Raw genomic sequence first — 115,343 nt, 5'->3', positions numbered from 1 at the left:
ACCAGACGATAAAACGTTTCGCCCGGCTTAGTCATACTGAGTTCATTGCGTGCGCGTTCCTCAATCGCCTCTTGCCCGCCATTGAGGTCATCAATTTCAGCAAAGAGTTGATCGTTTCGCGCCTTAAGTTTGGCGTTTGTTGCCTGCTGAGCCGCGACATCATCGCTCACCCGGCTATAGTCGTGTAGGCCGTTCTTACCGAACCACAGCGAATATTGCAGCCAGACCAGCAAAGCCAGCAACAGCAGCGTTAGTTTACCCATCCTGCCCCCTGAAAAACGGCATCATCATCCCATAACTTTCCCCGGGACTCTTCGCCGGGGTTACAGAGATGCCGCAACATCGCGGGCAAATGTACCACATTTTTTCCGCAGAATCGCCCTGCACAATATCGTCACACAGTTGGTTACGGTTTGAATTATGGCTGAAGTTAGCCCATGAGCCACAAAAATAACAGACCAAACATCAAGACCACCGTCACAATCGTGACGATAGCACTATATAAGAGTTTGCCATTGAGTAGCGAATGAAGCGCAATGCCGACCACGACAGCAACGGGCATCAGCGCAAGGAAGAAAGGCCATGTGTAGAGAAAGAAGAACAGCGTGTTACCGCCGTAGATAAGAAAAGGGATACCCAGCGCCAGCAACCACGCGACGAAGCCGACTATGGCCCCAGGAAATGACCAGGTCGTCTCGTCGTCGGTCGATAACGGCTCCGACCCGGTGGTGATAATGTAGTTTTCACTGTTGCGCATAGCTAATCCTGTGACCATGACTCATCGTTCGGGAAGACAGCTCCCGAACGATACCGTCTCAGGATCTGATAATATCGTCCCGTCTGAGCAGGTCTAATAATTGGCTCACTAAATTTGTTACCAATTGTTGACCTTCCATGTGAATCTCTGGGGATTCAGGCGCTTCGTATACAGAGTCAATTCCGGTGAAGTTTCGCAGCTCACCCGCTCGGGCTTTTTTGTAGAGTCCCTTTGGATCGCGTGCTTCGCAGATTTCCAGAGGGGTATCAACAAACACCTCGATAAAGCGATCGTGACCCACGCGTTCGCGCACCATCTGGCGCTCGGCGCGGTGAGGCGAGATAAACGCGGTCAGCACCACCAGCCCGGCATCGGCCATCAGGCTCGCCACTTCTCCGACCCGACGGATATTCTCTTTACGATCTTCATCGCTGAACCCTAAATCGCTGCACAGGCCGTGGCGCACGTTGTCACCGTCCAGCAGGTAAGTACTCACCCCCTGCTGATGTAACGCCTCTTCCAGCGCCCCCGCAACCGTGGATTTCCCCGAGCCAGACAGCCCGGTAAACCACAGCACAACCCCACGATGACCGTGGAGTTGTTCACGCTGAGCAACCGTCACCGGATGAGGATGCCAGACGACGTTCTCATCATGCGCGGCCATTACTTGCCTCCCAGCAGATCGCGCGCACCCCAGTGCGGGAAGTGCTTACGCACCAGGGCATTCAGCTCCAGCTCAAATTCGCTAAATTCGGAGGTTACCGTGGCCTTATCATTTGGCTCACGCACCATCCCTGCTCCCACGGTGACGTTAGAGAGACGGTCGATAAAGATCAGCCCACCGGTCACCGGGTTCTGCTGGTATTGATCCAGCACCAGCGGCTCGTCAAAGGTGAGATCCACCAGGCCGATGCCGTTCAGCGGCAGCTCTGCCACTTCACGCTGCGTCAGGTTGTTGATATCCACCTGGAACTGAATCCCGTCCACGCGGGCACGGGTTTTCTTGCCCGCGATTTTGATGTCGTAGCTTTGGCCGGCTTTCAGCGGCTGCTCGGCCATCCATACCACGTCCACGGCTGCGCCCTGCACAGCCGCCAGCGTTTCATGGGCATCCACCAGCAGGTCACCGCGGCTGATATCAATTTCGTCTTTCAGCACCAGAGTCACCGCTTCGCCAGCGCCTGCTTCAGGCAGATCGCCATCGAAGGTCACGATACGCGCAATGGAAGACTCCACGCCTGAAGGAAGCGCTTTCACACGTTGCCCGACTTTCACACTGCCAGAGGCAATTGTGCCGGAAAAACCGCGGAAATCGAGGTTCGGACGGTTAACGTACTGCACCGGGAAACGCATCGGCTGGGTATCGACCACACGCTGAATTTGAACGGTTTCCAGCACTTCCAGCAGCGTCGGGCCGCTGTACCACGGCATGTTCGCACTCTGGGAAGCCACGTTATCGCCTTCCAGCGCAGAGAGCGGCACAAAGCGAATATCCAGGTTACCCGGCAGCTGTTCGGCAAAGGTCAGGTAGCTTTGGCGGATCTCGTCGAATTTCTCTTCGCTGAAATTCACCAGATCCATTTTATTGATCGCCACCACCAGGTGTTTGATCCCCAGCAGCGTGGAGATAAAGCTGTGACGACGGGTTTGATCCAGCACGCCTTTACGCGCGTCGATCAGCAGGATCGCCAGCTCACAGGTCGATGCACCGGTGGCCATATTACGGGTGTACTGCTCATGTCCCGGGGTGTCGGCGATGATAAATTTGCGCTTTTCGGTAGAGAAGTAACGATAAGCGACATCAATGGTAATGCCTTGCTCGCGCTCTGCCTGTAAGCCATCCACCAGCAATGCCAGATCCAGTTTTTCACCCTGCGTGCCGTGACGTTTGCTGTCGTTGTGCAGAGAAGAGAGCTGGTCTTCGTAAATCTGGCGCGTGTCGTGCAGCAAGCGGCCAATCAGGGTACTTTTCCCGTCATCGACGCTGCCGCAGGTCAGAAAGCGCAGCAGGCTTTTGTGCTGTTGCGCGTGCAGGTAGGCTTCAACGCCACCCTCATCAGCAATTTGTTGAGCAATAGTGGTATTCATGGCGGCTCCTTAGAAATAACCCTGACGTTTCTTCAGCTCCATGGAGCCTGCCTGGTCGCGGTCAATCACGCGGCCCTGTCGCTCGCTGGTTGTAGACACCAGCATCTCCTCGATGATCTCCGGCAGCGTCTGCGCGTTAGATTCCACCGCGCCGGTCAGCGGCCAGCAGCCGAGGGTACGGAAACGCACCATCTGTTTTTTGATCACTTCGCCAGGCTGCAAATCAATGCGATCGTCATCGATCATCATCAGCATCCCGTCACGCTCCAGCACCGGGCGTTCAGCGGCCAGGTACAGAGGAACAATCTCGATATTTTCCAGATAGATGTACTGCCAGATATCCAGCTCGGTCCAGTTAGAGAGCGGGAACACGCGAATGCTTTCGCCTTTGTTGATCTGGCCGTTGTAGTTGTGCCACAGCTCCGGACGCTGGTTTTTTGGGTCCCAGCGGTGGAAGCGGTCGCGGAAAGAGTAGATACGCTCTTTGGCACGGGATTTTTCTTCGTCACGGCGCGCGCCGCCGAAGGCCGCATCAAAACCGTATTTGTTCAGCGCCTGCTTCAGCCCTTCGGTTTTCATGATATCGGTGTGTTTGGCGCTACCGTGGACGAACGGGTTAATGCCCATCGCCACCCCTTCCGGGTTTTTATGCACCAGCAGCTCACAGCCGTAGGCTTTTGCGGTACGGTCGCGGAATTCGTACATTTCGCGGAATTTCCAGCCGGTATCCACGTGCAGCAGCGGGAACGGCAGCGTGCCCGGATAAAACGCTTTACGCGCCAGATGCAGCATCACGCTGGAATCTTTACCGATGGAGTACATCATCACCGGGTTAGAGAATTCGGCAGCCACCTCGCGGATGATATGAATACTCTCCGCTTCGAGTTGCCGCAGGTGAGTCAGTCTTTTTTGGTCCATAACCGTTCCTTAAGCCAAATTTATAACAGAAGCACCGAAGCCTTCTGTGTCGGTTGTGTGTTGAAACCAGGCGAGCGTGCTGTGCAGCTGCACCACTTCCCCCACCACAATCAGGGCGGGCATAGGGGCGTCTTTCGCAAGGTGTACAAGGTCTTGTAATGTGCCGGTGGCAACATGCTGGTCGACGCGCGTTCCGCGGGAGATCACGGCCACTGGCGTTGTCGCATCGCGACCATGCTGAATAAGCTGTTCGCTGATTTCCGCCGCTTTCATCGTGCCCATATAAATGGCCAGCGTTTGTCGGCTCTCGGCCAGATGCGACCAGTCAAACGGCGTGCTGTCGGCCTTATAGTGGCCGGTCACAAAGGTCACGCTCTGAGCGTAATCACGGTGGGTCAGCGGGATGCCAGCATAAGCTGTCACCGCTGAAGCAGCCGTAATACCTGGCACGACCTGGAAAGGTACCCCCGCCTCGGCAGCGGCCTGAAGCTCTTCCCCGCCACGGCCAAAGATGAACGGATCGCCACCTTTCAGGCGCACCACGGTTTTGCCTTCTCTGGCGGCTGCAATCAGCATCTGATTGGTATCGTGCTGAGGCACGGAGTGTTCACCGGCGCGTTTACCCACGCAGATTTGTTCGGCATCACGGCGGATCAGTTCGCGCACGCCGTCGCTCACCAGGTGGTCATAGAACACTACATCCGCATCCTGAAGAACCTGGAGGCCGCGCAGCGTGAGCAGCCCGGCATCGCCCGGCCCGGCTCCCACCAGAATGATCTCCCCGCCCGTACTGCCGGGATTATCCAGTTCATCTTCCAGAATCTGCTGCGCGGCGGCTTCATTACCGGCGTGCATCAGGCTGGCGAAACGGCCACGAAAGACGCGTTCCCAAAAGCGACGGCGCTCGGCCACGCTGGTCAGACGCGTTTTCAGATGGTTGCGCCAGTAACTGGCTTTCTCGGCCATACGCCCGAGGCTTGTGGGCAGCAGCGCTTCGATTTTTTCCCGCAGCACGCGCGCCAGAACCGGAGCCGTGCCGCCAGAGGAGATAGCCACCAGTAGCGGTGAGCGGTCAACGATAGACGGGAAAATAAATGAGCATAAAGGCTGATCGTCCACTACGTTCACCAGACGGTAACGCGCCTGAGCGGCGTCGGAGATCCGCCGGTTCAGCTCGCGATTTTCGGTCGCCGCAATCACCAGCACGACGCTGTCGATTTGTGATTCGTCAAAATCCGCTTCTGCGGCTACCCGCACCTGCGCCCCCGCGCGATGCAGAAACGCAATTTTGCGCTCGGCAATCTCACCCGTACCAACCACCAGCACAGGTCTGTCTTTTATGGCAGCAAATAAGGGCAGATAGTCCACAAGCACCAACTCACTAACAACCAGGAATAGTGGGACTATAGGGGGCGGTTTAGATCGAATGAAATTACGAATTGGAATGAGTAGTTACTCAATGGAATAACGCCATGAAAAAGCAAATATCAAAAAGTGCTTAACACACGAAATTTCGGGCATTTAAGAGCAATTCAAATTGTGTATACCGGGTCACAGTTTCATACTAAGCCAGTTAAAATTTTGCTCTGTTTTTAAGGACTCACTATGTTTTCCGCAACGCGCCACCGTATTGCTGCCCTGGCGCTCGGCGTTTGCTTTATCCTCCCCGCCCAGGCAAAAAATCCACCGTACGGCGAAATTGCCAGTACGCAGGCGCGGCATATTGCGACTGTCTTTCCTGGCCGTATGACCGGCACGCCTGCCGAGATGCTCTCCGCCGACTATATCCGCCAGCAGTTTGCCGGGATGGGATACCAGAGCGATATCCGGGCTTTTCACAGCCGGTACATCTATACCTCGCGCAACAACAGCAAAAACTGGCATAACGTGACCGGCAGTACGGTCATTGCAGCACATGAAGGCAAGAGCGCCCAGCAAATCATTATTATGGCGCACCTGGATACCTTCGCCCCGATGAGCGATGCCGATACCGACAATAACCTCGGCGGCCTGACGCTTCAGGGAATAGACGATAACGCAGCGGGTCTGGGCGTGATGCTCGAACTGGCCGAACATCTGAAGAATATCCCGACGAAATACGGGATTCGCTTTATCGCGACCAGCGGTGAAGAAGAAGGGAAACTCGGTGCTGAGAATATCCTTAAGCGCATGAGCCCTGAAGAGAAGAAAAACACCTTGCTGGTGATTAATCTCGATAACCTTATCGTCGGCGACAAACTCTATTTTAATAGCGGACAGAGTACGCCAGGCAGCGTGCGCAAATTAACCCGCGACCGGGCGCTGGCAATTGCCCGCAGTCAGGGCGTTTATGCCACCAGTAATCCGGGCGGGAACCCGGGTTATCCACGCGGAACGGGTTGTTGTAACGACGGTGAAGTGTTCGATAAAGCCGGCATTCCGGTATTGTACGTGGAAGCGACGAACTGGGGGCTGGGCAAAAAAGATGGTTATCAGCAGAGAGCCAAATCTAAAGCCTTCCCGAACGGAACAAGCTGGCATGATGTGAGGCTTGATAATCAGCAGCACATTGATAGCGCGCTACCGCAGCGTATTGAACACCGCAGTCGTGATGTGGTGAAAGTAATGCTGCCGCTGGTGAAAGAGCTGGCGAAAGCAAATAAGGCTTAGTGCTGCCTGATGTCCTCACCCCGCCCCTCTCCCACAGGGAGAGGGTGCGTGGGATCACCCTTCGTGCAATCCGCACTCGCGCTTCAGCCCAAAGAATCGCGTCTCTTCTTCCGCCATTCCCGGTTCCCATTTACGCGTGGTGTGGGTATCGCCCACCGACAGATAACCCTGGTCCCACAGCGGATGGTATTTCAGCCCGTGTTTTTGCAGATACTGATAAACCGTACGGTTGTCCCAGTCGATAATCGGCAGCACTTTGAATACACCGCGCTGAACCGCCAGCACTGGCAACGTGGCACGGCTACCAGACTGCTCGCGGCGTAAACCGGCAAACCAGGTCTGTGCATTCAGATCTTTCAGCGCACGGTTCATCGGCTCGACCTTGTTGATTTCATTGTATTTCTCAATGCCTTCAACGCCCTGCTCCCACAGTTTGCCGTAGCGCGCCTCCTGCCAGGCCGCGCTCTGCTCAGCGCGATACACCTTCAGGTTCAGCTTGAGCTTGTCCGTCAGCTCATCGATAAACTGGTAGGTTTCCGGGAACAGGTAGCCGGTATCGGTGAGGATCACCGGTATGTCCGGGCGGATCTGATTCACGAGATGCAGGCTGACCGCGGCCTGAATACCAAAGCTCGACGAGAGCACATAGTCACCCGGCAGATTTTCCAGCGCCCACGCCACACGCCCTTCGGCGTCCAGCTTTTCCAGTTGTGCGTTGGTTTCTGCCAGTGCCAGAATGCGTTCGACTTTTGGCAGTTCATTAAGGGCGTTTAGATCGAGTACGGACATAAAAACCTCGTTTGCCTGTTTTTGCCGGGCAGCACTGCGTTTGCCCGGCCTACAAAACCTGTAAAACCGTCGGGATGTTACTCCCAGAAATCCCGTGCGGGATCGAGCACCGGGCGAATGATGCCCGCACGCACCGTAAAGTCACCGAAGCCTTCACCCGCTTCGCGCTCTTTCGCCCAGCGCCCGACAAGCTCGTCAACGGAATCAAGAATTTCTGGTTCCGTAATGTTCTCGCGATACATACGTGGAATGCGCGTCCCCATCCGGTTACCGCCCAGATGCACGTTGTAGCGACCCGGCGCTTTACCCACCAGACCCAGCTCAGCCAGCATCGCCCGACCACAGCCATTCGGGCAGCCCGTCACGCGCATCACGATATGCTCTTCAGGAATACCGTGTTTTTCCAGAATTGATTCCACTTTGTCGGTGAACGACGGCAGGAAACGTTCAGCTTCAGCCATTGCCAGCGGACAGGTCGGGAATGACACGCAGGCCATGGAGTTTTCACGCTGCGGTTTCACCGCATTCATCAACCCATGATCGCGCGCCAGTTTCTCGATCTTCACTTTCTGGCTTTCCGGCACACCGGCAATGATCAGGTTCTGGTTAGCCGTAATACGGAACTCGCCTTTGTGGATCTTAGCAATTTCCAGTAAACCGGTTTTCAGCGGACGCCCCGGATAATCCAGAATACGGCCGTTTTCGATAAACAGCGTCAGGTGCCATTTATTGTCGATGCCTTTTACCCAACCGATGCGATCGCCGCGACCGGTGAATTCGTAAGGGCGGATCGGCTCAAATTTGATGCCGGCGCGACGTTCCACTTCTTCTTTAAACGTCTCAACGCCCACGCGCTCCAGGGTGTATTTGGTTTTCGCGTTTTTACGGTCAGTACGGTTACCCCAGTCACGCTGCGTGGTAACAACCGCTTCCGCCACCGCCAGCGTGTGCTCAAGCGGCAGGAAGCCGAACTCACTCGCCGTACGGGCATAGGTTTTCTTGTTGCCGTGCTCAATGGATAAACCGCCACCCACCAGCAGGTTAAAGCCCACCAGCTTGCCGTTTTCCGCAATCGCCACGAAGTTCATGTCGTTGGCGTGCAGATCGATATCGTTCTGCGGCGGGATCACCACTGTGGTTTTGAACTTACGCGGCAGATACGTCTGGCCGAGGATCGGTTCTTCGTCTGTGGTGGCAACTTTTTCCTGATCGAGCCAGATCTCCGCATAGGCGCGGGTACGTGGCAGCAGGTGCTCAGAAATTTTCTTCGCCCATTCGTACGCTTCGGCATGAAGCTCAGACTCAAACGGGTTCGAGGTGCAGAGCACGTTACGGTTCATGTCGTTGGCGGTCGCCAGTGCGTCCAGCCCGACCGAGTGCAGCATCTGGTGTACCGGCTTCACGTTCTTTTTCAGAATACCGTGGAACTGGAAGGTCTGACGGTTCGTCAGACGGATGCTGCCGTAAATGGTGTTGTCATGGGCAAATTTGTCGATTGCCTGCCACTGTTTGGTGGTGATAACCCCACCCGGCAGGCGGCAGCGCAGCAGCATCGCGTGACGCGGCTCCAGCTTTTGTTCTGCACGTTCGGCGCGGATATCGCGGTCATCCTGCTGATACATACCGTGGAAACGGATCAGCAGGAAGTTGTCGCCTTTAAAACCGCCAGTCAGACCGTCATTCAAATCTTCGGCAATGGTGCCGCGCAGGTAGTTACTCTCAACCTTCATGCGCTCGGCATCAGTCAGTTTGCCTTCGACCACCAGTGGGCCAGGGTGTTTTTCGCTCATTAGTAGACATCTCGCTGATAACGGCGCTCTACGCGCAGCTCACTTAAATATTCATCCGCCGTTTCGGCATCCATACCACCGAATTCGGCAATCACTTCCAGCAAAGCCTGCTCAACGTCTTTCGCCATGCGATTAGCGTCGCCGCAGACATAAATGTGGGCACCGTCATTGATCCAGCGCCACAGCTCTGCGCCCTGTTCGCGCAGTTTGTCTTGTACGTATACTTTTTCTTTCTGATCACGCGACCAGGCCAGGTCGATGCGGCTCAGTACGCCTTCTTTAACATAGCGCTGCCATTCAACCTGGTAGAGGAAATCTTCCGTAAAGTGCGGGTTGCCGAAGAACAGCCAGTTTTTACCGGATGCATCATCTGCCGCACGCTGCTGCATAAAGGAACGGAACGGCGCGATACCGGTACCTGGGCCAATCATAATGACCGGCGTTTCCGGGTTTGCGGGCAGACGGAAGTTGTCGTTGTGCTCGATAAAGACGCGAACTTCGCCCTCTTCTTCGATACGGTCAGCCAGGAAGCTGGAGGCACCGCCTGCACGAGCACGGCCTTCGATGTCATAACGCACCACGCCCACGGTCACGTGGACTTCGCTTTCTACTTCCGCCTGCGAAGAGGCGATCGAGTAAAGACGCGGCGTCAGCGGGCGTAACAGGCCAACCAGCGCTTCGGCATCCAGCTGCGCTGGTGCGAAACGAACCATATCAACAATCGGCGTAGTGGCCGCATAGTGCTGCAACTTCGCTTTATCGCCCACTAACGGCAGCAGGGATTCGCTGCGCGTCAAGGTCGCGTAATTTTCAACGATGTTGGCTGTGTTCACGGTCAGCTCAAAGTGCCATTGCAGGGCTTCAGCAAGCGTCTGCGTTTTGCCTTCAACGGTGACCGGCTCGTCGCCTTTCAGCCACAACAGCTCTACCAGCTCTTTCACTAAAGCAGGGTCGTTCTGATACCAGACACCCAGCGCATCGCCAGGCTGATAGCGTAAACCGGAATCGCCCAGGTCGATTTCGATATGGCGAACGTCTTTCTCTGAGTCGCGCCCAGTGATCTTCTGATTCACCGACAGGCTTGCCGTCAGCGGCGCCTCTTTGGTGTACGGGCTGGTGTGAATATCATTAACGGCGCCCGTGGCGCTGAATGCTGCCTGCGCGGATGTCTCTTTCGGTACACGTGCTTTCAGCACCTCGACCACGCGAGAACGCCATTCCGCCGCCGCGGGCTGGTATTCCACATCGGCATCAACGCGGTCCAGCAGACGCTCAGCACCCAGCTCAGCCAGCTTGCTGTCGAAGTCTTTACCGGACTGGCAGAAGAATTCATAAGAGGTGTCGCCCAGGCCAAACACGGCAAAGGCAGTGCCATCCAGTTTTGGTGCTTTCTTCGAGAACAAGAACTTATGTAGCGCCACTGCCTCTTCAGCAGGTTCGCCCTCGCCCTGAGTTGAAGCCACAACCACCAGCAGTTTTTCTGACGCGATTTGTTTGAATTTATAATCCCCTGCGTTAACCAGGTTCACGTTCAGTTTGGCGGCAAGCAGATCATCACGCAGCGCTTCGGCAACACGGCGGGCGTTGCCCGTCTGCGAGGCGGAGATAAGCGTAACAGCCGGGATCTCAACGGCAGCGGCAGGCGCGGCAACAACGGCCCCTGGCTGTTGGTTAAGCATTCCCCAGAAATAGCCGGACACCCAGGCAAGCTGAGTGGGTGAAAAATCAGTGGTGGCGGCCTGTAGGCGCGCCAGTTGCTCCGGGTTCAGGGGAAGCAAATTTGAAGGTGGGGCCTGTGTTGTCATGCGTCGTTATGTTCCAGTAGCAAAGCGGAATTTATGCAAAAAGACCAAACTAGAGATAAGGTTAACGGCGGGGATAATAACAATTAAAGAAGGGATGGAAATAATAAATAACCAAATGGACTAACCTGTTTTAGCTATCGTTCTTAACGATAAAACCGATTATCTAACCAATTGAAATATAAATACAAAAACCAGGTAAAACGCTGTTCCCATCATCAATGAAGGTAAAGGCCGTTTTAGTTAATGCTAAAAAATGTGCTTTCCGGTACTATGCGGCGGTTTTTTCCGCATTACTTGAGAGTTCATGATGTCCACCACACTGTTTAAAGATTTCGTCTTCGAAGCCGCACACCATCTTCCACACGTCCCTGCCGGGCATAAATGTGGCCGTTTACACGGGCACTCGTTTATGGTGCGTCTTGAAATCACGGGTGAAGTCGATCCGCATACCGGTTGGATCATGGACTTTGCTGAACTGAAAGCGGCGTTTAAGCCGACTTACGATCGCCTTGATCACTACTATCTGAATGATATCCCGGGCCTTGAAAACCCGACCAGCGAAGTGCTGGCAAAATGGATTTGGGATCAGATGAAGCCGCTGGTGCCACTGCTGAGCGCGGTGATGATCAAAGAAACCTGTACGGCAGGCTGTGTGTATCGCGGATAGTAAGAAAAAAGCCCGGTCAATGCCGGGCTTTTTTTAAGCAATATTCAAATACTTGTGCGTCTGCATCGACAGGCGCCAGTTGCGGGCAATGCAGGTTTCAATACACAGACGTGTGGCATCGTCTTTCTGGCTGATAGGCTGAAGCGCAATCACGCGCTGTTTTTCGTCAGACAGCGTCGCCAGCAGTTCATCCAGCGCTTCGATATCACGTACGCGGCCAACCGGGTGTTTGATTTCGTCAGCACGCTCCAGCGCCTGAGACAACACATCATAGCCACCGCGCATATTCACTTTCGGTGAAACCGTCACCCAGGTCGCATGGGAACAACGCACTTCATGCGTACCACTGGTTTCAATCTGACAGCTATAACCGTTCTTTTCGAGCAGCTCAGTCAGCGGCGTTAAATCGTGAATGCAAGGCTCACCACCGGTGATCACCACATGGCGCGCCGTCCAGCCCTGACGACCGATAATCGCCAGCAGATCTTCTGAACTCCCCGCGCCCCACTTATCGCTCTCTTTGGTTTTAGCCAGAATGCTAAACAGCGACACTTCCCGATCTGCGAGTTTATCCCACGTATGTTTGGTATCACACCAGGCACAGCCAACCGGGCATCCCTGTAAACGAATAAAAATAGCGGGAACGCCGGTAAAGTAACCCTCGCCTTGCAGGGTCTGGAACATCTCGTTAATCGGGTACTGCATAGTCTTCTCAGTTAAAGGGGTAATCGTTAATTATCGCAGATCCCTGTCGAAGGATCATGCTCCATCGGTGCTTTGGCTGCTCATTACCGGGACAAACCGTCCCAACACCCGCAGCGGAGGACCTGACAAAAGCCGCAGACAGCCAATGCAACACTTCCTCCATTATTATAACAATTATTTAGCCGGTTATTTTATTTCGTCCTGTTACCCTATTCGCTGTGAGTTTCCGCGATTTTACTTTGGGAAATAATCATTCGTTTTAGCTTTCCATCATGGTGTAACAAACCATTTTTATTTTTACATTTAGAATCAACTAAAAAACATAAACAAATAAAAACAAACCATTAAAAAACAAAGTATTAAATATTTTAAAATATTTAATTGAATCATTCATTACGTTCCGTTGTCGAATATCTTCTCCTGATTTCCTTACCTTAAAATAAGCTTAAGATAAGGCTTATAACGGCATTTCTTTATTTAAACGCCGTTTACTTTTCCCCGCCTACAATCCGCTCATCTATCAGCATGAGACAGTATCCATGAATACGTTATTCATCACGGGCGTGACCGGGTTTCTTGGCGGAGCAGTACTCGAAAAAATCCTTAATAGCGATCAGGCGGTAAATTTGCTGCTGCTGGTGCGTGCCGGCAGCCTGCAGGAAGGGCTTGAGCGCGTAAAGGAGAATATGCGCAAATTCCATGTTCATGAGAACACGCTGGCCAGGCTGAACGCGGATGACATCCTCATCGGCGATCTCGCAAACGCGCACGATTTTCTCAGCGATCCGCGACTGGAGCACGTGACTCACGTACTTAACTGTGCAGCCGTCGCGTCCTTTGGGAATAACCCGCTTATCTGGAAAGTGAACGTCGAAGGCACGCTGGCACTCGCCACCAGAATGGAACAGGTTGAAGGTTTGCAGCGTTTCCTGCACGTAGGGACAGCCATGTCATGCACGCCGGAACAGGATAGCCTGGTTGCCGAAAGTGCAGAGTTCAGAGAGAACGCCGAGCATCTGGTGGAATACACCTACTCGAAATCCACCATTGAGCAGCTGATGCGCCAGCAATGCCCGCGCTTACCGCTGTTGATTGCCCGCCCATCAATTGTGGTCGGCCATACGCGTCACGGCTGCACGCCTTCGAGCAGTATTTTTTGGGTCTTCAGTATGGGGCTGATGCTGCAAAAATTCATGTGCTCGATGGAAGATAAAGTCGATGTCGTGCCTGTGGATTACTGTGCTGATGCGCTGCTGATGCTACTCAACAGTTCTGCCGGGCAGGGCGAGGTGGTCCATATTTCAGCCGGGGAAGAGAACAGCGTTCGCTTTGCTGATATTGATATGGCAATGGCGGAAGCGCTGGAGAAAGCGCCGGTCGGAGACAAATACGCGCAGGTGAGTTATGAAACGCTGGTGAAAATGCGCCGGGAACTGAAGCACATTTTTGGCCCCTGCAACGAGCGTCTGATGCTTAAGGCGATGCGTTTGTACGGCGCCTTTGCCACGCTTAACGTGCGCTTTAGCAACGACAAGCTGTTGAGCATGGGGATGCCAAAACCGCCCCGCTTTACGGACTACATCGCCCGCTGTGTACAGACCACTCAGGGGCTGACAATCCCCGAACAGATGGCCGTCGATTTTAAATAGCCAAAAAAAATGCCAGTCATTCGACTGGCATTTTCATTTTAAGACTTAAAGGCTATTACTGGCCTTTGATCTCTTTACGACCGTTGTATGGTGCTTTTTCGCCCAGAGCTTCTTCGATACGAATCAGCTGGTTGTATTTAGCAACACGGTCAGAACGGCTCATAGAACCCGTTTTGATCTGGCCCGCTGCGGTACCAACAGCCAGGTCAGCGATGGTAGCGTCTTCAGTTTCGCCAGAACGGTGAGAGATAACAGCGGTGTAGCCAGCGTCTTTCGCCATTTTGATCGCAGCCAGAGTTTCGGTCAGAGAACCGATCTGGTTGAATTTGATCAGGATGGAGTTAACGATGCCTTTCTCGATGCCTTCTTTCAGGATCTTGGTGTTGGTTACGAACAGATCGTCACCAACCAGCTGGATTTTGTCGCCCAGTACTTTGGTCTGGTATGCGAAACCAGCCCAGTCAGATTCGTCCAGACCGTCTTCGATAGAAACGATTGGGTACTGTTTGGTCAGGTCTTCCAGGAAGTGAGTGAACTCTTCAGAGGTGAACGCTTTGTTGCCTTCGCCAGCCAGAACGTATTTACCGTCTTTGTAGAATTCAGATGCTGCACAGTCCATCGCCAGGGTGATGTCTTTGCCCAGCTCGTAGCCTGCGGCTTTCACTGCTTCTGCGATGACTGCCAGAGCTTCTGCGTTAGAACCCAGGTTTGGCGCATAGCCACCTTCGTCACCAACAGCAGTGTTCATACCTTTAGCTTTCAGAACTTTAGCCAGGTTGTGGAACACTTCAGAACCCATACGTACCGCTTCTTTCAGGGATTTCGCGCCAACTGGCTGAATCATGAATTCCTGAATATCAACGTTGTTATCCGCGTGCTCACCACCGTTGATGATGTTCATCATTGGTACTGGCATGGAGTATTTGCCTGGGGTGCCGTTCAGTTCAGCGATGTGCTCGAACAGTGGCTGGCCTTTTGCAGCTGCTGCTGCTTTGGCGTTCGCCAGGGAAACAGCCAGGATTGCGTTAGCACCGAAGTTAGATTTGTTTTCAGTACCGTCCAGATCGATCATGATCTTGTCGATGCCAGCCTGGTCTTTGGCGTCTTTGCCAAGGATTGCCTGAGCAATAGGACCGTTTACAGCGCCAACAGCTTTCAGTACGCCTTTGCCCATGAAACGGGATTTGTCGCCATCGCGCAGTTCCAGCGCTTCGCGGGAACCAGTAGAAGCACCTGATGGAGCAGCTGCCATACCGACGAAACCACCTTCCAGGTGAACTTCGGCTTCAACGGTCGGGTTACCACGGGAGTCGATGATTTCACGACCGATGACTTTAACGATTTTGGACATTAGATTTTCCTCAGTACAAGTTAAACTAAAACTCCAGACAAACAACGCGTACCAATGGTACGCGTTGCCGTTCTAACTTTTTTTACTTCGCCTGACGCTTCTGGTAATCGCTGGCGGCTTTCACGAAGCCGGCAAACAGCGGATGTCCGTCACGCGGCGTTGAAGTAAATTCCGGGTGGAATTGGCAGGCAACGAACCAAGGATGGTTTGGCACCTCGATGATCTCGACTAACTGATCATCCCCGGAACGGCCCGCAACACGCAGACCCGCAGCTTCAATTTGTTTCAACAACATGTTGTTGACTTCATAGCGGTGACGATGACGCTCGGTGATGGTTGGTTCGCCATACAGCTTGCGAACAACGCTATCGTCGGACAGCTGGCAGGCCTGTGCGCCAAGACGCATAGTGCCACCCAGATCGCTCTTCTCAGTACGGACTTCGACGTTACCTTCTTCGTCGCGCCATTCAGTGATAAGCGCCACTACAGGGTACTTACAGTCTGGCACAAATTCCGTAGAGTTCGCGTTTTCCATTCCCGCTACGTTGCGCGCAAATTCGATCAGCGCAACCTGCATACCCAGACAGATGCCGAGGTATGGAATATTGTTTTCACGCGCATAGCGTGCGGTGGCGATCTTGCCTTCTACACCACGGTAGCCGAAGCCGCCAGGGATGAGGATAGCATCCAGATCTTTCAGAATTTCGACGCCACGTGTTTCTACATCCTGCGAATCAATCAGCTTGATGTTAACGGAGACGCGGTTCTTCAGACCACCGTGTTTCAGCGCTTCGATAACTGACTTATAGGCATCTGGCAGTTCAATGTACTTACCCACCATACCGATAGTCACTTCGCCTGCCGGGTTAGCTTCTTCGTAAATAACCTGTTCCCATTCGGACAGGTTTGCTTCCGGGCAGTTCAAGCTGAATCGTTTACAAATATAATCGTCCAGGCCCTGCGATTTCAACAGGCCCGGGATTTTATAAATGGAATCGACATCTTTCATTGAAATAACGGCTTTTTCTGGCACGTTACAGAACAATGCAATTTTCGCACGTTCGTTGGCCGGAATAGCACGATCGGAGCGGCAAACCAGAATATCAGGCTGAATACCGATAGAGAGCAGTTCTTTAACGGAGTGCTGAGTGGGTTTGGTTTTCACTTCACCTGCGGCCGCCATGTAAGGCACCAGCGTCAGGTGCATGAACAGCGCGTGCTCACGACCAATGTCTACTGCCAGCTGACGAATCGCTTCAAGGAACGGCAGGGATTCGATATCACCCACAGTACCGCCGATTTCAACCAGCACAACGTCATGGCCTTCGCCACCAGCAAGAACACGTTCTTTGATTGCGTTAGTGATGTGCGGGATAACCTGCACGGTTGCGCCCAGGTAGTCACCGCGGCGCTCTTTACGCAGAACGTCAGAGTAGATACGGCCAGTCGTAAAGTTGTTACGACGGGTCATTTTGGTACGAATGAAACGCTCGTAGTGGCCAAGATCCAGATCGGTTTCAGCGCCGTCTTCAGTAACGAACACTTCCCCGTGTTGGGTTGGGCTCATGGTGCCCGGATCGACGTTGATATACGGATCCAGTTTCATCATGGTCACATTGAGACCACGGGCTTCAAGAATGGCTGCGAGGGAGGCTGCGGCAATGCCTTTACCCAGAGAGGATACGACCCCGCCGGTCACAAAAATATAGTTCGTTGTCATGCTGAACCTGAGAAGTTAGGGTGAAACGATGGAATAACCAGGACGGGAAAGTAGTATACCCGAACACAGCGAGCGCCACAAACTTTCATTCTCCGTCTCCTTTCCAGGCTATGACAAACATAAGGAGTGAGAAAATAGCCCGTTTCGGGTAAATGTTTTTGACGCAAATCAAGCGCTTGTCATTTAAAAAATCACACAAATTGCGCTTGATCGCAAAAATCCGTTAGAGATCAGATTCCTGGCGTTTTACTTCCTGCCAGACTTCTTCCATCACATCGAGGTCTACGCCGGTCATTTCCAGGCCACGCGAGGCAACAATCCGCTCAACCTCGCGAAAACGACGCTCGAACTTAATGTTGGCTTTTTGCAGCGCGGTTTCCGCTTTTACACCCAAATGGCGCGAAAGATTGACCGTCGCAAACAGCAGGTCGCCCATTTCTTCTTCCAGCTTTGCTTCATCCACGACGGCCTGTTGCGCTTCGTGCATCACTTCGTCGATCTCTTCATGCACTTTGTCCAGCACCGGGCCAAGCGATGTCCAGTCAAAACCGACGGTGGAACAACGTTTCTGAATTTTATGCGCGCGCATCAGCGCAGGCAGGTTCAGAGGGATGTCATCCAACGCGGAATGTTGTGATTTTTCGGCGCGCTCTGCACTCTTAATTTGTTCCCAGCGGGTCAGCACTTCCGCGCTGTTGCCTGCGGTGGCGTCGCCGAAGATATGCGGATGTCGGCGTTCCAGCTTGTCGCTAATGGCGGCACAGATGTCATCAAAATTAAAACGCCCTTCTTCCTGCGCCATCTGGGCGTAAAACACCACCTGGAACAGCAGGTCGCCCAGCTCGCCGCGTAAATCGTCGAAATCTTCACGGGAGATGGCGTCCAGCACTTCATAGGTTTCTTCGAGGGTGTATGGCGCGATGGTGGCAAAGGTCTGCTCTTTGTCCCACGGGCAGCCGTTTTCCGGGTCGCGCAGGCGTTTCATGATGCCGAGCAGGCGGTCGATTTGGGTCATAATTCTGTCCTGATAAAAAAAGAAATGCCGGGTGGCGGCTATGCCTTACCCGGCGTACAGAAGAGTGTGTTAACCGCCGTGAAGACGACGCGCGTCAATCACATCAGGCACCTGGTTCAGTTTACCCAGCACGCGGCCCAGCACCTGGAGGTTGTAGATTTCGATAGTCATATCGATGGTGGCAAGCTGTTCACGGGTATCACTGCGGCTGGCTACCCCAAGCACGTTGACCTTCTCGTTGGCGAGAATGGTCGTGATATCACGCAGTAAACCGCTGCGGTCATTGGCGGTGACGCGCACCACCAGCGAATAGCCAGCAGAGTAGCTCTCGCCCCAGACTGCATCGACAATACGCTCTGGTGCGTGGGATTGCAGCTCAGCGAGCTGGTCACAATCCGAACGGTGAATAGAGATCCCGCGCCCCTGAGTGATAAAGCCGACAATATCGTCACCCGGAATTGGCTGGCAGCAGCGGGCGATGTGGTGCATCAGATTCCCGACGCCCTCCACCACCACGCGGCCGTTATCTTTGCTGCGCTGCTGCGGGGCATAGCTTTTCTGCTGAAGCTGTTTCAGCGCGGCGGCATCCTGCTCTTCCGCACTGAGCTTGTTGAACTGAGCTTGCAGGAAATTCACCATCTGATTCAGACGGATATCGCCCCCGCCGATGGCGGCTAACAGCTCATCCAGCTCGTTAAAGTTGTAGCGCGGCAGCAGGTGCTTCTCAGCCTCTTTCAGGCTGATGCCGATATGCTCAAGCTCATCATCCAGGATCTGACGGCCGGCAAGGATGTTCTTATCGCGATCCTGCTTGCGGAACCAGGCATGAATTTTGGAGCGCCCGCGGCTGGTGGTCACGTAGCCCAGGTTTGGATTCAGCCAGTCACGGCTTGGGTTCGGCTGCTTCTGGGTGATAATTTCAATCTGATCGCCCATCTGGAGCTGGTAGGTGAACGGTACGATACGCCCACCAATTTTTGCACCGATGCAGCGGTGCCCCACATCGCTGTGGATGTGGTATGCAAAGTCGAGCGGCGTAGACCCGGCTGGCAGGTCAACAACATCGCCTTTCGGCGTAAAGACATAAACCCTGTCATCAAAGACCTGGCTGCGAACTTCGTCGAGCATCTCGCCGGAATCCGCCATCTCTTCCTGCCACGCAATCAGTTTACGCAGCCAGGCAATGCGGTCTTCATGGCCAGAACGTGCGCCACCTGTCGTACCCTCTTTATATTTCCAGTGCGCGGCAACGCCCAGCTCGGCATCTTCATGCATCTGTTTGGTACGGATCTGGATCTCAACCGTTTTGCCGCCAGGGCCAAGTACCACAGTATGGATAGACTGGTAGCCATTCGGTTTCGGGTTCGCGACATAGTCATCAAACTCATCCGGCAGGTGGCGGAAATGGGTGTGCACGATCCCCAGCGCGGCATAGCAGTCCTGCAAGCGCTCGGCTACGATACGCACCGCACGCACGTCAAACAACTCGTCAAAGGCGAGGTGCTTCTTCTGCATTTTGCGCCAGATGCTGTAGATGTGTTTTGGCCGACCGTACACTTCGGCACGCACATTCTCTTCTTTCATCGACTGGCGCAACCCGCCGACAAACTCATCGATATAGTGTTCACGGTCAATGCGACGTTCATGCAGAAGCTTGGCAATACGCTTATATTCCGCCGGATGCAGGTAGCGGAAGCAGTAATCTTCCAGCTCCCATTTCAGCTGCCCGATCCCCAGACGGTTCGCCAGCGGCGCATAGATGTTTGTACACTCTTTGGCCGCCAGCACGCGTTCATCTTCCGGCGCATCCTTCACTTCGCGCAGGTGCGCAATACGCTCGGCAAGTTTAATGACCACGCAGCGGAAGTCATCCACCATGGCCAGCAGCATCCGACGGACGTTATCGACCTGTTCAGAGGAGACAGAATCAGTATGGGCAGCTTTCAGCTGGCGGATAGCCGCCATATCACGTACGCCATGGATCAACGCCACAACGGGTTTGCCGACGCTCTCAACCAGTACATCCTCAGAAACTACGTCTGCATCTGCCAGTGGGAACAGGAGCGCCGCCTGTAACGTTTCGATATCCATGTTGAGCATGGAGAGGATTTCGACCATCTCAATACCGCGCCACAGCAGCAGCTCAGCATCAGAATGCCCTTGCGTGGTGCGCAGACAATAAGCCCAGGTTTCGGTTAAGCGTTCACACGATTGCTGGCTGGAAATCCCCAGACTTGCTATCCATTTTTGTGGGTCAAACTCACCAGCTTTATTGAGATGTGCACTTCTTACCGCAACCATTGTCCTCTCCTTTAGGGACCAGGGCCTGTCGAAGTCGACAAGCCAAATTCATCATATGTGCTCGAACAACACCATTGATTCCAGATGCCCAGTGTGCGGGAACATGTCCAGCATTGCCAGACGCTGAATTTGGTAACCCGCCTGGGTTAATGTCTCGCTATCTCTGGCAAGCGTGGCCGGGTTACAGGAAACATAGACCACGCGTTTAGGTGCGAGTTTAATAATATGCTGCATCACGCCAGGTGCGCCAGCGCGCGCCGGGTCGAGTAAAATCTTGTCAAAACCCTGCTTAGCCCACGGCTGCCGGGTGACATCTTCCTCCAGATTTTGATGAAAGAATGTCACATTTTGCAACCCATTCAGCTGAGCGTTCTCCTGCCCTTTTGCCACCAGCGCGTCAACGCCTTCCACACCCACGACGCTTAACGCTTTCTGGGCCAGCGGCAGCGTGAAATTACCCATACCGCAGAACAGATCAAGCACCCGGTCAGTGGGTTGAACATCCAGCCACGCCAGCGCTTTTTCTATCATTTGCTGGTTCACGCCGTCGTTTACCTGAATGAAATCACGCGGACTGAACGTTAAGCGTAGCCCGTTTGACGCATACCAGGGAGCCTCTCCTGTAACCTGCTCAAGTATCTCGCTTTGTGGCGCGAGGAAAAGCGCAAGCTCGTGAGAATGCGAAAAGCGTTCCAGTTTTTCACGGTCTTTTTTCGACAGTGGTGCGGTATGGCGCAGCACCATGAGCGGCCCGTTGTTTGCCAGCACCAGTTCAACGTGCCCCAGATGGCGAATACCATCCAGCTCAGACAGGCAGGAACGTACTTCCGGGAGCAATGCCTCAAGTTGGGGCACCAAAATGGGGCACTGCCGGATATTCACGATATCGCTGGAGCCCGCCTTGCGAAACCCCATTTCCAGCCGTTCTGTTTTGGGCTGATAGCTGAGGCTCAGGCGCGCACGACGGCGGTAACCCCAGGGCATACCGGCAATAATGTCGTTAACGTCATGCCTGATAAGGCGCGCCAGCGCCTGACTTTTACTTTTTTGCTGAAGGGCGATGCTGGCGTGCTGCTGCTGGCAACCGCCACATACGCCATAATGAGGGCAACGGGGTGCAACACGTTCAGGGCTTTCACTCAGGCGACGTTTGACCTGGCCGCGGGCATACTGGCGTTTATCTTCCGTCAGGGTAATTTCTGCTCGTTCATCAGGCAGCAAACCTGTTATAAACAAGGCTTTACCATTGTGACGAGCGACCCCCTGACCAAAGGGATCGAGGTCTGTGGCTTCAACAGTTATGATCTGACGCGTCGTCACGCGTCGCTTTGCAGAGTAGAATTGCGCCATCGCCGAGATTGTTCTCACATAAACATAATTAGCTTAATTGTCCCATAACGGAACTCCATGACCAACTACAGCCTGCGTGCGCGCATGATGATTTTGATCCTCGCCCCCACCGTTCTCATCGGTTTGCTGCTGAGTATCTTCTTTGTGGTGCACCGCTATAACGATTTGCAGAGACAACTGGAAGATGCCGGTGCCAGCATTATCGAGCCGCTGGCGGTGTCCAGTGAATACGGCATGAACCTGCAAAACCGTGAGTCCATTGGTCAGCTCATTAGCGTGCTCCACCGGCGTCACTCCGAGATTGTGCGCGCGATATCGGTCTACGATGAACATAACCGTTTGTTCGTCACCTCTAACTTTCACCTCGATCCGGCCGAGCTGAAAATCCCGGATGGTACGCCGTTCCCGCGCCATCTCACCGTGTTGCGCCGGGGTGATATCATGATCCTGCGCACACCTATCATTTCGGAAAGTTATTCGCCTGATGAATCCGCTATGTCAGATGCCAAATCCAGCAGCAATATGCTGGGATATGTGGCGCTGGAGCTGGATCTCAAGTCGGTGCGTCTACAGCAGTACAAAGAAATCTTCATTTCTGGCGTGATGATGCTGTTCTGTATCGGCATTGCGCTGATATTTGGCTGGCGCCTGATGCGCGACGTCACGGGGCCTATCCGCAATATGGTGAATACCGTCGACCGCATTCGTCGCGGGCAACTCGACAGCCGCGTGGAAGGTTTTATGCTGGGCGAGTTAGATATGCTGAAAAACGGTATCAACTCGATGGCAATGTCGCTGGCAGCCTATCACGAAGAGATGCAGCATAACGTCGACCAGGCGACCTCCGATCTGCGCGAAACGCTGGAACAGATGGAAATTCAAAACGTCGAGCTGGATCTGGCGAAAAAACGCGCCCAGGAAGCGGCACGTATCAAATCAGAATTCCTGGCGAACATGTCGCACGAGCTGCGTACGCCGCTGAATGGCGTTATCGGCTTCACCCGCCTGACGCTGAAAAGCGAGCTGAATCCAACCCAGCGCGATCACCTGCACACCATTGAGCGCTCCGCCAACAACCTGCTGGCAATCATTAACGACGTGCTGGACTTCTCCAAGCTGGAAGCCGGGAAACTGATTCTGGAGAGCATTCCTTTCCCGCTGCGCAGCACGCTGGACGAAGTGGTGACGCTGCTTGCCCACTCCTCGCATGATAAGGGGCTGGAGTTAACGCTTAACATTAAGAATGACGTGCCGGATAACGTGATTGGCGATCCCCTGCGTTTGCAGCAGGTGATCACGAACCTGGTGGGTAACGCCATTAAATTCACCGAAAGCGGTAACATTGATGTGCTGGTGGAAAAGCGGGCGCTCAGTAACAACAAGGTGCAGATTGAAGTTCAGATCCGCGATACGGGCATTGGTATCCCGGAACGTGACCAGTCGCGCCTGTTCCAGGCCTTCCGTCAGGCGGATGCCAGCATTTCCCGCCGTCATGGCGGCACAGGGCTTGGGCTGGTTATCACGCAAAAACTGGTGAAAGAGATGGGCGGGGATATCTCCTTCCATAGCCAGCCAAACCGCGGTTCAACCTTCTGGTTCCATATTAGCCTCGATCTCAATCCAAACGTGCTCACGGATGGCCCGGCCACCGACTGCCTGAAAGGGATGCGTCTGGCCTATGTTGAGCCTAACGCCGCAGCGGCCCAGAGCACGCTGGACGTTTTAAGCTCTACGCCGCTGGAGATAATCTACAGCCCGACGTTCTCCGCCCTGGCGGTGGAGCATTACGATATCCTGCTGATGGGTATTCCGGTTACCTTTACCGGCGAGCTGACCATGCAGCAGGAGCGCCTGGCGAAAGCCGCATCGATGACCGATTACCTGCTGCTGGCGCTTCCGTGCCACGCCCAGATTAATGCCGAAGAGCTGAAAAACGACGGCGCGGCCGCCTGCCTGCTTAAACCACTCACCGCCACGCGACTCCTGCCGGCGTTGACGGAATACTGCCGCCTGAGCCAGCACGCTCTGCCGCTGGTTAATGATGAACAGAAGTTGCCGATGAGCGTCATGGCTGTGGACGATAACCCGGCGAACCTGAAGCTCATCGGCGTATTGCTCGGGGATCAGGTTCAGCATGTTGAGCTCTGCACCAGTGGCGCGCAGGCGGTTGAACAGGCCAAACAAATGCAGTTCGATCTGATCCTGATGGATATTCAGATGCCGGGCATGGACGGCATTCGCGCCTGTGAATTAATTCGTCAGCTTCCGCACCAGCAGCAGACCCCGGTGATTGCCGTTACGGCGCACGCGATGGCAGGCCAGAAAGAAAAATTACTGAGCGCCGGAATGAATGATTATCTGGCAAAACCTATCGATGAAGAGAAGCTGCACAACCTGCTATTGCGCTATAAACCCGGCCATATCGGCGGAACGTACACGCCATCAGCAGAAACCGTTGAGAACACCATCAACCAGAATGCTACGTTCGACTGGCAGCTGGCGCTGCGCCAGGCGGCGGGCAAACCCGATTTGGCGCGCGAAATGCTGCAAATGCTGGTAGCGTTTTTGCCGGAAATTCGCAACAAGATCGAAGAACAACTGGTGGGTGAACATCCTGAAGAACTGCTGGAAGCTATCCACAAACTCCACGGCAGCTGTGGTTACAGCGGCGTACCGCGGCTGAAAAACCTGTGTCAGCTGGTGGAACAACAGCTGCGCGCCGGAACACCGGAATCAGAGCTTGAACCTGAGTTTCTGGAACTGCTGGATGAGATGGATAACGTGACACGAGAAGCAAGGAAGATGCTGGGAAGCTAACGTAAAAGCCCGGTGGCGCTACGCTTACCGGGCCTACAGGAGCAAGAACGTAAGCCGGGTAAGGTGAAGCCACCACCCGGCAATCAGAGTTAAAAACCCTGCCCCACTTTCAGTACCGCGGCAATGTTTCTTGCTGCCATGCGGACGTTCTCACCCGCATTCTCCAGCGCATCTTCCAGCGAGCAGATGGTATAAATCACGCTGAATACCGCGTCGATGCCGTGATCATGTACCACACCCACATCCGCAGTCAGGCTTCCCGCAATCCCGATAACCGGTTTGTTAAAGCGTTTCGCGACCTTCGCCACGCCAACGGGCACTTTACCGTGTATGGTCTGGCTATCGATACGACCTTCACCGGTGATAACCAGATCCGCATCGGCAACCTGCTCATCGAGGTGCAAGGCATCAGTTACAATCTCGATACCCTGGCGCAGCTGCGCGCCGCAAAATGCGTACAACGCTGCCCCCATGCCACCCGCCGCACCGCCGCCCGCCAGATGTAAGACATCGATATCCAGATCCCGGGCGATCACTTTCGCATAGTGAGCAAGCGCATTATCCAGCATGACGATCATCTCTGGCGTGGCGCCTTTCTGTGGCCCAAACACCGCCGATGCACCCTCTTCACCGGTTAACGGATTGGTGACATCGCAGGCAACTTCTATCCGGCAATCGGCAAGGCGTCTGTCCAGACTGCTTCTGTCTATTTTCGCCAGCCGCTCCAGCTCGCTGCCGCCAGGACCAATAATGTGGCCCTCAGCATCAAGCAATCTGGCACCCAGTGCCTGCACCATGCCAGCACCGCCGTCGTTGGTCGCGCTGCCGCCAATGCCAATAATAATATGTTTAACCCCCACATCCAGCGCATGACGGATGAGTTCACCGGTTCCCCAGGAGGTTGTTTTTAATGGGTTGCGTTGAGAAGGGGCGACCAGCTCCAGGCCGCTTGCCGCCGCCATTTCAATAAACGCGCTTTGTTCGTCGCCGGATAACCCGTAGAACCCTTCCACGCGTTCACCCAACGGGCCGGTGACGGGTACGTGAACAATTCGCCCACCGGTGGCAGCAACCATCGCCTCGACGGTACCTTCGCCGCCATCGGCGACCGGCAGTTTGACGTACTGCGCCGACGGGAAGATCTCGCGAAAACCCTGCTCTATCGCTGTCGCTACCTCAAGAGCACTCAAACTTTCCTTATACGAGTCCGGTGCGATAACTATTTTCATAAGCCATCCTTACGCATGTTAACTACGTTAAGCATACACCCGCCAGGTTGTCGAAAATGCCGATGCCCTCAGGAACCGGCGATACGCTTAACGCACCATGCAAGGGCGTTTGTTGTTGAAGGTCCAGTTCGGGATCAGATACTGCATCGACATGGCGTCATCACGCGCGCCCAGACCATGCTTCTGGTACAACTCATGCGCTTTCATCACCTGATCCATATCCAGCTCAACGCCCAGACCTGGCGTTGAAGGCACTTGCACCATACCGCCTTTGATTTCGAACGGCTGTTTGGTCAGACGCTGGTTACCTTCCTGCCAGATCCAGTGGGTATCGATAGCGGTAATATTGCCCGGTGCGGCGGCAGCGACATGGGTAAACATCGCCAGCGACACGTCGAAGTGGTTATTGGAGTGTGAGCCCCAGGTCAGGCCAAACTCATGGCACATCTGTGCGACGCGCACCGAGCCCTGCATCGTCCAGAAGTGCGGGTCAGCCAGCGGAATATCGACAGATTGCAGAGAGAGCGTATGCCCCATCTGACGCCAGTCGGTAGCAATCATGTTAGTTGCCGTTGGCAAGCCGGTGGCGCGACGGAATTCCGCCATTACTTCACGCCCGGAAAAACCTTGCTCAGCGCCGCACGGGTCTTCGGCATAGGCCAGCACGCCTTTCAGCTGCTTGCCAATCTTGATGGCTTCATCGAGCGACCATGCCCCGTTTGGATCCAGCGTCACACGTGCCTGCGGGAAACGTTTTGCCAGGGCAGAAATCGCTTCTGCCTCTTCCTCGCCCGCCAGTACACCGCCTTTCAGTTTGAAATCGTTGAAGCCATATTTTTCGTAAGCGGCTTCTGCCAGACGAACCACCGCATCCGGGGTCATCGCCTCATCATGGCGGATACGATACCAGTCGCATTTTTCATCCGGCTGGCTCTGGTACGGCAGTGGCGTCAGTTTGCGGTTACCGACGAAGAACAGATAGCCAAGCATTTCTACTTCACTACGCTGTTGCCCCTCGCCCAGCAGTGACGCCACGTTCACGCCCAGATGCTGACCAAGCAGATCCAGCATCGCCGCCTCAATACCCGTGACAACGTGAATAGTGGTGCGCAGATCAAAGGTTTGCAGACCGCGCCCGCCGGCATCCCGATCGGCGAAGGTGCTACGCACCGCGTTCAGCACGTTTTTATACTCGCCCAGGGTTTTACCCACGACCAGAGGAATGGCATCTTCCAGCGTCTTACGGATCTTCTCACCGCCCGGAATTTCGCCCACTCCAGTGTGGCCGGAGTTATCTTTAATAATCACAATATTGCGGGTGAAGAATGGGGCATGTGCGCCACTCAGGTTCATCAACATGCTGTCATAACCCGCAACCGGAATGATCTGCATGGAGGTAACTACAGGGGTCGAAAATGTGCTCATCGTTCAATCCTTTTAATTGTGACGTCCAAAAACAGGGCGTTTGCGGTCAAATGTCCAGCCAGGGATAAGGTATTGCATCGGGCCTGCGTCATTACGCGCGCCGCCCGGCAGTTTTTTATACGCTTCATGCGCTTTGTGGATCTGATCCCAGTCAAGCTCCACCCCCAATCCTGGCGCATCGGGTACCGCGATTTTGCCGTTTTTGATTTCCAGCGGTTTTTTCGTCAGACGGGCTTCGCCCTCCTGCCAGATCCAGTGGGTATCAATGGCGGTCGGGTTACCCGGAGCCGCTGCGCCCACGTGGGTAAACATCGCCAGCGAAATATCGAAGTGGTTGTTAGAGTGGCAACCCCATGTCAGGCCCCAGTCATCGCAAAGCTGCGCAACCCGCACCGCACCGGACAACGTCCAGAAATGCGGATCGGCCAGCGGAATATCGACTGAATTCAGCATGACCGCATGGCCCATTTCGCGCCAGTTGGTCGCAATCATATTGGTCGCCACTGGTAACCCGGTGGCACGCCGGAATTCCGCCATCACTTCACGACCGGAGAAACCCTGTTCTGCGCCGCACGGATCTTCCGCGTAGGTCAGCACATCACCCAGGCCTTTGCACAAGGCGATAGCTTCATCGAGCAGCCACGCGCCGTTTGGATCGACGGTGATACGGGCATCCGGGAAGCGCTTTTTCAGCGCGCGGACGCTTTCAATCTCTTGCTCGCCCGGCAATACGCCGCCTTTCAGTTTGAAATCTTTAAAACCGTAGCGATCCTGCGCTGCTTCAGCCAGGCGAACCACAGCCTCACTGGAAAGCGCCTCCTGATGACGCAGATGATACCAGTCGTGGTTACCCGGCGAACTCGCCAGATAAGGTAAGTCCGTTTTGTTTCGGTCGCCGACATAGAACAGATAACCCAGAACCGTTACCGCATCGCGTTGCTTGCCTGGCCCTAACAGTTCGCACACCGGGACATTCAGCGCCTTGCCCAGCAGGTCCAGAAGCGCAGCCTCCAGCGCGGCCACCGCATTTACACGCAGTTCAAACGTCCAGGCGCCTTTGCCGAAGGTATCAAAATCAGCAGACTGGTTACCCTTATGCACCCGCTGAACCACTTTATTCAGACGAGCCACTTCCTGCCCCACAACCTGTGGGATCGCATCGACCAGCGTCTGGTAAATCACCTCGCCACCCGGCGCTTCACCGACACCTGTATTACCAGCGCTGTCGGTCAGCACCACGATGTTGCGGGTAAACCAGGCGTTATGCGCGCCGCCAATGTTGAGCAGCATACTGTCTTGCCCCGCCACCGGGATGACCTGCATTTCCGTGACGATTGGGCTTGATTGCGTTGTCATCATCCACGCTCCGCAACAGATTTCAGTTCGATACGTTTGATATCACCCACCAGCACCAGATAACTCAGTACGGCAACCAGCGCATGGACACCCACGTAAATCAGCGCACCGTTAAAGGAGCCCGTAGTACCGACGATGTAACCGATGGCGATAGGGGTAACAATGCCGGAAATGTTGCCGAACATGTTGAACAGACCGCCGCTCAGGCCGCTGATCTCTTTTGGCGCAGTATCCGCCATCACCGCCCAGCCCAGCGCACCGATGCCTTTGCCGAAGAATGCCATCGCCATAAAGCCGATAATCATCCATTCCGCACTCACGTAGTTACAGAACACCATGGTCATCGAGAGCAACATACCGAGCACGATGGGTGTTTTACGGGCGATATTCAGTGAACCGGTACGACGCATCAGCCAGTCAGAAATCACGCCCCCCAGCACGCCGCCGACAAATCCGCAGACCGCCGGGATTGAGGCAACAAACCCCGCTTTGAGGATAGTCATCCCACGCGCCTGAACCAGATAAACCGGGAACCAGGTGATGAAGAAGTAGGTTAAGGCGTTGATGCAGTACTGGCCCAGATAGATGCCGATCATCATGCGCGAGCCAACCAGCTGCTTGATCTGCCCCCACTTCTGGCTGAACGGCACTTTTGTTTGCGTGTTCTTCTGATCCATGTTGATCAGCGCACCGCCTTCGGCAATGTACTCCAGCTCTTTCTTGTTCACGCCGGGATGCTGGTTTGGTTCGTGGATGACTTTCAGCCAGATGAAACTGATGATGATCCCAAGCCCACCCATAAAGAAGAAGACGTGCGACCAGCCCACCTCCTGCGTCAACCAGCCCATAATCGGGGCGAAGATCACCGTGGCGAAGTACTGTGCGGAGTTAAAAATGGCTACCGCCGTTCCCCTCTCCTGCGCCGGGAACCAGGCCGCGACTATACGGCTGTTACCGGGGAAGGAAGGTGCTTCGGCTAACCCCACCAGGAAACGCAGAGTGAAGAGCGCAACGATAATGCCAAAGCCGCTGAAGATATCGACGAAACCCTGCAACAGGGTAAACATCGACCAGATAAAAATGGACCAGAAATAAACACGTTTGGAGCCAAAGCGATCAAGCAACCAGCCGCCCGGGATCTGACCTATAACATAGGCCCATGAAAATGCAGAGAAAACGTAACCCATGCCAACCGGATCAAGCCCGATATCTTTTGCCATTTCAGAGCCGGCAATCGACAGCGTGGCGCGGTCACCATAGTTAAAGGACGTGACGATAAACAACATCACCACAATCCAGTAGCGAGCATTCGTGCGCTTCTCAGCGCTGCTGGCAGCCTGGCTTAATGTACTCATAGTTGCACTCCTGAATCCTGGCTTTCGCCGGTTCATTCTGTACAGCACCTGTAGGGTAATCAGAATGAGGTTAGTGTTTAGCAGTTTTGGTACGGCTTAACGCCGTTTTATAGTGAAGCACTGCCTTTTTAGTAACTGACGGGGAAAGTATATGAAGGAGTCACGCGTTCCCTCACCGTGCATGAACACAACATTGACGGCATGGTAAGAGGTTGTTTGTGGCATAAGCCCAAACCACTGGAAGGTACTTCACGGAAATGAGGATTTTGAGAGGTGGGTCTCGCCGGGTGGCGGCAGCGCCTTACCCGGCCTACAAAACCTGTCGGCCAGGCAGGGTATTATTTTAACAGTGTCGCCCAGTGTTCAACCCACGGGTTTGATTCGCTTTCCGGCTCTGGATGTTCACCGGCGTCAATCAGCAGCATCTCACCCACGCGCTGAGCGCTTTGCTCCTGCAACAGGGTGTCGAACTGCTTACCGCCGCCGCAGAAATTGGCGTAGGAGCTGTCGCCCAGGGCAATGATGCCGTAGTGAACGTCAGGCTGATAGCCAAGCTGGTCTTTGATCCCCTGGAAAAGCGGAACGATGCTGTCCGGCAGATCGCCCTGTCCGGTGGTCGAGGTTACCACCAGGATGTATTTGTCCTGGTACTTTTTCCAGTCGTCCAGCTCCGGGTCTTCATACACCGTGGCCTTGTGGCCCTGGTTTGCGAGGATCGCTTCGGCTTCTTCCGCCACCAGCAGTGAGTTACCGTACATCGTGCCAACAAAAATGCCGACTTCAGCCATGTGTTACTCCGTTAATTTTTGCTATTGCTGTTCATCCTGAACGCTGCCTGACACAAACTCAACCCTTTCATTTTCGGGGAGTTGCCCCATCCAGCCAAACTGTGACAATGCCTGCATCCAGACATCGTCCAGCCCCGCATGGATTGTCAGCGGTTCACCCGTAAACGGGTGTGTAAGGCTCAGTTCGCTTGCATGTAGCATCAGGCGATGGCAACCAAAGTGCTCGGCCGCGCTGCGGTTCTGGCGCAAATCACCGTGCTTACTGTCGCCAATAATCGGATGACGCAGATGCGCAAGATGGCGGCGCAGCTGGTGTTTGCGCCCGGTTTTGGGCAACAGCTCAACCAGGCTGTATCGCGTGGTCGGAAACTTGCTGGTGGCCACCAGCATTTCCGTGGTCGCCATGCCGCGATAATCCGTCACCGCGGGCTGTGGGCCTTTGTCATCGCGGGCAAATTTATCGGCAATTTTATCCAGTTCTTCCACCAGCGGATAATCCAGCCGGGCGGCATCTGTCAGCCAGCCGCGCACGATAGCGTGGTAACGTTTCTGGATCTGATGCTGTTCAAACTGCTGCGACAGCAGACGCCCCGCCTCGCTGGAAAGCCCCATCAGCAATACGCCCGATGTCGGCCTGTCCAGGCGATGCGCGGTAAACACATGTTGACCAATCTGGTCACGCACGGTCTGCATCACCACCACTTTTTCGTCGCGATCGAGCCAGCTACGGTGAACCAGCCAGCCTGAAGGTTTATTCACCGCCACCAGCCATTCATCCTGATACAGGATTTCCAGCGTCATTCAGCATCACCTGCAAACAGCGTATCCAGACGTTCCAGCTCAATCAGGAGTATTTCGCGCGCCGGGTGGGTGGCGTCCAGCGCCATTTCAAAATACGGCGACACGGCAAAAGCCTGAGGAAGCGGGTGACCTCCGTCCAGCAACGCGTGCATACGCGGGACAAGAACCCATTGCAGCCATTCGAAAGGCTCAAGCGTATCCAGGCAGAAAGGCTGTGTGCTGGCGAATGCTTCCGGCTGCGGGGATACCGCCTGCCAGAGCTGATGCTGACGTAATACTGCTTCGATGGCGTGCAGCTGGGCACGCACGTTGTCGTGACGCGTCATGAAAACCTCGACCGAAAAACACAATGGCGCGAAGCATAACACTGCCGAAGGGGAAATAAAAAAAGGGAGCACTGTATAAACAGTGCTCCCGGTTCGTTTCGCAGCATTCCAGCTACAATTCGTGCTCCCTGCTCATCCGTGACAACTTTTCCTGAAGCCCGAAGGCCTGGTCATCCGTAAACCTTTGCATCCTGCACACATCATCCTGACGTGAATGTTTCATCCTGAAACGTCCCGGTATTCCTGACCCACCGCCCATCCTGACCGGCTCTCATTCTCCTTCCTGGAGGTGTCCCTTACGCGTCCTGCGTGATCCTTTTGCTTCATCCTGAAGCCTTCCTGAAGCGCCATCCTGACGTGTCCTGTGTGAGAAACGCCATCATCCTGATGTTCGTTTCTCGTGTCGGCGTCCTGTCGACAGAGATAGAATCCGCTATTCCGCTTCGTCTTACAACCCACTCTGTAGGTGCTGTAAGACTCACCTCAACACGAAAAATTAAGCATCTTATTGAAAATAATGAAGTTAACAGTAAAATGTGGATGAGATTTAACTTAACGACGCGCCGATCTCTCACAAACCTTGTAAGAGATCTCTCACACGCGCTATAGCAAGATGGATTACAGAAGAGGCTCAAGCCGGGTAAGGAAATCCGCAAGTGAAGGGGCGAGAACGTCGCGATTGCGGGTGCCGAGTGTCTCTTTAATCACTTCACCAGACAGATTGCAGACGGAGATAACGTCCAGTTCACTGTCGAGCGTGGCAATAAAAAGTGTCGGAGAAAGTTTAAGGCGCTTTTGTGTGACCAGATGACCAATCAGGTTTTCCTGGACGCGCTGGAGATCGTCTTCGCTCCAGGTTTGCAGCAATGTTAGCGATATGTCGGCAAAACGCGCGGTCATATCCCCTGCAAATTGCGTGGTGTAAAGCGCATGAACCGCTGGTTGTACCACAAGGTCCATCGCGCGTTCAACCGCATTTACATTTGGCTCTCCGCTGAACGGCTTCGGCTGCCAGATAACGCAATCGTCCAGAGTCGAGATGACGCATGGTGAAGGAACACCATATAAGTCAGCGCTTTGCGGCCATGTTCCTTTCGCTTCTTGCCATGCATCGCAGTAGCGAGTTGTAAATGTGGTCAGGGCATTTGCAGTTTCGATATCCACCGATTTCTCTCTTCTCGTAAGACAGGATAAACTCAGCCCTTAAGTGTACCTGCAAAGTGGCAATGAAACATGTCTTACGAAAATCATCAGGCGTTAACGGGCTTAACGCTGGGGAAATCGACCGATTACCGCGACACCTACGATGCAACCCTGTTGCAGGGTGTGCCGCGCAGTTTGAACCGCGACCCGCTCGGACTGCACGCCGATGCACTGCCATTTGTGGGCGGTGATATCTGGACACTGTACGAGCTCTCCTGGTTGAATGCCCGCGGTCTGCCACAGGTGGCGGTAGGCCATGTGGAGCTGGATTACGCCAGCCTTAATCTGGTGGAGTCCAAAAGCTTCAAGCTGTACCTCAACAGCTTTAACCAGACCCGTTTCGACAGCTGGGACGATGTTCTGCACACGCTGGAGCGCGATTTACGCGCCTGTGCAAAAGGCGACGTCACGGTATCGTTGTATCGTCTGCATGAGCTGGAAGGCCAGCCCATTGCCCATTTCAATGGAACCTGTATCGACGAACAGGATATTGACATTGATAACTACGAGTTCAGCACCGACTACCTGGAAAACGCAGCCGGTGACAAAGTGGTGGAAGAGACGCTGGTCAGCCATCTGCTGAAATCCAACTGCCTAATCACCCATCAGCCAGACTGGGGCTCCGTGCAGATCCAGTATCGCGGGCCGAAGATCGACCGGGAAAAGCTGCTGCGCTACCTGGTGTCATTTCGCCATCACAACGAATTCCACGAACAGTGCGTAGAGCGCATCTTCAATGACATTCAGCGTTTCTGTCAGCCCGAGAAGCTGAGCGTTTATGCGCGCTATACCCGCCGTGGCGGCCTGGACATTAACCCGTGGCGCACCAATACCGATTTTGTGCCTGCTACCGGTCGTCTGGTGCGTCAGTAATATAAATATTTTCACAATATGCGGGCGGTATTCCGCCCAAACTGTTGTGAAACTTCATAAGCCAGGGCTATTGTAATCAACAGGGAAAGACGATAATCGTCCCGTAAGGAGCTCACTTGATTACACATATTAGCCCGCTTGGCTCAATGGATATGTTGTCGCAGCTGGAAGTGGACATGCTTAAACGCACGGCCAGTAGCGATCTTTATCAACTGTTTCGTAATTGTTCACTTGCCGTACTGAACTCCGGAAGCCTGACAGACAACAGTAAAGAACTGCTGTCCCGTTTCGAAAGCTTTGATATCAACGTGCTGCGTCGTGAGCGTGGTGTAAAACTTGAAGTCATCAATCCGCCGGAAGAGGCCTTTGTCGACGGGCGAATTATTCGCTCACTCCAGGCCAACCTGTTCGCGGTGTTGCGCGATATCCTGTTTGTTAACGGGCAAATCCACAACGCGGGCCGTTTCCAGCACCTCGACCTGGAAAGCTCTGTTCACATCACTAATTTGGTCTTCTCTATCCTGCGTAACGCCCGTGCCCTGCACGTGGGTGAAGCGCCGAATATGGTCGTTTGCTGGGGTGGTCACTCAATTAACGAAACCGAATACCTCTACGCCCGTCGTGTAGGGACCCAGCTCGGCCTGCGTGAACTGAACATCTGTACCGGTTGCGGCCCGGGCGCCATGGAAGCGCCAATGAAAGGGGCGGCGGTCGGCCACGCTCAACAACGCTATAAAGAGGGGCGCTTTATCGGGATGACCGAGCCGTCCATCATTGCGGCCGAGCCACCGAACCCGCTGGTCAATGAACTGATTATCATGCCGGATATCGAAAAACGTCTTGAGGCGTTTGTCCGTATCGCCCACGGGATAATCATCTTCCCTGGCGGTGTGGGTACGGCGGAAGAGCTGCTTTATCTGCTGGGTATTCTGATGAACCCGGCCAACAAAGATCAGGTATTGCCGTTGATCCTGACCGGGCCAAAAGAGAGCGCCGATTACTTCCGCGTTCTGGACGAATTCATTGTGCATACGCTGGGCGAATCTGCCCGCCGTCACTATCGCATTATCATTGATGATGCGGCGGAAGTGGCGCGTCAGATGAAGAAAGCCATGCCGCTGGTCAAAGAGAACCGTCGCGATACCGGTGATGCTTACAGCTTCAACTGGTCAATCCGTATTGCGCCAGACCTGCAAATTCCGTTCGAACCTTCTCACGAGAATATGGCCAACCTGAAACTGTACCCGGATCAGCCGGTTGAAGTTCTGGCGGCCGATTTACGACGCGCCTTCTCCGGTATCGTTGCGGGTAACGTGAAAGAGGTGGGCATCCGCGCTATCGAAGAGTTTGGCCCGTATAAAATTCACGGTGACCGCGAGATGATGCGCCGCATGGATGACATGCTGCAGGGCTTTGTTGCTCAGCATCGTATGAAGCTGCCGGGTTCCGCTTATATTCCTTGCTACGAGATTTGCACCTAATCCCCGCAAGTCACCTCTATCAAGCCGGAGAGTGCTGAAGCGCTATCCGGCTTTTTTATTACCGTTACAACTCATACTTATCTCTTATGTGACTTACATAATTGAACCAGACGCAAACGATTACCTCAATTTTCAGACCGTAAATTATCAGCCTTAATCCAAATTACTCGTCAGAAAACACTAAAAAGCCTCTTCTTTACAGCGTAAGACTCCTATCTCACTGGTCAGCCTTTCAGGCTACATGTCGTTAATGATAGCCTTCGCGCCCGTAAATTCTCTTTGATGTTTTTTTAGCAGATAAATGGTCTAAACATGCCCACATAGAGAGTGGATTATTGCATTTGGGATCAGGATCACTGAAGGATTCATAACTAGAATGTATCTTTCCGCCCGCCAATAGTTACGGGCAAAAATTATTAAAAAACCGTCACTGAACGAATTTCATATTACCGTCAGGCACTTTTTCATCGGATTTGACTAAAAACCTGACAATTTGCTTCCTCCAGGAGATACAGATGGAAACCACTCAAACCAGCACCGTTGCTTCGATTGAATCCCGAAGTGGTTGGCGCAAAACGGATACCATGTGGATGCTTGGCCTTTACGGCACAGCAATCGGCGCTGGTGTACTGTTCCTTCCTATCAACGCAGGTGTCGGCGGTCTGATCCCGCTGATCATCATGGCGATCATCGCTTTCCCGATGACCTTCTTCGCACACCGCGGTCTGACCCGTTTTGTGCTGTCCGGTAAAAATCCGGGCGAAGACATCACTGAAGTGGTTGAAGAGCACTTTGGTGTTGGCGCAGGTAAATTGATCACCCTGCTCTACTTCTTCGCGATCTACCCAATTCTGCTGGTGTATAGCGTGGCAATCACCAACACCGTTGAAAGCTTCATGACGCACCAGTTACACCTGACGCCACCACCGCGCGCCATTCTGTCGCTGATCCTGATCGTCGGTATGATGACCATCGTGCGTTTCGGTGAGCAGATGATTGTTAAAGCGATGAGCATTCTGGTGTTCCCGTTTGTGATTGCACTGATGGTGCTGGCCTGTTACCTGATCCCACAGTGGAACGGTGCGGCGCTGGAAACCCTGTCCCTGAGCAGCGCATCTGCAACCGGTAACGGCCTGCTGTTAACCCTGTGGCTGGCAATCCCGGTAATGGTGTTCTCGTTCAACCACTCGCCAATCATCTCCTCCTTCGCGGTGGCGAAGCGTGAAGAGTACGGCAATGGCGCAGAGAAAAAATGCTCCAGCATCCTGGCTCGCGCTCACGTGATGATGGTTCTGACCGTGATGTTCTTCGTATTTAGCTGCGTGCTGAGCCTCTCCCCGATGGATCTGGCTGCGGCAAAAGAGCAGAACATCTCTATCCTGTCTTACCTGGCAAACCACTTTAACGCACCGGTTATCGCCTGGATGGCACCAATCATCGCGATTATCGCCATCACCAAATCCTTCCTGGGCCACTACCTGGGCGCTCGTGAAGGCTTCAACGGTATGGTGATTAAATCTCTGCGCGGTAAAGGCAAGAGCATTGAAATTAACAAGCTGAACAAAATCACTGCACTGTTCATGCTGGTTACCACCTGGGCGGTAGCAACCCTAAACCCAAGCATTCTGGGCATGATTGAAACCCTGGGCGGCCCGGTTATCGCGATGATTCTGTTCCTGATGCCGATGTACGCGATTCAGAAAGTGCCTGCGATGCGTAAATACAGCGGCCATATCAGCAACGTATTCGTTGTGATCATGGGTCTGATTGCCATCTCTGCCATCTTCTACTCGCTGTTCAGCTAATACCTCGTGTGCCGCCTTCGGGCGGCGCACTCCTCCCTCCTGACTGATAGCAATGGACGCATCATGATTAGCGTATTCGATATCTTCAAAATCGGTATTGGTCCTTCCAGCTCTCACACCGTCGGACCAATGAAAGCCGGTAAACAATTCACGGATGACTTGATTGCACGCGGCATTTTGCACGACATCACCCGCGTGGTTGTCGATGTATACGGTTCCCTTTCCCTGACGGGTAAAGGCCACCATACCGATATTGCCATTATCATGGGCCTGGCGGGAAACCTGCCGGATACCGTTGATATTGACGCGATCCCTGGTTTTATCCAGGACGTAAATACCCACGGTCGTTTGCTGCTGGCAAACGGCGAGCACGAAGTGGAATTCCCGGTTGATCGGTGCATGAACTTCCATGCCGACAACCTCTCCCTGCACGAAAACGGGATGCGTATTACCGCACTGGCCGGCGATAACGCCATCTATAGCCAGACCTATTACTCTATCGGCGGCGGTTTTATCGTCGACGAAGACCATTTTGGTCAGACCAACAATTCTGCTGTTGAAGTGCCGTATCCGTACAAAAACGCGGCGGATTTACAGCGTCACTGCCAGGAGACGGGTCTGTCGCTCTCTGGCCTGATGATGAAAAACGAACTGGCGCTGCACAGCAAAGAAGAGCTGGAGCAACACTTCGCTAACGTCTGGGAAGTGATGCGCGGCGGTATCGAGCGCGGGATCACCACCGAAGGCGTTCTGCCGGGCAAACTGCGCGTACCGCGCCGTGCGGCAGCGCTGCGCCGGATGCTGGTCAGCACCGATAAAACCACCACTGACCCGATGGCGGTTGTTGACTGGATTAACATGTTCGCGCTGGCGGTAAACGAAGAGAACGCCGCAGGTGGCCGCGTGGTTACCGCACCGACTAACGGTGCGTGCGGTATTGTTCCGGCCGTACTTGCCTACTACGACAAGTTCATCCGTGAAGTGAACGCCAACTCTCTGGCGCGCTACATGCTGGTTGCCAGTGCCATCGGCTCGCTCTACAAGATGAACGCCTCCATTTCCGGTGCGGAAGTGGGCTGTCAGGGTGAAGTCGGTGTGGCCTGTTCAATGGCTGCTGCGGGCCTGGCTGAACTGCTGGGCGCGAGTCCGACTCAGGTATGTATTGCCGCCGAAATCGGCATGGAGCATAACCTGGGGCTGACCTGCGACCCTGTCGCCGGGCAAGTTCAGGTACCGTGCATCGAGCGTAACGCGATTGCATCTGTTAAGGCCGTCAATGCGGCTCGAATGGCGCTGCGTCGCACCAGCGAGCCGCGCGTGTGTCTCGATAAGGTTATCGAAACCATGTACGAAACGGGTAAAGATATGAACGCCAAATACCGTGAAACCTCTCGCGGTGGTCTGGCAATGAAGATCGTAACCTGCGATTAAGCCGCTCAAGAAGCCTCGTTTTGCGAGGCTTCTTCCTGTTTTCCCCCGCACTATTCGTTTCATCCTGCCGACAGTGTTACCCTTTACCCATTAGATTTAAGGGAGATTATCTGTGGCTGTTCATTTGCTTATCGTCGACGCACTTAACCTGATTCGCCGTATCCATGCGGTGCAGGGCACCCCCTGTAAAGACACCTGTCTGCACGCTCTGGAGCTGCTTATCCGCCACAGTGAGCCAACCCATGTGGTTGCAGTGTTTGACGACGAAGCCCGAAATACAGGCTGGCGCCACCAGCGGTTGCCGGACTACAAAGCCGGGCGCGCGCCGATGCCAGACGATCTGCACGCCGAAATGCCCGCAATCCGCGCCGCCTTTGAACAGCGTGGCGTGCCGTGCTGGGGTGCTGAAGGCAGTGAAGCGGACGACCTGGCGGCGACGCTTGCGGTGAAAGTCGCCAGCGCCGGGCATCAGGCGACGATTGTCTCAACCGACAAAGGCTACTGTCAGTTGCTCTCCCCCACGATCCGCATCCGTGACTACTTTCAAAAGCGCTGGCTTGATGCACCGTTTATCGCCAGCGAATTCGGCGTCTCGCCTGAACAACTTCCTGATTACTGGGGCCTGGCGGGGATCAGCAGCTCGAAGGTACCCGGCGTTGCCGGTATCGGGCCAAAGAGTGCCGCGCAGCTCCTGAATGATTTTCAGAGCCTGGAAGGGATTTACGCCGGGCTGGAAGATGTACCAGAAAAATGGCGTAAGAAGCTGGAAGCACATAAAGAGATGGCATTTATCTGCCGGGATGTGGCGACATTACAGACGGATTTGCAGCTGGACGGGAATTTGCAGCAGTTAAGGTTAGAGCGGTAACCCCCTCACCCTAACCCTCTCCCCATAGGGGAGAGGGGATTGTTCGGTGCTGTCTTTTCTCCCTCGCCCCTTTGGGGAGAGGGCCGGGGTGAGAGGAACTATCGCTCGTCGCGACGCCCGCCCACAGCCGCCCACCAGCGACGAATGTGCACCGTCACCTCTTCGCGGTCGTGATACAGCTGACGCGCCTGAATGACCACGTTAATACCGTGCTCATCCATCTGCTCCTGAATGTACGCCAGGTTCTGAGAAACTTCCTCATAGCGCTTTTTCATCGGCAATTTGAGGTTAAAAATCGTTTCGCGACACCAGCCATTCACCAGCCAGGATGCCATCAGCGCAGCGACTTTCGCGGGCTTCTCCACCATATCGCACACCATCCAGGAGATGTTGTTACGGGTTGGACGATAGCGGAAACCGTCTTCGCGCAGCCAGGTGACCTGCCCGGTATCCATCAGGCTTTGCGCCATCGGGCCGTTATCGACAGAAGCAACCCACATGTTGCGTTTCACCAACTGATAGGTCCAGCCACCCGGACACGCGCCGAGATCGACGGCGTGCATCCCGTTTGCCAGACGCTCGTCCCACTCATCCGCCGGAATAAAGACGTGAAACGCCTCTTCCAGTTTCAGCGTCGAGCGGCTTGGGGCGTCGGACGGAAACTTCAGACGCGGGATGCCCATAAAGAACGGCGAATTGTTCGTAGTGTAGGAATAGCCCGTATAGCAACAGCCCGGCGCAATAAAGAAGATATGCACCACCGGGCGTTTCGGGGTCTCGTAGTTCGTCAGGATCCCGGCCTCGCGAAGTGCAGCGCGCAGCGGAACGGTGAACTTGCGGCAGAACTTCATCAGCTCTTTGCTTTCGTTAGTGTCTGCCACTTCAACGCGCAGGTCGCCGCCCTTCTCGACAACGCCCTGCAACATCCCCACAACCGGTGTAATGCGGTCTTCAGGCGGAAGATCTTTAAGCAACTCACCCGCAACAAACATCTGACGCGCAAAGATAAGTGAACTGAACGGCAGCTCTCGTGCCAGCTTGTCGGCATCTTCAGGCTGATAGCATTCAAACACCACGTAGCCCGCGTTCTCTTTGACGCGAGCAAAACCGAACACTTCGCGGCGTGCAGCCTTATCCGTAATTTCCGCGGCGCACTCTTTCTCAAACCCCGGGCGACAATATAAAACAACCTTATTCATGAACAACGCCCTTGCGTTTCAGACGGATAGCTCCGATAAACATTAATACCCAACCGGCCAGGAAGCATACGCCGCCGACAGGTGTAACAAACGCCCACAGGCGTAAATGCGAGAGCGCCAGGCAATACAGGCTGCCACTGAACAGCACCGTGCCCAGCGCCAGAAAGACGCTGCTCCAGTAAAACCAGATACTAATCCGGCGCTGCATCGCCACGGCCAGTCCGAAGATAGCCAGCGTGTGGAACGCCTGATATTCGAGGCCGGTCTGGATCCAGCCCATTTCTACAACCCCTAAGGATTTACTTAACACATGCGCGCCAAAGGCACCCAGTGCGACAAAAATAAAGCCACTCACCGCGGCAAAAATCAGCATGAATCGGCTGGTCATGTTTTGGTCCTAAAGTTATGCGTGCCCTGCACACAAAAAGTTATTGTTCATATCTGAAGCGGAATTTTTCTTGCTCGCTCGCCGCTTTCGCCAGGATCCACTGCCGGAAGGCGGCTATTTTACCCAGTTCTGCCTGGCTGTCATGGCAAACCAGATAAAACGCATTCTTGCTGACCAGAACATCATTAAAAGGGCAGACCAGACGGCCTGCCTCAATTTCGGACTGAGACATGACGTTGTTTGCCAACGCCACGCCCTGCCCGTGAATCGCAGCCTGTAACACCATCGCACTGTGGCTAAAAATGGGGCCTTGCTGCACGTTTATATGATTAAGACCTAACTGGCGGGTATAAGTTTGCCAGTCCCGACGAGAAGCATCGTGTAAAAGGGTGTGTTGCGCCAAATCTGCTGGCGTTTTCAATGCCTTATCGCCGGTAAGTAAAATTGGGGAACAGACCGGAAGCAGATATTCTGCGTATAATTTCTCGACACGTAAACCCGGCCAGTTACCACGACCATAAAAAATCGCCACATCGACATCATCCGCCAGTTTATCCTCCTGACGGTCGACAGCCTGGATTCGGACATCAATTCCCGGATAAGCTGAGTTAAAGCTTGAGAGTCTGGGCACCAGCCATTGAATCGCAAAACTGGGCAATAAGCTTACGGTTAGCGCGCCTTTTGCGCTGCGTGCCTGTAGCTTGCGAGTGGCTTCGGTGAGCTGGGAGAAAATCTCTTTAATATCCTGAAAATAGCTCTGCCCCTCTTCCGTCAGAAGCAACGAACGGTTGCGTCGACGAAACAGCTTAAGCCCCAGGAAATCCTCCAGAGACTTGATTTGGTGACTTACTGCGGCCTGTGTCACAAAAAGCTCATCTGCTGCGCGGGTGAAACTCAGGTGACGTGCTGCTGCATCAAAAACACGTAATGCATTTAGGGGTGGCAATCGCTTCGACATGGTTATCTGGCTTAGATGTTAACGAGATTTAACATATAGGAAACAACGTTTAACCTATTAGTTTTTTTTATCTGAGACATTATAATTTGTCCGTTGAGGAACTACCAGCAAATACCTATAGTGGCGGCACTTCCTGAGCCGGAACGAAAAGCTTTTTTTGGAATGCGTGTTCTAAAAGGCTTTTGGCTTACGGTTGTGATGTTGTGTTGTTGTGTTTGCAATTGGTCTGCGATTCAGACCACGGTAGCAACGCTACCAATTTTTCACTTCCTGTACATTTACCCTGTCTGTCCATAGTGATTAATGTAGCACCGCCGATTTGCGGTGCTTTTTTTTGTCCATTTTTTACCTCCCTGCTTTCTCAACCCCTGCGTTTCCTCTAACGACCTTGCCCTGCCGCCAAAATTGCGCGACGATCTAAGGACAGAAATGAGGAATTCCATGAACGCTTTCAGTCCCGCACATTTTCGCGAACAGTTTCCGGCGCTGGCCGATGCCGGTGTCTACCTTGACAGTGCTGCAACCGCGCTCAAACCGCTGGCGGTTATCGAGGCAACAGAGCAGTTCTATAGCCTGAGTGCTGGTAATGTCCACCGCAGTCAGTTTGCCGAAGCGCAACGCTTAACCGCGCGCTATGAAGCCGCCCGCGATCAGGTGGCGCGCCTGCTGAATGCCGAAAGCGGTAAAAGTATCGTCTGGACGCGCGGAACCACTGAAGCCATCAACATGGTTGCACAGTGTTACGCCAGGCCACTTCTGCAACCCGGCGACGAGATTATCGTCAGTGAAGCCGAACACCACGCCAACCTGGTTCCCTGGTTAATGGTTGCCGGGCAAACCGGGGCACGGATCATCAAGCTGCCGTTGGGGGCCGATAACCTGCCCGATGTGGCACGTTTACCTGAACTTATCACCTCCCGCAGTCGGATCCTGGCGCTGGGGCAGATGTCTAATGTCACCGGTGGCTGCCCGGATTTAGCCCGTGCCATATCAACCGCCCATGCCAGCGGCATGGTGGTAATGGTGGATGGCGCGCAGGGTGTGGTGCACTTTCCGGCAGATGTGCGAAAACTCGATATCGACTTCTACGCGTTCTCAGGGCACAAACTCTACGGGCCGACCGGCATTGGTGCCCTGTATGGCAAACCTGAACTGCTGGCGCAGATGACGCCGTGGCTTGGTGGCGGCAAGATGATTACTGAAGTCACGTTCGATGGTTTTAAAACTCAGGATATCCCTTACCGTCTGGAAGCTGGCACCCCCAATGTGGCGGGAGTCATTGGGCTGAGCGCAGCGCTGGAGTGGCTTGGCGAAACGGACATCGTCCAGGCTGAAAGCTGGAGCCGTGGGCTGGCTACCCTCGCGGAAGAAGAACTCAAAAAGCGCCCGGGATTCCGGTCGTTTCGCGTTCAGGACTCAAGCCTGTTAGCCTTTGATTTTGAGGGTGTTCATCACAGCGATATGGTGACACTGCTTGCCGAATATGGCATTGCCTTACGCGCAGGGCAGCATTGCGCACAACCGTTACTGGCCGCTCTGGGCGTTAGTGGTACGCTGCGTGCCTCTTTTGCTCCGTACAATACAAAAAGCGATGTCGACGCGCTGGTTGCAGCCGTCGACCGCGCCCTTGAATTACTGGTGGATTAATGACTAGCTCCGCTTTAGCCGGACACCCGTTTGGCACCATCATCACAGAAGAGACGCTGAAACAAACCTTCGCCCCGCTCACCCAGTGGGAAGATAAATACCGTCAGCTGATTATGCTGGGCAAGCAGTTACCTGCGCTTTCAGATGCGCTTCGGGCACAGGCAAAAGAGATTGCCGGGTGTGAAAATCGAGTCTGGCTGGGGTTTAGCGTCTCAGACGAAACGCTGCATTTCTTTGGTGACAGCGAAGGCCGCATTGTTCGTGGCCTGCTGGCAGTACTGTTGACCGCAGTTGAAGGTAAAAGCGCCGCGCAGCTGCTGGCGCACTCTCCCTTAACGCTGTTTGATGAGCTGGGCCTGCGTGCGCAGCTTAGCGCTTCGCGCAGTCAGGGGTTGACCGCGCTCAGCGAAGCGGTGCTGGACGCGGCGCGACAGGCTCAGGCCTGACGTTCCGCCTTCGCCATCATTTTCTTCAGCGCGTGTGATACCGCAATAAAGCCGAAGGACGCGGTCACCATGGTGGCCGCACCAAAACCGGAGGCGCAATCCATCCTTTTTGGCCCTTCCGCTGTGCTTTTCATGGCACAAACAGATCCGTCAGCCTGCGGGTAAACCAGCGCTTCTGTCGAAAACACACAATCCACGCCCAGCTTACCTTTGCTGTTTTTCACCACGTTAAAGTCGCTTTTTAATCTTTCGCGCAGTTTGGCCGCAAGAGGATCCTGAATCGTTTTCGCCAGATCGGCCACCTGGATCTGCGTTGGGTCGATTTGCCCACCCGCGCCACCGGTGGTCACCAGCGGAACCTTGTAGCGACGGCAGTAAGCAATCAACGCCGCCTTTGGACGTACGCTGTCGATGGCATCAATCACGTAGCTATAGCCTTTGCTCATGTACTCGGCAACGTTATCTGCCGTCACGAAATCATCAATCACCGTGACCTGACACTCAGGGTTGATCAGTCGAATGCGCTCGGCCATCACCTCAGATTTGGCAAGACCGACGTTATCCCGCAGCGCGTGGATTTGTCTGTTGGTGTTGGTGACGCAGACATCATCCATATCAATCAATGTGATGGCACCAATACCGGTTCTGGCCAGCGCTTCTGCCGCCCAGGAGCCGACACCACCGATCCCCACCACGCACACGTGCGCCTCTGCAAACAGTTGCAGGGCTTTTTCGCCATATAAACGTGCCGTACCGCCAAAACGCTGGCGCCACGCATCGCTGATTACCACAGACATAACACCTCAGATGTAAAAAGGGTGAGGTCATCCCTCACCCTGAACAGTAATCCGTATTCCGCTCAGAATACCATAATCAGCCGCTGAATACGTTGCCGCCCGGTGCTGCCGCTTTCAGCACCCAGACGCGTCCATAGTGGTTATACCAGCCAGCACGGTGACCAGCATCCGGGCCAATACCCTGATAAATATCGAAATGCTGGCCTTTGATCGCGCCACCGACATCCAGGGCAACCATCAGGCGTAATTCATACTGGCCGCTGAATTTCCCGTTGTTATCCAGCAGAGGCACTTCAGCCAACAGAGTGGTACCCGCCGGAATAATAGAACGATCTGATGCCACAGAGGCGCGGCCAATCAACGGTACCGCACTTGCCCCTTTCACCGGCGCATAGTTTTGTGGTTTGAAGAAGACGAAGGATGGGTTTTGCTCCAGCAGTTCGCGCACTTCGGATTCGCTGTGTTTTTCGCCCCACTCGCGGATCGCCTGCATCGACATATCTTCTTTCTTCACTTCACCACGATCGATCAGCACTTTGCCGATACTGCGGTAGGCATGTCCGTTTTTGCCGGAGTAGCTGAAGAAGTTAAGCGGAGAACCATCACCAAAATCGATATAACCGCTGCCCTGCACGTCCATGATGAAGTTGTCCATCAGGGAGTTACTGTAGGCCAGCACATAGCTGTCACTTAAGCCACCCGAGTAGATCTCTGCGCGGGATGGTAAACGCCCGCGTTTTGGCGGCATCCGGTAAATTGGGTACTGGAATTCACCCTGACGGGTGTGTCGCGCCTGGATGACTGGCGTGTAGTAGCCGGTAAACTGGACGTTGCCGTAGTTGTCTGCACCTTCCATCTGCCAGGCATCAATACCAAACTGGCGCATATTGCGCGTATCACCGCCCGAGCGCAGCCAGTCCTGTACTGCGCTGTAAACGTTATTCTGTGAGCCATACAGGCGCGGCGACGCACTGCGGATCTGATAGACCTGCTCGGAGAAATCCCCGGCGTTAATCGGTGCGCCAACGGCATCGGGTTGGTTAACTAAAGAGAAAGGCTGGGACAATTTCCCGTCTTTATACTGTTGACCGCGATCGGTCGGTTTAGAGGAGCACGCAGCAAGAATGGCTACCATCGCCCCAGTCATCAGATACTTCGCCCAACGTCCTTTCATTATGTCTCGTCTTTAAGTTGCTCGTTTCCGCGTGATGAAGATAACAAACCGCCCGTTCTAAAGAAATGCAATCGCACACCCTTTGGCAAATTTTGCGCAAAAAATAGTCCACAGGATGCGATGTCGTTCAATTTACATACAAATTTCATCAATTGTGTAAAAAGGGGTTGCATCACAAAGCTATCCGCGTATAGTGCGCATCCACGGACGCGGGGTGGAGCAGCCTGGTAGCTCGTCGGGCTCATAACCCGAAGGTCGTCGGTTCAAATCCGGCCCCCGCAACCAATTAAAATTTGATGAAGTATCTTCTACGATAGAAGAGATTTTTGTTAAGTAGTTCGAATCACAGCAAGGCGGCGACGCAGATGTGATTTGAAATACGAAGCAAAAAGACGGACGCGGGGTGGAGCAGCCTGGTAGCTCGTCGGGCTCATAACCCGAAGGTCGTCGGTTCAAATCCGGCCCCCGCAACCAATCAAATTTGAAGAAGTAAGTTCTGCAAAAGCAGAAGACGGACGCGGGGTGGAGCAGCCTGGTAGCTCGTCGGGCTCATAACCCGAAGGTCGTCGGTTCAAATCCGGCCCCCGCAACCAACACTTCTAAAACAATAAACACCCTTATGGGTGTTTTTTTGTATCTGCGATAAGTGAATTTGCCGGGTAATGCCCCGGCAACAGTCACTACCCTCTTCTGGCGAGTGTTGCGCTGTCAGAGAAATAGGCTTTAATTCCCGACAATATCGATTCCGCCACTTCCTGCTGGAACTTCGCTGTTTTGAGCTTACGCTCCTCTTCAACGTTACTGATAAACGCCGTTTCAACCAGAATAGACGGTATTTCTGGTGCCTTCAGCACCGCGAACCCTGCCTGCTCCACGCTGTTTTTATGCAGTTTGTTGACGTTGCCAAGCTTGCCGAGTACCGCTTTACCGAATTTCAGGCTGTCGGTAATGGTCAGGGATTGCACCATGTCGAACATGGTGTGATCGACATAGCGATCGCCGCTTTTGCTCACGCCACCAATCAGGTCAGAGGCGTTCTGTGTGTCGGCCAGGTATCGCGCTGCGGTACTGGTTGCCCCTTTGGTCGACAGCGCAAATACAGAGGAACCGCTGGGCTGACGGCTGGTAAAGGCATCGGCGTGGATAGACACAAACAGATCCGCACGCTGTTTTTGCGCTTTGGCTACACGCACCTTCAGCGGAATAAAGATATCTTCATTACGCGTCATGTACGCGCGCATGTTGCCCTCTTTGTCGATCAGGGCCTTCAGACGACGCGCAATTTGCAGCACCACATCTTTTTCACGGGTGCGATACTTCCCGACCGCACCGGAGTCCTCTCCACCGTGCCCCGGATCAAGCATGATCACAATCGGACGATCGCGCCCGGCTTTACCCGGTTGCGGCCCGCTTTGCGCAGGCGGAACCTGACGCTGGAGATCGCCTTTGTTGTAATCTTCAAGCAGTGCCAGCAGCGGATCCTGGATATCCGTGGCATTTGACGGATAGAGATCCATCACCAGGCGCTCTTTAAATGCCGCAACCGGTGCCAGAGCAAAGAGCTGCGGTTTAACGTTCTGCTTAAGCTCAAACACCATACGCACGGTCTGCGGATCAAACTGCCCCACTCGCGCAGATTTAATAAAGGGATCGTCACCGCGGATCTGCGCGCTCATCCCTTTCAGTACGGAGTTCAGGTTAACGCCTTCGAGATCCACCACGACACGTTCAGGGTTGCTTAACGCAAACTGCTTATACTTCAGCACCTGATTAGATTCGACTGTCACACGTGTATAGGTTGACGACGGCCAGACACGTACCGCCACCACCTGACTGACAGCAGCAAACGCGACCTGACTGACGCTAAGCAACCACATCGCCCCAGCCCCTTGTAACAAGCGGCGGCGGCTTATTGTTGATTTGGATCCCGACATGCTTCTCCCGAGCAAGAAATCAAATTGATAAATAAACGCCCAAATTGACCGAAAACTTTAACGAATGACGCATAAACTGTCATCTATAAAAGGGTAAACAATCATACGTTAACGCACGCATTACTTATAAATTTCTATGCTTCGCGTAAAATTTAGGCTTGCGCGCGCGGTCACAATCGAATAAAAATACAGAAATTACGAATAAACATTCATTAAGGGTTGTGTCATGGTGAAGGAACGTAGAACCGAACTGGTCCAGGGATTCCGCCATTCTGTTCCCTATATCAATGCCCATCGGGGAAAAACGTTTGTCATCATGCTGGGCGGTGAAGCCATCGAGCATGAAAACTTTTCCAGTATTGTCAATGACATTGGCTTACTGCACAGCCTCGGCATTCGTCTGGTTGTGGTCTATGGCGCGCGTCCGCAAATCGACGCCAATCTGGCCGCGCATCATCATGAGCCAATTTACCATAAACACACCCGCGTAACGGATGCGAAAACCCTCGAGCTGGTCAAACAGGCCGCCGGGCTGTTGCAGCTGGATATCACTGCGCGTTTATCCATGAGCCTCAACAACACGCCATTGCAGGGCGCACATATTAACGTTGTCAGCGGCAATTTTATCATCGCGCAGCCGCTCGGCGTGGACGATGGCGTGGATTATTGCCACAGCGGTCGTATTCGTCGTATCGATGAAGAGGCGATTCACCGTCAGCTGGACAGCGGCGCTATCGTGCTGATGGGGCCCGTGGCAGTTTCCGTGACCGGTGAAAGTTTTAACCTTACGTCAGAAGAAATTGCCACTCAGTTGGCTATCAAACTGAAAGCGGAAAAAATGATTGGCTTTTGCTCCTCACAGGGAGTGGTTAACGATGAAGGCGTGATTGTGCCGGAGTTATTCCCGAACGAAGCGCAGGCCCGGGTCGAAGAGCTGGAAGCGAAAGGTGATTACCATTCCGGTACAGTGCGTTTTCTGCGTGGGGCTGTAAAAGCCTGCCGCAGCGGCGTGCGTCGTAGCCATCTCATCAGCTACCAGGAAGACGGAGCCCTGTTGCAGGAGTTGTTCTCCCGCGACGGTATCGGGACACAGATTGTGATGGAGAGCGCCGAGCAAATTCGTCGCGCCACGATCAACGATATTGGCGGCATTCTGGAGCTGATCCGCCCGCTGGAGCAGCAAGGTATTCTGGTGCGTCGCTCTCGCGAACAGCTGGAAATGGAGATCGACAAATTTACTATTATTCAGCGCGACAACCTGACCATCGCCTGCGCCGCACTCTATCCCTTCCCGGAAGAGAAGATCGGTGAAATGGCCTGTGTTGCTGTGCATCCTGACTACCGCAGCTCATCACGCGGCGAAATGCTGCTGGAGCGCATTGCGGTACAGGCACGCCAGATTGGCCTGAGCAAATTGTTTGTCCTCACCACCCGCAGCATCCACTGGTTCCAGGAGCGTGGTTTTACGCCTGTGGATATTGATTCCCTACCGGAAAGTAAGAAAGAGATGTACAACTATCAGCGCCGTTCAAAAGTGCTGATGGCCGATCTGGGATAGAACATGCTGCCCTCACCCAAAAGTGAGGGCCAGCCTTCAGCTTGCCTCAAATATCGCGCTTAACCCGCTACGACGCTCCGTACGGGTGGCAATTGCCTGCACCAGTACACGTTCATCGGTATACAGCGACAGGCGCTTACGCGCACGGGTGATCGCGGTATAAATCAGTTCACGGGTCACCACTGGTGAAAGCTGCGAAGGCAGGATCAGCGCTGCGTGGTTGAACTCAGAGCCTTGCGATTTATGCACCGTCATTGCCCAGGCCGTTTCATGTTCGGGTAAACGACTTGGCTGCACCGATTTCACGCTGCCATCGGGCATCAGGAACCACACACGCAGCCCCTGCCCCCGGTCAAGCGCAATACCAATGTCACCGTTAAACAGCCCCAGCGCGCTATCGTTACGGGAGATCATTACCGGACGCCCTTCATACCAGCGCGAATGCGGTAAACGGGTAATTTTGCGCTTCTGCGCCAGCACCTGCTCCAGCCTCTCGTTCAGACCTGCCACGCCAAACGGCCCTTCCCTCAGGGCACACAGAAGCTGATACTCACCAAAGGCGGCGATCACCTGCTCTGGAGGGCGTTGCTGCTGCACGCTGGCAAGGAAAAACTGATACCCCTGCAAAGCCTCATCAAGCATGGCCTGGTACTCTTCGCTATTTTGCAGCGATTTCTTTTCGATATCGTCAAACTCGCCGCTAAAGACCGCGCGTGTTGCGTTGCGATCGCCATGGTTTACCGCCGCCGCAAGCTGGCCAATGCCTGAATGGCTACCAAAGCGGTAGCTTTTTTGCAGCAGACAGAGGCTGTCGCGTAATGCGCCTGCGAGCGGGTTGTCGTTGCCATCCAGCGCGCATCCGGTCAGGCGTGCCAGCTCCTGCGCACGTGCCGTTGTGTAGCCCAGGCTTGCATAGGTGCAAATATCCCCCAGCACCGCGCCGGCCTCCACGGAGGCAAGCTGGTCACGATCGCCCAGAAAAATAACGCGTGCATGGGCAGGCAATGCCTCAATCAGGCGCGACATCATAGTGAGGTCAATCATGGAGGCTTCGTCCACCACCAGTACATCAAGATGCAGCGGGTTACCCGCATGGTAACGCAGACGCTGGCTACCCGGCTGTGCGCCGAGCAAGCGGTGCAGCGTGCTGGCCTCATTGGGGAACAGCGCTAACTGTTCTTGCGTGAGCGGCAGTTTTTGCAGAGCGCCGCCTAATGATTCCGTCAGACGCGCCGCCGCTTTTCCGGTAGGTGCCGCCAGACGAATACGGCATTTTTGTTCACCAGAAAGCTGAATAAGCGCTGCAAGTAATTTTGCCACCGTGGTGGTTTTGCCCGTACCTGGCCCACCAGAAATCACCGAAATCCGACGCGTCAGCGCCACGGCAGCCGCGACTTTTTGCCAGTCAATCGGCTCCTGAGAGGTAAACAAGCCATCCAGCGTTTGACGAAGCACTACCTCATCGCAGGGGAGAGGCGCGTTGGCCTCGCTAAAATACCGGGCGACGGTCAGCTCATAGCGCCACAGGCGATTCAGGTACAAACGCCCTCCGGTGAGGATCAGCGGAGCAGGTGTCGAACCGTCACTGACGGCGGATGAACTGAGCAAAACGCGTTGCCAGTCCACGCCGTCGCCCAGCAGAGCAAAACAGGATTGCAACGCGGGCGGGGTTTTGTCATCACAGACCAGTCGTGAAAGCGGCAGACACACATGGCCCTCGCCAGCATCCCGGCTCAGGATGGCCGCTGCAAGCATCACAGCCGGCTGTTCGCCTGCCACCATGATGGCGAATTGCACATCGAGTTGACGCAGCAGGCGCTGTTCTGTGGCCCCGAGCAATAATTCCTGCATTGTCATGCCACGTCCTCCGTGATTGCTGCAAACAGGCTATCCATTTTTTCAATCAAGACCACATCCGGGCGGGTACGATAGACACCCGACTGCGGATCGGCGGCATCAACCCCGCGCAGGAACAGGTAGATAACGCCGCCAAAATGTTCTTCGTAGCGGTAATCAGCAATGCGATGACGCAGATAGCGGTGTAACGCAAGGGTATAAAGTTGATACTGCAAATCGTAGCGATGAGACTGCATTGCAGCGGCCATCGCCTGCTGCGTATAAGCTTCACTGTTCTCACCCAGCCAGTTCGATTTGTAATCCAGCAGGTAATAGCGCCCTTCATGGCGGAAAATAAGGTCGATAAAGCCTTTCAGCATTCCCTGTACCTGGCGGAAATCCAGCGGCGGACAGCCCGCAGACAACGGATCATGCGCGCGAATAATCGCATCAAGCTCGTTCGCGTTAAGCGGGCTGGTGATAGGGAGATAAAACTCCATCTCCACCTGTTTGTCTTTGGCGGTGAGCTGGTTCAGGGAGATGCCGTTTTCCGTCAGCGGCGCTTGTAAGATTGCGCTCACCCAGGTTGTCAGCACCGGTTGCCAGGCGGCATCGTAACCGCCCTTCTGCAACATTTCCTGCACCCATTCCGGGGAAACAGGTTGCGTAAAATCAAGCTCTTCAAACAGACTGTGTAAAAACGTTCCCGGTGATGCACCGCGCGGGAACTGGTGCGGCGTAAGCACCGGCTCAGCCTGAACGTCACCCACCCCTGCGGCATCCACATCCAGCTTCGGCATCAAATCTTGCGCGATGCTCTGGCCATGTTGCTGCAAACCGGAGTAGCTCGTTACGCGCCAGTTATCCGCAACGGTTCTCGTTATTTTTCGGGCATCCAGGTCGGGTTCACGTTGTTCCGGCATTTCCCAACGATTGTTATCGGGCAGGCCTGGAACACGCAGCGCGATATTCTCGCCACAAATGGATTCAAGGCACTGGCGTAACCCCGCAGCATCTTTTGGCTCGCCCTGCTGGATAAGCCGCCCCACCGCGCTGAGATGGAAATCGGACTCTCCCGCTTTCTCACCACGTCGACGGAACAGCGGTGCAATACCCAGGCTGCAATGCCAGACCGAGCGGGTCAGGGCAACATAGAGCAGTCGTAAATCTTCTGCCAGACGTTCGGCTTCCGCCAGCTCAACGCTTGCATCAGCCTTGCTGAGGTCGAGTACGGCTTCAAAAGAATCCCGATCGTGGTAAAACGCCTGATCCTGTGCCCGGTAATTGGCAATAAAAGGCAGCCAGACCAGCGGATATTCCAGACCTTTCGATTTGTGGATAGTCACGATCTGCACCAGATGTTTATCGCTCTCGAGGCGCATTTGCTGGCTTGACGAGTTACTGTTGGGATCGGCTATTTGCTGCCCCAGCCAGCGCACCAGAGCGTGTTCGCTCTCAAGCTGTGTGCCAGCCTCCTGCAAGAGCTCGCTGATATGCAGGATATCCGTCAGACGGCGTTCTCCGCCCGGCGTCGCCAGCATATTCTCGGCAATATGACGCTGGGTCATCAGCTCTCGCAGCATCGCCATAACGCCACGTTTTTGCCAGCGCTCACGATAGCGAACAAACTCTTCAACCACCGCATCCCAGGCGATTTCATCGTTGTTAAGCGCATCGATATCCCGGGCATTCAACCCCAGCATTGAGCTTGCCAGCGCACTGCGAAGCGTACTTTCCCGCTCCGGTGACAGCACCGCCTGCAACAGCCAGAGCAACTCCTGAGCCTCAAGGGTTTCGAACACGCTATCGCGATTCGACAGGTAGACCGAGGGGATATTCAGGATGGTCAGCGCGTCGCGGATAAGCGCTGCTTCCTGGCGGCTACGCACCAGCACCGTGATGTCGGATGCCTTCACCGGTGAGGCGGTTTCACCTTTCCACAGCAGCGCCTCACCCCGCACGCCAGCACTGAGCCAGTCGCGAATTTGAGCCGCACAGTGCTGGGCCATGGCGTTCTGGTAGTCGCTTATCCCAAAGCCTTCCCCCTCCAGCAACCAGAAGCTCATTGCTGGCTGAAGTTCACCATTGAACTCAAAACGCAGGGCGGCATTTTTAGGTGCGGATTTGACCGGTAAAAACGGGATTTCCCGGAACATGAATGCGGCATCCATGCGCTCAAACAGCGCATTTACGCTCTCGACCATGCCGGGTGATGAACGCCAGTTGGTGTCCAGCGTATAGTGCGCCTCTACCTCACTACGGGCTTTCATGTAGGTAAAAATATCCGCGCCACGGAAAGCATAAATAGCCTGTTTCGGATCGCCAATCAGCAGCAGCGCCGTGTCCGGTTGCTGCCGCCAGATACGGCGGAAGATACGGTATTGTTGCGGATCGGTGTCCTGAAATTCGTCGATCATCGCCACCGGGAAACGGGCACGAATGGCGGCGGCCAGGGCTTCACCGTTTTCACTGCGCAGCGCGGCATCGAGCCGGCTCAGCATATCGTCAAACCCGAGCTCACCGCGACGCTGCTTTTCACGAGCCACGGTTTCGCGGATCTCAGCCATTGCACGGGTGATCATCAGGTCATTAAGGGTTAATGGCTCAGCCAGCAAAGCCTCAATGGCAACAAAAAGAGGATGCTCAGGGACGATACCGTCAGCCTTCGTTCGTTCAATCAGGAACCGCTGCGAAAATTTTTCCAGCGCGTCCGGAAGCTGATAGCTCCGGGATTCTTCCTGCGCCCAGATGCTGATTTTTTCAATCCACTTTGCCTGGTTACCGCGATTGAACTTGCGTCTGTCGATACCTGAATTTTCGACGATGGCCTCAATGTCCCCGACCGACTCGTTCCATTTCTGCTTCAGGGCAGCAATTTGCGACACGATTTTTTCATGACGGGATGCCAGCGTTTCATCTGCCGGAGGGGGCGATTTAATCACCGGCGCTTCGCCCTGCAAATAACGGTCGATAGAGCGCAGAAGCTCTTCCGGCCCTTTCCATAACGCATGAACCGCTTCGGCAATATCGCGGGGCAATGGATAGCAATGACGACGCCAGAAATCCGCGCAGGCCTGATAGCGCAGTTCAGATTCGTCTTCGATAAGCTGTTGTTCAAACAACATGCCGGATTCAAACGCATTCAGGCTCAGCATTCGCTGGCAGAAACTGTGAATGGTGAAGACGGCGGCTTCATCCATTTGTCGCTCTGCTAACAGCAGCCACTGGGCTGCTTGCTGCTTATCGACAATCTCGTCCAGAAGACGCGCGTACAGCGGGTTATCCGTACTCTGGCGCAAACAGGCAATGCGCAGTTCGTGGATGTTGGAACGAATACGCCCGCGCAGCTCAGCGGTGGCGGCTTCGGTAAAGGTCACCACCAGCAGCTCTTCCACACTCAGCGGGCGTGAAAAAGCCGCGTTTCCTCCAAGCCCGAGCAGCAGGCGCAGATAAAGCGCGGCAATGGTGAAGGTTTTTCCCGTTCCCGCTGAGGCTTCAATCAATCGTTCGCCCTGTAGAGGTAAACGTAAGGGATCAAGGGACTCAGCGGTATCGGTCATTCTTTCTTACTCCAGGGCATAGATTGCTGCAATGCGCTGACGCTCTTCCAGACTTTCCAGCCTTTCGGATTCACGTATTCCGTTTTCCCGTTCTGGCTGCCGGAAACCTGAGACAAGATGGCCATTCCCTGCGGTTTCACTACCGCCTGATGGAAGAAATCGGCAACCTTTTGAGGTGTCAGCTGTTTTATCTCTGCCACTACTTTATCACGCGAATCGAAACTGAGATTACCGCGATCGAAATCTTTGCTCAGTTGCGAGGCTTCTTCGCCCAGCGTTTGCGGCGGCTGCATCACCTGGGCGATTACCGCCTGCTGGATTTGGGCAAATTCTTCCGGCTTCATTGCACGCAGTTTTTCTTCTGCCTGCGGGAAGAAGGCCTGATAGCGCTTCCAGAGATAGGCTGGCTGTTTATCACTGCTTTGCAGCAAGAAACCTAACCCCCACTGACGCCCCACGTTCATTGAGAACGCAAAGACCGCGTAACCAAGCTGCTCTTCAGTGCGCAGCTGATTATAGAACCAGGGTTGAATAATCTGGCCCAGCACCGCACTTTGCGCCGAACTGGCGAATTCGTCATACCCGGTTGGGACAAATACCGCAGCCAGAGCGGAATCGGTGCTGGTGCCCGGCTTTTCAAAAATCACATTCTGTTTTTTCTCAACCAGCACATCCTGGTTACGACACCAGACTTCACCTTTCGAACCCAACTGAGTACGTACATTTTGCGCCAGCGTTTTGGCCTGTTCTTCACTCATATTCCCGACAATCAGGAATTCAGGGCGGGTGTTCGTTTTCAGAGAATCACGGTAGTCCAGCACATCTTTCAGCGAAACAGACGGCAGCAGCGCACGGCGGTCTTCACGTTGGAAATACGGGATCTGCGACAGCATCTGCGCCGGCATAATCGCCTGGTCGTAGGCTTTACCTTTCTCCGCAGAGTCCATCATCTGTGCATACCAGGACTTCGCCTGCTCAAGCTGCTCTTCCGTTGGCGTGTAGCTGAAATACCCTTCAAGCAAGGCCTGGAACAGCTGAGGTAAACGCTGGGTATAACCGTTGGCATTAACCATCAGCCCGTTATTGGCATTGGTGGAGAAGCTAATCCCCCCAACCGCAGCCTGGTTGCTGAGCTGATCCAGCGCGATACCTGCCAGATAATCGTTAAGCGCAAACAGCACCTGATTTTTTGCGCTGTCCATCGCTTTTGGGTTACGCAGCACCACGCTGACATCCGCTTTTGGCTCGCTCGCAAAATAACGGCTTGGGGCGTAGACCACACGCAGCGTTGGTTCATCAACGATAAGCTCTGGGTGCGGGTACGCTTTTGTGGTTTTAATCAGCGAGAAATCATCCGGTATGTAGGGGTTCAGCTCCGGTAATTTAAGCGCGATTTCTCCGGCTTTTTTCTGCCAGTCAGAGAAAGTCTGTTCGCTGATTTTATCCACCTGATAAGGGGCTTCAACGAAGTAAGCCGTTTTATTGTGCGGCTCGTTCGGGCTGATATACCAGATACGTGCATTTTGCGGGGTCATCATTGCCAGACGGGCTTTTACTGCCGCGGCATCGTACTGGTCGGCAATATTGACCGCATCCAGCGTGTGCTCCACCGGCACGCGGATCATGGTGTCGGCGAGCCATTCCACGTAATCCATATCACGCGTGATAGACGGGTAGCGGAAATCGAGATCCAGCACGTGTGCCAGTTCATCGAAATAGCTTTTATCGATGCCTTTATCACGTAACAGGGAGAGGTAGCTGAAAATGGCGGCTACCACCTCATCACGGTTGGCAAGACCTTTATCCGTGAGGGTTGCAGAAATGGCCAGGACACCGCTGTTACCGTTCACTACGGGATCGGAATCCGCGCGGATACCTTCCACCAGCCCCTGTTTTTGCAACCAGTCGGAAAGTGTTCCCGGGCTACGGTTGCCAATAAGGTAGGTGACAAGTTCATCCGTTTTGCTGCGGAACTGCGCCGTATTGTTATCGATACGGAATTCAACGCGTAACACTTTGCGAGGAAGGGCGGGTACGTAATGGATCACAATACCTTTCTGCGCGTCCGTGACTACCGGCACGTTAATCTGCGGTAACTCAATGTTCTTATTCGGCACCCGGCCAAAAGTTTGCGCGGCGATACCTGCCAGCTCTGGCAACGGTTTATTGCTGTAGATAACCGCTTTCATCAGGTTGGCTGAGTAGTATTTATCACGAAACTCATGCAGGGCATCGAGCACCGGGCTGTTGGGTTTGTCGCTCAGGGTCTCCAGGTTACCGCCCGAGAAGCGCGAACCCGGGTGTGCCGGGTTGATCGTTTCGGCGCTAACCTGCGCCATTCTCATCCCGTCTCGCGTACGAGCCAGAGTCAGCTCCGCATTGACGGCATTGCGTTCGCGGTCGGCATATTTTTTGTCCAGCAGCGGTGCCGCGATAGAATCCGCAAGGCGATCGACCGCCCCTTCCAGCGCATCGTTTTCAACTTCGAGATAAAAAGCGGTACGGTAAGGTGCAGTACTGGCATTGTGGCTACCGCCATGCATTTTCAGGAATTCAGACAGGCTATCCGGCTGCGGGTATTTTTTAGACCCCATCAGCGTCATGTGCTCAAGGTAGTGCGCAAGACCCGGATGGGCTTCAGGATCTTCAAGTGATCCCACCGGCACAACCAGCGCAGAAAGAGATTTCACCGCCTGTGGATCGGAAACCAGCAGCACAGTCATCCCGTTATCAAGACGAATAGCCTGATACTGACGGGTATCTTTTTCGCTCTTACGGATAGTTTCCTGAACGGGTTGCCAACCGGAATCTGCCTGAGTGATGGGTGCCCAAAGGGCGACAAACAAAACAAACGCTTTGAACAAGGTGCTGCCTGGCATTAACGGACCTCTTTATCACGGCTACATCATTAACAAACTACGTGCTGGACAAGCCAACATCTCTTTATCTGATACATCAGTCCGTGACAGGAATTGCATAATAAATGAACAGTCAAATATGCGCAATTTTTATACGGCCATCAGGACTGATTAAATTTGAACAAAGGTAACAGGTACCGCTGTGCCTCTTCCGTGATAGCGTCGAAGTATTCTGGCTCAAGCGTTCGCCATAAACGTTGATACCAGACATCTTCCCCTTCTCCGCGCACGATCATGTTTCCTTCGTACGCCTGAACAAATTTACTACGGGCTTTTTGCAGCGAAATGTCATCCGTTAACATGGCATCATTCTGCGCGTCATAACAGGCTTTTATCCACGCACCACCACTTTCTGGCAGCAGCAGCAGAGGTTTGGTCATCCCCTGTCGATACCCTTCGATGAATATCGAGAGATATTCCATTGCCTGATTGGCAGCCATCGGCGGGAAGCGCCATTCCCCTTCTTTACGCACAAATAACCGGCTTTCACCTTCGTTGCCACCCGCACTGTAGACAAGGTGTTCGAGCCAGAGTTGCAATCCTTGTGAAACACTGAGCATCGAAGGTCGCCAGCGTAACAGCCCATCTTGCTGAACCTGTGGCAGCCAACCCGTAAGCTGGACGCCGTTACAGTTGAGATCGACCTCAATACTTTTACCCGGCAGGCGGCATTCAATGACGCGCTCAGCAAGGGCCTGCATCTCCTGACACTGCGCATCCCAGGCGATTTCGCCAAACGCACCATAAGGCAACTGCCCCGCCGCACGATAGCGGCGGAAAAGTTTGCGCGCATCGTCCTGCTCTACCAGCGCATTCAAAAGCTGCAGGTTGAGCTGATAGCGCTCAAGCCCATCCAGCGTAAAGGGTTCTGAGTCCGGAATATCGTTCTCTTCAGAACGGAAGTTGACCTGCAATCGTTGCTGGAAGAATGCCCGCACCGGATGGGCCCAGAATCGCTGGAGCTGCTCAAAGGTCAGCGTGTCAAAAGGACGAGGTTCAAGTTCCTGAATAAAATCAGTGTGTGCGTCGCCCTCTTTCTTCGCCGCAGGCAGCCACTCACGAGCATAGCTTCTGTACTCATTTGCCCCGTAGTTCAGCGGGTCAAACGGCATACGGGTATGACTACAGGTAATATGCGCTTTAACCCGCTGCTCGCTTTCATCACAATTGCGCTTTTCATCACCGGGCAGATAATGGCTCTGCCCGATGTAGTCCACCAGTTCCTGCACCAGTACGGACGGGAAGCGCTCACTGTTGTCCTGAATGGAACGCCCGATGTAGCTGATGTACAGCTTACTCTGGGCGGAAATCAGTGCTTCGAGGAACAGGTAGCGGTCATCATCACGGCGGCTACGGTCACCACGTTTTGGCTGCAGGCTCATAAGATCAAAACCGAGCGGCGCTAATGCCCGCGGATAGATGCCGTCGTTCATACCCAGCAGGCAAACCACTTTGAAGGGGATCGAACGCATAGGCATTAAGGTACAAATGTTGACCGGCCCTGCGAGGAAACGCTGGCTGATACGTTCCTGGTCAAGACGTTGTGTCAGTTCATCACGTAACAGCGATAACGGAACCGCTTCCGTGTAGTGCGAGCCGACTCCCTCATCCACGATGGCCTGCCACTGCTTTTCAATCAGCGCCATCGCCGCTTCGGTTTCACTGTCAGGCAGGAAGAAATCACTGAGCATCTCACGGCATACCGGCAGCCACTCTTCCAGCGGACGAGGCTGCATCAGCTCACGGCGCCAGCGGTTGAGCTGCATCAGGAGTGAAGCAAGATGGCCAACCAGCCCGGCAATTAAGCCGCTGGATTCGTCATAAGGAAGCACCTCATTCCACTCACCCTGGCTGCTTTCCATGGCATAGCCAAGCAGCATTCGCGTCAGCCCAAACTGCCAGGTATGTTGACCTGTCGGCGGGAGTTCGAATTCCTGAACGTTATCGTCGTCGATTCCCCAACGCACACCGGATTCATTAACCCACTGGCGAAGGTAGCGCAGCCCTTCTTCGTCAATGTCAAAGCGCGCAGCCAGTACGGGGACATCCAGCAGGGCCAGCACATCTTCAGATATGAATCGGCTATCCGGTAGCGACAGCAGGCTCACAAAGGCCTGCAATGCGGGGTGAGACTGACGCGCACGGCGGTCGGAAATCGCATACGGCAGATAGCGTTCTCCCGTTGCACTGCCAAATACCGCCTGAATGAATGGGCTGTAGCTGTCGATATCCGCCACCATCACAACAATATCGCGCGGCGTAAGGGTTGGATCGTCCTGCAACATCGCCAGTAACCTGTCGTGCAGGATCTCGACCTCACGCTGCGGGCTATGGCAAACATGGACCGTGATACTGCGATCGTCAGGATCCAGCCGTTTTTTGTTGTCGCTGCGGGCAAATTCTTCCGCGGTGATGCCCATGACCGCACGATTTTCCAAGTCCAGAATATCTAACTGAATGTTGTGCAGCAGGCTATCCGGCGTTATTTCAGCAAATGCATCCACGTCACCTTCACCCGACGAGGTGATATCAGAAAGCATGTGGATATAGTCGCGCCCCAGTTTCCCCCAGGAAGCCAGCAGAGGGTTAGGCAGGTTTTGAATCCCCTCTTCATCGAAAAGCTGCGAGGCGGTTGCACTGTCTTTAAACAACGGAACAGTACGCTCCTCAAAGATGCGTCGTCTTTGGCGAGTAACGAGCCGTGAGAGCCAGCGCGAATCCTGGATGTCGCCCCAGTAATGGCGGCACGGATTGGTAAAGAGAATATGGATATCAACATGCTTACCTAACGCTTTCAGGGCGTCCAGGTAAACCGGTGGTAAGGCCGATATGCCGCAGATAAACACCCGCGATGGCAAGCCGGGCGGGGTTTCAGAAGCCGTTTCCAGTATGGATATAAACTTGTCATATAAGTTGGCACGGTGCCATTTCGGCTGACCCAGAGCCTCAGTATGCTCTACCAGTGCTTTCCACAGCGGCGCCTGCCAGATTTGCGCTTCGGGCAAACCGTCCACAAGTTCACCCGCTTCCCAGCGAATTAACCAGTCGGAACGGTAAACCAGGTACTGGTCATAGAGATCGGCGGTGCGCGACGCCAGCTGGAATAACTTGCGCTTGTCGGTGTCATCAGTGAGGTAGTGGCGCAGCATAGCAAACTCATCGTGCGGCAGCATTCCAGGCAGCAGCGACATCAGCTTCCAGCTCATGCTTTGCTTGTTAAAGGCGCTCTGCTTTGGAATATCAGGCAATACGCGAACAAACATGTCCCAGATAAAGCTCGCGGGCAGAGGGAACTCAATGTTGGCCGCGATACCAAACTTCTGTGACAAGGACATTTGCAGCCACTGTGCCATACCGGTGCTTTGCACCAGCACCATTTCAGGCTCAAAGGGATCGTCAAGACGCTCTCGCTCTACGATAAATTCCATCAGCGCTTCCAGCACATCCAGACGATTTGAGTGATAGACCCTTAACATAGACGCTCCCGACTACTGGCTAACCGGGCAGTGCAGGCGTGTCATCTCACCGCGCTGCCCCAGAGGAGAAATAATAATAGCTGTGATGCTGACACATCCGGACTGTAATGTCTGCACCCGGCTCACCTGCCAGCCCGCAGGTAACGCGTTGACGTCGACCTGAGACTGATTCCAGCCGTTATGCCAGAGCTGACGATACTGGTTTAGCGTCACGAACCGGGACGCCAGAGCCCGGTAATAACCGGACAATGCGGTGACGGTCGTCACCAGAAGTACCATTGCCAGCAAGACTTCAACCAGACTAAACCCCTGCTGTCTGTTCAGGGCAACTGACATAGTGCATTCTCCTTCAGTGGGCAAAAATCACTCCAGCCATGGGGTGAAAAGCGTATACGCCCTTCGGTAATGCCCCCCAGCCGCCACAACAGCAGGTCATGGCTTCCTGCGATCAGTAGCACCTGATTGTCATTCAGCAGCCGCAAACAGACTCGTGACTGTTGCGCTGGCTGCCTGCACTGAACATCAGGCTGTAGCGCCCATTGCTGGACCTTTCCCCATTCCAGCGCCGACTGTACGCCCGCCTGATGGCGAATGGCGTTGCTCTCGCCACTGACCAGTGCGCTAAAGGTTTCAAGCTGTTGGTTTAGTCCCGTCAGGATCAAACTGCCGAGCACCAGCAAAAGCAGAACCATAGCCAGTGAAGATACCCCGGATTGTCGGTTCACAGATTAAACCCCGTCACACCATAGCGCGCCAGATAAGCGTCGCCCAGCCCGTTTTTCCGGCTGGCGGTCAGCTCAATATTCAGCTCCGGAGCGAAACCTGAACGCTCACGCTTGCTTACCACGAATGACTGGATAAGGAGCCTGTCCGGGTCGGTCAGTTTGTCCCAGCCTTTACTTTCACAGGATGTCGCACCGCGCAGGGTTTCCAGTGAACCGGATTCCAGGCGAAACCCCGTGCTGTCGTTTTCCGATGCCGACACATCCCAGGTACCATTGCTGTTCGCATCCCATTGCACTATTACGCAACGCCCTTGTCTGCCAATGACCAGCCCTTCTCCCTGACAATTCCCCGCGCAGTATCCCGCTCGCTGAAGATGCTTACCAATTGAAAAAAGCCGTTGCCAGACCTCCTCTTCAAGCTCCTGTCGACCCGATTGCAGCAGAACAGCCCGCTGCATCCCAGGTAAAAACCGGGCAGTGCTCAACAGCAAAATGCTGCCGATCAGCATGGCAATCAGCACTTCTGTCAGCGAGAAACCGCGTTGCTTTAACGACATACACTCCCTCCGGCGGTGTTACACATCCTGATTCGGCCTGTGTTGGAAACCATCACCAGCCATTCGCCTGCACCACTGCTCACCCGAACATGCCCGGCCCATGCCGTATCTCTTAGCCCATAGAACCCAAGCGCCGGAGTCAATTCACTGATAGTGACCTCCGGCCAGAGTGGTTTGAGGACAAAGACACCATCCGCTTCACAGGCCGGGACAACTGAGCTGAAAAGACACCCGCTTTCCCCGTTATCCTGAAGGGCAATTTTATGTTCGCGGTTATGCCTGTTGGCATCGTTGCGCAGGAACACAAGGTAGTCGCGCACCTGGCTGGCGGTTTGCCACAAACGCTGTTGCTGTTGCCAGCTGTTCCAGCTGTAAAGCCCGGCGGCGCTAAGAATGACAACCAGTGAAATAGCGACCAGGGTTTCGATTAGCGTAAAGCCCGTCTGTTTTTTCATGGCGCTAGTGTGGTGCAGCGCAGTGAGGCTGACGAGTCAGAAATCAGGGCATTACGAGGCGTTTTCCAGTGAATTCACCTTGTTGCAGGGCGTTGCAAAATCGCTGGATACCGGCTCGAAAAACAGAACGGAGGCAAAAAAAACCGGCGCTAATAAGCACCGGTTGTGTCAGGATTTGCGCTATCAGATAGCGACAGGGGCTTTGATGCCTGGATGCGGGTCGTAACCCTCAATCTCGAAATCGTCAAAGCGATAGTCAAAGATTGATTCTGGTTTACGTTTGATAACCAGTTTCGGCAGTGCGCGCGGCTCACGGGTGAGCTGAAGATGCGTCTGTTCCATATGGTTGCTGTACAGATGGGTATCACCACCTGTCCAGACGAAATCACCCACTTCCAGGTCGCACTGTTGCGCCATCATGTGCACCAGCAGCGCATAGCTTGCAATGTTAAACGGCAGGCCGAGGAACACATCGCAGGAGCGCTGATAGAGCTGACAAGACAGTTTTCCATCCGCGACATAGAACTGGAAGAACGCATGGCAAGGCGCCAGTGCCATTTTGTCCAGTTCGCCAACGTTCCACGCCGAAACGATAATACGGCGCGAATCCGGATCGTTTTTCAGCTGGTTCACTACGGTCGTGATTTGGTCGATATGGCGGCCATCAGGCGTTGGCCATGCACGCCATTGCTTACCGTAAACCGGGCCGAGGTTACCGTTCTCATCTGCCCATTCGTCCCAGATAGAGACGTTGTTTTCGTGCAGATAGGCAACGTTGGTATCGCCTTGCAGGAACCAAAGCAGTTCATGAATGATCGAGCGCAGGTGGCAGCGCTTAGTCGTCACCAGTGGAAAGCCTTCTTGCAGATTGAAGCGCATCTGGTGGCCAAAAATGGAGATCGTGCCGGTACCGGTACGGTCATTTTTCGGCGTGCCCTCATCGAGCACTTTTTTCATCAATTCAAGATACTGTTTCATGGTTCCTCAGGAAAGTTGTTGCTGTGGACGACGACGATACGCCCAAATCATCATAATGGCACCCGCGACAATCATCGGAATGGAGAGGATCTGCCCCATACTGATGTACTGTACCCACTCGCCGGTAAACTGCGCATCCGGCTGGCGGAAGAACTCGACGATGATACGGAACGCGCCGTAGCCAATCAGGAACAGGCCAGAAACAGCCCCCATCGGGCGCGGTTTGCGGATAAACAGATTCAGGATGATAAACAGCACCACGCCTTCCAGCGCCAGCTCATACAGCTGAGACATGTGACGTGGCAGAACGCCGTAGGTATCGAAAACAGATTGCCACTCAGGGTGAGATGGCAGCAGCGCCACATCTTCTGCACGAGAGCCCGGGAACAGCATGGTCCAGGAGACACTCGGGTCGACACGGCCCCACAGCTCACCGTTGATGAAGTTACCAAGGCGCCCGGCTCCCAGACCAAACGGGATCAACGGTGCAATAAAATCAGCCACCTGGAAGAAGTTGCGCTTGGTGCGTTTAGCGAAGACCACCATCACCAGGATCACACCAATCAGGCCGCCGTGGAACGACATGCCACCGTCCCAGACGCGGAACAGATAGAGCGGATCGCTCAGGAATACCGGGAGGTTATAGAACAGGACATAGCCGATACGGCCACCCAGGAATACACCGAGGAAGCCTGCATACAGCAGGTTTTCCACTTCGTTCTTCGTCCAGCCACTGCCAGGACGGCTGGCGCGACGGCCCGCAAGCCACATGGCAAAGACAAAGCCCACCAGGTACATCAGTCCGTACCAGTGAAGCGCTACAGGTCCTACTGAGAAAATGACCGGATCAAATTCCGGAAAATGCAGATAACCACTGTTCATCTGTCACCACAAGATGTTGTTATTCCGCTGAAAGTGGACAGCGGTAAAAATGCGTCCCCGCCGTTGGCAGGTGCTCCAAGGTTGCGAATCATAGCATAAGCCTGAAGCTGAGGATGCGCCTGAGATGTAAAAGATGTGTATAGAGTTTTGTGCCACCGGATGCCCTCTTCCACGGGAAGAGGGCGATAAATGGCTTAGCGACCGCCGCGGATCAGCCCGCCCATACCACGGCGCTCCATAAAGGCAGCCACCTGATGACGCACCTCGGTTGCCAGTTGCGCTTCGAGGCTTCGTGCGGCAAGTTCACGGGCATCGTCAAATTCGATATGACGTAGCAGGTATTTCACGCGCGCCACAGAGCGTCCATTCATCGACAAATGGCGGAATCCCAGTCCGATGAGGATTGCCACACACATGGAATCACCGGCCATTTCACCACACAAACGCAGGTCGATCCCGTACTGGTCAGCTTCGCGGGCAATCATAGACAACGCTCGCAGCATGGCGGGATGCAGGCTGTCGTAGATGCTGGCGACGCGGGTGTTGTTACGATCGACGGCCAGAATATACTGAGTCAGGTCGTTGGTACCGACAGAGATAAAATCAACGCGATTCGCCAGTTGCGGCAGCATAAAGACCATTGACGGGACTTCAAGCATCACGCCGATACGCGGTTTGGGGATCGCGTAACCGATCATCTCTTCGACTTCACGCCCGGCGCGTTCGATCAAACGCCGGGCTTCGTCGATCTCATCAATACTGGTGACCATCGGCAGCAGGATACTGAGATTACCGGTAGCAGCGTTTGCACGCAGCATGGCGCGTACCTGGATCAGGAAGATCTCCGGCTGATCGAGCGTAATGCGTATCCCTCGCCAGCCGAGGCACGGGTTTTCTTCACTGATTGGCATGTAGGGCAGCTGTTTATCTGCCCCGACATCCAGGGTGCGCAGCGTAACGGGTTTATCGTTAAACATCTGCAACATGCCCTGATACTGGGCGACTTGTTCTTCTTCCGACGGGAAGCCGCTTTGCAGCATGAACGGGATTTCGGTGCGATATAAGCCAATACCGTCTATCCGGCTGCCGAGCTTTTCTTCATGCTCGGGGCTTAAGCCTGCATTGAGCATCACTTTGACCCGCTCGCCGCTTTTCAGCTGCGCAGGTAAGTTAACGTCATCTTCTGCCAGCTTGCTTAATTCATTCTCTTCGCTGATAAGACGCTGGTATTCCTGAAGCAGAACGGGTTCAGGATCAACCAACAGCTCACCACGATAACCATCCACCACCAGCGTACGTCGGTGCAGCACCGATGGCTGGATATCGGCCCCCATAACCGTCGGGATGCCGAGTGCACGCACCATGATGGCGGCATGAGAGTTGGCAGCACCATCGCGAACCACCACACCGGCCAGCCGGTCCTGCGGCAGCTCTGCGAGTGTCGTGGCCGAGAGTTCATCGGCAACCAGCACAAAGCGTTTTGGCCAGGCATTGGCCCCCTGAATGGTGTCGTCGAGATGGAAAAGCAGGCGCTGCCCCAGGGAACGTAAATCCCCTGCACGCTCTTTCAGATAACCGTCAGTCAGCGCGGCAAACTGTTCGGCAAATTTCTCGATAACTTTCTTAACGGCCCACTCGGCAACGAAGCCTTTATCCACCTCGGCAAACAGCTCCCGGCGCAAACGTGCATCGGAAAGCAGGTGTGAATAAAGGTCAAAAATTGCAGCCGTCTCTTTTTGCGCCCCCGCAGCAAAACGCTTGCTGTAGCGACGAAACTCATTTGCCGCCTCTTCCAGCGCCGCGGTGAGGCGCTCACGTTCAAGGGCTTCATCCAGCGTCGAGGCTTCGTACACCTGCTCCATCAGCGGCAGCGTGGCATCCATCCAGCCTTCGGCGATGGCAACGCCCGGAGAAGCTGGGAGCGCGCGGATACGGGTATGACGATACTGCCCGAAAAGTGCAGTGAGCTGAGACTGTGAAAGAATGGCCGCCATCTGCGTGGCCAGCGTGACGAGGAAAGACTCTTCGCTTTCATCGTACTGACGCAGTTCGCGCTGCTGAACAACCAGCACGCCGAGAAGCTGACGGCGCTGAATGATAGGCACACCCAGAAACGCGCGGAAGCGCTCTTCTTTCACGGAAGGAATGTATTTAAAGCTTGGGTGTTTTTGCGCATCGGCCAGGTTGATGGGTTCGGCAAGCCGACCTACCAGGCCGACAATACCTTCATCAAATGCGAGCGTAACGGTGCGTCCGCGTGGTTTTTTCAAACCACGGGTCGCCATCAGGTAATAGCAACGCCGGTCATGGTCGGCCAGATACACCGAACAAACCTCGGTCTCCATCGCAAGACAGATGTCAGTTACCAGAATGTTCAGCGCCTCGTTAAGACGAGGCGCGCTGGCCACCTTTTCGACTATTTCTCGCAAGCGGGTGAGCATGATTTGCGTAGCTTAACCTCTTTTACGTCGCCAGGCAGGTGCGCTTTGCGGCTTAGGAGGTGTCTCCTGAAGCGACATCACCACACTTGCGAACTCTTTCATCACCCTACGGTAAACATCGCGCTTAAAGGACACGACCTGACGAACAGGATACCAGTAGCTCACCCAGCGCCAGCCATCAAACTCCGGCGTACTGCTGGTTTGCATATTGATATCTGAATCGTTGCCCACCAACTGCAATAGAAACCACTTCTGTTTCTGGCCGATACAAACCGGCTTTGTGTCCCATCGCACCAAACGTTTCGGTAACTTGTAACGCAACCAGTTGCGGGTTGAAGCCAGGATGCGAACATCTTTCCGGCTTAAACCGACCTCTTCAAACAGCTCCCGGTACATCGCTTGTTCTGGGGACTCTCCCGGATTGATCCCGCCTTGCGGGAACTGCCAGGAGTGCTGACCATATCGCCGGGCCCACATGACCTGGCCCTGACGATTACAAATTACAATTCCTACGTTTGGGCGGTAGCCATCGTCATCTATCACCGGACTACCCCAAACTAAACCTTATATATGAATGATTGTTTCACACTCCAGGGAGGCGGTAAACCACTCTCTTACAGGCCTGCAACCTAATAACATTTGAATAACCCACAATTATGAGTGGAGTTATAAACAGATGAGGTGCCATAAGGCCAATTTTATTCACCTTTTCTGTGGATATAGTTGTGAAGAAGTACGGAATTACCGATGAACAACCTGATCGGACGTTGAAATCACCTGCAAAGCGAAATAAATATACTCTTTGTTTTTCATATGATTAATGCTGTTTTTATGCAATCAAACCTCAATAACGTGATGATCATCACACGAGAAATCATCGTACTGATGAAAGATCGAACAGAGTCGGTTTTATCCACAGATTGTGCCAATAAGTTAAACACAATTTGTGTGAAAATTCGATTTTCGTCGCACGTCAAGGCTGTAAATTGAAACAGTAGTAGGGGTTATTCCCAGTTATCCCACTTTTCTGTGGATAACATGGTGTAAGATCCTGTTTATTGTCAGTGACCAGATTTGAACAACCTGTTTTTCGCACTCATTTGATTTCTAAACAAAAGATAAAATCACATACAAATCATATACATGGCATATTCGTACAGAAAAAGTTAAACTCTATCCACAGGGCACAAAAACTTAGTTCATTTTTTAATCAAAAGGTTATCTTCATGCATTCGCTTACGCCGCTGCTCTCTCCTCCCACCAGCGAAGACCAATTGCTGCATCAGGCACAGCGCCTGGCGGGTTTTTCGCTTGGCGAGCTGGCCGCGATGGCAGGCTTGCCCATTCCCAACGATCTCAAACGTGACAAAGGCTGGATTGGCATGTTGCTCGAGCTGTGGCTGGGGGCTAGTGCGGGCAGTAAACCCGAACAGGATTTCGCAGCACTTGGCGTTGAACTGAAAACGATCCCGGTGGATAGCCAGGGAAAGCCGCTGGAAACCACTTTTGTGTGCGTAGCGCCGTTAACCGGCAATACAGGCGTAACGTGGGAAACCAGCCATGTACGCCATAAACTGAAACGCGTGCTGTGGGTTCCTGTAGAAGGCGACAGGCAAATTCCGCTCGCTGAGCGCCGTGTCGGTGCGCCGCTGTTGTGGAGCCCCGATGAAGATGAAGAGAGACAACTGTGCCTGGACTGGGAAGAGTTGATGGATATGATCGTGCTCGGGCACGTTGAGCGCATTACCGCCCGGCATGGCGAAGTTTTGCAGTTACGCCCAAAAGCTGCCAACAGTAAAGCGCTCACAGAAGCTATCGGCGCTCATGGCGAACCGATCCTGACGCTGCCTCGGGGCTTTTATCTCAAAAAGAATTTCACCGGTGCTCTGCTTGCTCGCCATTTCTTACTCAAAACATAGATCTTTAACGAAATTTGCGATGTATCAAACACAATCACCTGGTTTTTAAGATTTTACCGCTTTCTCCTGTCGCATTATCGGGTTATTACTACACTATGATTTGATACGAGCCAGGTGAGGACGATAACGATGAAAAAATGGGCAGTGTTAATTTCAGCAGTTGGTTTAGCGTTTGCAGTATCGGGCTGTAGCAGTGATTACGTTATGTCGACCAAAGATGGCCGGATGATCCTGACTGACGGCAAACCCGAAGTTGATGATGATACCGGGCTGGTCAGCTATCGCGACCAGGAAGGCAACAAAATGCAAATCAACCGCGACGAAGTTTCGCAAATCATCGAACGGTAAACAGATAAAGGTCAGTAGCTTGCTGGCCTTTTTGATTTTTCTCTTCCCCTTTTGTCTCCCCTCTGCCATGTTTATATTCCTTCGTCGGGGAGTTCCTGACGCCCATTGTAAAGGAAGCCGGCTATGCATTATCACCGTATCCCCCACAGCTCTCTGGAGATAAGCCAACTGGGGTTGGGCACGATGACATTTGGTGAACAAAACAGCGAAGCCGATGCCCATGCGCAACTCGATTATGCCGTGAGTCAGGGAATTAACCTGATTGACGTTGCAGAGATGTACCCTGTTCCTCCGCGCCCGGAAACACAGGGCTTAACAGAAACTTACGTCGGTAACTGGCTGGCAAAACGCGGAAATCGTGAAAAGCTGATTGTCGCCTCTAAAGTCAGCGGCCCGTCGCGTAACAATGATGCCGGGATCCGTCCAAACCAGATCCTCGATCGCAAAAACATCCGCGCCGCGCTGGATGCCAGCCTTCAGCGCCTGCAGACCGACTATCTCGATCTTTACCAGGTGCACTGGCCACAGCGCCCGACCAACTGTTTCGGTAAGCTCGGCTATAGCTGGAACGAAAGCGCGCCAGTCGTTACCCTGCTCGAAACGCTGGAAGCCCTGGCAGAATGTCAGCGCGCAGGCAAAATCCGCTACATTGGCGTCTCTAACGAAACGGCATTTGGCGTGATGCGCTATCTGCATCTGGCGGATAAACACGATCTGCCGCGTATCGTCACTATTCAGAACCCATACAGCCTGCTGAACCGCAGCTATGAAGTGGGTCTGGCTGAAGTGACACAGTATGAAGAGGTTGAGCTGCTCGCCTACTCATGCCTGGGCTTTGGCACGCTTACCGGTAAATATCTGAATGGCGCGAAACCTGCCGGCGCGCGTAACACCCTGTTCAGCCGCTTTACCCGCTACAGTGGCGAGCAGACGCAAAAAGCCGTCGCGGCATATGTTGATATTGCTAAACGACACGGGCTGGATCCGGCACAGATGGCACTGGCCTTCGTACGTCGTCAGCCGTTTGTTGCCAGCACCCTGCTGGGCGCAACCACTATGGAACAGCTGAAGACCAACATTGAGAGTTTCCATCTTAACCTCAGCGAAGAGGTGTTAGCGGAAATTGAAGCGGTGCATCAGATTTATACCTACCCGGCACCGTAATAAACGCAAAACGGCAACACAGGTTGCCGTTTTTTTTGCGCCGCTGAGTACCGTAGGCCGGGTAAGGCGTAGCCGCCACCCGGCTTTTTGTCGGTGTCAGTGCCTGCCATTGCCCGGTGGCGCTACGCTTACCGGGCCTACAACACTCAACGCCGACGCTGCCAGACCCACAACCCGGCAATCGCCAGCGCGAAGATAGCGCCGAACCCAACCCCAATCGCCACTGCCGGTGTACCCACTTTCACCGCCAGCGAGTAAAGCCCAAGCATCAGCAGCATCGCCGCGTTCTCACCCAGGTTTTGCACCGCAATAGCATTTCCCGAGCCAACGGTCTGCTTACCGCGATCCTGAAGCAGCGCATTGAGCGGTACAACAAAGAAACCACCAAGAATACCGATCAGAATGAGCAAGACATATGCCGGAAGTAATGCATGTTGCAGAGAGAAAATCAGCACAACAACGCCTATCATTATCCCCGCCGGCATACAGCGTGCAACGGTGTCGAGCGTCACCAGTTTCGCCGCAGCGCCTGCGCCAACCACAATCCCGATCGCCACCATCGCGTTAAGATAGGTCGGTGTGGCATTGTCAGTGATCCCCAACGACACCGGAACCCACAGTACCAGCAGGAAGCGCAACGTAACGCCCGCGCCCCAGAACATGCTGGTTCCAGTTAAAGAAAAACGCGTTTCGCCGTTGCGCCACAGCACGCGGCAGGCATTAAAGAAGCTGGCAGTCATTGGCGTAAAGCGCCAGGATTGCCCGGGTCTTGCCACGGCCAGTTTCGGGATAAACAGGTTCGCCACTACCGCGCCGCCGTATACCACCGCGCAAATGCCGAGCGCTGCCAGCACATGCCAGTCGGCCAGCACACCACCCGCTACAGAGCCGAGCAGAATAGCGGCTATCGTTGAGGACTCCATCAGGCCGTTGGCTTTCACCAGCTTGTCACCGGTGGTCAGTTCACCCAGGATGCCATACTTCGCCGGAGAATAGGCCGCCGCGCCAATGCCCACCAGCGTATAGCCGATAAACGGGTTGAAACCAAAACAGATACTGGCTGCGCCCAGCAGCTTGAGGCTGTTGGCGAACATCATGACCCGGCCTTTTGGGAAACTGTCCGCCACTTGTCCCACAAAGGGGGCAAAAACAATGTAAGCACCCACAAACACCATCTGGAGGATCGGCTGGCTCCAGTCGGGGTAGAACTCCGCTTTCAGCAGTGCCAGGGTGGCAAACAGCAAGGCGTTATCGCCAAAGGCTGACAGGAACTGGGCAGCAATCACTGCCATCATGCCTTTAGACCAGATTGAGGTGTTAGTGTGCACTGACTCACGCATTCTGCTGTTCCGCCTCTTCAAGCATCCCTTTCAGGGTGACAAAATCGGGTTTACCGCTGCCCAGTACCGGCAATTGTTTCAGATAACGGATATCACGTGGCACGGCCAGTTCAGGAATGCCGTGTTCACGGGCATGGCGTAGCAACTGTTCGCGCTTAAGTTCGCTATCCGTCGTGAACAGCACCAGCGCTTCACCTTTGCTGGCATCGCTTTTCACGACCGTCGCGTGAAGTTTGTCGGCAGAAACCGCCGTCGCCAGCTGCTCGACCATCTCCAGAGAAATCATCTCGCCTGCTATCTTGGCAAAGCGTTTTGCCCGACCCTGGATTTGCACAAAGCCTTGTTCGTCAAAACGAACGATATCGCCGGTGTCATACCAGCCTGATTCAACAACGCCGTCGATGTTTTCCGCCGTTGGCTCTTCCAGCACGCCCGGGTTCTCGACTCGCAGATACCCGTTCATCACGTTTGGCCCCTTCAGCTGTAAGCGACCACCGTCTTCAATCCCCTGTACAGCCAGCAAACGTGCGTCCATGCCTGGCAGGATACGCCCAACGGTGGCGGGTTTTGAGGCCATCGGCACGTTGATAGACACCACCGGCGCGCACTCCGTCACCCCGTAGCCTTCCAGGATGCGCAGACCAAACTTGTCCTGCCAAATCTGACGGGTGCTGTCCTGGAGTTTTTCCGCTCCGGCAACCACATAACGCACGCGATAGAAGTCATAAGGATTGGCAAAACGGGCGTAGTTTCCGAGGAAAGTGGATGTCCCGAAAATCACCGTGCAGTTACGGTCATACACCAGTTCCGGCACAATGCGATAATGCAACGGGCTTGGATAGAGGAAGACCTCGGCACCAGTCAGCAGCGGCGTAAACAACCCGACCGTCAGGCCAAAGGAGTGGAACAGTGGCAGCGCCGACATAAAGCGGTCATTGGCCGTAAAGTCTGCAATGGTTTTGATCTGCTCGACGTTAGCCAGAATGCTCTTGTGGCTGTGAACGACCCCTTTCGGGTTCCCTTCAGAGCCAGAGGTAAAGAGGATAATCGCCGCGTCTTCCGGCTGCTGTTTTACCTGCGCCAGGCGTGGCATCAGCAGGTGGGCAAAGATCCACAGCTTGTCGCCCGTCGTCACATCTGCTTTGAGATCTTCCAGGAATACCCAGCGAACCTGAGTCAGCTGTTCCGGCAGATGCCATAACTTGCCTTTATCGAGGAACTGACGCGAGGTAAAGACGGTTTTAAGTTGCGCCGCCATGATGGCGCTGGTCAGCCCTTTAACGCCCGCCGTATAGTTCATCATTGCCGGAATGCGGCCGCGGGAGACAGCGCCAAAAATCACCGCCGCACTGATACCGGCGTTAGGCAACATCAGGCCAATTTTTTCGCCTTTCTGACTGTATTTTTCAAGAATACGGCCAACAAACAGCGTTTTGGTCAACAGCTTGCGGTAGGTATCTGGCGTAAAGTTGATGTCTTCAATGCAGTTTTTCTTCGCACCATAACGATGTTGCGCCGACAACAATGATTCGTAGAGCGTTTCGCGTGGGCGGATCGCCATGCGCGCTTCCATCATTATCTGGTGCAGCATTTCACCCGCAATTTTACGGCGGTCACGCGCACGTGGCGCATCCGGCATCGGCAACGTGGTCGGCGGCAGAATATGCAGGGTAATCTTCGGAAACAGGCGCTGCTTTACCAACCCTTTCAGGCGGCTGAAATGGCTCAGTTCCGCCCCTTCAATACGCAGCGGGACAACGGTTGCTTTCGATTTCGCTGCCACAAACCCCGCGCCATCGTAGATTTTCATCAGCGACCCGGTCACAGAGATGCGCCCTTCCGGGAAAATCACCACCGGCCGCCCCTGCTCAACCAGACGTACCAGATGTTTAATCATCATCGGTTTTGTCGGGTCGAGTGGAACGAAATCAATCAGTGGCGCCAGCCAGCGCATAAACCACTGCTGGCTGATAGAGGTATAAACGGCAAAAACCGGACGCACGGGCAAAAATAGCGCCAGCAAAATGCCATCAATAAAGGAAACGTGGTTTGGGGTGATAAGAACGCGCTCGCCTTTTAGCGCCTGGGTATCACCGGTGACGCGAATGCGAAAGAGGATACGAAAGAGTGTACGGAAGAACCCAAAAAGCATTTCAACTCCCTTTGCCAGCCAGAGTGGGATGTTCTTTAAATGGTGGCAGATTACACGAGAAGTGCAGCAGGAGCGATAGCTAAAACCGGGCAAAAAAAAACCTGCGCATCCGCGCAGGTTGGTGCAAGTGATGAGTACGAGATGCGTACTAAGAATTCTCACCAATCAATACCTCTGGGATCTTGATTGTGGATGTTCGACATGTGCTTCGCCAGTGAGAAAACGCAAGGGAATGAGCCGAAGTGCAACCAGTTGTGAATATTCTCTGTTGCTGTTACAGGTTGAACTGTGAGGCAAAAAAAACCTGCGTAGAAACGCAGGTTGGTGTAAATCGTGTTAATCAACCGGAGTTGATTTCACCTATCAATACCTCTGGGATCTCGACTCTACCAATCTGCTAACAGTCCCGACTATCAGACAATCGCAACAGCCTGAGGCAAAGTGTAACTAAAGGTTCAGATTGACATTATTTTGACATGTCTTGCTGTGTAACGATTACACCGTCAGGGTATGTTCTGCGTCACGTTTGTGGATTGCTGCCCCCCCCGCCCCTTGAATGCGCGCTGCTTTTCCGCAACACTAGTTCGTGTGTAAACGCTTACCCCCACTAAGAAGGTATTAAATGGCGACAATTAAGGATGTGGCTCGTCTGGCTGGTGTTTCCGTCGCGACCGTCTCGCGCGTGATCAACAATTCACCAAAAGCCAGTGACGCATCACGCCAGGCAGTACAAAGCGCCATGGAAACGCTGAATTACCACCCCAACGCCAATGCCCGCGCACTGGCTCAGCAGTCGACAGAAACCATTGGTCTGGTCGTGGGTGATGTATCAGATCCCTTTTTCGGCGCGATGGTTAAAGCCGTCGAACAGGTTTCTTACCAGACGGGGAATTTCCTGCTGATTGGCAACGGCTACCATAGCGAACAAAAAGAACGTCAGGCCATCGAACAGCTGATCCGCCACCGCTGCGCTGCGCTGGTCGTCCATGCCAAAATGTTGCCCGATGCAGAACTCATCAGCCTGATGAAACAAATTCCCGGGATGGTAATCATCAACCGAATTATTGCCGGATATGAAAAACGCTGCGTTGCCCTCGATGACCGTTACGGCGCCTGGCTGGCAACCCGTCATCTGATCCAGCAGGGCCATACCCGCATCGGTTATCTCTGTTCTAACCACCCCATTTCGGATGCGGATGACCGCCTGCAAGGCTACTACGACGCACTGCGCGAAAACGGTCTGCCGTGTAACGACCGTCTGGTTGCCTACGGTGAGCCTGACGAAAGCGGCGGCGAGCAGGCCATGACGGAGCTGTTAGGCCGCGGGCGGACTTTCACCGCCGTTGCCAGCTATAACGACTCAATGGCCGCAGGTGCGATGGGGGTGTTAAATGACAACGGAATTGACGTGCCGGCAGAAATTTCGCTGATTGGCTTTGATGATGTGCTGGTGTCTCGTTATGTGCGTCCACGTCTGACCACCGTGCGTTATCCTATTGTGACGATGGCAACGCAGGCAGCAGAGCTGGCATTAGCGCTGGCAGATAAACGCCAGCCGCCAGAAATTACGCATCTGTTCAGCCCAACGCTGGTGCGCCGTCACTCCGTGGTGCCACCCGCTGAAGGACAAAGCGAATAACGATACAGATGGACCGTTTTGTTCGGGTATTCCAGACCATCGCCGATATAGCGCCAGCCGTAACGTTCGTAAAAGTCGCGGCAGGCAGACCAAAGATGTAATTCGGAATACCCGGCCTGTTCCGCAAAAGCGATGACATGTTCCTGCAACAGCCCCGCCAGCCCCTTGCCGCGAGCCGCCTCATCAACGTACAACGCGGCAAGCCAGGGATAAAGATCCTGACGGCTGATCAAATCACAGCGCCATAACCCCACCGTCCCCAGCAGTTGCTCGCCTTCCACGGCAATAAACGTCAGCGGCAGCGCGCCCGGGGTCTGGCTGTGGTCAATCACGCTCTGGAAAAACTCACGAGGCAGGCCGTCGCCGAAAGCCTGCCAGATCCAGTCGATAACCTGTTCTGCAAACTGCTGTGCGGCATAAAGCGGCAGAATATTCACACCAGCTTCCCCTGAAAAACAGGCACGGATTCAAAAAGATAACCGTCAAAATCTGGTGCATCTTCGTCAGACAGTTCAAGCAGACTCTTTTTCACATTTTCGAGATGCTGGAACATAGCCTGCCATGCGCCCATCACATCACGCCGACGCAGTGCCGCGAGGATAGTTTGACGATCGCCGAGCCATTTCAGACGCCAGGCACGGCTGCCAATATGTACGTTGAACTGCTGCCACAGCGGGCTGCTGTCCATGTGATGCCAGATGCTTTCAACCGTTGCCAGTAGCATCTGATTTTGTGTTGCCCCCGCTAACACCAGGTGGAACATTTTGTTGTTATCCTGGCTTTTATCGTCGGCGGCAATGGCCCGCTGCTCCTGCTCAATGATGCGGCGCAGGTTATCGATGTCCGCGCGGGTGGCCATTTTTGCGGCAAACGCGGCGATGTTACTTTCAAGCAGCTGGCGCGCCTGCAAAATCTCAAACGGGCCAACATCGCTATTCAGGAAGCGCTCTTCTTCACTTTCATGCTCTTCAGGGATGCGCATCACGTAGACGCCCGACCCCTGCCGAATATCCACCGTGCCCTGCAATTCCAGCATCAGTAACGCCTCACGCACGATGGTGCGGCTGACTCCATAGGTCTCGGCAATGTTCCGCTCCGGCGGCAGGCGCGAGCCAACGGGATAATGCCCCTGGATAATTTGCGCACGCAAATCCTCGCCAATCTCCTGGTACTGTTTTTTTTCCGGCGGGACGACTGCCTGTTCCACGATATCACCTGTACTTAGCTGTTAATGCGCAGGCCGGGCATCCTCCCGGCCAGTTTGTGCACTATTTTACCAGAACCCACACTGTTTGCGCTTACTTCCATTCATCGTCAATACAGAGCGTGAGCACGCGCGCATCGCGCAGTTGCCGGAACCAGGCGGCCGACTTTTTGGCGCGTCGGGCACGGTTGTCATCCAGATCGATCTCAATCAATCCATAGCGATTTTTGAACGCATTCATGGGCGAGACGTTGTCAGTGAACGCCCACAGCATATAGCCGTGACAGTTTGCCCCCTCTTCTCGCGCCAGCAGCGTGTAGTAGAGATGTTCACTGATAAAATCGATACGATAATTGTCTTCGATGATGCCATCACGATTGCGGAACTGCGCTTCGTTCTCAACGCCCATACCGCTTTCCGCTACAAACCAGCGGATGTTGCGATAGTCGTTTTTAATGCGCATCGCCATGTCATAGATAATGCGCGGGTAGATTTCCCAGCCGCGGGATTTGTTCATCCGCCGCCCCGGCAGTTCAAACGGCTCATAATAGTACGCCGGATGGAATGGTGTTTCCGGGTGCCATGCGCGGGATGGCGCTTTCACCCGGTGCGGGTAATAGAGGTTGATCCCCAGCTCATCAACGGTGTTATCGGCAATCAGCGCCAGCTCATCTGGCGTGTAATCCCACTGAACCTGGTGTTGCTCCAGCAGGGTAAAAAGCGCCTGCGGATAATGTCCGTGTACCAGCGGGTCGAGGAATACGCGGTTATAAAACAGATCGTACGTTTCGGCGGCGAGTACATCATGTGGCGCACGCGAACGCGGATAGGTTACTTCCGGGTTAAGAATGCAGCCCACCGAGCCGCGATAACCTTTCTCGCGAAACAGCTTCACCACCTTCGCCGTCGCCAGCACTTTATGGTGGTTCCACTGCATCCAGGTGCCGGTGTTCTGCTCATACGGCCAGCGCAGCGCATCCAGGTAAACCCGGGTCTGCACCACAATCGGCTCGTTGAAGCTAAACCAGCGCGTCACTTTGGTGTGGTAGCGCTCAAACACCTTTTCAGCGTAACGCACAAACAGCTCGACGACATGCTTTGACCCCCAGCCGCCGTAGGTTTCCAGCAGCACGCCGGGCAGCTCGTAATGCTCCAGGCAGATCATCGGTTCGATCCCCTGACGGTGCATTTCGTCAAACAGGGCGTCGTAATACGCGGCGTACTCTTCGTCCACGGTGGCGTTTTCGTAGTCGGTCAAAAAACGCGACCAGTTGATCGAGGTGCGATAGTGCGTCAGCCCTGCCTGTTTCATCAGTGCGACGTCTTCGCGATATCGGTTGATAAAATCGGTCGCCACCGCAGGGCCATAGCCGTTGTGCCAGACGTGACGATCGTTTTTGTACCAGAGATCAAGCCAGGAGTCCTGCCCCGCCTTCTTGCCACTCCAGCCTTCCGTCTGCCAGGCCGATGCCGCCGCCCCCAGGATAAAATCTTTCGGTATTGTTATCTGTTTGGTGCTCATGAGATCCTCACGCATTGTTGGTGGCTTGTTGCAGTGCAGCCTGTTCAGCACGGCGGGAAGCGATCTTCACAAACGGCAGGTAAATCAGCACGGCCGTGACAATACAGATAAGCTGAGTGACAACCGCCCCCATTGAGCCGGCGGTTGAAAGCCAGGCGTTAATCAGTGGCGGCGTGGTCCAGGGCACCATCACCACGGCTTTTCCGGCGAACCCGGTGGCCGTTGCGAAATACCCGATGGAGCCTGTCACCAGCGGGGTGATGATGAACGGGATCGCCAGGATCGGGTTAAGCATGATTGGCATCCCGAAAATGACCGGTTCATTGATGTTAAAGAGGCCAGGGCCAATGGACAGCTTGGCGATCTCTTTCATCTCTTTGCGTTTGGTGGCAATCATTACCGCAATCAGCAGACCAATGGTTAAACCCGAACCACCGATACTCATATACACATCCCAGAACGGCATGGTGATGATGTTCGGTACCTCTTTGCCCTGTTCAAACGCACTCATGTTGACGGTGATCGCCCCCAGTAGCAGCGGTTCGCGGATCGGTTTGATCATCTGGTTGCCGTGAATACCGATAACCCAGAACAGCTGAGCCACAAACATCAGCAGCAGAATACCCGGCAGGCTTTGTACCACGCGCTCCAGCGGCTGTTGCACCACCTGATAGACCGCATCATAAAGGTACATACCGGTGATTTGATGGAAAACGAAGCCAAACGTTGCGATAACGGTAGTGGTAATGATGGCAGGAATGAGCGCAGAGAATGACGCCGCCACGTTAGGTGGTACGGTGTCCGGCATCCGAATTTTCAGACCTTTGCGGTTTTCCAGCCAGCAGTAAATCTCAACGGAAAGGATGGCGATAAACATGCCGAGGAACAAGCTGCGGGTATCTGAGAACTGGCGCAGTAGCACGTCTTTCACCACATGCATCTGCCCGTCGACCATCATTTCAACCGTCGTCGGTGTAACGCAGATAAAGCAGATCACCGCCAGCAGACCCGGGAACAGCGATTTGATCCCGTTGATACGCCCCAGTTCGATACCAATTAAAAACACCGCGCCGATGTTCAGAAAGTTCAGGGTGGCGTAGTTAATCGCACTGGTAATCGGTTTTAGCGCGGCGAGAAAAGAGAGCGATTCGAAACTCGCCAGGCCATTTTTCGGATCCAGCACCATGTTGGAGATCAGCACAGAGAATGCACCAACGATGATGACCGGCATTAAAGTAATAAAGGAGGACTTGATCGCCATGATATAGCGATAGCTATTGAATTTTGTGGCGAAACTGCCCAGAGCGTCGATCAGTTTTTCCTGCAATGCCATAGGGTAATACCTCAGTGAAGGGCTTTTATTGGAGTAGATCTACAGCCGCCTGTTATTGGCATACCAAAAATAGCTTTCTGGTGCTATTCGTTCTGTGATTCACCTCCCATCATGGCAACAGGTATTCCAAATCATGATTTATAACCACTTTGGTATGCCACTTATTCCGTTTTATGCTGTGGTGATAGTCCGTTGCCAAAAAGCGTGATCGTGGTGGGGATTTTGCCCTCGCCGCTGCGCATATGTGCCTGAGTGTCTGTGATAAACTGCGAACGATTACGTGGAAGCAGGAATTTCTAATGGCAACAATGCTGGATGTCTCATTACGCGCTGGTGTTTCAAAAGCCACCGTCTCACGCGTGTTGAACGGCACAGGTCAGGTAAAAGAAAGCACGCGCAAGCAGGTGTTTAAGGCAATGGAAGAGTTAGGCTATCGGCCGAACTTTCTTGCGCGCTCGCTCGCGAACCAGACCAGCAACAGCATTGGTCTGGTGGTTTCGACGTTTGACGGTTTTTACTTCGGACGCCTGTTACAGCAGGCATCGCGCCAAACGGAAACGCACGGCAAGCAGCTGATCGTCACCGACGGGCATGATGCTCCCGAGCAAGAAGAGATGGCCGTACAAATGCTGGCCGACCGCAAATGCGATGCCATCGTGCTTTATACCCGCTACATGAGCGAAAAAACGATCATGAAGCTTATCCATTCCGTGCAAACGCCGCTGGTGATCATCAACCGTGAAGTGAGCCAGGCGGCCGACCGCTGCGTGTTCTTCGAACAACAGGATGCCGCCTTTAAAGCCGTGGATTATCTGATAAGCCAGGGCCACCGCGAGATTGCCTGTATCACCGTTCCGATCCACACGCCAACCGGGAAAGCGCGCCTGATGGGCTATCGCAAGGCACTGGAAAAGCACGGAATTGTCTGGGACGATCGTCGGGTGAAATATGGCGATGCGGGAATGACACGGGGATATGAACTGTGCAAAGAGCTGATCGCTGAAAACGTGCCGTTTAGCGCACTTTTCGCCTGTAACGACGATATGGCTCTGGGTGCGTCTAAGGCGTTACATCAGGCCGGGCTGCGTATTCCTCAGGATATTTCGCTGTTTGGCTTTGATGATGCGCCGAGCGCGAAGTGGCTGGAGCCTGCACTCTCTTCGGTCTATTTGCCTATCGATAATATGATAGTGACGGCTATCGATCAGGCGATCCGGCTGGCAAAAAACCAGCCGGTCGAAACGATCCCGCCTTTTACCGGTACGCTGGTGTTGCGCGACTCAGTCACCACGGGCCCGTATTTTCACTCAAAATAGTTCCAGCGCCAGCAGTTCCTGAATGGTCTGGCGGCGGCGAATCAGCCGCGCCACGCCATTATCGAACAGCACTTCCGGTAGCAGCGGGCGGCTGTTGTAGTTTGAAGACATTGACGCCCCATAAGCCCCGGTATCATGCAGCACCAGATAATCACCTGGTTTCACTTCAGGCAGCGCGCGGGTTTCCACTTTACCGCCCTCCTGCTGAGTAAACACATCACCCGATTCGCACAGTGGGCCAGCCACAACGGTTTCAACCCGCGGTGCCTGCGTTAAATCGCGCCCGTCTGCCGCCAGCGCCGTAATGTGGTGGTAGCTGCCGTACATGGCCGGGCGCATCAGATCGCTAAAGCCTGCATCAATCAGCACGAAATGACGTGAACCCATCTCTTTCACGCTACGAACCTGCGACACCAGCACGCCAGACTCCGCCACCAGGAAGCGACCCGGTTCGATTTCCAGCTTCACCGCGTGTCCCAGATGGGCGGCAATTTTATCGCGCGCAGCGCTCCATAGGCCGTAATAGTGATCGGTATCGATCGCCTCTTCACCTTCACGATACGGGATAGACAGGCCGCCACCAGCGGAGATCGCCTCCATATCCTGACCAAAGTCGATAACCTGACGCACCATCGCGCCGCACACCTGCTCCAGGTGGCCGTAATCGACACCCGAGCCAATATGCATGTGAATGCCCACCAGCTCCAGGCTGTAGCGCTGAATCACTTCAAGCGCAGCAGGCAGATCGGTATACCAGATCCCGTGCTTGCTGTTTTCACCGCCGGTGTTGGTTTTTTGGCTGTGACCGTGGCCAAAACCAGGGTTTACTCGCAGCCAGACGCGATGGCCAGGAGAAACCTGTCCGAGCTGCTCCAGCATGTCCACCGAGCCCGCATTCACAGGAATGCGCAGTTCATGTACGCGGGCCAGTGTAGGTTCGTCAATCAGGTCAGCCGTGAACACAATGGCATCGCTGTCGCTCTTCGGATCGTATCCGGCCGCCAGCGCGCGTTCAATTTCCCCCAGAGAAACGGAATCGACCTTCACCCCCTGCTCACGCATCAGGCGCAAAATATGAATATTCGAGCAGGCTTTCTGGGCAAAACGCACCACGTCAAACTGATGCAGCGCGGCAATCTTTTCGCGGACGATCTGTGCGTCGTAGACCCACACCGGGCAACCAAATTCGGCAGGCAGGCGCAGTAAATTGTCGGCGTTCAAATCGGTATCAGTCTGGTTAAGCGGGCGTGGCATGGTCTTCTCCGGGTGATGTCATTTTTTTATGATTACGCCACAGTACGAAGAGAATAAAAAATATCGTTTTATCGTGAGTCTATGCAAAAATGATATGGATAACTCTCAGATATCAGGTGCCCAATGCCCGCCGTCAACTTACGCCACATCGAGATTTTTCACGCCGTGATGACCACGGGGAATCTCACCGAAGCTGCACAGATGCTGCATACCTCGCAGCCAACGGTCAGCCGCGAGCTGGCGCGCTTTGAGAAAGTGCTGGGGCTGAAGCTGTTTGAACGTACCCGCGGCAGGCTGCATCCCACGGTGCAGGGGTTACGCCTGTTTGAAGAAGTGCAGCGTTCCTGGTACGGCCTGGACAGGATCGTTAGTGCAGCGGAAAGCCTGCGGGAATTTCGCCAGGGTGAGCTGTCGATAGTTTGCCTGCCCGTCTTTTCGCAGTCATTTCTGCCTATGTTGCTGCACCCTTTTCTGACACGCTATCCCGAGGTCAATCTCACCATCGTGCCGCAGGAGTCGCCGTTGCTGGAAGAGTGGCTTTCGGCTCAGCGCCATGATCTCGGCCTGACCGAAACGCTTGTTACCCCTGCGGGAACACAGCGCACCGAACTACTCTCTTTAGATGAAGTTTGCGTACTGCCAGCAGGGCACCGGTTAGCGCAAAAACAGATCCTGACGCCCGCTGATTTCCAGGGCGAAAATTACATCAGCCTTTCACAGACCGACAGCTACCGGCAGTTACTGGATACCCTGTTTGCCGAGCATCAGGTTAAACGCCGAATGGTGGTAGAGACGCACAGCGCCGCCTCAATATGTGCGATGGTGCGTGCAGGTGTGGGGATTGCGGTGGTGAACCCCTTAACGGCGCTGGATTATGCCGGAACCGGGATTGTTATCCGCCACTTTAGTGTATCCGTTCCTTTTACCGTGAGCCTTATCCGCCCGCTTCACCGCCCGGCGTCAGCACTGGTCGATGCGTTCAGCGCACATCTGCAAGGGGGGCTTGGCGCGCTCACTGCAAAGCTGGACGATGTGCTTAACAATATGCCCGGCTAACTACCGGGCATTCGTCAACTCAGTTGAAACGTTTCGCGACAGAAGCCACACGTTCACCGAATTTCACTGCGGTTTCCAGATCGCCAGATGCAATCGCACCTGCGTCCGCGTCTGACGGCGACTGCACCAGCAGCCCGACAGAACCGCCCAGGTTGTTGATATCCTGGCGGGTGGCCACCTGGGTGTTTGACGGTGGCAGACCCAGGCTCACCCAGATACCGCCATGCTGTGAAGCCAGCGTTTGCAGATACTGAAGAGACACTTGTTTGTCACCGTTCAGGCTCGCGCTGTTGCTAAAGCCCGCGAACACTTTGTCCTGCCAGCTGCGCACAAACCAGGCTTTCGACGTAGCATCGGCAAACTTCTTGAACTGCCACGGCACGCTGCCCATATACGTTGGCGCGCCAAAAATAATCGCCTTCGCATCGTTAAGTTTTTGCCAGTCGCTTTCCTGAATATCGCCATTGCTGTCAATCGCGATCAAATCAGCACGCGCGCCTTCAGCAACCGTTTCAGCTACGCGTTTTGTGTGGCCGTAGCCGGAATAATAGATAACTACAACGCTCATAATGTGTCTCCTGATGGAATATTACTTATGAAGTCAAACATTTACGGCTGGCGCGATACGGCATATTTTCCCGCGCCAAGGAACATAATGCATAACCCACCCAGGAAATAGAGCGCTTCACTTTCCAGCGCCCAGGCTCCCACATCGGTCAGAGAATAGAATTTGCCCATCCCCACCAGCAGCGTGGCGACAAGGATATTGAAGGCATAAATGAAGGCAGCAGGCCGCGTCAGCCAGCCAATGATGATCAGCACCGGTGTCACGATTTCACCGATAAACACGCCGTAGGCAATAAAACCCGGTAATCCTTTTTGTTCCAGCAACGCAGAGATCCAGCCAACGCCATGGTCAATTTTTGCCACACCGTGAAACAGCATCAAAATACCAAAGGTCAGCCGCAATAAAAGGCGGCCAAAATCGGGGTGGTTGGTGTAACGAGTAAAAACGGAATCAATGGTTTTCAGCATGGTATTTTTCTTTTTGCCCACGTGCAGGCGCGCATTCAACGAAAGGCAACCGACTCCCGGTTGCCATTTTCGGTTCCCTGGTATCAAATGGAAACCTTACGTCGTTTTATACACGCAAACATTCGCTTGCGTAAGAAGGCACCTTTACCTCACCTGGTTACCTCGAGGGAACCACCATGACTGACTCTGAAACCATAACGAAAGAGATGCCGCCTTATAATGTGTTCGATGAACGCTGCCCGACACGCAACGTGCTGGCACGTATCGCCGATAAATGGGCACTGCTGATCCTTGCACGTCTGGAAAATGGGCCGATGCGCTTTAATCACCTGCAACGTGATATTCAGCGGATCACCAAGAAAGTGCTGACTCAGTCGCTGCGTAAGCTGGAGCGCGACGGTCTGGTTTCGCGAGAAGTGTTTGCCACCGTGCCGGTAACGGTAGAGTACAGCCTGACGCCGCTCGGCCAGACGCTCACTGAAACCGTCACCGTGCTGGCTCACTGGGTAGAAAGGAATATGGATGCGATTGTCGCCGCGCAATCAGCGTATGATGCCGCCAACGAACAAGACTGAGCCGGGGCAAGCCCGGCGTCGGGCTGCTCAGGAGAGCATAAACTCAACGGCATCCGCGGCATGAATGGCTGCCGTGTCAAACACCGGGATCGGGCTGCGCTCGACCGGCACGAGCAAACCAATCTCTGTACAGCCGAAAATAACCCCCTCTGCACCCTGCTGTGCAAGCTTCTCAATCACGCTGACGTAGTACTCGCGCGACGGCTCGCTGAAGGTCCCAAGGCAAAGCTCCTCAAAGATAATCTGATTAATGCGCGCCCGTTCGGTCTCATCCGGGATAAGGCTTTCAATCCCGAATTCACTGCTCAGTCGCCCACGATAAAAATCCTGCTCCATGGTGTAGCGGGTTCCCAGAAGCGCCACGCGCGTCATTCCGGAGGCGGTAATCGCGCGCCCGGTGGCATCGGCAATATGCAGAAATGGCAACGAACAACGCGATTCAATGTGTGATGCCACTTTGTGCATGGTGTTGGTACAGAGCAAAATCCCCTCTGCACCCGCACGCTCCAGCCCCAGCGCCGCCTGCGCGAGGATCTCACCGGCTTTATCCCACTCACCGCTCGCCTGACAGGCTTCTATCTCATGGAAATCGACGCTGTGCAGCAGCAGGCTTGCGGAGTGCAGCCCGCCAAGACGTCGCTTCACCCCTTCATTAATCAGGCGGTAATACGGAATGGTTGATTCCCAGCTCATACCACCTAACAGACCGATCGTTTTCATACTCTCTCCTTTATGTTTCTTCCAGTGAAGCAAACTTGTGATCCTGTTTCCAGTTCTTTGGCTAGCCGTTTCTTTTTATCGCGCAGTGATATAAATTAAATGAAACAATGTTTCATTACCTTGCGGGGCTAGATATGTTTATTTTTCACAAAGAGACAACGCTTGAAGATCTCGGAAACGGTGTGACTCGCCGAATTCTGGCACATGACGGAAAGATGATGGCGGTAGAGGTGAATTTCCAGCAGGGCGCCATCGGGCCAATGCACAACCATCCGCACGAGCAGTTAACCTATGTGCTTTCCGGCGAGTTCGAATTCACCATTGGCGATGAAAAACATGTCGTGACGGCGGGCGATACGCTCTACAAAGAGCCGCACATTATGCATGGCTGCGTGTGCCTGAAACCCGGCACACTGCTTGATACCTTCACACCTGTGCGCGAAGATTTTCTGCAATAAAAAAAGGCGGTGTCACCACCGCCCTCTTTTTATTTCATTTCCGCTTCCGGAAGAGGTTCCGCTAAAGGCTTGCGCATCAGCATCGCATTTTGAACTAACACAAAACCGCAGGCGAAAAGCCCGCCAACAATGCCAGCCAGCAGCGCAATAACCAGCTTGCCCGGGCCATCTTTTTTCACCGGCAGAGACGGTGACAGCTGATATTTAAACGGCTCGAGCTTCACATCTTCAACAGACAGTTTCTGCAACTGAGCCAGATGATATTCACGGTTCTGGAAATCAGAGTTCAGCTCAGCAACATCCTTGATCGATTTTTCAATTTCCAGCTTTTGCGCAATACCGTCAGCGCCCAGCGCTACGGAATAGTCCGGGTCATCTTTAACTGCCTGACCATTACTGTAGACCGGCTTTTTGATCCCGGCGGCATTGGCCACTTCCAGGGAATAGTTCAGACGTTGCAGGTTGGTGTTGTGAATATTGGTCAGGCGTACCCGGTCCAGCTCCAGCTGCTCTTTCTCCATTCGCGTTTTCAGCGTGACCTGATTACGAATGTTCTGCATTGTTTCTTTTTCAACCAGCGTGGATACGAACTGGATATAGCCTTCAAGCACGGTGCGTGCATCTGTCGCCGTCGGTGCCGTAAAGCTCAACGTCCAGGATGCATAGGGCGCTTTATCCGCATCTTTTGCTGCTGTGTTATCCACTGCTTTCATTTGTTCGGCAATATTGACCACGGCGCGATGCAATTCAGCAGGATCAACGTCTGCACCCTCCAACTGCGCCATAACAAACGGCGAGGAGGTCATATATTCTTCAAGCAGCGACTGCGACTGGAATTTTTTAATAAAAAGGTTGAATACGTCAGGGCGCGCAATTTTTACGTCTACGTCCAGCACCTGAAGCGCCACCAGCATCTGTCGTAGTGGGTTCCACTGAGTTTGTTCTGCCGGTGTGATCACCGCTTTACTGGTCCACTTTTGCGGCAGGATAAACGCCATTGCCAGGCCTGCTACGGCAAAGGCGAAAGCGGTGACCAGAATACGTTTTTTTGCGACCCACAAGACATCCAATAATCCCAGAAGGTCAATCTCTTTATACTCATGTGCCGGGGAGGCATGACGGGAAAAATCCACATCCGTATTTTTTTTAAAATCCATGACTGACATAGCAATTCTTCTATTTTGATGGCGCAGTGAATCTGCCTGAGAGGTCCCTGAGCGACCGATGATACAAGAAAGTAAGAATTATCTGAATGCCGAAAATTTAAAACCTGATACCCGACTATCAGAATTAGTAGTAAACAGTTGCGCGATATCACGTATGTTAATCCTTCTTTCTCACGCCTCACCCACTCTTCAGGCGTTTTTCGCTGACTCTCATTCGGGTTAAAAATGCCACCTTCCTCACCTTATTGAAACAGCGTTTCGACATCGATCACATTTCCATCATTAAGCGAATGACGCGGAAACAAATAGCAATAAAATAAAATAAAACGATGTTTTAGTATTCAAGAACAACGGTTCGTGAGTTTTTAAAACCCTGACAAGGCTTGTCAGAGAAACTCAGAAAAACGGTTTATAAAACATAAGGTAATGGAGTAACCGTATCGCGTTTCATACCAGACACACATCCCCGGGCCAGCCATCAGGCATGGGGCGACAGCATCACAATCGGATTCCGTTTTAAAACCATTGATTGCCAGGTAGGTATGTATGAATGAAAACAAAATGCTGGGGCTAGCGTGGATATCACCCTACATAATCGGGCTGATAATCTTTACCGCGTTTCCCTTTGTCTCATCGTTCTTTCTCAGTTTTACTGATTACGATCTGATGAGCCCGCCGGTGTTTAACGGCATCGAGAACTATCGTTACATGTTTACGGAAGATACTCTCTTCTGGAAATCCATGGGCGTGACCTTTGCCTATGTATTTTTGACCATTCCATTAAAACTGGCATTTGCTCTGGGAATTGCTTTTGTTCTGAACTTTAAATTACGCGGCATCGGATTCTTCCGTACTGCGTACTATATTCCGTCGATCCTCGGCAGCTCCGTAGCCATTGCGGTTTTGTGGCGCGCACTGTTTGCCATCGATGGCCTGCTGAACAGCTTTATTGGCGTATTTGGCTTTGACCCGGTGAACTGGCTGGGTGAACCCTCTCTGGCGCTGATGTCCGTGACCCTGCTGCGCGTCTGGCAGTTCGGGTCTGCGATGGTTATCTTCCTTGCCGCGCTGCAAAACGTTCCGCAGTCACAGTATGAAGCGGCAATGATCGATGGCGCATCAAAATGGCAGATGTTCATGAAAGTGACCGTGCCTCTGATTACGCCGGTGATTTTCTTCAACTTCATCATGCAGACCACCCAGGCGTTCCAGGAATTTACCGGGCCGTATGTCATTACCGGCGGCGGGCCAACCTACTCGACCTATCTGTTCTCGCTCTACATCTACGACACCGCGTTCAAATACTTTGACATGGGCTACGGCGCTGCGCTGGCCTGGATCCTGTTCCTGGTGGTTGCCGTCTTTGCCGCTATCGCCTTTAAGTCTTCGAAATACTGGGTGTTCTACTCCGCCGATAAAGGAGGCAAAAATGGCTGATATCCAACAACTCTCCACGGCGAGAAGCATTGCTGAGCGCGAAGTAGCTCGCACGCTGCGCAAAGAGAAAATCAACGCCAGTATCCGCTATGTGATCCTGCTGTTTGTCGGCCTGCTGATGCTCTATCCGCTGGTGTGGATGTTCTCGGCGTCGTTCAAACCGAACCACGAGATCTTTACCACCCTCAGTCTGTGGCCTGCACACGCCACCTGGGACGGATTTGTTAACGGCTGGAAAACCGGGACTGAATACAACTTCGGCCATTACATGCTGAACACCTTTAAGTATGTGATCCCGAAAGTGATCCTGACCATTATCTCCTCCACCATCGTGGCGTACGGTTTTGCCCGCTTCGAGATCCCGTGGAAGAAATTCTGGTTCGCGACGCTCATCACCACCATGTTGCTGCCAAGCACCGTTCTGCTTATCCCGCAGTACCTGATGTTCCGTGAAATGGGCATGTTGAACAGCTATATGCCGCTGTACCTGCCGCTGGCGTTTGCCACCCAAGGGTTCTTCGTCTTCATGCTGATCCAGTTCCTGCGTGGCGTGCCGCGTGACATGGAAGAAGCGGCGCAGATTGACGGCTGTAACTCTATCCAGGTGCTGTGGTACGTGGTGGTGCCAATCCTGAAACCGGCCATTATCTCGGTCGCACTGTTCCAGTTCATGTGGTCAATGAACGACTTTATCGGGCCGCTGATTTACGTCTACAGCGTGGACAAATACCCGATTGCACTGGCTCTGAAAATGTCCATCGACGTCACCGAAGGTGCGCCGTGGAACGAAATTCTGGCAATGGCGAGCATCTCCATTCTGCCATCCATCATTGTCTTCTTCCTGGCACAGCGCTACTTCGTGCAGGGCGTAACCAGCAGCGGAATTAAAGGTTAAGAGGGAAATATCATGGCTGAAGTTATCTTCAACAAACTGGAAAAGGTGTACTCCAACGGCTTCAAAGCGGTACATGCTATCGACCTGAAAATCGCTGAAGGGGAATTCATGGTAATTGTCGGGCCATCCGGCTGCGCCAAATCCACCACCCTGCGAATGCTGGCCGGGCTGGAAACAATCAGCGGCGGTGAAGTGCGAATTGGTGAGAAAATCGTTAACAACCTGGCACCGAAAGAGCGCGGGATTGCGATGGTGTTCCAGAACTATGCGCTGTATCCGCACATGACGGTGCGCGAAAACCTGGCCTTCGGTCTGAAGCTGAGCAAGCTGCCGAAAGATCAGATTGAATCTCAGGTAAATGAAGCGGCGAAAATTCTGGAGCTGGAAGAGCTACTCGACCGCCTGCCACGCCAGCTTTCCGGCGGCCAGGCGCAGCGTGTGGCCGTCGGCCGTGCGATTGTGAAAAAACCGGACGTGTTCCTGTTTGATGAACCTTTATCAAACCTCGACGCCAAACTGCGCGCCTCGATGCGTATCCGTATTTCCGACCTGCACAAGCAGCTGAAGAAATCCGGTAAACCAGCGACCACCGTGTACGTGACCCACGACCAGACCGAGGCAATGACCATGGGTGACCGCATCTGTGTGATGAAGCTCGGTCACATCATGCAGGTGGATACCCCGGATAACCTCTACCACAAACCGAAGAACATGTTCGTGGCGGGCTTTATCGGGGCGCCAGAAATGAACATTCGTGCCAGCAAACTGGTGGAAAAAGAAGGACATCTGCATATCACCATCGGCAATGAAACCATGCCGCTCAACGGTGAAAAACAGGAGAAAGTGTCCGGCTACGCGGGCCAGGAGATCTTCTACGGCGTGCGCCCTGAATTTGTTTCGCTCTCAGACGAACCCTTCCAGGAAGGCGGTTGCAGCGGCGAGATGGTGCGTGTGGAAAACATGGGTCATGAGTTCTTTGTGTACCTGAAAGTTGCGGACTACGAACTGACCGTCCGAATTCCTTCCGACGAAGCTAAGCCAATGATTGATAAAGGCCTTCATCGTAAGGTGTACTTCAAGTTTGATATGAATAAATGTCATATTTTTGACGCAAAAACTGAACAGAACATCTCTCTCTAATGGAGTTATAAAAATGAAAAAAGTGCTTTTAAGCGCCGCTATCTCCGCTACCCTGGGCCTTACTGCTTTGCCATCGATGGCACAAGATGTTGATTTACGTATGTCCTGGTGGGGCGGTAATGGCCGCCACCAGGTTACCCTGAAAGCGCTGGAAGAGTTCCACAAGCAGAACCCGGATATTAACGTGAAAGCGGAATACACCGGGTGGGACGGTCACCTGTCCCGTCTGACCACCCAGATTGCTGGCGGCACCGAACCGGACGTAATGCAAACGAACTGGAACTGGCTGCCGATCTTCTCCAAAAACGGGGAAGGCTTCTACGATCTGAACAAAATGAAAGACGTGATCGACCTGAGTCAGTTCGATCCAAAAGAGCTGCAATCCACCACGGTGAACGGCAAGCTGAACGGTATTCCCATATCCGTGACCGCACGCGTGTTCTATTTTAATGACGAAACCTGGAAAAAAGCGGGCGTCGAATACCCGAAAACCTGGGATGAGCTGATGGCCGCAGGTAAGGCCTTCGAGAGCAAGCTTGGCAAGCAGTATTATCCTGTCGTGCTGGAACACCAGGACACCCTGGCGCTTCTGAACTCCTACATGATCCAGAAGTACAACATCCCGGCCGTGGATGAGCAGACCAAAAAATTCTCCTACAGCAAAGAGCAGTGGGTGGAATTCTTCCAGACCTATAAAAAGCTGGTTGATAGCCACGTTATGCCAGACACCAAATACTATGCGTCATTTGGTAAGAGCAACATGTACGAGATGAAGCCGTGGATCCAGGGTGAATGGGGCGGAACCTATATGTGGAACTCCACCATTAACAAATATTCCGACAACCTGAAGCCACCTGCAAAACTTGAGCTGGGTAATTACCCAATGCTGCCAGGTGCTACCGATGCGGGCCTGTTCTTCAAACCGGCGCAGATGCTGTCGATTGGTAAATCCACCAAAAACCCGGAAGCCGCTGCCAAGCTGATTAACTTCCTGCTGAACAGCAAAGAGGGAGTGGATACGCTGGGTCTGGAGCGTGGCGTGCCGTTGAGTAAAGCGGCAGTGCAGTTCCTGACCGAAGACGGCACCATCAAAGAGAGCGATCCTTCCGTTGCGGGCCTGCGTCTGGCGCAGTCTCTGCCAGCGAAATTGTCCGTATCACCTTACTTTGATGACCCGCAGATTGTAGCCCAGTTCGGCACTTCTCTTCAGTACATCGACTATGGCCAGAAAACCGTAGAAGAAACTGCCGCTGACTTCCAGCGTCAGGCTGAACGTATCCTGAAACGCGCTATGCGCTAAGCCCCCTGCCAGAACATACCCTGCCACTGACGGTGGCGGGGTATTTTTTTATCTCAAGGAGAGAAAAATGAAAGGCAAAATCATCCCGCTGAATTTTCGCACTCGCCAGGATCCTAAAACCGGGCACGAGGTGATACGGATGACGCCCCCGCACATTATTTGTCACCGTAACTACTTCTATCAAAAATGCTTCACCCGCGATGGCAGCAAGCTGATTTTTGGCGGTGCGTTCGAAGGCCACTGGAATTACTACCTGCTGGATATTGCGAAACAACAGGCAACCCAGCTTACCGACGGAGCCGGGGATAATACCTTCGGCGGCTTTTTATCTGATGATGATAAGTCCCTGTGGTATGTAAAAAATAACCGCGAACTCCGGCGCGTCGACCTCGACAGCCTTGAAGAATTTATCGTCTATGACGTGGACGACGAATGGGTGGCGTACGGCACCTGGGTGGCAAACTCTGACTGCACTAAGCTTGTCGGGATCGAAATCAAAAAGAGCGACTGGCAACCGCTGACCGACTGGAGCAAGTTCCGCGCGTTTTACTTTACCCAGCCTGAATGCCGACTGATCAATATCGATTTACGCACTGGCGAACGCCGGGTGATGTTGCAGGAAAACCGCTGGCTCGGGCATCCGATCTATCGCCCGTTTGACGACACCACCGTCGCGTTTTGCCATGAAGGCCCGCGTGACGCCATTGACGCCCGCATGTGGCTGATTAATGCCGACGGCAGCAACGTGCGCAAGGTTCGCCAGCACGCGCCCGGCGAGAGTTTCACCCATGAATTTTGGGTCCCGGACGGCTCCGCGCTGTATTACGTAGAGCATAAAGAGAACGACCCGAAACGCTATCTGTGCAGCGCCGATCCGCAGACGCTGGAAAACCGCCAGTTGATGGCAATCCCGCCCTGCTCTCACCTGATGAGCAACCACGATGGCGCGCTGATTGTCGGTGACGGCGCACCGCACAATACCGGGGATATCAGCCTCAACGACCCATTTATCTGGGTATTTGATGTTCGCACGGGAACGCAAAAGGCCGTTTGTCAGCACAACACCAGCTGGAAAGTGCTGGATGGCGACCGTCAGGTGACGCATCCGCATCCGTCGTTTTCGCCGGATAATCAGTGGGTGTTGTATACCTCTGATGAGGAAGGGATGCCGGCGCTGTATTTAGCGAAGGTGTAAAAAAAGCCGGGTGGCGGCGATGCCTTACCCGGCCTACATTTGGCGCTACTTTGTAGGCCCGGTAAGCGAAGCGCCACCGGGCATGACTATCACACGCCAATATCGCGTAATTTCTCCCCGGCCATCAACTTGCGTTCAATGTGCTCAAGCGTTACCCCTTTGGTTTCCGGTATCAGCCAGAAGGTCACACCGATAAAGGCCACGTTCAGCACGGTGTACAGCCAGAATGTCCCCGCCGCGCCAATTGAATCCAGCAGCGTCAGGAATGTCGCGCCGATAATCATGTTCGACACCCAGTTGGTGGTTGTGGAACAGGTAATCCCGAAGTCACGGCATTTCAGCGGCTGAATTTCAGAGCACAGGATCCACACAACCGGCGCGGCGCTCATCGCATAACCCGCAATACACATCATGGTCATGCCGACAGAGAGCCAGGACAGACCGCTTGATGCCGTGCCGTTATCGAACTGCATCAGGCAGTAGCCGAGGATCAGCGTGCCGATGGCCATCACACTAAAACCAATTTTCAGCGCCGGTTTACGTCCGGCTTTATCAACGGTGAACACCGCAATAAAGGTGGCGAACATAAAGGTCAGCCCGACCACCAGGGTAGCAATCATCTGTTGCTCGGTGGTGGTAAATCCGGCCATTTTGAAGATGCGCGGGGCGTAATACATGATGATGTTCATGCCGGTGAATTGCTGCATTGCCTGCAACAACATGCCGAGGAACACCGCGCGCCGCACGTTGCGGTTGGCTTTAAATAACGCCCACCCCCCCTGCTTCAGCTTCAGGCTTTCGCGGATTTCGTTCAGTTCATCACGCGCTTTTTCAGATGTATCACGCAACATGCGCAGCACCTCTTCCGCCTCCACGTGACGCCCTTTTTGTGCCAGCCAGCGCGGGCTGTTTGGCAGGAATATCACCAACACGATCAGCAACAACGCAGGTAGCGCCAGCACACCCAGCATGGCCCGCCAGTTACCGCTGTAGCTGAAATATGTATCGGACAAAAACGCCAGCACAATACCGAGCGTGACCATCAGCTGATACATACTGATCATCTTGCCGCGCACGTTCTCGCTCGCCATTTCTGACAGATAAAGCGGCGCGGTGTACGACGCAATCCCCACCGCCACGCCCAGCAGCACGCGGGACAGCAACAGCAATTCCACACCGGTGGCAAACGCAGAGCCGAGTGAACCGGCCACGAACAGAATGGCGCCAACCATCAGGCTGTATTTACGCCCAAGGCGGAACGAAAGCCAGCCGTTAAACAGCGCACCGATGGCCGCGCCGAGCATCATACTGCTCACCACCCACTCCTGAAGGCGGCTGCTCAACGTAAAGTGATCGGTAATAAACGGCAACGCACCGGCAATCACGCCGATATCCAGCCCAAACAGCAAACCGGCTACCGCTGCCGCGATAGAGACAAACTGGTTCATGCGGCGGGTATCGCGCAGCGCGCCGGGCATGAGGGTAGAGTCATTTATAGATGTCATATTTTCCTGCCTGAACAGCGAAATTCGTTAACTGAAATTACGAGATGGCGAAAAAAAGTGTCAGGCGGGAATTCGCGAAGATATGGATAATTTCGCTGCGACATACCGATCTGTGATGGACATTACAATTTCAACTAATGCTGAATAATCACATATTTTTACTAATTAGCTAATTTTTAAGCAATAAAACTGTGATTCATATCATTCATGATTTTTTGGTATGGATTTTTCATCTTTGTTGGTATGGATAATGACATTTTTTGAGCAAAAAAAACCTCCGCCAGATGGCAGAGGTTCTTCGTCTGGGAACGGAATTAACGCGCCAGCCAGCCACCGTCAACAGCAACGGTGTAGCCGTTAATGTAGTCAGAAGCCGGGGATGCCAGGAACACAATCGGCCCCATCAGATCGCTCGGCAGACCCCAACGGCCAGCCGGGATACGGTCTAGGATCTCCGCGCTACGCTGTTCATCCGCACGCAGCTGCTGGGTGTTGTTGGTCGCCATGTAGCCCGGTGCAATCGCGTTGACGTTGATGTTATGCTTCGCCCACTCGTTTGCCAGCAGACGGGTCACGCCCATCACGGCACTTTTTGACGCGGTGTAAGACGGCACGCGGATACCGCCCTGGAACGACAGCATAGAGGCGATGTTAATGATCTTGCCGCCTTTACCCTGGGCGATAAAGTGCTTCGCCGCCGCCTGAGACATAAAGAACACGCTCTTGATGTTCAGGTTCATCACGTCGTCCCAGTCGCGCTCGCTGAAGTTGATCGCATCTTCACGGCGGATCAGGCCTGCGTTGTTGACCAGGATATCGATATGGCCGAATTCTGCCACAGCGCGATCCAACAGCTCAGGAATGGCATCGATTTTACGCAGGTCAGCGGTCAGGCTCAGGAAACGGCGGCCCAGTGCGGTGACGCGTTCAATGGTTTCAGTCGGTTCAACAATGTTGATCCCGACGATATCGCAGCCGGCTTCCGCCAGACCTAATGCCATACCCTGGCCCAGACCGGTGTCACAACCGGAAACCACAGCCACTTTACCCTGTAGAGAAAATGCATCCAGAATCATGTTAGTTCCTTAATCTTTTAACGCCTGTCACGAACAGGCAGGTTTATGCTTAACTGCCCGCGACTAGCGCAGATCTTTAACAGCGACGTGGTCCATATCATCAAAGACCTGGTTTTCACCGACCATACCCCAGATAAAGGTGTACGCACGGGTTCCCACGCCTGAGTGAATAGACCAGCTCGGAGAAATCACAGCCTGCTCGTTATGCATCACGATATGACGCGTTTCCTGCGGCTGCCCCATCATGTGGAACACGCAGGCATCTTCTTCCATGTTGAAGTAGAAATAGACTTCCATGCGGCGCTCGTGGGTATGGCACGGCATGGTGTTCCACAGGTTGCCCGGCGCAAGCTCGGTCAGCCCCATGCTGAGCTGGCAGGTTTCCAGCACATCGGGAACAAAGTATTTGTTGATGGTGCGGCGGTTGCTGGTGAGGTTGTCGCCAAGCGTGACCGGGGCAACGTCCGCAGGTGTCACTTTTTTGGTTGGGTACGTGGTGTGGGCTGGCGCGCAGTTGTAGTAGAACTTCGCCGGTTTGCTGCTATCGATGCTGGCGAAGACCACTTCTTTCGCGCCTTTACCAACGTACAAAGCATCGCGATGCCCAATCTCGTAACAGTGGCCATCTACGGTGACAGTGCCAGGTCCGCCGATATTGATAACGCCCAATTCGCGACGCTCCAGGAAGTAGCTCACGCCAAGCTGTTTACCCACTTCGCTGCCCACGGAAACCGTTTTTGCCACCGGCATGATGCCGCCAACAATAATGCGATCGATATGGCTGTAGACCATGGTGTACGCGTCGGCTTCGAATACCTTCTCAACTAAAAACTCGTTGCGCAGCCCCTGAGTATCCAGCGTTTTTGCGTGCGCACTGTGGATGCTTTGTCTGACGTCCACGGTAACCTCCAGAATTGATCGTGCCAGAAGGCAAAATAATTAACGAAACATCGTTCCGTTTTCTCGATAGGCACATAGTATCGCCTGAGAAATGGCTTTTCAATTGCATTTAAAACAACGTTTCACTTTTTCTGTGTCTTTATGCCAGAAATGATGTTCCGATCACGATTGTTGAGGGGTTGACGCAGAAATGGCTAAAAGCGGGCTGGATGTTAATCATAATAAACAATAAGTTATAAAACCTTTGAAATTCGACGGTATACAAAACATTCAGCGTTAAAAATCTAAGATGACATCACGCGCATCAATTTTTCTTACAAATTGCGCCATCAGTCACACATATTGAAACGATGTTTTGATAATTTAACACCCAGTTTTTAACTCAATTTTTATCGTATAAAGGAGTGCATTATGGCTAAAGGTATGCGGGTCAAGCTGAACTACGAGGTCAGCCGCGATCCGGATACGGGCGTGGAAGTCACCCGCCTGACCCCACCCGAAGTAACCTGTCATCGCAACTACTTCTATCAGAAGTGCTTCTTTAACGATGGTAGCCACCTGCTGTTCGCAGGAGAGTTTGACGGGAACTGGAACTACTACCTGCTGGATCTGAAAAAAGCCGAAGCGGTGCAGCTGACTGAAGGTACCGGCGATAACACCTTTGGTGGATTCCTCTCTCCGGATGATAAGTCCTTCTATTATGTGAAGAACGATCGCACGTTGCTGGAGGTGAACTTACACACTCTGGCCGAGCGAGAAGTTTACCGCGTCTCTGACGAATGGGTGGGTTACGGTACCTGGGTGGCCAATAGCGATTGCACGAAACTGGTCGGTATTGAGATTGCCAAAAGTGACTGGACGCCGCTCAACGACTGGAAAATTTTCCACGACTTCTTCCATAAAGGGCCACACTGCCGCCTGCTGCGCGTGGATCTTAAAACCGGTGAAAGCTCAACCATCCACGAAGAGAAAAACTGGCTGGGGCACCCTATCTATCGTCCGTTCGACGACAACACCGTGGCTTTCTGTCACGAAGGGCCGCACGACCTGGTGGATGCCCGCATGTGGCTGGTCAACGAAGATGGCAGCAACGTGCGTAAAGTGAAAGAGCACGCAGAAGGTGAAAGCTGCACCCACGAATTCTGGGTGCCGAATGGTTCTGCACTGGTTTACGTCTCGTATCTGAAAGGTCAACAGGGCCGCACGATTTACAGCTTTAACCCGGATACCGGCGTTAACGATGCCGTCATGCAGATGCCTGCCTGTTCACACCTGATGAGCAACTTCGACGGCACAATGCTGGTTGGGGATGGCTCCGGCACGCCGGTCGACGTGAAGGATACCAGCGGTTATACCATCGATAACGATCCGTACCTTTATGCCTTTGATGTGGCGAAAAAAGCGTATTTCCGCATCGCCCGTCACGATACCTCCTGGGCAACGGTGGCCAATAGCCGCCAGGTGACCCATCCGCATCCATCCTTTACCCCGGATGATAAAGCGGTTCTGTACAGTTCCGATAAAGACGGCAAACCTGCACTCTATATCGCGAAACTCCCCGAGCAACCTGAAATGTTGCATGCATGATTTGAGTTAGTGTTTCTGTAACTGGCCTTGCCCTCCTTTATGGAGGGCTTTTTTTTGGGTTCGGTGCGTGCTCTTTGCCCGGCGGCGTTTTTCCGGGCACAAAAAAACCGGCTCACGTGGAGCCGGTTTTTTTCCCGGAGGTACTGCTTATTATTTATTAGAAAGAGTACGCCACGCCTAAACGGAAACGAGTCTGACGTTCATCGGTATCTTTCACGCCCACGTTACCCACTTCAACATATGGTGCCCAGTTTTTATCCCATTTGTATGCCAGCTTGGCGTTATATTCGTTGGAGTAATCTTTATTGTTATTACGAATCACACCTTCCGAACTTTTCGCGTAAACATAGTTCAGCTCGGTACGGAAATCGCCCATCACCCAGCCAACCCACGCATCGCCACGGTTGACTTTATCATCGTCTTTATTCGAACTTGACGGGTAACGAGTATATTCATAGCGGTAACGCGCGGCCACATAGAATCCATTATCAAAACTATATTGCAAGTGCAGGTTCGGTTTATAAATAGTGCGACTGTCATTACTCTCAATCGTAAACGCAGGCGTCAACGAGATATTATCCGTAGCTTTCCAGCGCCAGCTAATCTGGTCTTCGTGGCCGTTACCCACCACATCCGCAAAAGGCTGATCGGCTTTATCACCGCCAGATTTCCATTTCGCTTCAACCGAAAAACCTAAACCGTTTTCAAAACGATGTGAAACAGATACGCGGTCTGCGTTAGAGCCGCTATCAATGTATTCATGACGTAAGTCAACAGTAACAGCCTGAGCTGCAAAAGACGCGCCGACAAGGGAAGCAAGAACCAGAGATTTCTTAAACATGAAAAAACCCTCAATTGAAATAACGTTTCGTTTTTATGGAATTGCAGTTTATTTTTTTATAAACGTAATTTTAGTGACAAAGATCGTAATTATTTGTTTCATTTTTTTTGGCAAAGATCGACGTGAACCCCGTCAACAAAAAAGGGGGCTTAACGTGAATTTTTATGGGAGAGATCACACAAAGAACTTAGCGAGGAAAATAATTTGACGTGCAAGTATTACTGATAACTTTAGATTTACCTTAAAAGCGTAAAAATATGATTCTTGATGTCAAAAAAAACCTCCGGGCAGGAGGCTTAGTGTCGGGCTAATATCAGGGGGCATTACCTTTCGATCGCTAACGCAACCCCTTGCCCGCCGCCGATACACAACGTGGCGAGCCCCTTACGGGAATTACGTTTCATCATTTCATGGACCAGTGACACCAGGATCCGGCAGCCGGATGCGCCGATCGGGTGACCCAGTGCGATCGCCCCGCCGTTGACATTGACACGCAGTGGATCCCACTCCAGCATTTTGCCTACCGAAATAGCCTGAGCCGCAAAAGCTTCGTTCACTTCGATAAGATCCACATCACTGAGATGCCAGCCCGCACGCTCCAGGCAGCGACGGGTCGCATAAACCGGTGCGATCCCCATTAGGGCCGGGTCAACGCCTACGCTGGCAAACGCCTTGATGCGGGCCAGTACGGGTAAATCCAGCTCCTGAGCTTTGCTTTCACTCATCATCATTACCGCTGCGGCACCGTCATTAATCGAGGATGCGTTCCCGGCCGTCACCGAGCCCAGGGTTTCAAATGCGGGATTCAGCTTAGCCAGCCCTTCGGCGCTGGCATCGGTACGCGGTTGTTCATCCGTGTCGACAACAACAGACTCACCACTCTGGCGGAGCGTGCTGACAGGCACGATTTCATCGCGAAACCGCCCGGAATCGATAGCCGCGCGGGCTTTTTGCTGTGAGCTTAGCGCGTAAGCATCCTGAAGTTCACGGCTGATGCCGTATTCCCGCGCCAGGTTTTCCGCCGTCACGCCCATGTGGTAGTCATTGAACGCATCCCACAGCCCGTCATGCACCAGGCTGTCGATAAGCTGGCTGTTGCCCAGCTGCGCGCCGGTCCGGCTGTCGGTAAGGACGTGCGGGGCGCGGCTCATGTTCTCCTGCCCACCGGCAATCACCACATCCGCTTCACCACACTGTATCGCCTGGGTCGCAAGATGCAGCGCTTTCAGACCAGAGCCACAGACATCGTTGATGGTAATTGCAGACACGGTATTCGGCAGGCCGCCTTTGAGCGCCGCCTGGCGCGCAGGGTTTTGCCCGGCACCGGCAGTCAACACCTGACCGAGGATCACTTCGTCGATTTCATGCCCGGCGATCCCGCTGCGTTCCACCAGTGCCTTCACCACCACGCTGCCCAGATCAACGGCAGAGTGGCGCGACAACGCTCCCTGAAAACAGCCGATAGCCGTACGCAACGCACCCACTATAACGACATCTTTCATCACGACCTCTGTATAAAATGACATGACGATAGTAGAGGATTGTTATCAACAATTGACGCAATTGTTTAAAAAAAGTGAGTTTAGTCACAGGATTAGCGTGCATCCTGCAAATACTGGCGTAGCCAGCTTCCGGCGACGCCAGGCGGGGATCGTTTGTTCCAAAGCAGATCAATCCCGATCGCGCGCGGCCAGCCAGGAACATTCAGCTGCACCAGTGATTTCGCCGCCGCGAATTCATCCACCAGCGCGCATGGCAGCGCACACCAGCCAAATCCCTGCACCGCCATACTCAAGAGTAACAGGTAATTGGGCGCTGACCAGACCGGCCCCCGCGCAAGCGTTGTTTCCCGCTCAAGATAGGTGCTCAGACGCAACTCGCGCCAGCCGTGCAGTTCGTCGGCCTGTGTCTGATGTTGCGCCGCAAGGGGATGCTCGGCAGAAACATAGATGGCCATCCGGGTCTGCATGGGCAGCCGGGTGGCACCGATATCGGTCGGGTAGCTGTCACGTGCTTCCGTCAGCCCGACCTGCGCCCTCTCTTTCTGGAGAAGATCGATAACATCCTCTTCCTCGCCAATCAGACATTCGAATTCCGTATGGGGAAAACGCTGGTCGAACTGTTTCATCAGGTCTTCCAGCACGTCCGGGTTCAGCGTATCGGAAAGCACAAACGTCAGGCGCGCTTCGGTTTGTGCCGTCAACGACACGGCCAACTCGTCAAGCCGCGCGCTGGCGGCAAGGATGGATTGCACATAGCCCAGCACCTGCTCGCCCTGCGCGGTTAATACAGGCTGACGCGCCGAGCGGTCGAACAGCTCAAACCCCAGGTCTGCCTCAAGATTGGCAATGGAGGTACTGATGGTGGACTGGCTTTTACGCAGCCGACGCGCGGCAGCAGAAAACGAACCGGCGGCAACGGTTTCAACAAATGCCGTGAGGGCTTCGGGTGAATAGCGCATGAAGTATCTACTTTATCGATGGATACCATCTTTTATATATCATCTTTAGCGATAAAAATAGGCCGCAACACCGCCCATTCTGGCGAATTAACGAGGTCACTATGCAACATCAGGATGCACTCCAGCGTAAGCTGCCGGAGCGAATCTTTCATGCGGTTTGTTTTGAAGGGATTGCCACGGCGATCCTCGCCCCGACGGCCGCGTGGTTAATGCAACGTTCGGTCGTTGAAATGGGAGGCCTGACCATTATTCTGGCCACCACGGCGATGCTGTGGAATATCATTTATAACTTTGGCTTTGACCGCTTCTGGCCCGTACAGCGGGTAAAACGCACGGCCAAAGTCCGCGCCTTGCACGCGTTAGGATTCGAATGCGGTTTTATCGTGATCGGCGTAACCATTGTGTCTTCGGTTCTCGGCGTCACGCTGCTTCAGGCATTTACGCTGGAAATCGGTTTCTTCCTGTTCTTCCTGCCCTACACCATGTTCTATAACTGGGCGTATGACACTCTGCGCGATAGATTCATCAAGCGTCGCCAGCAACGACGCGCCCTGGCAGGCTAATCCTCCCCTGGCCGGACACCTGCCCCGGCCAGCCCCCTCAGATGCAACGGCGATCTCAGCTCATAATTATGGTAAATTGCACTCCTTTTTGTTCGTTTTATAGTTGATACGTTGCTCTAATGTCGAAAATTTGGTCAAAAGAAGAGACTCTCTGGAGTTTCGCCCTCTACGGCACAGCCGTGGGCGCAGGAACCTTGTTCTTGCCCATTCAGCTCGGCTCCGCAGGTGCCATTGTCCTGCTTATCACGGCCCTCGTGGCTTATCCGTTAACCTACTGGCCACACAAAGCGCTGGCGCAATTTATCCTGTCGTCGAAAACAAAAGGCAACGAAGGGATCACTGGAGCGGTTAGCCACTACTACGGTAAGAAGATCGGTAATCTGATCACCACGCTCTATTTTGTCGCCTTCTTTGTGGTGGTGCTTATTTATGCGGTGGCAATTACAAACTCGCTCACCGAACAGCTGGCGAAGCGCATGACGGTTGATCTGAGTGTGCGGGTGATGGTGAGTTTTGGCGTGGTGCTGGCGCTGAATCTGATCTTCCTGATGGGTCGCCATATCACCATTAAAGTGATGGGATTTTTGGTCTTTCCGCTGATCGCCTACTTCCTGTTTTTGTCGCTGTATCTAACCGGTAGCTGGCAGCCTGAGCTGCTTACCAGCCAGATGGCGTTCAATCAACATACGGTGCACCAGGTGTGGGTTTCTATCCCGGTGATGGTTTTCGCTTTTAGCCATACCCCGATTATCTCGACGTTCGCGGTCGATCGTCGCGAGAAATACGGTGACGCTGCCATGGGTAAATGCAAAAAAATCATGAAGGTTGCATACCTGATTATCTGCCTGAGCGTGTTGTTCTTCGTGTTCAGCTGCCTGCTTTCCATTCCTCCGTCTTACATTGTGGCGGCGAAAGAGGAAGGGGTAACGATTTTGTCGGCGCTGTCGATGATGCCCTCTTCTCCTGCCTGGCTTGGGATTTCCGGCATTATTGTCGCCATTATCGCGATGTCGAAATCGTTCCTCGGCACCTATTTTGGGGTGATTGAGGGGGCGACGGAGATTGTGAAGTCGTCGCTGAACCAGGTCGGGGTGAAAAAAAGCCGCGCCTTTAACCGCGCGGTTTCGATTCTGGGCGTGTCGCTGATTACCTTTGTGGTGTGTTGTATTAACCCGAATGCGATTTCGATGATTTATGCCATCAGCGGTCCGCTGATCGCCATGATTTTGTTTATTATGCCGACGCTGTCGACGTATTTGATCCCATCGCTGAAGCAGTATCGTTCGGTGGGGAATTTGCTGACGTTGATTGTTGGGGTGTTGTGTGTGTCGGTGATGTTTGTGGGGTGACTCGAAGAATGAGAACGCAGGCTGTTTCGTTCACTTCGATTCCAGCAGAAAATTGATTCTTCAGCGCCCGTGAACGGGAAAAGGGGCCACCGCGGCCCCTTTTCAATCCCGGCTCCCGATACTGTTAAGCCCGAATATCGTCATACTCCCGCGTATTATCAAACTCATGCTTCGCAAACGGGCACAGCGGGATAATCTTGCGGTTCTCACCGCGCATCTTCTCTACGACTTTCGCCACTAGCTGCTTACCGACGCCCTGCCCCTTCAGGCTCGGATCGACATCGGTATGCTCGATAATGCTCAGGTGCTCGCCGGTCGGGACAAACACAATCTCGGCGACCTGATTTCCGTCAGCGTCATTCACATAAAACTTGTTATGGCCTTCCAGAATATCCATAGTTCCTCGCTTATTTTTGGCGATACTTCAGCGCACCGCTGGGGCAGGTATCAATCACACGAATAACAGTTTCTACATCCACTTCATCCGGGATGATCCACGGTTTGCGCTTCAGATTGAATAGCTTAGCGCTACCGCGCACACAATTTCCTGAATGCTTGCAGATCCCGGTGTTGAAGTAGACATCTATTTTTTCCCCGGTATAGGCCCGGTAACCTGCATCCAGTAGTTCTTTATCCATGACATTGCCTCTGTAATTATTATGGTGCTGAACAAAGCATAGCCTCGTGGGATCCTGATGGCTATCCATGCAAAAAACGAAAAGCCAGCTCACAACTCTGTTTTTGTCAGATTGCGCGCCACATTTCCCCATGTCAGGCTCCGCGAATATCTCATTTTTGTATTTCAGCCGCAGGACATATGAAACGCAGACTCCCTTTTCAGGTGAAGCTTTTTTTATCTCTGGTGTTTTTTTCCTGCCTGCTATTAGCACTGCTGGGTGCGATCCTGTTCCATTTTATTGACCGGCAGCTGCACCACGACCTCGGACAACGTGCACGGGTACAGGCCAGCGAAATAGCCCTGATGCCAGGGCTTGCCGATAAAGTCGCCGCCAGAGATATCACCGGTATCGCCCGCTTAATTCAGCCTTTACGCGCAGAAAGTGATGCCAGTTATATTGTCATTGGGGATACCCGCGAACAGCATCTGTATCACTCAGAATCACCTGAACGTCTTAATTTACCCATGATTGGTGGGGATAATGCCGAAGTCTTAAAGGGAAAGACCATTATTTCCGTACGCAAAGGTGGGATAGGTGTTTCATTACGCAGTAAAGCCCCGATATTTAATGCCCAACATCAGGTGATCGGGATTGTCTCGGTGGGTTATCTGACCTCGTACATTGCCAATATTAATGCCCGCATCCTCTGGCAGTCGGGGTTATATGGCATTGGACTTTTACTTTTGCTGTTTATTTTTTCCTGGCTGTTTACCCGAAACCTCAAAAAACAGATGTTCCGCCTCGAGCCCAAAGATATCGCCCAGCTGGTGCTGCAACAAAAAGCCCTGCTTGAAGCCATGTACGAGGGCATATTTGCAGTCAATGCTGAAAAGCAGCTGATTTTAATAAACCGGGCGGCGCGAGAAATGCTGGATATCCGTCAGGATGAGAAAGAGCTTATCGGCAAACCGCTCAATGAGGTCTTGCAGACCTCACCCGGCTTCTTTTCACAGCGCTATGCCTCAATAAGCAGCGGCAGCCACGATCAGATTGCCGTCCTTAATCATCGGGAAGTGATCGTTAACCGCGTGGCCATTGAGGTAGAGCCGAATGTGGAAAGCGGCTGGGTGTATAGCTTCCGCGATAAAAACGACATTAATACCCTCAGCAGCCAGTTGAGCCAGATAAAGCGGTATGCTGACAACCTGCGCATTATGCGCCATGAACAGCTGAACTGGACCGCCACCCTCGTCGGGTTGTTGCAGATGAAGCATTATGACGAGGCCATTCGCTACATTCAGGCCCAGTCCGATGGCGCGCAAAAGGTGCTGGATTTTGTCTCCGCCCGTTTTACTTCGCCGGCATTGTGCGGGCTGCTGCTGGGGAAATACGTCAGCGCGCGCGAAAAAGGCGTTGAACTGCTTTTCGACCCCGCCTGCCAGTTAACCCATATGCCGTTGACGCTCAACGAAACAGAGCTGATGTCGGTTATTGGCAACCTGCTGGATAACGCCGTGGATGCCACGCTGAAAGCCCCCGTTCCCGCCGCAGTAGAACTCTATATTTCAGACAGAAACCAGGAACTGCTGATAGAAGTGGCCGACCGGGGCTGCGGCGTGGACGATGCCATGAAGCCGCACATTTTCCAGCAGGGGTTCAGCAGTAAACCCGACTCCGGCAACGAAATAACCGGCTCCGAGCACGGTATCGGTCTGTTTCTGGTGGCAGGATATATTGATAAGGCCGGCGGCAATATCGAAATCACCGACAATACCCCGCAAGGCACTATTTTCACGGTGTTTATTCCCTTTAAACCTTCCGTTCGACAGGGCTAAAACATGACTACTACCCGGGCAATTGATGTCGTCATTGTTGAGGACGAACCTCACCTCGCCGAGCTGCATCGTGAGTATATTGAGCAGAATTTCCATTTACACGTTGTCGGCATTGCCCCTTCGCTGGAAAAGGCGCGCGAGCTGATTAGCCGCCATCAGCCACGGTTGATCCTGCTCGATAACTACCTTCCTGATGGCAAAGGCGTGAATTTAATCGACAGTCCGCTTCTGAAGAGTTTTGAGTGCTCAGTCATTTTCATCACTGCGGCCAGCGATATGCAAACCTGTAGTCATGCCATGCGCAGCGGCGCGTTCGACTACCTGATAAAACCGGTGTTTTTCCAGCGCCTGCACGCCTCGCTTGAGCGGTTTTTGCGCTTCATCCACACCGTGCAGCAGGTAAAGGTCGTGGACCAACATGCGCTGGATCGCCTGTTTAATCTGCCCGCGGCTGAGTCCTCTCCAGCCCCTTCCACCAAAGGGATTGAACCCAACACCCTGGAGCGCATTAAGCGCTTTTTCACCGATAACCCTGACAGCAATATGTCTGTAGAAGAAGTCGTGGAAAACGTGGGGATCAGCAAAACCACGGGCCGTCGCTATCTGGAATACTGCGTGGAGAGCGGGTTTATTAGCATCGAAATGTTGTACGGCAATATTGGCCATCCAAGACGGCTATATCGCAAAGCGCCCGCCAAAGAATAATCCGCAAACCGGATGGCGTTTTGCGGATTTAATGGTGTTAATTGCCGAAACAACGCCGACAATCACACTTCGGAAGCGGGGCTTTCGCCCCCCTATTGTCTGATGTTCCCCATACGCTATGTTGACCATTAGTTCCTCAAATGTAACTAAAAGGTTAATTATAATGTCGAACACTTTCCGAATTTCTCTGCTTACCGCTACCGTACTGATCTCTACGTCTGCAATGTCTGCTTTACCGCAGGGCTACCCTGCCGAGTATCAAAAAGTCGTGGATGCTGCGACCAAAGAGGGCAAAGTGGTGATTTACTCCACCACCGACACCAAAGCCGCCGGGCCGCTGATTGAGGGCTTCGAGAAAACCTATCCGGGCATTAAAGTTGAATACAACGACATGAACAGCACCGAGCTGTACAACCGTTTTATCAGCGAGCAGGCTTCCGGTGGCGGCAGCGGTGATGTGGTCTGGAGCTCCTCAATGGATACCGCGCTGAAGCTCGCCACCGACTATGCGCAGGAGTACAAATCCCCTGAGCAAAGCCAGCTGCCAAAATGGGCGGTCTGGAGCGATAAAGCCTACGGCACTACCTATGAGCCGGTGGTCTTTATCTACAACAAACGCCTTATCCCCGCGGCCGAAGTACCGGATTCACACGCGGCACTGGCCAAACTTATCGCCAGCCAGAGCGATAAGTTCAAGAGCAAAGTCACCACCTACGACATCGAAAAATCCGGGCTGGGCTTTATGCTCTCCGTTCAGGATTTCAAAGCCGATCCAAACTACATGAAAACCCTGGCTGACGTCGCCAAAGGCGGTTTAGCCGTGCAGTCTTCAACCGGCACGATGATGGAGAGGGTATCGTCAGGTGAAAACCTGATTGGCTTTAACATCCTTGGCTCCTACGCCGAAGCCCGCGCGAAGAACGACCCGTCACTGGGCATCTCCTATCCGAAGGATTACACCCTGGTGTTATCGCGCGTGTCCTTTATCAGCCAGCAGGCGCAAAACAGCAACGCCGCGAAGCTGTGGCTGGACTATGTGCTGTCAGAAAAAGGACAAAGTATTCTGGCGAATCAGGCTGATATCCCGTCCATCCGTAACGATATCGAAGGCAAAAATGATATCGACGGCCTGACCAAAATTCTGGGCAACGCGCTGAAACCGATCCCGGTAGATGAAAGCCTGCTGGAATACCTGCAACCGAAAAAACGTCTGGACTACATCAAACAGTGGCGCGAAGCCGCAGCTAAATAAGTCCGGGCATAGCGCGGCGGTTCTGCCGCGCTCCTTCACCTGATGTCGTTGTTCTGGGTTCCAGCACCAGGGATACACTATGAATGCATTACACAGAAAGTGGCAAAGCCTGCCTCGCGGCGTAGTGGTGTTGATAACCGCTCTGGTTATCTATGTTCCGCTGTCGTTCATCGTGATACAGAGCTTCTTATCCGCTCCCTTTTTCTCTCCGGCTAAAGAGTGGAGCCTTGAATCATTTGGGTTTATTTTCACCGATCCCGATTTCTATAAAGCACTCAGAAGCGGTTTCATTCTCGCGTTCGGTCTGGTCATCATCGCCATTCCGCTTGGTGGGGTACTGGCGTTTCTGATGGTTCGCACCGATTTACCTGGCCGCCGTCTGATTGAGCCGCTGATCCTGGTGCCGATTTTTGTGTCGCCGATGGTTCTGGGTTTTGGCTATGTGGTCGCCGCCGGGCCGGTTGGGTTTTTATCTCTGTGGGCGCAGTCGCTGATTGGTTTTGTGCCCTGGAATATCTACGACATGTCGAGCATCGTGGTCATCGCTGGCCTGACGCATGTTCCGCACGCGTATCTGTACATCTCCTCGGCGCTGCGAAGCGTGGGCTCTGATGTGGAAGAAGCCGCGCGCACGGCGGGAGCTTCTCCGTTACAGGTGATGACCTCCGTCAGCCTGCCGATGGTACGCCCGTCGATTCTGTACGCCATTGTATTGCTGTTCTTCCTCGGGCTGGAGGTGTTTGGCCTGATGCTGGTGCTGGGCGATCCTGAGGGCAACATGGTGCTGGCAACTTACCTGTACCAACTGACCAACAAGCTCGGCACGCCGTCTTATCACCTGATGGCGGCAGTGGCCGTGGTGCTGATTTGTATCACCATCCCACTGGTGATGTTACAGCGCCGCCTGATGCGCACCGCCAACCGTTTTGTAACCGTGAAAGGCAAGGCGTCACAGGCGCGTGCTTTACCACTGGGCAAATGGCGCTGGGTGGCTGGTGGCGTGGTGGCATTCTGGCTGACCGTGACCATTGGCGTTCCGCTGCTTGGCGTGGTGCTGCGCGCGTTTATCTCGAACTGGGGGGTGGGAGTTTCTCTTTGGGATGAGCTTTCCCTGAGCACCTTCCGCACGATCTGGGCTCAGCCAAACCTGCTGCGTGCCATCGTCAACTCGATGTCTATCGGCGTGATTGGCGGCGCACTGGCCGTGGCCTGTTATCTGTTTGTCGGTATTGCCATGCACCGCAAACCGGACAACACCACGCGGTTCCTCGATTACAGCGTGCTGGTGCCACGTGCAGTGCCGGGTCTGCTTGCGGGTCTGGCATTCCTGTGGGTGTTCCTGTTCCTGCCAATGTGGCTGGACAACTCGCTGAAATCAGGCTGGCTTTCCGGGTTTTTCTGGTCCGACTGGATGCGCGAAAACCTGATTGTCTGGCTGCGGTCATTACGCAGCACCATCTTCAGCGTCTGGCTGGCCTACACCGTGGTGTGGATGGCGTACGGGTTGCGGCTTATCTCCTCAACGCTGCTCCAGGTCGGGCCTGAACTTGAAGAAGCGGCGCGCAGCACAGGGGCAACGCGCGGGCAAATCACCCGTCACGTCACCATTCCGCTGTCACGCTACGGTCTTATCGGCTCATGGTTGTTGATGTTCCTGATCTTTGAACGCGAATACTCAACCGGTGTGTATCTGCTTTCGCCGGGTACGGAAACCATCGGCTCGATGCTGGTTTCCCTGTGGGCGGCAGGTGCCATTGATATCGTGGCTGCGCTCTCTTTTATTAACATCCTGCTGGTCGTGGTAGGTCTGGGCATTGCCCTTCGCTTCGGAGTTAAATTACATGATTGAATTAGCGGTCGAAAATCTGCACTTAACCTACGGCGACAACCCGGTGTTAAAAGGGGTTTCCATGAACCTCAAACGCGGTGAAGTGGTTTCCTTGCTGGGGCCATCGGGCAGCGGCAAGACCACATTGCTGCGTGCGGTTGCGGGCCTGGAAAAACCAACCCAGGGTTCGATTATCATCGGCAAAAATAGCGTTTACAACGGCACGCCGCGCAGTGAGATCCCAGCAGAAGAACGCAATCTGGGGCTGGTGTTTCAGTCCTACGCTCTGTGGCCTCACAAAACCGTTTTTGAGAACGTGGCGTATCCTTTAAAGCTGCGTAAGGTCGCAGCGAAAGAGGTAACCCAGCGCGTTCAGGACGTACTGGATCAGCTCGGCCTGGGCCATCTGGGTAAGCGTCACCCGCACCAGCTTTCCGGTGGTCAGCAACAGCGTGTGGCGATTGGCCGGGCGCTGGTCTATAACCCGCCGGTGATCCTGCTGGATGAACCGCTCTCGAACCTGGACGCCAAGCTGCGCGAAGAGGCCCGCGTGTTCCTGCGCGAGCTGATTATCAAGCTCGGCCTGTCGGCGCTGATGGTCACGCACGATCAGAATGAAGCCATGTCGATTTCTGACCGTATTCTGTTGCTGAACAACGGCAAAATAGAGCAACAAGGCACGCCGCAGGAGATGTATGGCTCGCCAAAAACACTATTCACCGCCGAGTTTATGGGCAGCAATAACCGTCTGCATGGCAAAGTGACCGAAGTCCGCGATGGCAAAGCGCACATTGAAGGCAACGGCTGGAGGTTATGGGGCCAGGCGGCTGAAGGCGTGAAAGCAGGAAGCGAAGCCACGGCGGTTATTCGTGTAGAGCGCGTAGCGGTGGTGGAAGGCCCTGGTGAAAACCAGCTTGAACTGCCGTTACTTACCAGCATGTATCTGGGGGATCGCTGGGAATACCTGTTCCGTACGGCGGGGGATGATTTTGTGATCCGAGCCTACGGCCATGACGTCCGGGATCCTCAACACTGTCATTTGTCATTACCGGAAAAACACGTCTGGATCTTCCCGAAAGGGTGATTAAGAGGCCAGACTTTTCTGCCATTGCCCGGTGGCGCTGTGCTTACCGGGCCTACAAAACGAAAATATCCAGATTTCGGTAAAATCACCTCTAAAATATAGTGGTTAATTTAACCTAAATATATCCTCTTCCAGGACGATGAACTCTCAAAGCATAATACTAAGAAAAGCAGGTGAACGATGGCTGGGATCATCACCAACGTCAATACTCTGGTCGTACAAAATACCGCGTTAAAAAACAGTTCCGTATTACAGCAATCCGTTGAGCGACTCTCCTCCGGGATGAGAATTAACAGCGCAAAAGACGATGCGGCAGGCCAGACGATTGCTAACCGAATGGGAAGCCAGATTAAAGGTCTTCTTCAGGCGCAGCGAAACGCCAGCGATTCGGCCAGCGTTAGCGTTTCAGCCGTGACCTCTTCAGTGCTCTACAGCGATATCTCCACGCTGCCGTCGCGCACGGTGTCAGGGCTTTCTTTTGTGGACGACAGCAACGCGGCGATGGGCGCCGATGCACTGGTAAGCAGCAACGGCAAATACTATATCCAGCAGGGAACGGACTATTACGAAGCCGAACTCAACTGGGGCCCGACTGGCGCAATGCAGGCCAAAGTCACCGATCCCACGGCGCTGACGACCCTGACATCGCCGGTTAACGTCACCACGACACCAGCGGTAGATTTAACGACGGTAACCCCCTCCTTCCTGGACAGCAGCGGGAATGCGGTATTCGGTGCCGCAACGGGCTGGACAACCATCAATCTGCGGGAAACCGGAGACGGGATCCGCCTGCGTAACCCGGAAGATCCGCTGGCAACTCTCGATGCGGCGATTGCCCGTGTCGATCAGCGCCGTAGCCTGCTGGGCGCAACCATGAACCGTCTTGAATCAGTGCAGAATGTGCAAACGGCAACCTCCACCGCACTGAGTGCCTCGCGCTCGCGAATTGAAGATGCTGATTACGCCGAGGAAGTATCGAAAATGTCTCGTTCGCAGATTGTGCAACAGGCGGGGAACTCGGTGCTGGCAAAATCGAATCATCTGCCGGATGCGGTACTTTCGTTGTTGCAGGGATAATTGGCGTGATGGAGCGGGTGAAGGGAATCGAACCCTCGTATAGAGCTTGGGAAGCTCTCGTTCTACCATTGAACTACACCCGCTTTGAAGTGCGTAAAGCATTATAGGCCTTACGCACTTTCACACAAGCCTCTTGATGACTAAGTGGCGATTAAATAATCACTTAGCATTTCGGTTTACTGCCCTGGGCCGGGAGATAACGCTGCGGATCGATGGCAGTGGCACGGTAGCGGATCTGGAAGTGGAGCTTCACCGAGTCCGTCCCTGTGCTGCCCATCGTCGCAATCTTCTGCCCAGCCTTCACGTTCTGCCCGTTGTTCACCAGCATGGTGTCGTTGTGCGCATATGCGGTGATGTAATCTTCACCATGCTTAATCATGATCAGATTACCGTAACCGCGCAGCTGGTCACCAACGTAAACCACCTTCCCGGCACCGGATGCGTAAACAGGTGTCCCGCGCGCCGCAGAGATATCAATGCCCTTATTTCCGCCCTCAGAAGTTGAATACGGCATCACCACTTTGCCGCTGGCAGGCCAGAGCCAGCAGCGCTGCCCGACCGGCGGCCAGGACGATTGCGGTACCGCGTAAGATGGTGTCACTTTGGCGGTTTTCGTTTTAGACGACGCGGAATTTTTTGCGGTAGAAGAAGAGCCGCCGTTAACCTTCAGTTTCTGCCCCACCTCGATGGTGTAAGGCGGAGAAATGTTATTCAGACGCGCCAGATCTTTCACGCTGGTTCCCGTTGTACGGGAAATTCGATACAGCGTATCCCCGCGCTTAACGGTGTACACCGCCCCGGAATAGCCGCCCATATCGGAGGATTTACTGCCCGAACATCCCGCCAGTACTAGCGTTAGCGTCAGAAGGGATAAGGCAATAATAGGGTTTCTGGTCAGGCTTCCTGCAAACAAAACAGATCCTCGGTCAGCGTAAATGGCGCACTATGATACCAGCCTCAATCCTGATGCCCAACAGCTGCTGCAAACGGATATCCGTGGGCAATAATTTCCATCATTTCCGGCATATAGGGCATCGCGGGCAACTTCACCAGCGCCGGGTAGAAAATCTGCGGCGAGGGAAAGACATCCACCACGTAACAGTGGCTGAGCTTACGGGCATCCACCTCAGAAGAAGGCAGCAGCGTGGCGGCCTGCAATCCAGATTCCAGCCAGTCCAGAATGACGCCTGGCTGGGTGATATGCATAATCACTTTCGGATTCACGCCCGCTTTGCGAAACAGATCGATCAGCATCTCATAGGTGCCAGAGTCCTTTGCACGGTGCAGCAATACCAGTGGAAAATCACCCAGCGCGGTGTAATCAAACGGGTTGGCTGGCGCAGCAGGCAGGCAGGATTTAGCAATCACCGCCACCAGCTTGATCGGGTCGAAGGAAACATAATCGAACCCTTCACTGCGATAAGGTCGCTGAATAAGCGCGACGTCGATTGTCCCGGCATTAAGCTGCGTCTCTAAATGACTGGAATCCGACACCGAAATATTAATTTCGGCATGAGGATGGCGGCGATATAACTCTAATAACAGCGGTTTAAAATAGGACTGAAAAAGATGGGTTAAACCAATGCGTAACTGAAATTTATCTTTCTGCGCAATTTCTGTTGTTTCACGCGCGGTATCTTCAATCTGGCGTAATATTTCACAGGCTTTACGATAAAGAAAATAACCGGCTTCCGTCGGTTCGAGTCGATTTCCACGGCGCGTAAATAACGCGACCTGTAATTCTTCTTCCAGCTCCTGAATGCGTTTACTGAGCGGCGGCTGCGCCATATTGAGCGACTTCGCCGCCTGGCTCACCGAGCCCTGCTCCACCACTCTGCAAAAATAACGTAGCCTTTTCAGATCCATAGTGAACGCCCCTTCTCTTTTTCGCCTGCCAGTATCACACCCGATATCGCAAAGGGGAAGTTTTTCCTTATCCCGCATTTATTTAACATTAATAACAAACCTGCAAATTAAACCTTTTTGATCTGGTTCGCCTCCGGTAAACGGTATTTGTCGGAATAACGGTGCCGCAATATCGTAGAACCACTCCTGTTACCTGAGATGGAATCCATCATGTCAAATAGCGATAACAATGTTCATGACCTGCGTTCCGCGCTGGCGTTATTAAAAACGCTGCCGGGCGAATATGTTGAAACCAGCGTTGAAGTTGATCCTCACGCCGAACTGTCGGGTGTTTACCGTTATGTTGGCGCAGGCGGCACCTGCCAGCGCCCGACCCGTAAAAACGGCCCGGTGATGGTATTTAATAAGGTGAAAGGCTTTCACGATATCAGCGTGGCAATTGGTCTTAATGGTTCACGCAAACGCGTCAGCCACTTTCTGAACTGCGAGCCGGAAAAGCTCGGCCACCTGCTGAAAAACTCCGTGCAGAACCCAATTTCACCGGTCATCGCACGCGATAATGCGGTCTGCCAGGAAGTGGTGCATCTGGCCACGGACGAAGGCTTCGACCTGCGTAAACTGCTGCCAGCGCCAACCAATACCGAAGAGGATGCAGGCCCGTATATCACCATGGGATTGTGCTACGCCTCTGACCCGGAAACCCACGAGTCCGACATCACCATTCACCGCCTGTGCGTGCAGAGCAAAGACGAGCTCTCCATGTGGCTGACCCCTGGCCGCCATATCGATGCGTTTCGCATGAAGGCCGAAGCGGCAGGTAAACCGCTGCCCATTTCTATCAGTATCGGCGTTGACCCGGCCATCGAGATTGCCGCCTGCTTCGAGCCGCCAACCACCCCACTTGGCTTTGACGAGCTGAGCGTGGCGGGCGCGTTACGCGGCCACGCGGTTGAGATGGTGCAGTGTAAAACCATCAACGAAAAAGCAATTGCCCATGCCGAAATCGTTATTGAAGGCGAGCTGCTGCCAAACGTGCGCGTGCGCGAAGATCAGAACACCAATACCGGTAAAGCCATGCCGGAATTCCCGGGCTATACCGGCGAAGCCAAAGAAGCTATCCCGGTCATCAAGGTGAAAGCCGTTACCCATCGCCACAACCCAATCTGGCGCACTACCGTTGGGCCTGGTGAAGAACACGTGAACATGGCCGGTATCCCAACGGAAGCCAGCATCCTCGATATGGTTGAGCGCGCGATGCCGGGCAAACTGCTGAACGTGTTTGCCCATTCCGCAGGCGGCGGCAAGTTACTGGCAGTGATGCAATTTAAGAAAGCGGCAGCAGTAGACGAAGGGCGCCAGCGCCAGGCGGCACTGCTTGCGTTTTC

The 115,343-nt window shown here is 53.7% G+C and carries 97 protein-coding genes, 4 tRNA genes and 1 pseudogene (2 of these 102 running past the window's edge); 39 read left to right on the top strand and 63 right to left on the bottom strand.

Annotation, left to right across the window (positions count from 1 at the left end; translation table 11 throughout):
- From ftsB to cysG, 6 genes are all read right to left on the bottom strand, one after another.
- Positions 1-263: the 5' portion of a cell division protein FtsB gene (ftsB, locus tag F3J30_RS13855; protein WP_003862095.1), read on the bottom strand. Its footprint begins 49 nt before the window's first position; only the first 263 of its 312 coding nucleotides appear in the window; it begins with the start codon at positions 261-263; its stop codon lies beyond the left edge, outside the window.
- A gap of 167 nt (positions 264-430) precedes the next feature.
- The gene (locus F3J30_RS13850; protein ID WP_166717716.1) at positions 431-757 is read right to left on the bottom strand and encodes a DUF3561 family protein; all 327 of its coding nucleotides are present in this window, start codon (positions 755-757) and stop codon (positions 431-433) included.
- A 58-nt stretch (positions 758-815) separates the two neighbouring features.
- The gene (gene cysC / locus F3J30_RS13845; RefSeq protein ID WP_166717610.1) at positions 816-1,421 is read right to left on the bottom strand and encodes an adenylyl-sulfate kinase; all 606 of its coding nucleotides are present in this window, start codon (positions 1,419-1,421) and stop codon (positions 816-818) included.
- Positions 1,421-2,845, bottom strand: coding sequence for a sulfate adenylyltransferase subunit CysN (gene cysN, locus F3J30_RS13840; protein WP_014071552.1), 1,425 nt, complete (start codon positions 2,843-2,845; stop codon positions 1,421-1,423). The genes cysC and cysN overlap by 1 nt, the downstream gene beginning before the upstream one ends.
- 9 nt (positions 2,846-2,854) lie before the next feature.
- On the bottom strand, positions 2,855-3,763 hold the full coding sequence (gene cysD, locus F3J30_RS13835) for a sulfate adenylyltransferase subunit CysD (protein WP_008499613.1): 909 nt from the start codon (positions 3,761-3,763) through the stop codon (positions 2,855-2,857).
- Between the two features lie 9 nt (positions 3,764-3,772).
- On the bottom strand, positions 3,773-5,122 hold the full coding sequence (gene cysG, locus F3J30_RS13830) for a siroheme synthase CysG (RefSeq protein ID WP_166717715.1): 1,350 nt from the start codon (positions 5,120-5,122) through the stop codon (positions 3,773-3,775).
- Positions 5,123-5,368: 246 nt separating this feature from the next.
- On the opposite strand from cysG, the gene F3J30_RS13825 reads away from it, so the two are divergent.
- Positions 5,369-6,412: an aminopeptidase gene (locus F3J30_RS13825; RefSeq protein ID WP_166717609.1), complete on the top strand. Its 1,044-nt coding sequence runs from the start codon at positions 5,369-5,371 to the stop codon at positions 6,410-6,412.
- Between the two features lie 54 nt (positions 6,413-6,466).
- On the opposite strand, the gene cysH is transcribed toward F3J30_RS13825, so the two are convergent.
- The 3 genes from cysH to cysJ form a co-directional block, all read right to left on the bottom strand.
- Positions 6,467-7,201, bottom strand: coding sequence for a phosphoadenosine phosphosulfate reductase (gene cysH, locus F3J30_RS13820; protein ID WP_014071555.1), 735 nt, complete (start codon positions 7,199-7,201; stop codon positions 6,467-6,469).
- A 77-nt stretch (positions 7,202-7,278) separates the two neighbouring features.
- On the bottom strand, positions 7,279-8,991 hold the full coding sequence (gene cysI / locus F3J30_RS13815; RefSeq protein ID WP_166717608.1) for an assimilatory sulfite reductase (NADPH) hemoprotein subunit: 1,713 nt from the start codon (positions 8,989-8,991) through the stop codon (positions 7,279-7,281).
- On the bottom strand, positions 8,991-10,796 hold the full coding sequence (cysJ, locus tag F3J30_RS13810) for an NADPH-dependent assimilatory sulfite reductase flavoprotein subunit (RefSeq protein ID WP_166717607.1): 1,806 nt from the start codon (positions 10,794-10,796) through the stop codon (positions 8,991-8,993). The genes cysI and cysJ overlap by 1 nt, the downstream gene beginning before the upstream one ends.
- A 304-nt stretch (positions 10,797-11,100) precedes the next feature.
- Between cysJ and queD the strand changes: the two genes are divergently transcribed.
- Positions 11,101-11,463, top strand: a complete 363-nt coding sequence (gene queD / locus F3J30_RS13805; RefSeq protein ID WP_014071558.1) for a 6-carboxytetrahydropterin synthase QueD — start codon at positions 11,101-11,103, stop codon at positions 11,461-11,463.
- A gap of 33 nt (positions 11,464-11,496) precedes the next feature.
- Here the strand turns inward: queD and queE are convergent, their stop codons facing one another.
- Complete coding sequence (gene queE / locus F3J30_RS13800) at positions 11,497-12,168, bottom strand: 7-carboxy-7-deazaguanine synthase QueE (RefSeq protein WP_014071559.1); 672 nt, start codon at positions 12,166-12,168, stop codon at positions 11,497-11,499.
- Positions 12,169-12,707: 539 nt separating this feature from the next.
- Here queE and F3J30_RS13795 point away from each other — a divergent pair.
- Positions 12,708-13,817 (top strand): SDR family oxidoreductase, encoded by a 1,110-nt coding sequence (locus F3J30_RS13795; protein WP_166717606.1) that lies wholly within the window; start codon positions 12,708-12,710, stop codon positions 13,815-13,817.
- Between the two features lie 55 nt (positions 13,818-13,872).
- Here F3J30_RS13795 and eno read toward each other — a convergent pair whose 3' ends face one another.
- The 5 genes from eno to rlmD form a co-directional block, all read right to left on the bottom strand.
- A complete protein-coding gene (eno, locus tag F3J30_RS13790; RefSeq protein WP_014071561.1) occupies positions 13,873-15,168 on the bottom strand; it encodes a phosphopyruvate hydratase in 1,296 nt (431 codons plus the stop codon).
- An 82-nt stretch (positions 15,169-15,250) separates the two neighbouring features.
- Positions 15,251-16,888 carry a glutamine hydrolyzing CTP synthase gene (pyrG, locus tag F3J30_RS13785; RefSeq protein ID WP_014071562.1) on the bottom strand — a complete coding sequence of 546 codons (1,638 nt, stop codon included), beginning with the start codon at positions 16,886-16,888 and terminating at the stop codon, positions 15,251-15,253.
- Positions 16,889-17,111: 223 nt separating this feature from the next.
- Positions 17,112-17,903 (bottom strand): nucleoside triphosphate pyrophosphohydrolase, encoded by a 792-nt coding sequence (gene mazG, locus F3J30_RS13780; protein WP_014071563.1) that lies wholly within the window; start codon positions 17,901-17,903, stop codon positions 17,112-17,114.
- A gap of 69 nt (positions 17,904-17,972) precedes the next feature.
- Positions 17,973-20,204, bottom strand: a complete 2,232-nt coding sequence (relA, locus tag F3J30_RS13775) for a GTP diphosphokinase (protein WP_166717605.1) — start codon at positions 20,202-20,204, stop codon at positions 17,973-17,975.
- 51 nt (positions 20,205-20,255) lie between these two features.
- Positions 20,256-21,554 carry a 23S rRNA (uracil(1939)-C(5))-methyltransferase RlmD gene (gene rlmD / locus F3J30_RS13770; protein WP_166717604.1) on the bottom strand — a complete coding sequence of 433 codons (1,299 nt, stop codon included), beginning with the start codon at positions 21,552-21,554 and terminating at the stop codon, positions 20,256-20,258.
- A gap of 57 nt (positions 21,555-21,611) precedes the next feature.
- On the opposite strand from rlmD, the gene barA reads away from it, so the two are divergent.
- Positions 21,612-24,371: a two-component sensor histidine kinase BarA gene (gene barA, locus F3J30_RS13765; protein WP_166717603.1), complete on the top strand. Its 2,760-nt coding sequence runs from the start codon at positions 21,612-21,614 to the stop codon at positions 24,369-24,371.
- Between the two features lie 89 nt (positions 24,372-24,460).
- Here barA and F3J30_RS13760 read toward each other — a convergent pair whose 3' ends face one another.
- From F3J30_RS13760 to syd, 8 genes are all read right to left on the bottom strand, one after another.
- Positions 24,461-25,600 (bottom strand): glycerate kinase, encoded by a 1,140-nt coding sequence (locus F3J30_RS13760; RefSeq protein ID WP_166717602.1) that lies wholly within the window; start codon positions 25,598-25,600, stop codon positions 24,461-24,463.
- A gap of 87 nt (positions 25,601-25,687) precedes the next feature.
- Entirely contained in the window at positions 25,688-27,025 is a 1,338-nt protein-coding gene (gudD, locus tag F3J30_RS13755) for a glucarate dehydratase (protein WP_166717601.1), read from the bottom strand.
- A gap of 12 nt (positions 27,026-27,037) precedes the next feature.
- Positions 27,038-28,381, bottom strand: a complete 1,344-nt coding sequence (locus F3J30_RS13750; RefSeq protein ID WP_166717714.1) for an enolase C-terminal domain-like protein — start codon at positions 28,379-28,381, stop codon at positions 27,038-27,040.
- The gene (gudP, locus tag F3J30_RS13745; protein WP_166717600.1) at positions 28,381-29,736 is read right to left on the bottom strand and encodes a galactarate/glucarate/glycerate transporter GudP; all 1,356 of its coding nucleotides are present in this window, start codon (positions 29,734-29,736) and stop codon (positions 28,381-28,383) included. Before gudP ends, F3J30_RS13750 begins: the two co-directional genes overlap by 1 nt.
- Positions 29,737-30,074: 338 nt before the next feature.
- A complete protein-coding gene (locus tag F3J30_RS13740) occupies positions 30,075-30,524 on the bottom strand; it encodes a flavodoxin (RefSeq protein ID WP_166717599.1) in 450 nt (149 codons plus the stop codon).
- Between the two features lie 21 nt (positions 30,525-30,545).
- Positions 30,546-31,325, bottom strand: coding sequence for a tRNA pseudouridine(65) synthase TruC (truC, locus tag F3J30_RS13735; RefSeq protein ID WP_166717598.1), 780 nt, complete (start codon positions 31,323-31,325; stop codon positions 30,546-30,548).
- Positions 31,322-31,651 (bottom strand): YqcC family protein, encoded by a 330-nt coding sequence (locus F3J30_RS13730; protein ID WP_166717597.1) that lies wholly within the window; start codon positions 31,649-31,651, stop codon positions 31,322-31,324. The genes truC and F3J30_RS13730 overlap by 4 nt, the downstream gene beginning before the upstream one ends.
- Before the next feature lie 618 nt (positions 31,652-32,269).
- Positions 32,270-32,815, bottom strand: coding sequence for a SecY-interacting protein (gene syd, locus F3J30_RS13725; protein WP_166717596.1), 546 nt, complete (start codon positions 32,813-32,815; stop codon positions 32,270-32,272).
- A gap of 69 nt (positions 32,816-32,884) precedes the next feature.
- On the opposite strand from syd, the gene queF reads away from it, so the two are divergent.
- The 5 genes from queF (at position 32,885) to xni (ending at position 39,312) form a co-directional block, all read left to right on the top strand.
- Entirely contained in the window at positions 32,885-33,727 is an 843-nt protein-coding gene (gene queF, locus F3J30_RS13720) for an NADPH-dependent 7-cyano-7-deazaguanine reductase QueF (RefSeq protein ID WP_166717595.1), read from the top strand.
- A gap of 116 nt (positions 33,728-33,843) precedes the next feature.
- Positions 33,844-35,208, top strand: coding sequence for a nucleotide 5'-monophosphate nucleosidase PpnN (gene ppnN, locus F3J30_RS13715; RefSeq protein WP_014071576.1), 1,365 nt, complete (start codon positions 33,844-33,846; stop codon positions 35,206-35,208).
- Between the two features lie 515 nt (positions 35,209-35,723).
- Positions 35,724-37,013, top strand: a complete 1,290-nt coding sequence (locus F3J30_RS13710; RefSeq protein ID WP_166717594.1) for an HAAAP family serine/threonine permease — start codon at positions 35,724-35,726, stop codon at positions 37,011-37,013.
- 63 nt (positions 37,014-37,076) lie between these two features.
- Complete coding sequence (locus F3J30_RS13705; protein ID WP_166717593.1) at positions 37,077-38,444, top strand: L-serine ammonia-lyase; 1,368 nt, start codon at positions 37,077-37,079, stop codon at positions 38,442-38,444.
- A 112-nt stretch (positions 38,445-38,556) separates the two neighbouring features.
- Entirely contained in the window at positions 38,557-39,312 is a 756-nt protein-coding gene (gene xni / locus F3J30_RS13700) for a flap endonuclease Xni (RefSeq protein ID WP_166717592.1), read from the top strand.
- A 98-nt stretch (positions 39,313-39,410) separates the two neighbouring features.
- Here the strand turns inward: xni and rlmM are convergent, their stop codons facing one another.
- Genes rlmM through gcvA form a run of 3 tightly spaced genes read right to left on the bottom strand, consistent with a single transcriptional unit; the run spans position 39,411 to position 41,857 of the window.
- A complete protein-coding gene (rlmM, locus tag F3J30_RS13695; protein WP_166717591.1) occupies positions 39,411-40,511 on the bottom strand; it encodes a 23S rRNA (cytidine(2498)-2'-O)-methyltransferase RlmM in 1,101 nt (366 codons plus the stop codon).
- On the bottom strand, positions 40,504-40,899 hold the full coding sequence (locus F3J30_RS13690; RefSeq protein WP_014071581.1) for a DUF423 domain-containing protein: 396 nt from the start codon (positions 40,897-40,899) through the stop codon (positions 40,504-40,506). Before F3J30_RS13690 ends, rlmM begins: the two co-directional genes overlap by 8 nt.
- A 40-nt stretch (positions 40,900-40,939) precedes the next feature.
- A complete protein-coding gene (gcvA, locus tag F3J30_RS13685) occupies positions 40,940-41,857 on the bottom strand; it encodes a glycine cleavage system transcriptional regulator GcvA (protein ID WP_014071582.1) in 918 nt (305 codons plus the stop codon).
- A 441-nt stretch (positions 41,858-42,298) separates the two neighbouring features.
- Between gcvA and csdA the strand changes: the two genes are divergently transcribed.
- Together csdA and csdE are read left to right on the top strand one after the other, a co-directional pair.
- Complete coding sequence (csdA, locus tag F3J30_RS13680) at positions 42,299-43,504, top strand: cysteine desulfurase CsdA (protein WP_166717590.1); 1,206 nt, start codon at positions 42,299-42,301, stop codon at positions 43,502-43,504.
- A complete protein-coding gene (gene csdE, locus F3J30_RS13675; RefSeq protein ID WP_166717589.1) occupies positions 43,504-43,950 on the top strand; it encodes a cysteine desulfurase sulfur acceptor subunit CsdE in 447 nt (148 codons plus the stop codon). Before csdA ends, csdE begins: the two co-directional genes overlap by 1 nt.
- Here csdE and tcdA read toward each other — a convergent pair.
- Together tcdA and mltA are read right to left on the bottom strand one after the other, a co-directional pair.
- Positions 43,941-44,747: a tRNA cyclic N6-threonylcarbamoyladenosine(37) synthase TcdA gene (gene tcdA / locus F3J30_RS13670; RefSeq protein ID WP_166717588.1), complete on the bottom strand. Its 807-nt coding sequence runs from the start codon at positions 44,745-44,747 to the stop codon at positions 43,941-43,943. The genes csdE and tcdA overlap by 10 nt on opposite strands.
- Before the next feature lie 76 nt (positions 44,748-44,823).
- Positions 44,824-45,921: a murein transglycosylase A gene (gene mltA, locus F3J30_RS13665; RefSeq protein WP_166717587.1), complete on the bottom strand. Its 1,098-nt coding sequence runs from the start codon at positions 45,919-45,921 to the stop codon at positions 44,824-44,826.
- 208 nt (positions 45,922-46,129) lie between these two features.
- On the opposite strand from mltA, the gene F3J30_RS13660 reads away from it, so the two are divergent.
- From F3J30_RS13660 to F3J30_RS13650, 3 genes are all read left to right on the top strand, one after another.
- A tRNA-Met gene (locus F3J30_RS13660) sits at positions 46,130-46,206 on the top strand.
- Positions 46,207-46,318: 112 nt separating this feature from the next.
- A tRNA-Met gene (locus F3J30_RS13655) sits at positions 46,319-46,395 on the top strand.
- Positions 46,396-46,437: 42 nt separating this feature from the next.
- Positions 46,438-46,514 (top strand) — tRNA-Met (locus tag F3J30_RS13650).
- A gap of 87 nt (positions 46,515-46,601) precedes the next feature.
- Here F3J30_RS13650 and amiC read toward each other — a convergent pair.
- A complete protein-coding gene (gene amiC / locus F3J30_RS13645) occupies positions 46,602-47,855 on the bottom strand; it encodes an N-acetylmuramoyl-L-alanine amidase AmiC (protein ID WP_014071587.1) in 1,254 nt (417 codons plus the stop codon).
- A gap of 226 nt (positions 47,856-48,081) precedes the next feature.
- Here amiC and argA point away from each other — a divergent pair, with 226 nt between their 5' ends.
- Positions 48,082-49,413, top strand: a complete 1,332-nt coding sequence (gene argA, locus F3J30_RS13640) for an amino-acid N-acetyltransferase (RefSeq protein WP_014071588.1) — start codon at positions 48,082-48,084, stop codon at positions 49,411-49,413.
- A 36-nt stretch (positions 49,414-49,449) separates the two neighbouring features.
- On the opposite strand, the gene recD is transcribed toward argA, so the two are convergent.
- From recD to rppH, 12 genes are all read right to left on the bottom strand, one after another.
- A complete protein-coding gene (recD, locus tag F3J30_RS13635; protein WP_166717586.1) occupies positions 49,450-51,270 on the bottom strand; it encodes an exodeoxyribonuclease V subunit alpha in 1,821 nt (606 codons plus the stop codon).
- Positions 51,267-54,809: an exodeoxyribonuclease V subunit beta gene (recB, locus tag F3J30_RS13630; RefSeq protein ID WP_166717585.1), complete on the bottom strand. Its 3,543-nt coding sequence runs from the start codon at positions 54,807-54,809 to the stop codon at positions 51,267-51,269. The genes recD and recB overlap by 4 nt, the downstream gene beginning before the upstream one ends.
- Positions 54,806-57,688, bottom strand: coding sequence for a pitrilysin (gene ptrA / locus F3J30_RS13625; RefSeq protein WP_166717584.1), 2,883 nt, complete (start codon positions 57,686-57,688; stop codon positions 54,806-54,808). The genes recB and ptrA overlap by 4 nt, the downstream gene beginning before the upstream one ends.
- Positions 57,689-57,828: 140 nt before the next feature.
- On the bottom strand, positions 57,829-61,203 hold the full coding sequence (recC, locus tag F3J30_RS13620; protein ID WP_166717583.1) for an exodeoxyribonuclease V subunit gamma: 3,375 nt from the start codon (positions 61,201-61,203) through the stop codon (positions 57,829-57,831).
- 12 nt (positions 61,204-61,215) lie between these two features.
- A complete protein-coding gene (locus tag F3J30_RS13615) occupies positions 61,216-61,539 on the bottom strand; it encodes a prepilin-type N-terminal cleavage/methylation domain-containing protein (protein ID WP_014071593.1) in 324 nt (107 codons plus the stop codon).
- Positions 61,524-61,928, bottom strand: a complete 405-nt coding sequence (locus F3J30_RS13610) for a DUF2509 family protein (RefSeq protein WP_166717582.1) — start codon at positions 61,926-61,928, stop codon at positions 61,524-61,526. The genes F3J30_RS13615 and F3J30_RS13610 overlap by 16 nt, the downstream gene beginning before the upstream one ends.
- A complete protein-coding gene (locus F3J30_RS13605) occupies positions 61,925-62,485 on the bottom strand; it encodes a prepilin peptidase-dependent protein (protein ID WP_166717581.1) in 561 nt (186 codons plus the stop codon). The genes F3J30_RS13610 and F3J30_RS13605 overlap by 4 nt, the downstream gene beginning before the upstream one ends.
- On the bottom strand, positions 62,476-62,940 hold the full coding sequence (locus F3J30_RS13600) for a prepilin peptidase-dependent protein (RefSeq protein WP_166717580.1): 465 nt from the start codon (positions 62,938-62,940) through the stop codon (positions 62,476-62,478). The genes F3J30_RS13605 and F3J30_RS13600 overlap by 10 nt, the downstream gene beginning before the upstream one ends.
- A 183-nt stretch (positions 62,941-63,123) precedes the next feature.
- Positions 63,124-63,918, bottom strand: a complete 795-nt coding sequence (gene thyA, locus F3J30_RS13595) for a thymidylate synthase (RefSeq protein WP_166717579.1) — start codon at positions 63,916-63,918, stop codon at positions 63,124-63,126.
- Between the two features lie 6 nt (positions 63,919-63,924).
- The gene (lgt, locus tag F3J30_RS13590) at positions 63,925-64,800 is read right to left on the bottom strand and encodes a prolipoprotein diacylglyceryl transferase (protein WP_166717578.1); all 876 of its coding nucleotides are present in this window, start codon (positions 64,798-64,800) and stop codon (positions 63,925-63,927) included.
- 194 nt (positions 64,801-64,994) lie between these two features.
- Complete coding sequence (ptsP, locus tag F3J30_RS13585; RefSeq protein ID WP_166717577.1) at positions 64,995-67,241, bottom strand: phosphoenolpyruvate--protein phosphotransferase; 2,247 nt, start codon at positions 67,239-67,241, stop codon at positions 64,995-64,997.
- A gap of 12 nt (positions 67,242-67,253) precedes the next feature.
- Positions 67,254-67,784 (bottom strand): RNA pyrophosphohydrolase, encoded by a 531-nt coding sequence (gene rppH, locus F3J30_RS13580; RefSeq protein ID WP_014071600.1) that lies wholly within the window; start codon positions 67,782-67,784, stop codon positions 67,254-67,256.
- Positions 67,785-68,226: 442 nt separating this feature from the next.
- Here rppH and F3J30_RS22660 point away from each other — a divergent pair.
- The 4 genes and pseudogenes from F3J30_RS22660 to F3J30_RS13560 form a co-directional block, all read left to right on the top strand.
- Positions 68,227-68,313 (top strand): annotated as a pseudogene (locus F3J30_RS22660) (hypothetical protein); the annotation flags it as partial.
- Between the two features lie 154 nt (positions 68,314-68,467).
- Entirely contained in the window at positions 68,468-69,160 is a 693-nt protein-coding gene (gene mutH, locus F3J30_RS13570; RefSeq protein WP_014071601.1) for a DNA mismatch repair endonuclease MutH, read from the top strand.
- A gap of 129 nt (positions 69,161-69,289) precedes the next feature.
- Positions 69,290-69,508 (top strand): YgdI/YgdR family lipoprotein, encoded by a 219-nt coding sequence (locus tag F3J30_RS13565; RefSeq protein ID WP_014071602.1) that lies wholly within the window; start codon positions 69,290-69,292, stop codon positions 69,506-69,508.
- Positions 69,509-69,631: 123 nt separating this feature from the next.
- Entirely contained in the window at positions 69,632-70,672 is a 1,041-nt protein-coding gene (locus F3J30_RS13560; protein WP_014071603.1) for an NADP(H)-dependent aldo-keto reductase, read from the top strand.
- 146 nt (positions 70,673-70,818) lie between these two features.
- Here the strand turns inward: F3J30_RS13560 and lplT are convergent, their stop codons facing one another.
- Positions 70,819-72,012, bottom strand: coding sequence for a lysophospholipid transporter LplT (gene lplT, locus F3J30_RS13555; protein ID WP_166717576.1), 1,194 nt, complete (start codon positions 72,010-72,012; stop codon positions 70,819-70,821).
- Entirely contained in the window at positions 72,005-74,164 is a 2,160-nt protein-coding gene (aas, locus tag F3J30_RS13550) for a bifunctional acyl-ACP--phospholipid O-acyltransferase/long-chain-fatty-acid--ACP ligase (protein ID WP_166717575.1), read from the bottom strand. Before aas ends, lplT begins: the two co-directional genes overlap by 8 nt.
- Positions 74,165-74,786: 622 nt before the next feature.
- On the opposite strand from aas, the gene galR reads away from it, so the two are divergent.
- Entirely contained in the window at positions 74,787-75,803 is a 1,017-nt protein-coding gene (galR, locus tag F3J30_RS13545; RefSeq protein ID WP_014071606.1) for an HTH-type transcriptional regulator GalR, read from the top strand.
- On the opposite strand, the gene F3J30_RS13540 is transcribed toward galR, so the two are convergent.
- From F3J30_RS13540 to F3J30_RS13525, 4 genes are all read right to left on the bottom strand, one after another.
- Positions 75,764-76,240: a GNAT family N-acetyltransferase gene (locus tag F3J30_RS13540; RefSeq protein ID WP_166717574.1), complete on the bottom strand. Its 477-nt coding sequence runs from the start codon at positions 76,238-76,240 to the stop codon at positions 75,764-75,766. The genes galR and F3J30_RS13540 overlap by 40 nt on opposite strands.
- Positions 76,237-77,010, bottom strand: a complete 774-nt coding sequence (locus F3J30_RS13535) for an FCD domain-containing protein (RefSeq protein ID WP_014071608.1) — start codon at positions 77,008-77,010, stop codon at positions 76,237-76,239. The genes F3J30_RS13540 and F3J30_RS13535 overlap by 4 nt, the downstream gene beginning before the upstream one ends.
- A 91-nt stretch (positions 77,011-77,101) precedes the next feature.
- Complete coding sequence (locus F3J30_RS13530; RefSeq protein WP_166717573.1) at positions 77,102-78,529, bottom strand: glycoside hydrolase family 1 protein; 1,428 nt, start codon at positions 78,527-78,529, stop codon at positions 77,102-77,104.
- Between the two features lie 7 nt (positions 78,530-78,536).
- The gene (locus F3J30_RS13525) at positions 78,537-79,862 is read right to left on the bottom strand and encodes a PTS transporter subunit EIIC (RefSeq protein WP_014071610.1); all 1,326 of its coding nucleotides are present in this window, start codon (positions 79,860-79,862) and stop codon (positions 78,537-78,539) included.
- 299 nt (positions 79,863-80,161) lie between these two features.
- Between F3J30_RS13525 and F3J30_RS13520 the strand changes: the two genes are divergently transcribed.
- Complete coding sequence (locus F3J30_RS13520) at positions 80,162-81,178, top strand: LacI family DNA-binding transcriptional regulator (protein WP_014071611.1); 1,017 nt, start codon at positions 80,162-80,164, stop codon at positions 81,176-81,178.
- Here the strand turns inward: F3J30_RS13520 and lysA are convergent.
- Positions 81,170-82,432, bottom strand: coding sequence for a diaminopimelate decarboxylase (gene lysA, locus F3J30_RS13515; protein ID WP_166717572.1), 1,263 nt, complete (start codon positions 82,430-82,432; stop codon positions 81,170-81,172). The two genes, F3J30_RS13520 and lysA, sit on opposite strands and share 9 nt — an antisense overlap.
- A 123-nt stretch (positions 82,433-82,555) precedes the next feature.
- On the opposite strand from lysA, the gene F3J30_RS13510 reads away from it, so the two are divergent.
- A complete protein-coding gene (locus F3J30_RS13510) occupies positions 82,556-83,488 on the top strand; it encodes a LysR family transcriptional regulator (protein WP_166717571.1) in 933 nt (310 codons plus the stop codon).
- Positions 83,489-83,507: 19 nt separating this feature from the next.
- On the opposite strand, the gene F3J30_RS13505 is transcribed toward F3J30_RS13510, so the two are convergent.
- The gene (locus tag F3J30_RS13505; RefSeq protein ID WP_348771121.1) at positions 83,508-84,059 is read right to left on the bottom strand and encodes a flavodoxin family protein; all 552 of its coding nucleotides are present in this window, start codon (positions 84,057-84,059) and stop codon (positions 83,508-83,510) included.
- Positions 84,060-84,097: 38 nt separating this feature from the next.
- Positions 84,098-84,523 carry a DoxX family protein gene (locus F3J30_RS13500; protein ID WP_014071615.1) on the bottom strand — a complete coding sequence of 142 codons (426 nt, stop codon included), beginning with the start codon at positions 84,521-84,523 and terminating at the stop codon, positions 84,098-84,100.
- 176 nt (positions 84,524-84,699) lie between these two features.
- Here F3J30_RS13500 and F3J30_RS13495 point away from each other — a divergent pair, with 176 nt between their 5' ends.
- Complete coding sequence (locus tag F3J30_RS13495) at positions 84,700-85,098, top strand: helix-turn-helix domain-containing protein (RefSeq protein WP_211053257.1); 399 nt, start codon at positions 84,700-84,702, stop codon at positions 85,096-85,098.
- A 27-nt stretch (positions 85,099-85,125) separates the two neighbouring features.
- On the opposite strand, the gene F3J30_RS13490 is transcribed toward F3J30_RS13495, so the two are convergent.
- Positions 85,126-85,818, bottom strand: coding sequence for an aspartate/glutamate racemase (locus F3J30_RS13490; RefSeq protein WP_166717569.1), 693 nt, complete (start codon positions 85,816-85,818; stop codon positions 85,126-85,128).
- Positions 85,819-85,952: 134 nt separating this feature from the next.
- Here F3J30_RS13490 and F3J30_RS13485 point away from each other — a divergent pair, with 134 nt between their 5' ends.
- Positions 85,953-86,276: a cupin domain-containing protein gene (locus F3J30_RS13485; RefSeq protein ID WP_166717568.1), complete on the top strand. Its 324-nt coding sequence runs from the start codon at positions 85,953-85,955 to the stop codon at positions 86,274-86,276.
- 29 nt (positions 86,277-86,305) lie between these two features.
- Here the strand turns inward: F3J30_RS13485 and wzz(fepE) are convergent, their stop codons facing one another.
- Positions 86,306-87,442, bottom strand: a complete 1,137-nt coding sequence (wzz(fepE), locus tag F3J30_RS13480) for an LPS O-antigen length regulator Wzz(fepE) (protein ID WP_166717567.1) — start codon at positions 87,440-87,442, stop codon at positions 86,306-86,308.
- 546 nt (positions 87,443-87,988) lie between these two features.
- On the opposite strand from wzz(fepE), the gene F3J30_RS13475 reads away from it, so the two are divergent.
- The 5 genes from F3J30_RS13475 (at position 87,989) to F3J30_RS13455 (ending at position 93,409) form a co-directional block, all read left to right on the top strand.
- Entirely contained in the window at positions 87,989-88,879 is an 891-nt protein-coding gene (locus tag F3J30_RS13475) for a sugar ABC transporter permease (protein ID WP_014071620.1), read from the top strand.
- Positions 88,872-89,774: a carbohydrate ABC transporter permease gene (locus F3J30_RS13470; RefSeq protein WP_166717566.1), complete on the top strand. Its 903-nt coding sequence runs from the start codon at positions 88,872-88,874 to the stop codon at positions 89,772-89,774. The genes F3J30_RS13475 and F3J30_RS13470 overlap by 8 nt, the downstream gene beginning before the upstream one ends.
- 12 nt (positions 89,775-89,786) lie before the next feature.
- Positions 89,787-90,914 (top strand): ABC transporter ATP-binding protein, encoded by a 1,128-nt coding sequence (locus F3J30_RS13465; protein ID WP_166717565.1) that lies wholly within the window; start codon positions 89,787-89,789, stop codon positions 90,912-90,914.
- Positions 90,915-90,927: 13 nt separating this feature from the next.
- Entirely contained in the window at positions 90,928-92,214 is a 1,287-nt protein-coding gene (locus F3J30_RS13460) for an ABC transporter substrate-binding protein (protein ID WP_166717564.1), read from the top strand.
- Positions 92,215-92,281: 67 nt separating this feature from the next.
- Positions 92,282-93,409 carry an oligogalacturonate lyase family protein gene (locus F3J30_RS13455; RefSeq protein ID WP_166717563.1) on the top strand — a complete coding sequence of 376 codons (1,128 nt, stop codon included), beginning with the start codon at positions 92,282-92,284 and terminating at the stop codon, positions 93,407-93,409.
- Between the two features lie 89 nt (positions 93,410-93,498).
- Here F3J30_RS13455 and F3J30_RS13450 read toward each other — a convergent pair whose 3' ends face one another.
- The 3 genes from F3J30_RS13450 to kduI form a co-directional block, all read right to left on the bottom strand.
- Complete coding sequence (locus tag F3J30_RS13450) at positions 93,499-94,932, bottom strand: sugar porter family MFS transporter (protein ID WP_282097536.1); 1,434 nt, start codon at positions 94,930-94,932, stop codon at positions 93,499-93,501.
- 296 nt (positions 94,933-95,228) lie between these two features.
- Positions 95,229-95,990 (bottom strand): 2-dehydro-3-deoxy-D-gluconate 5-dehydrogenase KduD, encoded by a 762-nt coding sequence (kduD, locus tag F3J30_RS13445; RefSeq protein ID WP_166717561.1) that lies wholly within the window; start codon positions 95,988-95,990, stop codon positions 95,229-95,231.
- Positions 95,991-96,053: 63 nt separating this feature from the next.
- Positions 96,054-96,890 (bottom strand): 5-dehydro-4-deoxy-D-glucuronate isomerase, encoded by an 837-nt coding sequence (kduI, locus tag F3J30_RS13440; protein ID WP_166717560.1) that lies wholly within the window; start codon positions 96,888-96,890, stop codon positions 96,054-96,056.
- Positions 96,891-97,301: 411 nt separating this feature from the next.
- Here kduI and F3J30_RS13435 point away from each other — a divergent pair, with 411 nt between their 5' ends.
- Positions 97,302-98,477 (top strand): oligogalacturonate lyase family protein, encoded by a 1,176-nt coding sequence (locus tag F3J30_RS13435; protein ID WP_014071628.1) that lies wholly within the window; start codon positions 97,302-97,304, stop codon positions 98,475-98,477.
- A 157-nt stretch (positions 98,478-98,634) separates the two neighbouring features.
- Here F3J30_RS13435 and F3J30_RS13430 read toward each other — a convergent pair whose 3' ends face one another.
- The 3 genes from F3J30_RS13430 to F3J30_RS13420 form a co-directional block, all read right to left on the bottom strand.
- Positions 98,635-99,318 (bottom strand): oligogalacturonate-specific porin KdgM family protein, encoded by a 684-nt coding sequence (locus F3J30_RS13430; RefSeq protein ID WP_166717559.1) that lies wholly within the window; start codon positions 99,316-99,318, stop codon positions 98,635-98,637.
- Positions 99,319-99,641: 323 nt separating this feature from the next.
- Positions 99,642-100,820: an acetyl-CoA C-acetyltransferase gene (locus tag F3J30_RS13425; RefSeq protein ID WP_014071630.1), complete on the bottom strand. Its 1,179-nt coding sequence runs from the start codon at positions 100,818-100,820 to the stop codon at positions 99,642-99,644.
- A gap of 92 nt (positions 100,821-100,912) precedes the next feature.
- Positions 100,913-101,779, bottom strand: a complete 867-nt coding sequence (locus F3J30_RS13420) for a LysR family transcriptional regulator (RefSeq protein ID WP_014071631.1) — start codon at positions 101,777-101,779, stop codon at positions 100,913-100,915.
- A gap of 101 nt (positions 101,780-101,880) precedes the next feature.
- Between F3J30_RS13420 and F3J30_RS13415 the strand changes: the two genes are divergently transcribed.
- Both F3J30_RS13415 and F3J30_RS13410 read left to right on the top strand, forming a co-directional pair.
- Positions 101,881-102,342 carry a multidrug/biocide efflux PACE transporter gene (locus F3J30_RS13415; RefSeq protein ID WP_166717558.1) on the top strand — a complete coding sequence of 154 codons (462 nt, stop codon included), beginning with the start codon at positions 101,881-101,883 and terminating at the stop codon, positions 102,340-102,342.
- Between the two features lie 119 nt (positions 102,343-102,461).
- Positions 102,462-103,691 carry an amino acid permease gene (locus tag F3J30_RS13410; RefSeq protein WP_166717557.1) on the top strand — a complete coding sequence of 410 codons (1,230 nt, stop codon included), beginning with the start codon at positions 102,462-102,464 and terminating at the stop codon, positions 103,689-103,691.
- Positions 103,692-103,815: 124 nt separating this feature from the next.
- Here F3J30_RS13410 and F3J30_RS13405 read toward each other — a convergent pair whose 3' ends face one another.
- Both F3J30_RS13405 and yjdI read right to left on the bottom strand, forming a co-directional pair.
- On the bottom strand, positions 103,816-104,088 hold the full coding sequence (locus F3J30_RS13405) for a GNAT family N-acetyltransferase (RefSeq protein WP_014071634.1): 273 nt from the start codon (positions 104,086-104,088) through the stop codon (positions 103,816-103,818).
- Between the two features lie 10 nt (positions 104,089-104,098).
- Positions 104,099-104,329 carry a 4Fe-4S mono-cluster protein YjdI gene (gene yjdI / locus F3J30_RS13400; RefSeq protein WP_014071635.1) on the bottom strand — a complete coding sequence of 77 codons (231 nt, stop codon included), beginning with the start codon at positions 104,327-104,329 and terminating at the stop codon, positions 104,099-104,101.
- A gap of 179 nt (positions 104,330-104,508) precedes the next feature.
- Between yjdI and F3J30_RS13395 the strand changes: the two genes are divergently transcribed.
- The 6 genes from F3J30_RS13395 (at position 104,509) to F3J30_RS13370 (ending at position 112,092) form a co-directional block, all read left to right on the top strand.
- Positions 104,509-106,146, top strand: a complete 1,638-nt coding sequence (locus F3J30_RS13395) for a sensor histidine kinase (RefSeq protein WP_166717556.1) — start codon at positions 104,509-104,511, stop codon at positions 106,144-106,146.
- 3 nt (positions 106,147-106,149) lie between these two features.
- A complete protein-coding gene (locus F3J30_RS13390; RefSeq protein ID WP_166717555.1) occupies positions 106,150-106,851 on the top strand; it encodes a response regulator in 702 nt (233 codons plus the stop codon).
- 163 nt (positions 106,852-107,014) lie between these two features.
- Positions 107,015-108,103, top strand: a complete 1,089-nt coding sequence (locus tag F3J30_RS13385; RefSeq protein ID WP_166717554.1) for an ABC transporter substrate-binding protein — start codon at positions 107,015-107,017, stop codon at positions 108,101-108,103.
- 79 nt (positions 108,104-108,182) lie between these two features.
- Complete coding sequence (locus F3J30_RS13380) at positions 108,183-109,952, top strand: iron ABC transporter permease (protein ID WP_166717553.1); 1,770 nt, start codon at positions 108,183-108,185, stop codon at positions 109,950-109,952.
- Positions 109,945-111,015: an ABC transporter ATP-binding protein gene (locus F3J30_RS13375; RefSeq protein ID WP_166717552.1), complete on the top strand. Its 1,071-nt coding sequence runs from the start codon at positions 109,945-109,947 to the stop codon at positions 111,013-111,015. Before F3J30_RS13380 ends, F3J30_RS13375 begins: the two co-directional genes overlap by 8 nt.
- A 180-nt stretch (positions 111,016-111,195) precedes the next feature.
- Entirely contained in the window at positions 111,196-112,092 is an 897-nt protein-coding gene (locus F3J30_RS13370) for a flagellin (RefSeq protein ID WP_166717551.1), read from the top strand.
- A gap of 9 nt (positions 112,093-112,101) precedes the next feature.
- On the opposite strand, the gene F3J30_RS13365 is transcribed toward F3J30_RS13370, so the two are convergent.
- From F3J30_RS13365 to F3J30_RS13355, 3 genes are all read right to left on the bottom strand, one after another.
- A tRNA-Gly gene (locus F3J30_RS13365) sits at positions 112,102-112,175 on the bottom strand.
- Between the two features lie 80 nt (positions 112,176-112,255).
- The gene (gene actS, locus F3J30_RS13360) at positions 112,256-113,005 is read right to left on the bottom strand and encodes an amidase activator ActS (RefSeq protein WP_166717550.1); all 750 of its coding nucleotides are present in this window, start codon (positions 113,003-113,005) and stop codon (positions 112,256-112,258) included.
- A gap of 44 nt (positions 113,006-113,049) precedes the next feature.
- Entirely contained in the window at positions 113,050-113,958 is a 909-nt protein-coding gene (locus F3J30_RS13355; protein WP_166717549.1) for a LysR family transcriptional regulator, read from the bottom strand.
- Between the two features lie 210 nt (positions 113,959-114,168).
- On the opposite strand from F3J30_RS13355, the gene F3J30_RS13350 reads away from it, so the two are divergent.
- Positions 114,169-115,343, top strand: partial view of a UbiD family decarboxylase gene (locus tag F3J30_RS13350; RefSeq protein ID WP_014071643.1) — the 5' portion only. The gene runs 307 nt beyond the window's last position; only the first 1,175 of its 1,482 coding nucleotides appear in the window; it begins with the start codon at positions 114,169-114,171; its stop codon lies beyond the right edge, outside the window.

Origin of the sequence: Enterobacter sp. Tr-810, from assembly GCF_011752765.1 — a bacterium.
Classification (GTDB): Bacteria; Pseudomonadota; Gammaproteobacteria; order Enterobacterales; family Enterobacteriaceae; genus Enterobacter; species Enterobacter soli.
This window is presented reverse-complemented; position numbering and strand designations above follow the sequence as displayed.

Coding starts and splice junctions, on each gene's coding strand:
- cysD (WP_008499613.1), bottom strand. CDS start 3,763: ATGGACCAAAAAAGACTGACTCACCTGCGGCAACTCGAAGCGGAGAGT.
- amiC (WP_014071587.1), bottom strand. CDS start 47,855: ATGTCGGGATCCAAATCAACAATAAGCCGCCGCCGCTTGTTACAAGGG.
- F3J30_RS13760 (WP_166717602.1), bottom strand. CDS start 25,600: ATGAAAATAGTTATCGCACCGGACTCGTATAAGGAAAGTTTGAGTGCT.
- F3J30_RS13750 (WP_166717714.1), bottom strand. CDS start 28,381: ATGACAACGCAATCAAGCCCAATCGTCACGGAAATGCAGGTCATCCCG.
- F3J30_RS13710 (WP_166717594.1), top strand. CDS start 35,724: ATGGAAACCACTCAAACCAGCACCGTTGCTTCGATTGAATCCCGAAGT.
- F3J30_RS13470 (WP_166717566.1), top strand. CDS start 88,872: ATGGCTGATATCCAACAACTCTCCACGGCGAGAAGCATTGCTGAGCGC.
- F3J30_RS13385 (WP_166717554.1), top strand. CDS start 107,015: ATGTCGAACACTTTCCGAATTTCTCTGCTTACCGCTACCGTACTGATC.
- thyA (WP_166717579.1), bottom strand. CDS start 63,918: ATGAAACAGTATCTTGAATTGATGAAAAAAGTGCTCGATGAGGGCACG.
- F3J30_RS13605 (WP_166717581.1), bottom strand. CDS start 62,485: ATGTCGTTAAAGCAACGCGGTTTCTCGCTGACAGAAGTGCTGATTGCC.
- F3J30_RS13495 (WP_211053257.1), top strand. CDS start 84,700: ATGACTGACTCTGAAACCATAACGAAAGAGATGCCGCCTTATAATGTG.
- F3J30_RS13405 (WP_014071634.1), bottom strand. CDS start 104,088: ATGGATATTCTGGAAGGCCATAACAAGTTTTATGTGAATGACGCTGAC.
- F3J30_RS13705 (WP_166717593.1), top strand. CDS start 37,077: ATGATTAGCGTATTCGATATCTTCAAAATCGGTATTGGTCCTTCCAGC.
- lysA (WP_166717572.1), bottom strand. CDS start 82,432: ATGCCACGCCCGCTTAACCAGACTGATACCGATTTGAACGCCGACAAT.
- pyrG (WP_014071562.1), bottom strand. CDS start 16,888: ATGACAACGAACTATATTTTTGTGACCGGCGGGGTCGTATCCTCTCTG.
- queF (WP_166717595.1), top strand. CDS start 32,885: ATGTCTTACGAAAATCATCAGGCGTTAACGGGCTTAACGCTGGGGAAA.
- lplT (WP_166717576.1), bottom strand. CDS start 72,012: ATGCGTGAGTCAGTGCACACTAACACCTCAATCTGGTCTAAAGGCATG.
- F3J30_RS13690 (WP_014071581.1), bottom strand. CDS start 40,899: ATGACCAGCCGATTCATGCTGATTTTTGCCGCGGTGAGTGGCTTTATT.
- galR (WP_014071606.1), top strand. CDS start 74,787: ATGGCGACAATTAAGGATGTGGCTCGTCTGGCTGGTGTTTCCGTCGCG.
- F3J30_RS13455 (WP_166717563.1), top strand. CDS start 92,282: ATGAAAGGCAAAATCATCCCGCTGAATTTTCGCACTCGCCAGGATCCT.
- mazG (WP_014071563.1), bottom strand. CDS start 17,903: ATGACCCAAATCGACCGCCTGCTCGGCATCATGAAACGCCTGCGCGAC.
- F3J30_RS13380 (WP_166717553.1), top strand. CDS start 108,183: ATGAATGCATTACACAGAAAGTGGCAAAGCCTGCCTCGCGGCGTAGTG.
- F3J30_RS13795 (WP_166717606.1), top strand. CDS start 12,708: ATGAATACGTTATTCATCACGGGCGTGACCGGGTTTCTTGGCGGAGCA.
- F3J30_RS13615 (WP_014071593.1), bottom strand. CDS start 61,539: ATGTCAGTTGCCCTGAACAGACAGCAGGGGTTTAGTCTGGTTGAAGTC.
- kduD (WP_166717561.1), bottom strand. CDS start 95,990: ATGATTCTGGATGCATTTTCTCTACAGGGTAAAGTGGCTGTGGTTTCC.
- tcdA (WP_166717588.1), bottom strand. CDS start 44,747: ATGTCTGTGGTAATCAGCGATGCGTGGCGCCAGCGTTTTGGCGGTACG.
- F3J30_RS13355 (WP_166717549.1), bottom strand. CDS start 113,958: ATGGATCTGAAAAGGCTACGTTATTTTTGCAGAGTGGTGGAGCAGGGC.
- csdE (WP_166717589.1), top strand. CDS start 43,504: ATGACTAGCTCCGCTTTAGCCGGACACCCGTTTGGCACCATCATCACA.
- recD (WP_166717586.1), bottom strand. CDS start 51,270: ATGACAATGCAGGAATTATTGCTCGGGGCCACAGAACAGCGCCTGCTG.
- truC (WP_166717598.1), bottom strand. CDS start 31,325: ATGACGCTGGAAATCCTGTATCAGGATGAATGGCTGGTGGCGGTGAAT.
- queE (WP_014071559.1), bottom strand. CDS start 12,168: ATGCAGTACCCGATTAACGAGATGTTCCAGACCCTGCAAGGCGAGGGT.
- F3J30_RS13435 (WP_014071628.1), top strand. CDS start 97,302: ATGGCTAAAGGTATGCGGGTCAAGCTGAACTACGAGGTCAGCCGCGAT.
- F3J30_RS13525 (WP_014071610.1), bottom strand. CDS start 79,862: ATGGCATTGCAGGAAAAACTGATCGACGCTCTGGGCAGTTTCGCCACA.
- argA (WP_014071588.1), top strand. CDS start 48,082: ATGGTGAAGGAACGTAGAACCGAACTGGTCCAGGGATTCCGCCATTCT.
- aas (WP_166717575.1), bottom strand. CDS start 74,164: ATGCTTTTTGGGTTCTTCCGTACACTCTTTCGTATCCTCTTTCGCATT.
- eno (WP_014071561.1), bottom strand. CDS start 15,168: ATGTCCAAAATCGTTAAAGTCATCGGTCGTGAAATCATCGACTCCCGT.
- F3J30_RS13415 (WP_166717558.1), top strand. CDS start 101,881: ATGCAACATCAGGATGCACTCCAGCGTAAGCTGCCGGAGCGAATCTTT.
- cysH (WP_014071555.1), bottom strand. CDS start 7,201: ATGTCCGTACTCGATCTAAACGCCCTTAATGAACTGCCAAAAGTCGAA.
- F3J30_RS13370 (WP_166717551.1), top strand. CDS start 111,196: ATGGCTGGGATCATCACCAACGTCAATACTCTGGTCGTACAAAATACC.
- F3J30_RS13730 (WP_166717597.1), bottom strand. CDS start 31,651: ATGACGCGTCACGACAACGTGCGTGCCCAGCTGCACGCCATCGAAGCA.
- F3J30_RS13460 (WP_166717564.1), top strand. CDS start 90,928: ATGAAAAAAGTGCTTTTAAGCGCCGCTATCTCCGCTACCCTGGGCCTT.
- ptrA (WP_166717584.1), bottom strand. CDS start 57,688: ATGCCAGGCAGCACCTTGTTCAAAGCGTTTGTTTTGTTTGTCGCCCTT.
- F3J30_RS13490 (WP_166717569.1), bottom strand. CDS start 85,818: ATGAAAACGATCGGTCTGTTAGGTGGTATGAGCTGGGAATCAACCATT.
- cysN (WP_014071552.1), bottom strand. CDS start 2,845: ATGAATACCACTATTGCTCAACAAATTGCTGATGAGGGTGGCGTTGAA.
- F3J30_RS13530 (WP_166717573.1), bottom strand. CDS start 78,529: ATGAGCACCAAACAGATAACAATACCGAAAGATTTTATCCTGGGGGCG.
- cysC (WP_166717610.1), bottom strand. CDS start 1,421: ATGGCCGCGCATGATGAGAACGTCGTCTGGCATCCTCATCCGGTGACG.
- F3J30_RS13430 (WP_166717559.1), bottom strand. CDS start 99,318: ATGTTTAAGAAATCTCTGGTTCTTGCTTCCCTTGTCGGCGCGTCTTTT.
- lgt (WP_166717578.1), bottom strand. CDS start 64,800: ATGAACAGTGGTTATCTGCATTTTCCGGAATTTGATCCGGTCATTTTC.
- cysJ (WP_166717607.1), bottom strand. CDS start 10,796: ATGACAACACAGGCCCCACCTTCAAATTTGCTTCCCCTGAACCCGGAG.
- F3J30_RS13850 (WP_166717716.1), bottom strand. CDS start 757: ATGCGCAACAGTGAAAACTACATTATCACCACCGGGTCGGAGCCGTTA.
- F3J30_RS13560 (WP_014071603.1), top strand. CDS start 69,632: ATGCATTATCACCGTATCCCCCACAGCTCTCTGGAGATAAGCCAACTG.
- relA (WP_166717605.1), bottom strand. CDS start 20,204: ATGGTTGCGGTAAGAAGTGCACATCTCAATAAAGCTGGTGAGTTTGAC.
- F3J30_RS13600 (WP_166717580.1), bottom strand. CDS start 62,940: ATGAAAAAACAGACGGGCTTTACGCTAATCGAAACCCTGGTCGCTATT.
- F3J30_RS13395 (WP_166717556.1), top strand. CDS start 104,509: ATGAAACGCAGACTCCCTTTTCAGGTGAAGCTTTTTTTATCTCTGGTG.
- F3J30_RS13420 (WP_014071631.1), bottom strand. CDS start 101,779: ATGCGCTATTCACCCGAAGCCCTCACGGCATTTGTTGAAACCGTTGCC.
- F3J30_RS13375 (WP_166717552.1), top strand. CDS start 109,945: ATGATTGAATTAGCGGTCGAAAATCTGCACTTAACCTACGGCGACAAC.
- F3J30_RS13425 (WP_014071630.1), bottom strand. CDS start 100,820: ATGAAAGATGTCGTTATAGTGGGTGCGTTGCGTACGGCTATCGGCTGT.
- gudD (WP_166717601.1), bottom strand. CDS start 27,025: ATGAGCACATTTTCGACCCCTGTAGTTACCTCCATGCAGATCATTCCG.
- F3J30_RS13390 (WP_166717555.1), top strand. CDS start 106,150: ATGACTACTACCCGGGCAATTGATGTCGTCATTGTTGAGGACGAACCT.
- gudP (WP_166717600.1), bottom strand. CDS start 29,736: ATGAGTACATTAAGCCAGGCTGCCAGCAGCGCTGAGAAGCGCACGAAT.
- F3J30_RS13825 (WP_166717609.1), top strand. CDS start 5,369: ATGTTTTCCGCAACGCGCCACCGTATTGCTGCCCTGGCGCTCGGCGTT.
- rlmM (WP_166717591.1), bottom strand. CDS start 40,511: ATGAATAAGGTTGTTTTATATTGTCGCCCGGGGTTTGAGAAAGAGTGC.
- F3J30_RS13500 (WP_014071615.1), bottom strand. CDS start 84,523: ATGCTGAAAACCATTGATTCCGTTTTTACTCGTTACACCAACCACCCC.
- F3J30_RS13565 (WP_014071602.1), top strand. CDS start 69,290: ATGAAAAAATGGGCAGTGTTAATTTCAGCAGTTGGTTTAGCGTTTGCA.
- F3J30_RS13740 (WP_166717599.1), bottom strand. CDS start 30,524: ATGGCTGAAGTCGGCATTTTTGTTGGCACGATGTACGGTAACTCACTG.
- gcvA (WP_014071582.1), bottom strand. CDS start 41,857: ATGTCGAAGCGATTGCCACCCCTAAATGCATTACGTGTTTTTGATGCA.
- F3J30_RS13485 (WP_166717568.1), top strand. CDS start 85,953: ATGTTTATTTTTCACAAAGAGACAACGCTTGAAGATCTCGGAAACGGT.
- cysI (WP_166717608.1), bottom strand. CDS start 8,991: ATGAGCGAAAAACACCCTGGCCCACTGGTGGTCGAAGGCAAACTGACT.
- F3J30_RS13475 (WP_014071620.1), top strand. CDS start 87,989: ATGAATGAAAACAAAATGCTGGGGCTAGCGTGGATATCACCCTACATA.
- recC (WP_166717583.1), bottom strand. CDS start 61,203: ATGTTAAGGGTCTATCACTCAAATCGTCTGGATGTGCTGGAAGCGCTG.
- F3J30_RS13410 (WP_166717557.1), top strand. CDS start 102,462: ATGTCGAAAATTTGGTCAAAAGAAGAGACTCTCTGGAGTTTCGCCCTC.
- yjdI (WP_014071635.1), bottom strand. CDS start 104,329: ATGGATAAAGAACTACTGGATGCAGGTTACCGGGCCTATACCGGGGAA.
- recB (WP_166717585.1), bottom strand. CDS start 54,809: ATGACCGATACCGCTGAGTCCCTTGATCCCTTACGTTTACCTCTACAG.
- mltA (WP_166717587.1), bottom strand. CDS start 45,921: ATGAAAGGACGTTGGGCGAAGTATCTGATGACTGGGGCGATGGTAGCC.
- mutH (WP_014071601.1), top strand. CDS start 68,468: ATGCATTCGCTTACGCCGCTGCTCTCTCCTCCCACCAGCGAAGACCAA.
- rlmD (WP_166717604.1), bottom strand. CDS start 21,554: ATGGCGCAATTCTACTCTGCAAAGCGACGCGTGACGACGCGTCAGATC.
- queD (WP_014071558.1), top strand. CDS start 11,101: ATGATGTCCACCACACTGTTTAAAGATTTCGTCTTCGAAGCCGCACAC.
- csdA (WP_166717590.1), top strand. CDS start 42,299: ATGAACGCTTTCAGTCCCGCACATTTTCGCGAACAGTTTCCGGCGCTG.
- barA (WP_166717603.1), top strand. CDS start 21,612: ATGACCAACTACAGCCTGCGTGCGCGCATGATGATTTTGATCCTCGCC.
- F3J30_RS13510 (WP_166717571.1), top strand. CDS start 82,556: ATGCCCGCCGTCAACTTACGCCACATCGAGATTTTTCACGCCGTGATG.
- ptsP (WP_166717577.1), bottom strand. CDS start 67,241: ATGCTCACCCGCTTGCGAGAAATAGTCGAAAAGGTGGCCAGCGCGCCT.
- F3J30_RS13520 (WP_014071611.1), top strand. CDS start 80,162: ATGGCAACAATGCTGGATGTCTCATTACGCGCTGGTGTTTCAAAAGCC.
- F3J30_RS13465 (WP_166717565.1), top strand. CDS start 89,787: ATGGCTGAAGTTATCTTCAACAAACTGGAAAAGGTGTACTCCAACGGC.